This window comes from Parvibaculum sp., assembly GCF_030651915.1.
GTDB lineage: Bacteria > Pseudomonadota > Alphaproteobacteria > Parvibaculales > Parvibaculaceae > Parvibaculum.
The window spans coordinates 57672-172429 of the sequence record NZ_JAUSBV010000002.1; the positions used below are offsets into that span (position 1 = coordinate 57672).

Annotated in this window: 106 protein-coding genes (2 of these 106 cut by a window edge); 26 read left to right on the forward strand and 80 right to left on the reverse strand. The window is 64.0% G+C overall.

What is annotated here, in order from left to right; genetic code table 11:
* On the reverse strand, positions 1–349 hold the start of the coding sequence (locus tag Q7V31_RS00720; protein WP_304731794.1) for an RND family transporter. The gene continues 2006 nt to the left of window position 1, outside the view; 349 of the gene's 2355 nt are visible here — the first part of the coding sequence; its start codon is at positions 347–349; its stop codon lies beyond the left edge, outside the window.
* A 622-nt stretch (positions 350–971) separates the two neighbouring features.
* On the opposite strand from Q7V31_RS00720, the gene Q7V31_RS00725 reads away from it, so the two are divergent.
* Complete coding sequence (locus Q7V31_RS00725; protein WP_304731796.1) at positions 972–2105, forward strand: ferritin-like domain-containing protein; 1134 nt, start codon at positions 972–974, stop codon at positions 2103–2105.
* A 171-nt stretch (positions 2106–2276) separates the two neighbouring features.
* Here Q7V31_RS00725 and Q7V31_RS00730 read toward each other — a convergent pair whose 3' ends face one another.
* Positions 2277–3548 carry a cytochrome P450 gene (locus Q7V31_RS00730; RefSeq protein WP_304731798.1) on the reverse strand — a complete coding sequence of 424 codons (1272 nt, stop codon included), beginning with the start codon at positions 3546–3548 and terminating at the stop codon, positions 2277–2279.
* A 120-nt stretch (positions 3549–3668) separates the two neighbouring features.
* Complete coding sequence (locus Q7V31_RS00735; protein ID WP_304732491.1) at positions 3669–4979, reverse strand: Hsp70 family protein; 1311 nt, start codon at positions 4977–4979, stop codon at positions 3669–3671.
* 292 nt (positions 4980–5271) lie between these two features.
* On the opposite strand from Q7V31_RS00735, the gene Q7V31_RS00740 reads away from it, so the two are divergent.
* The 3 genes from Q7V31_RS00740 (at position 5272) to Q7V31_RS00750 (ending at position 7867) form a co-directional block, all read left to right on the forward strand.
* Positions 5272–6393 (forward strand): ferritin-like domain-containing protein, encoded by a 1122-nt coding sequence (locus tag Q7V31_RS00740; RefSeq protein ID WP_304731799.1) that lies wholly within the window; start codon positions 5272–5274, stop codon positions 6391–6393.
* Between the two features lie 110 nt (positions 6394–6503).
* A complete protein-coding gene (locus tag Q7V31_RS00745; protein ID WP_304731801.1) occupies positions 6504–7394 on the forward strand; it encodes a phosphotransferase family protein in 891 nt (296 codons plus the stop codon).
* Positions 7391–7867, forward strand: a complete 477-nt coding sequence (locus tag Q7V31_RS00750; RefSeq protein WP_304731803.1) for an MmcB family DNA repair protein — start codon at positions 7391–7393, stop codon at positions 7865–7867. Before Q7V31_RS00745 ends, Q7V31_RS00750 begins: the two co-directional genes overlap by 4 nt.
* Positions 7868–8036: 169 nt before the next feature.
* On the opposite strand, the gene Q7V31_RS00755 is transcribed toward Q7V31_RS00750, so the two are convergent.
* From Q7V31_RS00755 to Q7V31_RS00785, 7 genes are all read right to left on the reverse strand, one after another.
* The gene (locus Q7V31_RS00755) at positions 8037–8576 is read right to left on the reverse strand and encodes an ActR/PrrA/RegA family redox response regulator transcription factor (protein WP_304732492.1); all 540 of its coding nucleotides are present in this window, start codon (positions 8574–8576) and stop codon (positions 8037–8039) included.
* A gap of 325 nt (positions 8577–8901) precedes the next feature.
* The gene (locus Q7V31_RS00760; protein WP_304731804.1) at positions 8902–9270 is read right to left on the reverse strand and encodes a hypothetical protein; all 369 of its coding nucleotides are present in this window, start codon (positions 9268–9270) and stop codon (positions 8902–8904) included.
* 19 nt (positions 9271–9289) lie between these two features.
* Positions 9290–11413, reverse strand: a complete 2124-nt coding sequence (locus Q7V31_RS00765) for a class I SAM-dependent methyltransferase (protein WP_304731805.1) — start codon at positions 11411–11413, stop codon at positions 9290–9292.
* 413 nt (positions 11414–11826) lie between these two features.
* Positions 11827–11958 carry a hypothetical protein gene (locus Q7V31_RS00770; protein ID WP_304731807.1) on the reverse strand — a complete coding sequence of 44 codons (132 nt, stop codon included), beginning with the start codon at positions 11956–11958 and terminating at the stop codon, positions 11827–11829.
* Between the two features lie 265 nt (positions 11959–12223).
* Positions 12224–13645, reverse strand: a complete 1422-nt coding sequence (locus tag Q7V31_RS00775; RefSeq protein ID WP_304731808.1) for an ActS/PrrB/RegB family redox-sensitive histidine kinase — start codon at positions 13643–13645, stop codon at positions 12224–12226.
* 104 nt (positions 13646–13749) lie between these two features.
* A complete protein-coding gene (locus Q7V31_RS00780) occupies positions 13750–14781 on the reverse strand; it encodes an MBL fold metallo-hydrolase (protein WP_304731809.1) in 1032 nt (343 codons plus the stop codon).
* Positions 14782–14942: 161 nt separating this feature from the next.
* Positions 14943–15545 carry an ankyrin repeat domain-containing protein gene (locus tag Q7V31_RS00785; protein WP_304731810.1) on the reverse strand — a complete coding sequence of 201 codons (603 nt, stop codon included), beginning with the start codon at positions 15543–15545 and terminating at the stop codon, positions 14943–14945.
* Positions 15546–15732: 187 nt separating this feature from the next.
* Between Q7V31_RS00785 and Q7V31_RS00790 the strand changes: the two genes are divergently transcribed.
* Positions 15733–16338: an SCO family protein gene (locus Q7V31_RS00790; protein WP_304731811.1), complete on the forward strand. Its 606-nt coding sequence runs from the start codon at positions 15733–15735 to the stop codon at positions 16336–16338.
* Positions 16339–16457: 119 nt separating this feature from the next.
* On the opposite strand, the gene Q7V31_RS00795 is transcribed toward Q7V31_RS00790, so the two are convergent.
* Together Q7V31_RS00795 and Q7V31_RS00800 are read right to left on the reverse strand one after the other, a co-directional pair.
* Entirely contained in the window at positions 16458–16757 is a 300-nt protein-coding gene (locus tag Q7V31_RS00795; protein WP_304731813.1) for a type II toxin-antitoxin system RelE/ParE family toxin, read from the reverse strand.
* Positions 16747–16998: a type II toxin-antitoxin system ParD family antitoxin gene (locus tag Q7V31_RS00800; protein ID WP_304731815.1), complete on the reverse strand. Its 252-nt coding sequence runs from the start codon at positions 16996–16998 to the stop codon at positions 16747–16749. The genes Q7V31_RS00795 and Q7V31_RS00800 overlap by 11 nt, the downstream gene beginning before the upstream one ends.
* Positions 16999–17304: 306 nt before the next feature.
* On the opposite strand from Q7V31_RS00800, the gene leuA reads away from it, so the two are divergent.
* Positions 17305–18996: a 2-isopropylmalate synthase gene (leuA, locus tag Q7V31_RS00805; RefSeq protein ID WP_304731817.1), complete on the forward strand. Its 1692-nt coding sequence runs from the start codon at positions 17305–17307 to the stop codon at positions 18994–18996.
* 265 nt (positions 18997–19261) lie between these two features.
* Positions 19262–20512 (forward strand): polyhydroxyalkanoate depolymerase, encoded by a 1251-nt coding sequence (locus Q7V31_RS00810; protein ID WP_304731818.1) that lies wholly within the window; start codon positions 19262–19264, stop codon positions 20510–20512.
* Here the strand turns inward: Q7V31_RS00810 and Q7V31_RS00815 are convergent.
* Complete coding sequence (locus Q7V31_RS00815) at positions 20509–20940, reverse strand: VOC family protein (RefSeq protein ID WP_304731819.1); 432 nt, start codon at positions 20938–20940, stop codon at positions 20509–20511. The two genes, Q7V31_RS00810 and Q7V31_RS00815, sit on opposite strands and share 4 nt — an antisense overlap.
* 96 nt (positions 20941–21036) lie before the next feature.
* On the opposite strand from Q7V31_RS00815, the gene Q7V31_RS00820 reads away from it, so the two are divergent.
* Entirely contained in the window at positions 21037–21825 is a 789-nt protein-coding gene (locus Q7V31_RS00820; protein ID WP_304731820.1) for a M48 family metallopeptidase, read from the forward strand.
* Complete coding sequence (locus Q7V31_RS00825) at positions 21822–23009, forward strand: multidrug effflux MFS transporter (RefSeq protein WP_304731822.1); 1188 nt, start codon at positions 21822–21824, stop codon at positions 23007–23009. Before Q7V31_RS00820 ends, Q7V31_RS00825 begins: the two co-directional genes overlap by 4 nt.
* On the opposite strand, the gene Q7V31_RS00830 is transcribed toward Q7V31_RS00825, so the two are convergent.
* From Q7V31_RS00830 to mutM, 11 genes are all read right to left on the reverse strand, one after another.
* Positions 23006–25330: a transglycosylase domain-containing protein gene (locus Q7V31_RS00830; protein WP_304731823.1), complete on the reverse strand. Its 2325-nt coding sequence runs from the start codon at positions 25328–25330 to the stop codon at positions 23006–23008. The genes Q7V31_RS00825 and Q7V31_RS00830 overlap by 4 nt on opposite strands.
* Before the next feature lie 128 nt (positions 25331–25458).
* Positions 25459–27903, reverse strand: coding sequence for a DNA topoisomerase (ATP-hydrolyzing) subunit B (gene gyrB, locus Q7V31_RS00835; RefSeq protein ID WP_304731824.1), 2445 nt, complete (start codon positions 27901–27903; stop codon positions 25459–25461).
* Positions 27904–27952: 49 nt separating this feature from the next.
* On the reverse strand, positions 27953–28546 hold the full coding sequence (locus Q7V31_RS00840) for an ATP-dependent Clp protease proteolytic subunit (protein WP_304731826.1): 594 nt from the start codon (positions 28544–28546) through the stop codon (positions 27953–27955).
* 25 nt (positions 28547–28571) lie between these two features.
* Positions 28572–29744 (reverse strand): DNA replication/repair protein RecF, encoded by a 1173-nt coding sequence (recF, locus tag Q7V31_RS00845; RefSeq protein WP_304731827.1) that lies wholly within the window; start codon positions 29742–29744, stop codon positions 28572–28574.
* 21 nt (positions 29745–29765) lie between these two features.
* Positions 29766–30884 carry a DNA polymerase III subunit beta gene (gene dnaN, locus Q7V31_RS00850; RefSeq protein WP_304731829.1) on the reverse strand — a complete coding sequence of 373 codons (1119 nt, stop codon included), beginning with the start codon at positions 30882–30884 and terminating at the stop codon, positions 29766–29768.
* Positions 30885–31305: 421 nt separating this feature from the next.
* Positions 31306–32724, reverse strand: a complete 1419-nt coding sequence (gene dnaA, locus Q7V31_RS00855; protein ID WP_304732493.1) for a chromosomal replication initiator protein DnaA — start codon at positions 32722–32724, stop codon at positions 31306–31308.
* A 205-nt stretch (positions 32725–32929) separates the two neighbouring features.
* The gene (locus tag Q7V31_RS00860) at positions 32930–33436 is read right to left on the reverse strand and encodes a rhodanese-like domain-containing protein (RefSeq protein ID WP_370690613.1); all 507 of its coding nucleotides are present in this window, start codon (positions 33434–33436) and stop codon (positions 32930–32932) included.
* 478 nt (positions 33437–33914) lie between these two features.
* The gene (gene rpsT, locus Q7V31_RS00865) at positions 33915–34178 is read right to left on the reverse strand and encodes a 30S ribosomal protein S20 (protein ID WP_304731830.1); all 264 of its coding nucleotides are present in this window, start codon (positions 34176–34178) and stop codon (positions 33915–33917) included.
* Positions 34179–34362: 184 nt separating this feature from the next.
* Positions 34363–35139: an enoyl-CoA hydratase gene (locus Q7V31_RS00870; RefSeq protein WP_304731831.1), complete on the reverse strand. Its 777-nt coding sequence runs from the start codon at positions 35137–35139 to the stop codon at positions 34363–34365.
* A 51-nt stretch (positions 35140–35190) separates the two neighbouring features.
* Entirely contained in the window at positions 35191–35595 is a 405-nt protein-coding gene (locus tag Q7V31_RS00875) for a hypothetical protein (RefSeq protein WP_304731832.1), read from the reverse strand.
* A gap of 8 nt (positions 35596–35603) precedes the next feature.
* Positions 35604–36485 (reverse strand): bifunctional DNA-formamidopyrimidine glycosylase/DNA-(apurinic or apyrimidinic site) lyase, encoded by an 882-nt coding sequence (mutM, locus tag Q7V31_RS00880; RefSeq protein ID WP_304731833.1) that lies wholly within the window; start codon positions 36483–36485, stop codon positions 35604–35606.
* A 67-nt stretch (positions 36486–36552) separates the two neighbouring features.
* Between mutM and ubiE the strand changes: the two genes are divergently transcribed.
* The 6 genes from ubiE to cysK all read left to right on the forward strand — a co-directional run bounded on the left by ubiE (position 36553) and on the right by cysK (position 42303).
* Entirely contained in the window at positions 36553–37353 is an 801-nt protein-coding gene (ubiE, locus tag Q7V31_RS00885) for a bifunctional demethylmenaquinone methyltransferase/2-methoxy-6-polyprenyl-1,4-benzoquinol methylase UbiE (protein WP_304731835.1), read from the forward strand.
* 2 nt (positions 37354–37355) lie between these two features.
* Positions 37356–38963, forward strand: coding sequence for a 2-polyprenylphenol 6-hydroxylase (gene ubiB / locus Q7V31_RS00890; protein ID WP_304731836.1), 1608 nt, complete (start codon positions 37356–37358; stop codon positions 38961–38963).
* A gap of 150 nt (positions 38964–39113) precedes the next feature.
* A complete protein-coding gene (gene coaBC, locus Q7V31_RS00895; RefSeq protein WP_304731838.1) occupies positions 39114–40358 on the forward strand; it encodes a bifunctional phosphopantothenoylcysteine decarboxylase/phosphopantothenate--cysteine ligase CoaBC in 1245 nt (414 codons plus the stop codon).
* Positions 40355–40831: a dUTP diphosphatase gene (dut, locus tag Q7V31_RS00900; RefSeq protein ID WP_304731839.1), complete on the forward strand. Its 477-nt coding sequence runs from the start codon at positions 40355–40357 to the stop codon at positions 40829–40831. The genes coaBC and dut overlap by 4 nt, the downstream gene beginning before the upstream one ends.
* 16 nt (positions 40832–40847) lie before the next feature.
* Complete coding sequence (locus tag Q7V31_RS00905) at positions 40848–41297, forward strand: Rrf2 family transcriptional regulator (RefSeq protein WP_304731840.1); 450 nt, start codon at positions 40848–40850, stop codon at positions 41295–41297.
* 43 nt (positions 41298–41340) lie between these two features.
* The gene (gene cysK / locus Q7V31_RS00910; protein WP_304731841.1) at positions 41341–42303 is read left to right on the forward strand and encodes a cysteine synthase A; all 963 of its coding nucleotides are present in this window, start codon (positions 41341–41343) and stop codon (positions 42301–42303) included.
* Here the strand turns inward: cysK and Q7V31_RS00915 are convergent.
* Positions 42270–42770, reverse strand: a complete 501-nt coding sequence (locus Q7V31_RS00915; protein ID WP_304731842.1) for a helix-turn-helix domain-containing protein — start codon at positions 42768–42770, stop codon at positions 42270–42272. The genes cysK and Q7V31_RS00915 overlap by 34 nt on opposite strands.
* Before the next feature lie 215 nt (positions 42771–42985).
* Between Q7V31_RS00915 and Q7V31_RS00920 the strand changes: the two genes are divergently transcribed.
* The 3 genes from Q7V31_RS00920 (at position 42986) to Q7V31_RS00930 (ending at position 45332) form a co-directional block, all read left to right on the forward strand.
* Entirely contained in the window at positions 42986–43714 is a 729-nt protein-coding gene (locus Q7V31_RS00920; RefSeq protein ID WP_304731844.1) for an SDR family oxidoreductase, read from the forward strand.
* Positions 43715–43737: 23 nt separating this feature from the next.
* Entirely contained in the window at positions 43738–44340 is a 603-nt protein-coding gene (locus Q7V31_RS00925; RefSeq protein ID WP_304731845.1) for a 2-hydroxychromene-2-carboxylate isomerase, read from the forward strand.
* A 191-nt stretch (positions 44341–44531) separates the two neighbouring features.
* The gene (locus tag Q7V31_RS00930) at positions 44532–45332 is read left to right on the forward strand and encodes a thioesterase family protein (protein ID WP_304731846.1); all 801 of its coding nucleotides are present in this window, start codon (positions 44532–44534) and stop codon (positions 45330–45332) included.
* 47 nt (positions 45333–45379) lie between these two features.
* On the opposite strand, the gene Q7V31_RS00935 is transcribed toward Q7V31_RS00930, so the two are convergent.
* Complete coding sequence (locus tag Q7V31_RS00935) at positions 45380–45817, reverse strand: CBS domain-containing protein (RefSeq protein WP_304731848.1); 438 nt, start codon at positions 45815–45817, stop codon at positions 45380–45382.
* Between the two features lie 349 nt (positions 45818–46166).
* Between Q7V31_RS00935 and Q7V31_RS00940 the strand changes: the two genes are divergently transcribed.
* Complete coding sequence (locus Q7V31_RS00940; RefSeq protein WP_304731849.1) at positions 46167–46973, forward strand: HesA/MoeB/ThiF family protein; 807 nt, start codon at positions 46167–46169, stop codon at positions 46971–46973.
* 105 nt (positions 46974–47078) lie between these two features.
* On the opposite strand, the gene Q7V31_RS00945 is transcribed toward Q7V31_RS00940, so the two are convergent.
* Positions 47079–48071 (reverse strand): D-glycerate dehydrogenase, encoded by a 993-nt coding sequence (locus Q7V31_RS00945; RefSeq protein WP_304731851.1) that lies wholly within the window; start codon positions 48069–48071, stop codon positions 47079–47081.
* 127 nt (positions 48072–48198) lie between these two features.
* Between Q7V31_RS00945 and Q7V31_RS00950 the strand changes: the two genes are divergently transcribed.
* Positions 48199–48783, forward strand: coding sequence for an SH3 domain-containing protein (locus Q7V31_RS00950; RefSeq protein WP_304731852.1), 585 nt, complete (start codon positions 48199–48201; stop codon positions 48781–48783).
* Positions 48784–48814: 31 nt separating this feature from the next.
* Here the strand turns inward: Q7V31_RS00950 and Q7V31_RS00955 are convergent, their stop codons facing one another.
* The 6 genes from Q7V31_RS00955 to irrA form a co-directional block, all read right to left on the reverse strand.
* A complete protein-coding gene (locus Q7V31_RS00955) occupies positions 48815–49168 on the reverse strand; it encodes a type II toxin-antitoxin system PemK/MazF family toxin (protein ID WP_304731854.1) in 354 nt (117 codons plus the stop codon).
* Positions 49165–49407: an AbrB/MazE/SpoVT family DNA-binding domain-containing protein gene (locus Q7V31_RS00960; protein WP_304731855.1), complete on the reverse strand. Its 243-nt coding sequence runs from the start codon at positions 49405–49407 to the stop codon at positions 49165–49167. Before Q7V31_RS00960 ends, Q7V31_RS00955 begins: the two co-directional genes overlap by 4 nt.
* 90 nt (positions 49408–49497) lie before the next feature.
* Complete coding sequence (locus Q7V31_RS00965) at positions 49498–50082, reverse strand: DUF3501 family protein (protein ID WP_370690614.1); 585 nt, start codon at positions 50080–50082, stop codon at positions 49498–49500.
* A gap of 12 nt (positions 50083–50094) precedes the next feature.
* The gene (locus tag Q7V31_RS00970) at positions 50095–51450 is read right to left on the reverse strand and encodes a (Fe-S)-binding protein (protein WP_304731858.1); all 1356 of its coding nucleotides are present in this window, start codon (positions 51448–51450) and stop codon (positions 50095–50097) included.
* Positions 51451–51539: 89 nt separating this feature from the next.
* Entirely contained in the window at positions 51540–51962 is a 423-nt protein-coding gene (locus tag Q7V31_RS00975; RefSeq protein WP_304731859.1) for a rubrerythrin family protein, read from the reverse strand.
* Between the two features lie 225 nt (positions 51963–52187).
* Positions 52188–52619 (reverse strand): iron response transcriptional regulator IrrA, encoded by a 432-nt coding sequence (irrA, locus tag Q7V31_RS00980; RefSeq protein WP_304731860.1) that lies wholly within the window; start codon positions 52617–52619, stop codon positions 52188–52190.
* A gap of 244 nt (positions 52620–52863) precedes the next feature.
* Here irrA and fabA point away from each other — a divergent pair, with 244 nt between their 5' ends.
* The 3 genes from fabA to fabI are packed head-to-tail and all read left to right on the forward strand — an operon-like array spanning position 52864 to position 55568.
* Positions 52864–53382: a 3-hydroxyacyl-[acyl-carrier-protein] dehydratase FabA gene (gene fabA / locus Q7V31_RS00985; RefSeq protein WP_304731862.1), complete on the forward strand. Its 519-nt coding sequence runs from the start codon at positions 52864–52866 to the stop codon at positions 53380–53382.
* A 49-nt stretch (positions 53383–53431) separates the two neighbouring features.
* Entirely contained in the window at positions 53432–54658 is a 1227-nt protein-coding gene (gene fabB / locus Q7V31_RS00990) for a beta-ketoacyl-ACP synthase I (RefSeq protein ID WP_304731864.1), read from the forward strand.
* Positions 54659–54710: 52 nt separating this feature from the next.
* Entirely contained in the window at positions 54711–55568 is an 858-nt protein-coding gene (gene fabI, locus Q7V31_RS00995) for an enoyl-ACP reductase FabI (RefSeq protein ID WP_304731865.1), read from the forward strand.
* Between the two features lie 8 nt (positions 55569–55576).
* On the opposite strand, the gene Q7V31_RS01000 is transcribed toward fabI, so the two are convergent.
* From Q7V31_RS01000 to Q7V31_RS01125, 26 genes are all read right to left on the reverse strand, one after another.
* Positions 55577–56200, reverse strand: a complete 624-nt coding sequence (locus tag Q7V31_RS01000) for a DUF4893 domain-containing protein (RefSeq protein WP_304731867.1) — start codon at positions 56198–56200, stop codon at positions 55577–55579.
* A gap of 75 nt (positions 56201–56275) precedes the next feature.
* Positions 56276–58456 carry a polyribonucleotide nucleotidyltransferase gene (pnp, locus tag Q7V31_RS01005; protein ID WP_304731868.1) on the reverse strand — a complete coding sequence of 727 codons (2181 nt, stop codon included), beginning with the start codon at positions 58454–58456 and terminating at the stop codon, positions 56276–56278.
* Between the two features lie 319 nt (positions 58457–58775).
* Positions 58776–59045, reverse strand: a complete 270-nt coding sequence (rpsO, locus tag Q7V31_RS01010) for a 30S ribosomal protein S15 (RefSeq protein ID WP_304731870.1) — start codon at positions 59043–59045, stop codon at positions 58776–58778.
* 10 nt (positions 59046–59055) lie between these two features.
* The gene (truB, locus tag Q7V31_RS01015) at positions 59056–59979 is read right to left on the reverse strand and encodes a tRNA pseudouridine(55) synthase TruB (RefSeq protein WP_304731871.1); all 924 of its coding nucleotides are present in this window, start codon (positions 59977–59979) and stop codon (positions 59056–59058) included.
* A 5-nt stretch (positions 59980–59984) separates the two neighbouring features.
* A complete protein-coding gene (gene rbfA / locus Q7V31_RS01020; RefSeq protein ID WP_304731872.1) occupies positions 59985–60443 on the reverse strand; it encodes a 30S ribosome-binding factor RbfA in 459 nt (152 codons plus the stop codon).
* 55 nt (positions 60444–60498) lie between these two features.
* Complete coding sequence (gene infB, locus Q7V31_RS01025) at positions 60499–63120, reverse strand: translation initiation factor IF-2 (protein ID WP_304731873.1); 2622 nt, start codon at positions 63118–63120, stop codon at positions 60499–60501.
* On the reverse strand, positions 63117–63797 hold the full coding sequence (locus Q7V31_RS01030) for an RNA-binding protein (protein WP_304731874.1): 681 nt from the start codon (positions 63795–63797) through the stop codon (positions 63117–63119). The genes infB and Q7V31_RS01030 overlap by 4 nt, the downstream gene beginning before the upstream one ends.
* Complete coding sequence (gene nusA, locus Q7V31_RS01035; RefSeq protein WP_304731875.1) at positions 63784–65397, reverse strand: transcription termination factor NusA; 1614 nt, start codon at positions 65395–65397, stop codon at positions 63784–63786. The genes Q7V31_RS01030 and nusA overlap by 14 nt, the downstream gene beginning before the upstream one ends.
* Positions 65398–65402: 5 nt before the next feature.
* Positions 65403–66008, reverse strand: a complete 606-nt coding sequence (gene rimP / locus Q7V31_RS01040; protein WP_304731877.1) for a ribosome maturation factor RimP — start codon at positions 66006–66008, stop codon at positions 65403–65405.
* A 150-nt stretch (positions 66009–66158) separates the two neighbouring features.
* Positions 66159–66884, reverse strand: coding sequence for a tRNA (guanosine(46)-N7)-methyltransferase TrmB (gene trmB, locus Q7V31_RS01045; protein ID WP_304731878.1), 726 nt, complete (start codon positions 66882–66884; stop codon positions 66159–66161).
* 18 nt (positions 66885–66902) lie between these two features.
* Positions 66903–68072 (reverse strand): methionine adenosyltransferase, encoded by a 1170-nt coding sequence (gene metK / locus Q7V31_RS01050; protein WP_304731880.1) that lies wholly within the window; start codon positions 68070–68072, stop codon positions 66903–66905.
* Positions 68073–68305: 233 nt separating this feature from the next.
* Positions 68306–69979 carry an apolipoprotein N-acyltransferase gene (gene lnt / locus Q7V31_RS01055; RefSeq protein WP_304731881.1) on the reverse strand — a complete coding sequence of 558 codons (1674 nt, stop codon included), beginning with the start codon at positions 69977–69979 and terminating at the stop codon, positions 68306–68308.
* A 4-nt stretch (positions 69980–69983) separates the two neighbouring features.
* The gene (locus Q7V31_RS01060; RefSeq protein ID WP_304731882.1) at positions 69984–70928 is read right to left on the reverse strand and encodes a hemolysin family protein; all 945 of its coding nucleotides are present in this window, start codon (positions 70926–70928) and stop codon (positions 69984–69986) included.
* 6 nt (positions 70929–70934) lie between these two features.
* A complete protein-coding gene (gene ybeY, locus Q7V31_RS01065; protein ID WP_304731884.1) occupies positions 70935–71465 on the reverse strand; it encodes an rRNA maturation RNase YbeY in 531 nt (176 codons plus the stop codon).
* A complete protein-coding gene (locus tag Q7V31_RS01070; RefSeq protein WP_304731885.1) occupies positions 71462–72475 on the reverse strand; it encodes a PhoH family protein in 1014 nt (337 codons plus the stop codon). Before Q7V31_RS01070 ends, ybeY begins: the two co-directional genes overlap by 4 nt.
* A 49-nt stretch (positions 72476–72524) precedes the next feature.
* Positions 72525–73916 carry a tRNA (N6-isopentenyl adenosine(37)-C2)-methylthiotransferase MiaB gene (gene miaB / locus Q7V31_RS01075; RefSeq protein WP_304731886.1) on the reverse strand — a complete coding sequence of 464 codons (1392 nt, stop codon included), beginning with the start codon at positions 73914–73916 and terminating at the stop codon, positions 72525–72527.
* A 158-nt stretch (positions 73917–74074) separates the two neighbouring features.
* The gene (locus Q7V31_RS01080) at positions 74075–74947 is read right to left on the reverse strand and encodes a 1-acyl-sn-glycerol-3-phosphate acyltransferase (protein WP_304731888.1); all 873 of its coding nucleotides are present in this window, start codon (positions 74945–74947) and stop codon (positions 74075–74077) included.
* 42 nt (positions 74948–74989) lie between these two features.
* Positions 74990–75469: a Fur family transcriptional regulator gene (locus Q7V31_RS01085; RefSeq protein WP_304732495.1), complete on the reverse strand. Its 480-nt coding sequence runs from the start codon at positions 75467–75469 to the stop codon at positions 74990–74992.
* Between the two features lie 116 nt (positions 75470–75585).
* The gene (locus tag Q7V31_RS01090) at positions 75586–76059 is read right to left on the reverse strand and encodes a GNAT family N-acetyltransferase (protein WP_304731889.1); all 474 of its coding nucleotides are present in this window, start codon (positions 76057–76059) and stop codon (positions 75586–75588) included.
* Positions 76056–76745 (reverse strand): tRNA (adenosine(37)-N6)-threonylcarbamoyltransferase complex dimerization subunit type 1 TsaB, encoded by a 690-nt coding sequence (gene tsaB / locus Q7V31_RS01095; protein ID WP_304731890.1) that lies wholly within the window; start codon positions 76743–76745, stop codon positions 76056–76058. Before tsaB ends, Q7V31_RS01090 begins: the two co-directional genes overlap by 4 nt.
* A 13-nt stretch (positions 76746–76758) precedes the next feature.
* Complete coding sequence (locus tag Q7V31_RS01100) at positions 76759–77349, reverse strand: malonic semialdehyde reductase (RefSeq protein ID WP_304731892.1); 591 nt, start codon at positions 77347–77349, stop codon at positions 76759–76761.
* A gap of 111 nt (positions 77350–77460) precedes the next feature.
* A complete protein-coding gene (locus tag Q7V31_RS01105; protein WP_304731894.1) occupies positions 77461–78015 on the reverse strand; it encodes a NifU family protein in 555 nt (184 codons plus the stop codon).
* 80 nt (positions 78016–78095) lie between these two features.
* The gene (locus Q7V31_RS01110) at positions 78096–78602 is read right to left on the reverse strand and encodes a universal stress protein (RefSeq protein ID WP_304731895.1); all 507 of its coding nucleotides are present in this window, start codon (positions 78600–78602) and stop codon (positions 78096–78098) included.
* 53 nt (positions 78603–78655) lie between these two features.
* Positions 78656–79726: a DUF2333 family protein gene (locus tag Q7V31_RS01115; protein WP_304731897.1), complete on the reverse strand. Its 1071-nt coding sequence runs from the start codon at positions 79724–79726 to the stop codon at positions 78656–78658.
* A gap of 91 nt (positions 79727–79817) precedes the next feature.
* On the reverse strand, positions 79818–80825 hold the full coding sequence (gene trpS / locus Q7V31_RS01120; RefSeq protein ID WP_304731898.1) for a tryptophan--tRNA ligase: 1008 nt from the start codon (positions 80823–80825) through the stop codon (positions 79818–79820).
* Between the two features lie 279 nt (positions 80826–81104).
* Complete coding sequence (locus Q7V31_RS01125) at positions 81105–84158, reverse strand: autotransporter domain-containing protein (protein WP_304731899.1); 3054 nt, start codon at positions 84156–84158, stop codon at positions 81105–81107.
* Positions 84159–84307: 149 nt separating this feature from the next.
* Between Q7V31_RS01125 and Q7V31_RS01130 the strand changes: the two genes are divergently transcribed.
* Positions 84308–84934, forward strand: a complete 627-nt coding sequence (locus Q7V31_RS01130; RefSeq protein WP_304731901.1) for a response regulator transcription factor — start codon at positions 84308–84310, stop codon at positions 84932–84934.
* Positions 84935–84937: 3 nt separating this feature from the next.
* On the opposite strand, the gene Q7V31_RS01135 is transcribed toward Q7V31_RS01130, so the two are convergent.
* From Q7V31_RS01135 to mutS, 5 genes are all read right to left on the reverse strand, one after another.
* Entirely contained in the window at positions 84938–86716 is a 1779-nt protein-coding gene (locus Q7V31_RS01135; protein ID WP_304731902.1) for an ATP-binding protein, read from the reverse strand.
* A 261-nt stretch (positions 86717–86977) separates the two neighbouring features.
* Positions 86978–87862 (reverse strand): hypothetical protein, encoded by an 885-nt coding sequence (locus tag Q7V31_RS01140; RefSeq protein ID WP_304731904.1) that lies wholly within the window; start codon positions 87860–87862, stop codon positions 86978–86980.
* 4 nt (positions 87863–87866) lie between these two features.
* Complete coding sequence (gene murJ / locus Q7V31_RS01145) at positions 87867–89423, reverse strand: murein biosynthesis integral membrane protein MurJ (RefSeq protein ID WP_304731905.1); 1557 nt, start codon at positions 89421–89423, stop codon at positions 87867–87869.
* Between the two features lie 12 nt (positions 89424–89435).
* On the reverse strand, positions 89436–92231 hold the full coding sequence (locus tag Q7V31_RS01150) for a [protein-PII] uridylyltransferase (protein ID WP_304731907.1): 2796 nt from the start codon (positions 92229–92231) through the stop codon (positions 89436–89438).
* A 151-nt stretch (positions 92232–92382) separates the two neighbouring features.
* Complete coding sequence (gene mutS / locus Q7V31_RS01155) at positions 92383–95109, reverse strand: DNA mismatch repair protein MutS (RefSeq protein ID WP_370690624.1); 2727 nt, start codon at positions 95107–95109, stop codon at positions 92383–92385.
* A gap of 228 nt (positions 95110–95337) precedes the next feature.
* Here mutS and Q7V31_RS01160 point away from each other — a divergent pair, with 228 nt between their 5' ends.
* Positions 95338–97602 carry an NADP-dependent malic enzyme gene (locus tag Q7V31_RS01160; RefSeq protein WP_304731909.1) on the forward strand — a complete coding sequence of 755 codons (2265 nt, stop codon included), beginning with the start codon at positions 95338–95340 and terminating at the stop codon, positions 97600–97602.
* Between the two features lie 108 nt (positions 97603–97710).
* Here Q7V31_RS01160 and Q7V31_RS01165 read toward each other — a convergent pair whose 3' ends face one another.
* The 13 genes from Q7V31_RS01165 to rsmI form a co-directional block, all read right to left on the reverse strand.
* Positions 97711–98613, reverse strand: a complete 903-nt coding sequence (locus tag Q7V31_RS01165) for a GNAT family N-acetyltransferase (RefSeq protein ID WP_304731911.1) — start codon at positions 98611–98613, stop codon at positions 97711–97713.
* A gap of 203 nt (positions 98614–98816) precedes the next feature.
* Positions 98817–99074 carry a hypothetical protein gene (locus tag Q7V31_RS01170; protein ID WP_304731913.1) on the reverse strand — a complete coding sequence of 86 codons (258 nt, stop codon included), beginning with the start codon at positions 99072–99074 and terminating at the stop codon, positions 98817–98819.
* An 8-nt stretch (positions 99075–99082) separates the two neighbouring features.
* The gene (locus Q7V31_RS01175) at positions 99083–100408 is read right to left on the reverse strand and encodes an MFS transporter (RefSeq protein WP_304731915.1); all 1326 of its coding nucleotides are present in this window, start codon (positions 100406–100408) and stop codon (positions 99083–99085) included.
* Between the two features lie 138 nt (positions 100409–100546).
* Positions 100547–102745: an ATP-binding protein gene (locus Q7V31_RS01180; protein ID WP_304731917.1), complete on the reverse strand. Its 2199-nt coding sequence runs from the start codon at positions 102743–102745 to the stop codon at positions 100547–100549.
* A gap of 120 nt (positions 102746–102865) precedes the next feature.
* Entirely contained in the window at positions 102866–104416 is a 1551-nt protein-coding gene (locus tag Q7V31_RS01185; RefSeq protein ID WP_304731918.1) for a YifB family Mg chelatase-like AAA ATPase, read from the reverse strand.
* A 122-nt stretch (positions 104417–104538) separates the two neighbouring features.
* Positions 104539–104925, reverse strand: a complete 387-nt coding sequence (locus Q7V31_RS01190; protein ID WP_304731920.1) for a DUF302 domain-containing protein — start codon at positions 104923–104925, stop codon at positions 104539–104541.
* A 33-nt stretch (positions 104926–104958) separates the two neighbouring features.
* Positions 104959–105519 carry a Spy/CpxP family protein refolding chaperone gene (locus tag Q7V31_RS01195; protein WP_304731922.1) on the reverse strand — a complete coding sequence of 187 codons (561 nt, stop codon included), beginning with the start codon at positions 105517–105519 and terminating at the stop codon, positions 104959–104961.
* Positions 105520–105818: 299 nt separating this feature from the next.
* Positions 105819–107117 (reverse strand): dipeptidase, encoded by a 1299-nt coding sequence (locus Q7V31_RS01200; RefSeq protein WP_304731923.1) that lies wholly within the window; start codon positions 107115–107117, stop codon positions 105819–105821.
* Between the two features lie 16 nt (positions 107118–107133).
* The gene (gene gshB, locus Q7V31_RS01205) at positions 107134–108078 is read right to left on the reverse strand and encodes a glutathione synthase (protein ID WP_304731925.1); all 945 of its coding nucleotides are present in this window, start codon (positions 108076–108078) and stop codon (positions 107134–107136) included.
* Between the two features lie 160 nt (positions 108079–108238).
* Entirely contained in the window at positions 108239–109078 is an 840-nt protein-coding gene (locus Q7V31_RS01210; RefSeq protein WP_304731926.1) for a SirB1 family protein, read from the reverse strand.
* Positions 109079–109147: 69 nt separating this feature from the next.
* Positions 109148–109720, reverse strand: a complete 573-nt coding sequence (locus Q7V31_RS01215; RefSeq protein WP_304731927.1) for a BON domain-containing protein — start codon at positions 109718–109720, stop codon at positions 109148–109150.
* A 65-nt stretch (positions 109721–109785) separates the two neighbouring features.
* A complete protein-coding gene (locus tag Q7V31_RS01220) occupies positions 109786–110190 on the reverse strand; it encodes a YraN family protein (protein ID WP_304731929.1) in 405 nt (134 codons plus the stop codon).
* A complete protein-coding gene (rsmI, locus tag Q7V31_RS01225) occupies positions 110177–111040 on the reverse strand; it encodes a 16S rRNA (cytidine(1402)-2'-O)-methyltransferase (RefSeq protein WP_304731930.1) in 864 nt (287 codons plus the stop codon). Before rsmI ends, Q7V31_RS01220 begins: the two co-directional genes overlap by 14 nt.
* A gap of 139 nt (positions 111041–111179) precedes the next feature.
* Here rsmI and Q7V31_RS01230 point away from each other — a divergent pair, with 139 nt between their 5' ends.
* The gene (locus Q7V31_RS01230) at positions 111180–112445 is read left to right on the forward strand and encodes a penicillin-binding protein activator (protein WP_304731932.1); all 1266 of its coding nucleotides are present in this window, start codon (positions 111180–111182) and stop codon (positions 112443–112445) included.
* Positions 112446–112448: 3 nt separating this feature from the next.
* On the opposite strand, the gene hemW is transcribed toward Q7V31_RS01230, so the two are convergent.
* The 3 genes in view from hemW to rph are tightly spaced (each overlapping or abutting the next) and all read right to left on the reverse strand, a layout consistent with a single transcriptional unit that may run on beyond the window.
* Positions 112449–113630: a radical SAM family heme chaperone HemW gene (gene hemW, locus Q7V31_RS01235; RefSeq protein ID WP_304732496.1), complete on the reverse strand. Its 1182-nt coding sequence runs from the start codon at positions 113628–113630 to the stop codon at positions 112449–112451.
* Entirely contained in the window at positions 113608–114216 is a 609-nt protein-coding gene (gene rdgB, locus Q7V31_RS01240) for an RdgB/HAM1 family non-canonical purine NTP pyrophosphatase (RefSeq protein WP_304731934.1), read from the reverse strand. The genes hemW and rdgB overlap by 23 nt, the downstream gene beginning before the upstream one ends.
* Positions 114213–114758, reverse strand: the 3' portion of a protein-coding gene (gene rph, locus Q7V31_RS01245) for a ribonuclease PH (protein ID WP_304731936.1). Its footprint extends 171 nt past the window's final position; the window shows 546 of its 717 coding nt (coding positions 172–717); the start codon falls outside the window, past its right edge; its stop codon occupies positions 114213–114215. The genes rdgB and rph overlap by 4 nt, the downstream gene beginning before the upstream one ends.

Here is a 114758-nt window from a genome sequence, read left to right on the forward strand (position 1 = left end):
CGATATAGCGCGTGTTGGGCGTCCAGAGCGAGGTCACCGTGTGGCGCGAAACGCCGGGCAGGAAGAAAATGTCGTCGGTCAGATCCTTGTAGACCTTGAAGAATTCCTTGGTCCAGATCGTGCCTTCATTGGCCTCCAGCACCACGATGATGACGTTGGAACCGAAAAGCTGTTCGCGATATTCCTGGAAGGTCTGGATGTATTCGTGGCCGATCGGGAGCTGCTTGTCGAAACCGGCATCCATGCGCAACTGCGTCGCATAGAAACCCGCAACGACCGTGAAGACGAGAAGGCCGGCCAGAATGAAGAAACGCAGGCCGAAAACGACATTCTCAAGTAACTTAATCATGGACTTTACCCATCGCTCCCCTGGCCGTTTCTCCGCGCGCGGCGGCGGACGGCGTCGTTGCAAATCCCTGCCCGCCGGCGCGGGCCGGCTGGCGTTTCGCGCCGGTCACGCCCACACATGGTTGTGGCGTGAACCGGCCTCTCATCGGCCTGGAGGTCTGCCGGTCCGCGCCGCAAGGCGTCGGGTCCGGCCTGGCGGTCTCGCTTGAGCCGCCCCTCCCGAAAAATCAGGGCCCGTCAAACCTCCGTCGGCTGGAGGCAGTCGTGCGCAATGTCGTTCGGGGTTTTGCCCCCTCCCAGGATGCCTTTCTCTTGTGGCGGCGCGCGAACTGTCCCCCGCGCGGCCGTCCGGAACGGTCACCTCTCGTGATCTAAGCAAATAACACAAATCCGGCCGCTTTGTATCGTTACGGAGTCGTTATCCGCGAAATTTAGAACGGCAGGGTTAATCCGCCGGAAACGAAGTTGACGCTAGCGTCATTTTCTTCTTGACCCACGGGCTTCGGGCCCTATTCTGGCGGGCAATGAGACAAGACGGCCCCGCGGACCTGGTGCTCGCGAAAACCCGTCCCTATGCGCTTGCCGGAAACATCTTTTTCCGGCCCGTCATTCCGGAGGACCCGATGACCGAAATCCGTCAGATCACCAAAGACAATGCCTATGACGCCGTCGCGCCGGATGATTTTCCGGCGATGATGGAAGTCGAGCGCTACGGCCAGCGCTCGACCGCCTTCGACAAGATCATTTCGGCGACCCATGACCATTTCTGGGATCCGCTCGACACCAAATACATCGATTTCTCCGAGCCCTTCGACGCCGAGACCATCATGATCATGCCGGGCGAGATGATCCCGGAATTCCGCCTGCCCTGCTTCCAGAACCTGTCGGAAAAGGACAAGGTCAAGTTCGCCAATGAAACGGCGCGCTGGTCCTTGTCGGCGATCCTGCATGGCGAACAGGGGGCGCTGAACCTCTCGGCCTCGCTCTGCCACATTCTCCGCGATCCGGGTGCGCAGGAATATGCCGCCAACCAGACGCGCGAAGAAGCCCGCCATGTGACGGCTTTTGCCAAATACGTCCAGGCGCGCTGGGGCAAGCCGCTGCCTTGCGGCGAGACGCTGGCGACGCTCCTGACCGACATCGTCCGTGCACCGGAGGTCTACAAGAAGATCGTCGGCATGCAGATGCTCGTCGAGGGCTTGGCCATGGGCGCCTTCTCGACGCTTTATGCCAAGTCGAACGACCCGCTGCTCGTCAAGCTGACGCAGCTCGTGATGACCGACGAGGCCTTCCACCACAAGTTCGGCAAGATCTGGGCCGACCGCACGATCCCGAACCTGTCGGAAGAAGAGCAGAACATCATCGAGGACTGGGCGGCCGAGTGCTTCCAGACGCTGCTGTTCAACCTCGTCAATCCCGAGCAGAAGAAGATCATCTATGCCGAGTTCGGCCTCGACTGGCAGCAGGTCCAGCTCGAAATGCTCGAAGCCTTCGGCGACGAGGACCGCCGCGAACAGATGAAGGAAGGCACCAACATCTTCCGCGTGCTGATCAAGACGCTGCTCAAGGCCGGCATCATCACCGACCGCACCAAGGCCTTCTATGCGACCTATGTCGACATGGACGAGCTGAAGAACGAAGGCGACCGCATGATCGGCGACGACATCGCCGAAGACGGCATTCGCTATCTGCAGAAGATCAATTTCGGCGCCAATGTCGACGCGCTGAAGAATATCAGCCTTTCGGCGGCCGAGTAATTCCGCCAGTTGCGTGCGTAAAGTGAAGAAGGCGTAGAGTTTCCCTCAACTCGATCCCTCACAAACTGGGCGGTTCCTTCGGGAGCCGCCCTTTTTGTTTGCCCGCTTCACGGACACAAGAAAGCCGGGCGCGGATTTCTCCGGCCCGGCTCTTTCGTTGCGGCTATTGCCTCAGTGCTTGCGCTTCGGCAGCTCGACCATCATCTTCTCGTAGCCCTTGACGAAGGGCGAGAGCACGCGGGTCGGCTCTTCCAGAACCTGGATCGGCTGGTCCGGCCAGCGCTTCAGGATTTCCTCCCAGACGATGCGCAGCTGCATCTCCGCGAGGCGGTTGCCGACGCAGCGGTGAATGCCGAAACCGAAGGAAAGATGCTGGCGGGCGCGCTCGCGGTCGATCACCAGCTGGTTCGGGTTCGAGATCACCTCCTCGTCGCGGTTGCCCGAGACGTACCACATCGCGACCTTGTCACCCTTCTTGATCTGCTTGCCGCCGAGCTCGACATCTTCGAGCGCAGTGCGGCGCATATGCGCCAGCGGCGTCTGCCAGCGGATGATCTCGGCCACCATGTTCGGGATCAGCGAGGGGTTCGCCTGCAGCTTCTTGTACTGCTCCGGAAACTTGTTGAGTGCGTAGAGGCCGCCGGTGATCGAGTTGCGCGTCGTGTCGTTGCCGCCGACGATCAACAGGATCAGGTTGCCGAGATACTCCATGCGGTCCATGTTGCGCGTCGACTCGCCATGCGCCAGCATCGAGATCAGGTCGTTGCCCGGCTCGCGCGCATTGACGCGCTCGTTCCAGAGGCGGGTGAAGTAGTCGGCGCATTCGAGCAGCTCGGCGCGGCGCGCATCTTCCGATTCGATGAGGCCCGATTCTTCCGATGCGGTCGCGACGTCCGACCAGCGTGTCAGCTTGCGGCGATCCTCGAAGGGGAAATCGAACAGCGTCGCCAGCATCTGCGTCGTCAACTCGATCGAGATGCGATCGACCCAGTCGACGGGCTTCTCGGTGTCCATCTCGTCGAGCAGTTTGCCGGCGCGTTCGCGGATCGTGCTTTCGAGCTTGGCGAGATTGGCCGGCGCGACGATCGGGCTCACCACCTTGCGCTGATCGTCATGCTTGGGCGGATCCATGGCGATGAACATCGGCAGCTTGAAGTCTTCGTCCTGGTCGCGCAGCGTGATGCCGCCTTCGGAGGAAAACACCTGGTGGTTGGTGTCGACCGCCATGATGTCGTTATATTTCGTCACCGACCAGTACGGCCCGAACTCGGCGTTGTTGGCGCAGTAATGCACCGGCGCTTCCTTGCGCAGCCGTTCGAAATAGGGCCACATCGTATCGGTCTTGAAGAGCTGGCCCTGGCCGACATCGATTTCCTCGAGCGGCATCGAATAGGCGGCCTCGCGCGCCTCGTCGATCTCGTATTTCCGTGCTGCGTCGCTCATCGGTTTCCTCCACGTCGACCGTTGTTTGTTGGCTCCAGCCTACCCTTCGAGCACGGAGTTGTCATACGCAAAGTGACGCAGGCGTCATTTTGCGTAGTGCATATTGCCGCGGCTGCCGGCTCAGGCGAAGCGCTGGCGGGCGGCCAGTGCCAGGCCGGTCGCCACCGAAGTCAGCTCGCCGCCGCCGGCGAGCTTGGCTGCCCCGAAACGGCCGGCAAAGAGCCGCCGCACCGCCGGAATGAAGGCCGAACCGCCGGTCAGGAAGACCCGGTCGACCTGCGCCGGCGCGATGCCCGTTTCCTCCAGCAGCCGCGCCACGCAGGCCTCGATCTCGGCCAGTTCCGGCGCGATCCAGCGGTCGAAATCGGCGCGCGCGATGGCGGCATCGATCGTCACCGGCCCGGCCTGGAAGCCGAGACGGGCCGTGCCGGCGTCCGACAGCGCGACCTTCGCCGCCTCGACGGCGCGGTAGAGCGCGAAGCCGCGCTCGCCGGCGATCAGGCTCAAAAGCCCCGCCACCGCCTCGGGCGCTTCGGCGGTGGCCGAGATTTCCTCCAGCATGCGCCGCGTCTTGCGGGTGTTGATCATGCTCAACTGGTGCCAGCGTTTCATCGTGTCGTAGAGCCATGACGGCACCGGCAGCGTCTTGCCGCCGCTCTCATAGGAGGTGCCCTTGCCGAGGCGCGGCGCGACCGCGTGCTCGACCAGGCGCGCGTCGAAGGCGTCGCCGGCAATGCCGATGCCCGAAACGCCGACAATGGTTTCGCCGCGATCCTTCAGCCCGCGCATGCCGGGGCCGACATGCAGCAGGCAGAAATCGCTGGTGCCGCCGCCGAAATCGCCGATCAGCACAAGCTCGTCGCGATCGAGCGAGGCCTCATAGGCATAGGCCGCCGCCACCGGCTCGAATTCGAAATGCACCTCGGGAATGCGCACGCCGGCAAGGGCGGTGCGCAGACGCGACAAAGCGAGGTCGTCGTGGCCGCTGTCGGGCGTGCCGAGACTGTTGCGCACGAAGCGTGCCGGACGGCCGACCACGACCGGACCGGCCAGCAGCGCCTCTGTCAGCGTGTCGGCTTCCGCCGTCGCGTCGACCAGGCGCGCAACAATGAAGCCGACCAGATTTTCGAGCGTGAAGCGGCTGCCGAAAATACTGGTCGCGGTGAAGGTCGGATTGGCGAGCCAGGATTTGATCGACTGGATCAGCCGGCCCTCAGCGCCAGCCATCAGATAGGCATCCATCGCGGCCGGCCCGGCAAAGGCATGCGGGCGTCCGTTGGGATCGCGCTCCTCGTCGTCGAAAAAAAGGATCGAGCGGAAAGTGGGGAGCGTCGCCGCCCCGTGACGGACCGGCACCAGCCGCGCCGCGCCGTGTGCGGGCGCGACCGCCAGGGCGCTGTTGGTCGTCCCGAAGTCGAGACCGATGAACATGGGGCGCACCTCGTATCCGTCTGACCCCGGCAAGGGGCCACGGCAATACATCTGAGGGAAATCGGGGGTTGCGTTCGGGGTTTTCGGAGCGAAAGGGCGGCGAGAAATACAGGCGGGCGGCCCTCTTGTCGAGTCCCGGGCCCGGGCCGGGCCGCCTTGCGCAAAATGACGCAGGCGTCATTTTTGGATTGATGTGCATTGCAGCAATACCCACACTCCGATTGTGAGAATTCGCCGGTCCCAACCTCAAAGCGGGCCGCCGGCGCAACGAGAATCAATTTGGAGAGAGCCCATGACCGCCGTTCGGCAGATCACCAAGGACAATGCCTATGATGCCGTCGCGCCGGACGATTTCGAGGCGATGATGAACACCGAGCGCTACAACCGGCGCTCGTCGGCCTTCGACAAGATCATTTCGGCGACGCATGACCATTTCTGGGATCCGATGGATGCCCGCTACATCGATTACAGCGAGCCCTTCGACATCGAAAACGAGATGCTGATCGATCCGCAACTGGTGCCGGAACTGAAGCTGGCCTGTTTCGAGGCGCTGCCGGAAAAGGAAAAGATCCGCTTCGTCAACGAGACGGCGCGCTGGATGATGTCGGCGATCCTGCATGGCGAGCAGGGGGCGCTCAATCTCTCGGCCTCGCTCTGCCACATCCTGCTCGATCCGGGTGCGCAGGAATATGCCGCCAACCAGGCCCGCGAAGAGGCCCGCCATGTGACGGCCTTCGCCAAATATGTGCAGGCCCGTTTCGGCAAGCCCCTGCCCTGCGGCGAGACGCTGGCCGGCCTGTTGTCCGAAATGGTCAACGCCAAGGAGGTCTACAAGAAGATCGTCGGCATGCAGCTGCTGGTCGAGGGTCTGGCCATGGGCACGTTTGCCACCTTCTTCAACACCGCGCGCGATCCGCTGCTGGTCAAGCTCTGCCAGCTGGCGATGACGGATGAGGCCTTCCATCACAAGTTCGGCAAGATCTGGGCCGACCGCACGATCCCGAAACTGTCGCAGGACGAGCGCGACATCATCGAGGACTGGGCGGCGAGCGTCTTCCAGACGCTCTTGTTCAACCTCGTCAATCCGGAACAGAAGAAGCTGATCTATGCCGATTTCGGTCTCGACTGGCGCGAGGTGCAGGCGCAGATGCTTGAAGCGGTGACCGATGAAGACCGCCGCGAGGGCATGAAGGACGCCGCCAACATCTTCCGCGTGCTGGTCAAGACGCTCTTGAAGGCCGGCATCATCACCGACCGCACCAGGGGCTTCTATGCGATCTATGTCGACATGGAGGAACTGAAGAACGAAGACGATCGCATGGTCGGCGACGATATCGCCGAACAGGGCATCGACTTCCTGAAGACGGTCAACTTCGCCAAGAAGAACCCGATGGCGAGCGTCGCGGCCGACTAGATTTTGGCAATTCCCGAAGGGTCCTCACCACAGGGATAAACTCGAAGGGCGGTTCCGCAAGGGACCGCTCTTTTTTCGTTGCCGCACGCCGCTCTGCTACACTCGCGGCCATGAACGACATCCACGACATGCTGCGCGCGGCGATCGCGGACCTGCCGCCGCCGCCCTGGCCGGCGATCGGCGAAGGCCTCTGGTCGACGGTCCACGATCTCGGCGACGGCACGGCGCTGAAGCTGGTACGCCGCCAGACATCGGGCCTCGGTTCGGGCGTCGCCATCCACCGGCGCGAGGCGCTGGCGCTGGCGGCGCTTGGCGGCTTCGCGACGGCGCGTCTGCGCCTGCCGGCGCTGATCGCGGAAGGCGCCTTCGACAGCGGCTCTTGCGCCGGCTGGCTGCGCGTCAGCCGTCTCGACGGCGCGGTGCCGCGCGAGGACCGCATCGTCTATGCCGCAGCCGAAACGCGCGACGGTTTCGGCGAGCGGCTCGGCGCGGCGATCGCCGATTTCCACGCCGAGGCGAGCCCGCGCGCGCGCGCCGCTGAGAGCAAGCTCGGCGACAGCATTGCCCGCGGCCTGACCCTGGCGCGCGACCGCTTCAGCCAGCCCGCCGATCACCATGCGGCCGATGCCGTACTTGCCGCCTGGGCGGCGGAATGTGCAAAGGGCCCGCTCGTCTTCACGCATGGCGACGTCAATCTTTCCAATCTTCTCGATGCCGGGCGCAACGCGCCGCTCGGCTTCGTCGATCTTGCCGAAAGTGGCTGGAGCCTCGCCGAGGCCGATTTCCGGCATCTCGACGGCTTCGGTCCGCTCAGCGACGCGGTGATGCGCGGCTATGCGGCGCGTGCGGGGACCGCACCCGACCGGCGCCGCATCGCGCTTGCCGCCGCCGCCAACGCGCTTTGCAGCATCGCCATCGAAGGCGCGTCGGGGCATCCGCGCGAGGCGATCCGGCGGCGCGGCCAGCTTGAACATTGTCTCGAAGCGGCGGGGCTGCCATGAGCGACGACCTGCCCGACATGGAAGAAGACGAGTTCCGCCTCTTCGACGGGCGGCAGTCGCAAACGGCCGCCAATGTGCAACGCGGCTGCTGCCGCCTGCTGGCGCAGATGGGCTATGCCGCCGTCACCGAACTGACGCTCGCCACCGGGCGGCGCGTCGACATCATCGCGCTTGGTCCGAAAGGCGAGATCGTCGTCCTCGAAATCAAGTCGAGCCTCATCGACTACAAGACGGATTCGAAATGGGCGGAGTATCTCGAATTCTGCGACCGCTTCTATTTCGCGGTGCCGCCGGAATTTCCGCGCGAGATTATTCCGGCCGAAGTCGGCCTCGTCATCGCCGACCGCTACGGCGCCGAGATTTTGCGCGAGGGCCCGGCAACGCCGCTCGCGCCGGCGCGGCGCAAGAAGCTGACACTGCACGCCGCCCGCGTCTCGGCCCGGCGCGTCATCCGGTTTCTCGATCCGGAGTGAGGGGGCATGTGGCATCGGTGCGGGAATCAGGCTCTCCACACCAACTAAGTCCGTCATGACCCGGCTCGTCCGGGTCATCCACGTCTTTCTTTCCTTCGCTGCGTGCCGCAAAGACGTGGATGGCCCGAATAAATCGGGCCATGACGTAACGTGAGAATGGTGGGAAGCCCTATTTCGGCGCGCGCTTGGCGAGGATGCGCTGCAGGGTGCGGCGATGCATGTTGAGGCGGCGCGCGGTTTCCGAAACGTTGCGGTCGCAGAGCTCGTAGACGCGCTGGATATGTTCCCAGCGCACGCGGTCGGCCGACATCGGATTTTCGGGCGGGCCGGCCTTGTCGGCGCCGGTCGCCAGAAGGGCCGCTTCGATGGCGTCGGCATCGGAGGGCTTGGCCAGATAATCGGCGGCGCCGAGCTTCACCGCGGTGACGGCGGTTGCGATATTGCCGTAGCCGGTCAGCACGACGATGCGGGCTTCGGGCCGCGCCTCTTCGAGGGCGGCCACCACATCGAGGCCGTTGCCGTCTTCAAGCCGCATGTCGACCACCGCAAAGCCCGGCTTCTTCGAGCGCGCCAGTTCCTTGCCCTCCTTGACCGTGCTTGCGGTCATCACATCGAAGCCGCGCCCTTCCATGGCGCGGGCGAGGCGCGTCAGGAACGGAATGTCATCGTCGACCAGCAGCAGCGTCCGGTCTTCGGGAATGACGGGCATTTCATTTTCAGGCGCGACGGTTGGTTTGTGCACGTTGTTGTTTCTCTGATCGATTCTGCGGCGGATAATGCCGATCTTAGGCCGAAGCGCCGGGCCGCGCCACCCCCGAGGGTCAGCTTGAATTTTGATCGAAGTACAGAACTATCCCGACCGATACAGCGATCGCACCAGCTCCGAGTACCAGGCCGAGAGCTCTGAAAACCACTGACAGAAATTGAGCTTGCCTCCATCCTTTGGACCGGTGGGCCGCTAAATTCCGGCTTCATCTGACCGCCGGCTGACCAAGGGCCGCCGGCCCGCAGCGCTCACGGATCGGCGGACCAAGCTAGTCTACATCTTCGGTGCCATCTGCCCGGCGCACGGCGTCGGCGACGCCTCGTGCTGCCACGCCACAACATCCGGGCCGTGCAACCGCATGGCGACGAGTTTCATCGCAGGTGGCACCAAATGCCCATGCCCTGCTCATCGTCGCCCGGGCCCGACGGCGCACCACCAAGAAGCGTGATGTGCCGACCGACATCACCCTCTTGTTTCTGCCGTATCCTACGATCAAATTCTCGCGTGCTACTGCAACGTCCGGAACAGGTTCATCGATCAACCGTAGAAAATCATGTCTATTGGCATGTGGATATGGACGCATCGGTTTTAATCGATGCTCGCCGGTATAAGGCACTTTCTCGAGAATCAAATCCATGGGTGCCAAATGCTGGTCCTCAAGGTGCCGCTTCAATGAACGCTATGTCAGTGCGGCTACCTCGGATACCTCGGCGCAAGCCCGTTTCCGCGATGCGCAGTCCCGCGTCCACGATCTCGTTCAAGATATCGTTTAGGGTGCCGTGAGGGACATCCTCCTCAACGACCTTCCCTTCGCTCAATGGCCAAAGATCATCGGTACCAGGAACCAGATCCACCGAAAGATATACGCGACCACTAGGCGCCAGCCAATTGGGCAGTTTGTTCAGAATATTTCGCCTGAGAGCAGCCGGCATGTGTTCAATGACGCTCACGCTATAGATCGCATCGAACGGATTCTTCGGGACATATTCCTGCGCGTCGATGCGATGGGATTCGATCCGCTTGTCGAAATGGCTGTAGTCGAGAAAGCCCCATTCGTTCCACCGGGATTTGTCCGGAGGGTCGCGAAAATGGGGACTGTTGTCGATAGTCGCCACTTCGTTTCCCTGTTGTGCCAACCACAATGGCAGGGCGCACACGCCCGCACCAATGTCGAGAATTCTCCTTCCTGGCTCCGAGGAAAGGCGCCGCGCAAACCAAGGATATTCGATGGTGCGTGAAACCGTGCTCGGAAAGAACCCAAACTGTTCGCGGCTGAGTTCGACGAGTTCCACCAGCAAACGCCATTCCGAGGTTTCGCCGCAACCATAGGCAATTTCGGCTAGAGACGCATCGGCTCCGCTCATCGGCATGCCGGGCTTCTTCAAGCCAAGAAACAAGGTCACGTCCCGGTATGAGCCGAGCTCCACGACCTCGCAAATTTCCGTGTGGTCTTGCAGTGCTGCTAACAGGCTCTCGTGCGAGAATACGATCCCCGCATTCGGCGGAGCGCTCGTGTAGCCCGAAACGAAAACGCCCTTCCTGCTGACGCGGATGAGGTCTGAGACAAGGTCATTGAACCGCTCTGGGGACGATTGATGAATCAGGACATCCAAGCATATGGCGTAATCACAGGAGGCATCTTCGATGTCAGCTAACGACCCATCGCTGAATTGCCAATCAGGGCGCTTTGCCCCGGCAATCTCGAGCGCCATCGGAGAGGTGTCTATGCCGAAGTAGTCGGTAAACGGCATGTTGCGCATGAGCTCCAGGTCGCCACATCCGACATCGAATATGCGCTCTTGTGAAATGGCCTTGAAATATGGTTTGAGATACGACGATTTGAGCTTCAATGTTTCACCGCGCGAGCCTAGACCGCTGCCAAGTTCCGGAGCGGCAAAGTACCGATAGGTCCAGAAAATCGAATTGTCGAAATCAAGACGCTGGCCGTCTGTGATGATCTGGTTTGCACGGTGAATTGAACTGTCAATCCAACCAATTCCCACAGGCTTTAGGCGGCCATGGGCATCCAGCTTCGAATGATAGTGTATTGCATGGATTTCCGTCTCCGGAAGTACAGCGTACCTGCTCGCAGGGATATGACACGGGAAGTTCTCACCGATTGGGAGATGCTCGTACGTGTAGCCGGATTGAAGGAGCGACATGCCGAAACCGAGCTGGTCGGAGTGGTGATGCCACTTGTCGAGCAGGCCCGGCCGCTCCAGACAATACCCGGCCCATTTGGCCCACGAACTGGCGAGCTCCTTCACCGCTGCGCGAGGTAGAACGTACAGCCCCCCGTTGAAATTGGTCGAAAAAGTGCTGCTATCGGGATCGAGTTGTATCGGACACGTTTCGATCTTGTCTTCCAGGCCGGCACCGCCAAGCAGTTCGCGCCAGACTGTTTCCGGTGGATTTGGCAGGTCGACAGGTTTGGCGCGGACCACATCTCCGTGCGCCAATCGGGTCGGGCATGACAGGAACATCAGATCCGCGTCGCAGAGGATCACATGGTCAAAGTCCAACAAAGCGCCGGTCTTTAGTTGCTGGATTTTATTGCAGTAGACAGCAGGGCCATTTCCAAAAGGCTCAACTTCAACCAATTGAGCTCCAAGTTGGCGAAACGTTTCCAGTCGACTTTGGGGAATATCAGGAGTGTGGTGAACGAAAACGTCGGCCCGATTTTGTACGCCGAGCGCATTCAAACCGATCAGCCAATTCCAACCTTGCATGAGGAATTTGGGATGATTATCAATCAGACAGGAAATTGCAACTTTCGGCATTCTAACTGACTATATCCAGCACTCGGTTCCGGTTTGCCAAGATCACGACCGCCGTCAGATAGAATGGCCAACCATTAAAAGTAGCATAAAATAAAGGCTCAATATGGTCGATATCCCCGCAGCAACTGAGCTTGCCCCAACCTTGGACCGGGCGGGCTGGTAAATTCCGATTTTATCGGACGACATTCTATTCTCAGTCGGTGATATGGTTGAACCTCATTGCAGTCTTTGAACCAAGCCTCGCATTTTGAATGCGTTTCGTCGAGGCTCAGAAACTAATTGGCGTTCAGACACTCCGCGCGGGACTTGCCATTGAGACTTTTGATGAAGCATCGCCCGGTCGCGAGACGTCGAACGTGTTGCCCCGCATGAAGGCCCCGAGATCGGGCTCGCGCGAGATGAACTCCGGGCCATTAGTCCAGACGGATCGTCTTTGGATAGCCGACCTGTCGGGCGACCCGCTCAAGCATGTCGTCGACATTGATCCCCTTGTAGGCAAAGTGGACGTCAATCGCCGGTGAGAATCGCGTGAACGTGTTGCACACGGACCTTCCTTCCGTCAAAGAGCTGATCGTGGACGAAATCCATTACCCCGATCTGGTTCGATTTTTGTGCCGGAGAGCGGACCTCCCGCAACTGCGCCCTGGCCCGCTTCTTGGGCGATTTGTTCCCCAATTGCGGGCCCGTTTCTCGACAGGGCCGACAGACACGTATTGCATCTACATGCCACTCTTCCTTCTCGTTAAAGGAGAACATGGATGCGGCGACGTGTGGAATCGCCGATGGTATTAGGAATTTTGATCTGTAAATTCAAACTGAAACATTACCGGGCGGCGGGGTGCTGGCGGGAAAGACCGGGTCGGCCTCGATGGCGCGGCGCGGCCAGGTGATGGTCAGCTGCGCGCCGGGCCTTGCATCGCGGCGATTGGCAATCTCGACCGTCGCGCCGGTGCGCTCCAGCAGCGTCTTGCCGATGAAGAAGCCGAGGCCCATGCCCTCATGCGCATCGTCGGAGGCGGGCGTGCCGCGCTTGCCCTTGCCGCGCGGCCGCGTCGTCACATAGGGCTCGCCGAGCCTTTCCAGCACGTCGGCGGCAAAGCCCGGCCCGTCATCGGTGATCGTGACGACAATACGGTTCGGGTCGTAATAGGCCGAGATCGACACTTCGGTTCGAGCGAAATCGGCGGCGTTTTCGATGAAGTTGCCGAGCCCGTAGAGCATTTCCGGCCGCCGCCAGATTTCCGGTTCGGTCGCGCCGTCTTCCGCCGCCACCACATCCATGCGGAAAGCCACATCCATGTCGCGATGCGGCCGCGTCACCTCGTCAAGCAGCGCCTTCAGCGGCAGGCGCGAATAGATCGCGTCGCCGTCTTCGGGCCGGCGCGACAGGCGCGAGAGAATTTCCTTGCAGCGTTCGGCCTGGCTGTTGAGAAGCGCCAGATCTTCTTTCATTTCGGCCTCGCTCATGCCGCCACGCATCAACTCCTTCGAAACGAGCGAAATCGTGCCGAGCGGTGTGCCGAGTTCATGGGCGGCGGCGGCGGCCAGCCCGTCCAGCGCCGACAGGCGTTGCGCGCGCGCCAGCACCGCTTGCGTCGCCGAGAGCGCCGCCGACATGCGGCGCGATTCCTGCGAGATGCGCCAGGCATAGGCGGCGATGAAACCGAGGCCGAGCAGCAGCGCGATCCAGTGGCCGGTGACGAAGAGCGGCGGCAGGCCGACCTCTTCGCCCGGATACCAGGGCAGCGGCAGATGGAACCAGGCCAGCAGCGTCACATAGACAAAGGCCTGCATCAGCAGCAGACCGGTCGAGCGCAGCGACAATGTCGTCGCCGAAATCGTCACCGGCGCCATGAACAGCAGTGCGAAGGGATTTTGCAGGCCCCCGGTCAGGAACAAGAGCACCGCAAGCTGCATCAGGTCGATGGCGAAATAGACCGCCGCCTGCCACTCGGGAAGGCGCATCGTCGAGCGGTAGCGCAGGGTGAGAAAGACATTGAGCCAGGCGGACGCCGCGATCACCGTGAGGCAGAGCCCCAGCGGCAACGGAAAATCCATCACCAGATTGGCAAACAGGACGGCGGTCAGCTGACCGGCGATCGCCAGCCAGCGCAGGATGACCAGTGTCTGCAGGCGCACGCGGCCGCTCGCATCGCCCGCCGGTCCGATGCGGCCGGCCAGAAAATCCCGGCGCAGCCAGCGCATGCTGCCTCTGTCCTCGATTGTCGTCATGAAGTACCGCCCTGGTTTTGTCCGGCGGCTATTCTAGCGCGGCTTTCAGAGGGTGGGGATAAGTTCCATGCCGGTGCCGCCAGATCCGCTTCCCGCCCTCCCCCTCAGGCGTTGGACGGCCAGCCGGTCAGCGGGCGGCTTTCGCCGATGGCCATGATCCAGGCATCCACGGCCGCATAGCCGGCAGCGTCGGCGGCCTTGATAAAACGCTCTGGCGGCTCGAAGGGCGGTTCGACCGTCAGCAGCACCGTTCCCCAATGCATGCCGACAATACGCTGCGCCTTGAGATCGCGGCCCATCTGCACCGCCTCCTCGGGCGTCGCGTGGGAGGCCTTCATCATCGCGCGCGGTTCATAGGCGCCGATGCCGAGAAGCGCGGTGTCGAACGGCCCGTAGGTCTCGCCGATCTCGCTGAAGACGGGGCCATAGCCCGAATCGCCGCCGAAAAACAGATGATGACCTTCGCTCTTCAGCGCGAAGCCCGCCCAGAGCGTCCGGTTGGTGTCGAAGCCCGAGCGCCGCGACCAGTGCACCACCGGCAGCGCCGTCGCCGTCACGCCGCCCATCTCGTGGCTCTCGTGCCAGTCGAGTTCGACGACATTGTGGAAGCCGCGGTCACGCATAAAGCCGCCGAGATTCAGCGGCACGACGACCGTCATGTGCTCCTTGCCGGCCAGCCGCGCCAGCGCGCGCTCGTCCAGATGATCGTAGTGATTGTGGCTGATGACCAGAAGATCGATCGGCGGCAGCGCCGAGACCGAGACGCCCGATTTGACGAAACGGCGGGGCCCAAGCCCCGCCGGCCCGGCATAGGTGGTGAGATAGGGATCGGTCAGCACCGTCACCCCGCCGATGCGGATCAGGAACGAGGCATGGCCGAGCCAGGTGATGAAATCGCCACCGCTCTCGATATGCGTCTCGAGCGCGCGCAGCGCCTCGACGCGCGGCACGACATGGCCGTCGGGCACCACGACATTGCGGCCGCTCATCTTCAGCATTTCGAGAAAGAAGGGTGCCGCCGTCTTGAGGCGCGCGAGAGAACGCGCCGGACTGCCTTTTGGATTGCGAAAGGTGCCATCCGGCAGATGATGCCAGGGCTTATCGCCAGCGGCCTTGCGCTCATCGCGCGGCTGCATGGCCGTGCGCATCTGATGACCGCGCGAAGCAAGCTTCGCCCGGACACCCGATCCTGCTTTCGCGGGCGATTTCGGTGGCGGTCTGCGATCTGTCATATCAGCCATAGAGATAGGGCGCGAGCCCGCCCCGCACAAGATGCGCCGCCTTGTGCCCGTCGCCGTCAGAAGCCGCCGGCCTCGCGCAGAAGGGCGGCAATTTCCCGATAATGGTTTTCTTCCGCCAGATTGAGCGCCGTGCGGCCGGTAAGGTCGGTTTCGCCGAGATCGACATTGTGCCGGATCAAGGCCTCGATAAAGGCCGCATTGCGCGACCGTGTCGCGATCAGCAAGGGGGCGTCGCGGTTGGGGCCGAGGCGGTTCGGATCGGCGCCACCGCTCAGCAGCAGCTCGGCGATATCGGTGCGGTTGACCACGGCGGCCATGGTCAGCGGCGTCGAGCCGTCGGGCGCACGCCGGTTGGGATCGGCACCCTTTTCCAGCAGCAATTCGACCACCGCCACATGACCGCCGCCAACGGCGAGGATCAGCATCGGAATTCCATCGCGGCCCGATTCGTTGGGCGTGATGCCCTTCATCAGGTCCGCGCGCAGCTTTTCGATATCGCCGGTGCGGGCGGCATGGACGGTGTCGTTGTCGATCATGTAGTTGGTCGGTCCGCCCGGCGGCACGGCAAAGGCCGGTGGCGCGGCGGCAAAGGCCAGCGGCGCGGCCAGGGACAACGCCACAGCCAGCCGGAATGACCGGTTCCTTACCTTACGTGTCATTTTGTCGCCCTGACGTCCATTTGCCCGGCGCCATCGTTTCGCGGTGGCGCCATTTGGCGGTAAACAGAAAACTTGGAACCCGCGCCTCCCCGGAGGCGCCATTCCTTTTTGTCAGTATAGTCCATAGGTTCCGCCGCGTCCGCTTTTCAAGTCGCCGCGGCCGGATCGCCCCAACTGGAGAGCCCGCATGAAACGGAACGGCATCATCGCGCTTGTGGCCGGGGTCGCGGTGGCGATCCTGGCCGGCATCTGGATTTCCAACCTCGTCATATCGGCGGTCGAGACCCGCGACGGGCAGGCCGCGGGCGGTGCCCGGGTCGGCGGGCCCTTCACGCTGGTTAACGAGCAGGGCGAGAGCGTCACCGAGGCCGATTTCCGCGGCCGCTACATGCTGATCTATTTCGGCTTCACCTTCTGTCCCGATGTCTGCCCGACCGAGCTGCAGGTGATGGCGAGCGCCATCGAGACGCTGGGACCGGAGGCCGAAAAGATCACGCCGGTCTTCATCACCATCGATCCCGAGCGCGACACGCCCGAGGTGATGGCGCGTTATGTGGCGCTGTTCCATCCGCGCCTGACCGGCCTCACCGGCACGCCCGAACAGATCGCCGCCGCGGCGAAGGCCTGGCATGTCTTCTACCGCAAGGCCGAGGACGAGAATTCGAGCGAGGACTACACGATGGATCATTCCTCCATCGTCTTCCTGATGGGCCCCGAGGGCGAATATCTCAAACTCTTCGGTCCCGGCACCGGCCCGGACAAGATGGCCGAGGGGATTGCGGAATTTCTGTGAGGCCGGTCGTGTCGGAGCAATTCCGGTGACCGACCGCCCGCCTGTCTGCCGGTCATCGAGCGCGCACCGACCGCCGTGTAGAAAGGACTTCATGCGGCGTGAGTGCCGCGTTGGTGCGATCAGTCCACATCGCGCAGATGCCTTTCCCAGTCCTGCCGTCCATGCAGGACGCGGACAATCAGAACACTCTCGCCGTCGATGAGATAGACGACGACATGCGCCCGGTGAAAATGGAATCTCACAGGCGGGCGGAATTCCGGGCGTTCGCGCGCAATCAAGGGCTGTGCGGCCAGAAGCTCGAAACATTGTTCGAGGCCACTGAAATAGGCTTCGGCTTGAGCGGTGCCGAACGTCTCCACGCCGTAAAGATAAATGCCGATGAGGTCTTCATCGGCCTTCGCGGTTCTTCTACAGACCATCGGCGGACTTGGCCCGAGCGCGCGCTTCGATCAGCAGCTCTTCCATCGTCCGTGTACTGACACCACTGGCAACGCCTTCGTCGACAAGCCTTTGCAACCGCGCGAGCCCGTCCTGCCGCTCCTGATCCCGGCGGATCAGGTCGCGCACATAGTCGCTGGCATTGCTGTATTTTCCGCCCTTTGCCTGTCCCTCGACCCATTCCTTCAGGGGCGCGGGCAGGGATACGTTCATCGTCGCCATCTCGATTTCTCCTTGCTCTAAACTCTCGTACTTTTGGCAAAGTTTGTCAATTTTCCAAAAACCGAACATGGCGCGGCTTCTTGACGGCTTTCCCGGGCCCGCCTATGTTCCGCTCATGGATCGCAACGCGCATATCGCCTTCGGCCGCAAACTCGGCCTTGAACTCGCTCTTCGGGGCGCGCTTCTCTGCGCTTGAGCGCAGAAAACAGATCCACCTCACCCATAGATACCTGAATTTCCCTTTGCGCCGCGCCAGCGACACGCCAACAGTGCTGGGCGCCGTCCGTTGAAGATGCGAGAGCTGTCATGTTGAAGAACCCCGCCGTCAAATACCGCGCCTTCCAGCCGATCGACCTGCCCGACCGGCAATGGCCGTCGAAAACCATCACCAAGCCGCCGATCTGGATGAGCACCGATCTCCGGGACGGCAATCAGGCGCTCTTCGAACCGATGAACGCGGAACGCAAGCTCCGTATGTTCGAATTGCTGGTCAAGATCGGCTTCAAGGAAATCGAGGCGGGCTTCCCGTCGGCGTCGGACACCGATTTCGGTTTCATCCGCAAGCTGATCGAAGAGGGGCGCGTGCCCGACGATGTGCATATCGAGGTGCTGACACAGGCCCGTCCCGAGCTGATCGCGCGCACGATGGAAAGTCTGCGCGGCGCCAGGAACGCCATCGTCCATGTCTATAATGCCACCGCGCCGAATTTCCGCGAGGTGGTGTTCAACCAGGGCAAACAGGGCGTCAAGGCGATTGCCACCGAAAGCGCGCATCAGATCAAGGAGATTGCGGCGACGCAGCCTTCGACCAACTGGACCTTCCAGTACAGTCCGGAAGTCTTTTCGGGCACCGAGCTCGACTTCGCCAAGGAAGTCGTCGACGCGGTGACCAAGGTCTGGGAGGCGGGGCCCGAGCGCAAGGTCGTCATCAATCTGCCGGCAACCGTCGAAATGGCGACGCCCAACATCTATGCCGACCAGATCGAATGGATGCATCGCAATCTCGAACGGCGCGACGGCATCGTCCTGAGCCTGCATCCGCATAACGACCGCGGTACGGCGGTCGCCGCCGCCGAGCTCGGCGTTATGGCGGGTGCCGACCGCGTCGAGGGCTGCCTGTTCGGCAATGGCGAGCGCACCGGCAATGTCGATCTCGTCACGCTGGCGCTCAATCTCTACAGCCAGGGCATTCATCCGGGTCTGGATTTTTCGCAGATCAACGAGATCGCGCGCACGTCGGAGTACTGCACGCAGCTGCCGATCCATCCGCGCCACCCCTATGTCGGCGATCTGGTGTTCACGGCTTTTTCAGGCTCGCATCAGGACGCGATCAAGAAAGGTTTCGGCGCGCGCAAGGAAGGCGACATCTGGGAAGTGCCCTATCTGCCGGTCGATCCGAAGGATCTCGGGCGCAGCTACGAGTCGATCATTCGCGTCAACAGCCAGTCGGGCAAGGGCGGCGTCTCCTATCTTCTCGAAGCCGAATACGATCTGAAGCTGCCGCGCCGGCTGCAGGTCGAGTTCAGTTCGGCCGTCCAGAAGGTGACCGACGACACCGGCAAGGAAGTGACGGCGGCCGATATCTGGCGGATTTTCGAGGCCGAGTATCTGACAATTGTCGAGCCGCTCGAATATCGCAGCCATTCGCTCTTCGACGAAGGCGGCAAGCAGGGCGTGAAGCTCCGTGTACGCCGTTTCGGCCAGGATGAGGAGCTTGTCGGCTTCGGCAATGGCCCGATCGATGCGCTGGTCGATGCGCTGAAGCTCGGCGTCCAGCTCCGCCATTTCGAGGAACATTCGATCGGCACCGGCTCGGACGCCAAGGCGGTCGCCTTCATCGAGGTCGCCGATCCGGCCGGCGCCGGCGATATTTTCGGCGTCGGCATCGACCCCAACATCATCACCGCCTCTTTCCGGGCGCTGATCGGCGGCGCGAACCGCGCCGCCAGGCGGGTGCCGGAGGGGGAGCGGCGGCGCTTTTGCGGTCTCGCCGACTGACGCGGCGGCCCGTTTCGGCCTCAAGCGGGGATAAGGGCGGGGACAAGTGGTCTGTCAACTTGTCTCCGCTACGCTGCCGGGACGGTCACCCGACTGCCGCCTGCCCTTTTGTGACAGTTTTATGACAGTTTAGTGACAGAGGGGGGGTCCGCTGCCGTTTCTTGCTGTCAAAAAAGCTCTTGGTGGCCTCCGCCCAAGCGCCTAGAGTTGATGTTGCGCCGCAACATAAGGGGCGCGCGGGAGGCCGTTCGCTGCGAGGTACTGCGTGCTTTATCACATCTACGAAATGAACCATGCGGCCGTCGCGCCGCTGCGTGCCGCCGCCGAAGTCGGCCTCTGGGCGCTGCGTCATCCGCTCAATCCCTTCGCCGAAACAGTTGCCGGCAAGACGCTTGCCGCGGCACTCGACGTTTTTGAAACGACGACGCGTCGCTATGGCAAACCGAAATTCAACCTTCACGAAACGGAGATCGGCGGCAAAGCGGTGCCGGTCGTCGAGAAGATCGTCTGGGAACGTCCCTTCTGCGATCTGGTGCATTTCGAGCGCGAAGCTTCGGCGATGACAGATGTCGCGCCGCAGCCGAAGCTGCTGATCGTCGCGCCGTTGTCCGGCCACTACGCGACACTGTTGCGCGGCACGGTCGAAGCGATGCTGCCCCATTGCGAGGTCTATATCACCGACTGGATTGACGCCCGAAAAGTGCCTCTGGCAGAAGGATCTTTCGATCTCGATGATTATATCGACTATGTGATCGACATGTGCCACCTGCTCGGGCCCGATGTGCATCTGCTGGCCGTCTGCCAGCCGTCGGTGCCGGTTTTCGCCGCCGTCGCCGCCATGCACGACAATGACGATCCTTGCGTGCCGCTCAGCATGACGTTGATGGGCGGGCCGATCGACACGCGCGAAAGTCCGACCGAGGTCAATCGTCTCGCGACCGAGCGCGGCACCGAATGGTACGAACGCAATGTCGTGATGACGGTGCCCTGGCCGCATCCCGGCGTCATGCGCCGCGTCTATCCGGGCTTCGTGCAGCTGTCGGGTTTCATGGCCATGAATCTCGACCGCCACATGGATGCCCACTGGGATTATTTCGACCACATGGTCGAGGGCGACGGCGACTCGGCCGAAAAGCACCGCGAGTTTTATGACGAATATCTGTCGGTCATGGACATGACGAAGGAGTTCTACCTTCAGACCGTCGACGAGGTTTTCGTCAAGCATTCGCTGCCCAAGGGCGAGCTGACCCATCGCGGTCGCAAGGTTCGGCCGGCGGCGATCACCCGCACAGCCTTGATGACCGTCGAAGGTGAGAAGGACGACATTTCCGGCGTCGGCCAGACCAAGGCGGCGCACAAGCTTTGCACCGGCCTTCCCGCGTCGATGAAGACCCATTGGGAACAGCCGGGCGTCGGCCATTACGGCGTCTTCAACGGCTCGCGCTGGAAAAACGAAATCGCACCGCGGGTGCGCGACTTCATTGCCGCCCACACGAAGCACCCGGCCAAGGGCTAAAGCGTCCGCGCGAAAATCCGGGCTTCGTCCTGAAAGGCCTTGAACTCGAGCGCGTTACCGGCCGGGTCGCGGAAAAACATCGTCGCCTGCTCGCCGGCCTCGCCCTCGAAACGGATATGCGGTTCGACGACGAACGGCACGCCGGCCGCGCGCAGGCGGTCGGCAAGGTCATGCCAGTCCCGCCAGTCGAGGATCAGCCCGAAATGGGGCACCGGCACGTCGTCGCCGTCGACCGCATTGGATGCGACATCGGTGCGCGCGTGCCGCGGCGCCAGATGAGCGACGATCTGGTGGCCATGGAGATCGAAGTCGATCCAGGTGTCGGAAGAGCGCCCTTCCGGGCAGCCGAGCAGGCCGCCGTAAAATTCTTTGGCCCTGGCGAGATCATCGACCGCGAAAGCGAAATGAAATCGTGGCATTCTTGACATGATTCGAGCCTATCTTTTTTGTCGTCGAACAAGAACAATCAGACCGCCGTCATCGCTCCGCCGGGGGCCCCGGAGGGCATTGGGTTCAACCATATTATGAACAAGCCGCTGAAGCCCGCATCGCTCCATTTCGACTATCTTCAGATCGAGGGGCGCACGGTCCCGATCACCGTGCGCCACAACCCGCGCGCCAAGCGCATGATCGTCCGCGTCGATCTTGCCGCCGGGTCAGTGCAAGTCACAGCCCCGTCGCGGCGCGGCGTCGGCAAGGCGCTTCTCTTCGCCCGCGAGCAGCGCGAGTGGATTGCCGAAAGGCTGCATCAGGTTCCGGCGCCGGTGCCCTTCCGAAACGGCGCGCGCATTCCCTATCGCGGCAAAGAACATATCGTGCGTTACATCGGCGCGCGGCGCGAGGATGCGCTGGAGCGCGGCCCGGTCTGGCGGGTTCGCAGTGCCGATACGGGGGGCGTGCCCGAGATTCGTGTGACCGGCCACCCCGATTTCGTGCAACGCCGGGTGACCGACTGGTTGAGGGCCAAGGCGCGCGACGAGCTCAACGAGCAGGCTCTGTTCTATGCCGACCTCTTCGATGTGCGCCCGTCGCGCATCACCGTGCGCGATACGACGACACGCTGGGGTTCCTGTTCGCCGACGCGGGCGCTTTCTTTTTCGTGGCGGCTGATCCTCGCACCGTCCTATGTGCTGGATTATGTGACCGCCCATGAGGTCGCGCATATAAGGCACATGAATCACGGGCCGCGCTTCTGGGGCCTCGTTGCCGAAGCGATTCCGAACTACGAGGTGGCCAAGCGCTGGCTGGAGGTCAACGGCCCCGGTCTTCACCGCTATGGCGCCGACCCGCTCGGCATTTTTTCCGGTCGATGAGGCTTTCGCCGGGCACTGCGGCCTTCACTGTCTTTCTCGGCGCGTTGACGGCGGTCGGTCCGTTGTCGACCGACATGTATCTGCCGTCGCTACCGGCAATTGCACTCGCCTTCGCGGCCGATACCGGCGCGACGCAACTCACGCTCAGCGTTCATCTGATCGGCTTTGCCGGATCCCAACTCTTCTACGGGCCGATGGCCGATCGCTACGGGCGGCGACCGGTTCTGCTTGCCGGCTTCGGTCTTTACGTCGCTGGCTGCTTTGTCTCGCTCTTCGTCGGCTCGATTGAGGAGCTGATTGCCGCGCGGTTTTTCCAGGCGATCGGCGGCGGCGCCTCGGTGGTGCTTGCCCGGGCGATCGTTCGCGATCTCTATGAAGGACCGGCAGCCGGACAGATGCTGGCGCGCATGGCGGCGATCATGGGCATTGTGCCGGCGCTGGCGCCAATGCTCGGCGGCTTCGTCGAGGCGGCTTATGGCTGGAAGATGAACTTTGTCGCCATGGGCGCTTTCGGCGCCGTTCTGGCACTGATCGTCCTGACGAGCCTCGATGAGACCTTGCCCCCGTCGCGCCGGCAAAGCGCCGCCCCCGTTGCCATTCTCGCCCATTACCGGCGGCTCATCGGCGATCGGCGCTATCTGCGCTACCTGCTGATCGCCGGCGCCTGCTTTGCGGGCCTCTTTGCCTTCATTTCGGGCTCCTCCTTCGTGCTGCAGGGGCTCTATGGGCTGTCGCCGATCGCTTATGGCATGTGCTTCGGATTGATGGCCGCCGGCTACATCGCGGGCTCGCTGACCGGCGGGCGGCTGGTGCGACGGCTCGGCATCGACAACACGCTGAAGGTCGGCGGTGCCTTTGCCTGTCTTGGCGGGTTTTCGATGCTGGCAGGTCTGGCGGGCAGCGCCTCGCCGGCGGCGATCGTCGCGCCGGTGATCGTCTATGGCTTCGCTGTCGGGCTGACCATGCCGCAAGCCATGGCCGGTGCGCTGACGCCATTCCCCGAAATTGCCGGTACGGCTTCGGCGCTGCTGGGCTTTCTGCAAGCGGGCGCCGCCGCTGCCGTGGGTATCTATGTCGGGCACGGTGTGGGAACAAGCGCAATGCCGATGGTCGGCACGATGGCGCTGACAGGCCTTCTGACTTTCGCTGTAACGGTTTTCAGGCGGCGTGCGGACGGCGGCTAACGCCGGTCACCCGGGTGGCCGGGCTGCAATGTCGGCCGACGCGGTTCGTTGCGTCCGAAGAGCCGGTCAAAAAAGCCCGGCTCTTCCCACTCATAGGCGCGGCTGGTGTCGACACTTGCCGGTGCGACGACGAGCGCCGGCGTTTCGGCGATGACCATGTCGGGGAGTTCCGCAACCGGCACACCGCCTTGCGTGCTCATCATGAAATCGTGCCAGATGCGTGCCGGCAGCGTTCCGCCGGTGACATTCTTCATCGGCGCGCCATTGTCGTTGCCAACCCAGACACCGACAACGAGATCGGCCGTGTAGCCGATGAACCAGGCATCGCGGAAATCCTGACTGGTGCCGGTCTTGCCGCCGCTCGGTCGCTCACCAAGTGCCGAGTTGCGGCCTGTGCCGTACACCATGACTGCCTTCAGCATGTTGTTCATTGCGCCTGCCGCGCGATCGTCGATCACGCGCCCGAAGCCGGAGCCGTGGCGGCGATAGAGTTCTTCGCCCGATTGCTTGTGAACCTCGGCGATGCCATGGGGGATCACGCCATGACCGCCATTGGCAAAGGTCGCATAAGCGCCCGTCATTTCGATCAGGGTGGCACTGCCGGAACCGAGCGCCAGCGACAGGTTCGACGGCAACTCCTCTTGCAGGCCCAAACGGCGGGCGACCGAAACGACATTGCGAATGCCGACTTCATGCGCCACCTGCACGGCAACCGAATTGACCGATTTTGCCAGCGCCGTGCGCAGCGTCATCTCGCCTTCAAACCGGTCGGAATAGTTTGAGGGCGACCAGCCGCCATAGGTGACTGGCCGGTCGACGCGCAACGTGTCCGGGCTCATACCTTTCTCGATGGCGGCCAGATAGACGAAGGGCTTGAACGCGGAACCGGGCTGGCGTTTCGCCTGCACCGCGCGGTTGAACTGGCTTTGCGCATAGGATCGCCCGCCGACCATGGCGCGCACGGCGCCGTCCGGTGTCATTGCGACGAGTGCTGCCTGGCTTGCGTTCATCGTCGCGCCGTCGCTGGCGAGAATTTCCGCAATAATACGTTCCGCCTCGCGCTGCAGGTCGGGGTCGATCGTGGTGACGACATTGACGTCCGCGTCGGGGCGTCCCGCATAATCCGGCAGCGCTTCTGCCACCCAGTCGACGAAATAGTTGATTGAGCCGCGCGCGGCATAGCCTTCGAGCGAAGCCGGGCTGACATTGGCGACATATGCTTCATCCGCCGAGATGTATCCGGCGGCGACCATGTTCTGCAGGACGATAGAGGCACGGCCCCGCGCGAGGTCGATGTCGTTGGTCGGCGAATAACGCGACGGTGCCTTCAGTAACCCGGCCAGCATCGCCGATTCCGGTAGGGTCAGGGCACGCGCGGGTTTCCGGAAGTAACGCTCCGATGCCGCTTCGAGCCCGTAGGCACCGCCGCCGAAATAGACCCGGTTCAGATAGAGGGTCAGAATTTCTTCCTTCGAGAAACGGAGCTCCAGCCAGACCGCCAGCACCATTTCCTCAATCTTGCGCGAGAGCGTGCGATCGGGCTTCAGGAAAAGGTTCTTGGCCAATTGCTGGGTAATCGTCGAACCGCCCTGCACATAGGCGCCAGCGCGGTAGTTCTCGACCATCGCGCGGGCGAGGCCAATCGGATCGACACCAAAATGCCAGTAAAATCGACGGTCTTCGGTCGCCAGCACGGCCGCCGGCACATGCGGTGGCAGATCGACCAGCGAGGCATAGCCGCCTTTCAGGTCGCCGCGATGGCTCAGCAACTCGCCATCGGCAGCGCGAATGGAAATCGAGGGCGCCTGCCGGTCGTTATAGAGGTTCGAGGTATCAGGAAGGTTCAGTCCGTACCAGAAAAGCAGACCGCCAAAGGCGATGACGCCCCACAGCGCCAGAACCGAACTGTAGTAAAACAGGCTGCCAAGCCGACCGTTGCTTCGAGACGGCACGCGCTTGCGCGGCGCGGCGGATTTTGCTGCGGTCGCGCGGCGCGATGATTTCGGCGGGGCTTTCGCCGACCGCAGCTTCTTTGCGGCGGGCTTCGATTTTGCCGTCGGCTGGCGTGGCTTCGACGCCCCTTTTTTCTGCGGCTTGAACGTGGGTTCGACGCGGCGTGCACCACGCTCTTCCCAGGCATCGTCGTCCCAGCGCGCCATTTCGTCGTCGCTTTCTTCACCTTCGGCGTCGCTGTCGACCGCGGCATTGACGCCAACGCCAAGCCGCACGGGGCGAAGTCCGGCGATGCGGACCACAGTCCAGTCGTCGTCAGCGGCGGCGCCACGCCGCGCGGACCTTGTTGCCGGCCTGCGGGATGCCATGGACCCTGTGCCTCGCCTTGCTGCCCGGCGTCGCGAGGTGCCTGAGCTTTCGGCCCGAAGCTAGACTCCGATGGTTAACGCGTTGTTAACGCTTTGGCGGCCTCGCCGGCTCGGCATCGCGGGCCGCGTCAAATGTCCAGATTGGCCACATTGAGCGCGTTTTCGCGGATGAAGTCGCGGCGCGGCTCGACCACATCGCCCATCAGTTTGACGAAGAGGTCGTCTGCCTCGTCCAGTTCGCGAATCCTGACCTGCAGCAGCGAACGGGCCTCCCGATCAAGCGTCGTTTCCCAGAGCTGGTCCGGGTTCATTTCGCCGAGGCCCTTGTAGCGCTGGACCGAATTGCCCTTGGAGCCCGCCGCCAGAATGGCGTCGAAGAGCTGCGAGGGCGATCGGATGAAATGGGTTTCATCCTTGCGGCGCAGCGTCGCCGCCTTGCCATAAATCTCCTGAAGGTGCGGCGTATAGCTGTCGAGACGGCGGGCGTCGGCGCTGGCGATCAGCGGCCCATCGATCGACACCTCCTCGCGTACACCGCGCACTTCGCGGGCAAAACGCAAGCCGCCATCGGCCGTCGTTTCGCCGATCCAGCCACGCTCCGTTTCTTCGGAGAGGAGATCGAGGCGGCGGGCAATATAGGCGGCTGCTTCCCTCGCCTGCGTTTCCTCGGCCAGCGCTTTCGGGTTGAGCGCGCCGGCGATCGCGGCCTGCTCGATGACGAAGCGGGGATACTTGCCGGGCAGGCCGTCAAGCACCGTCCGCACGGCGCGGGCCTTCGACACGATATCGGCAAGGTCGGGACCGGCGCGCTGTGCGCCGTCATTGAGCGTCAGCACCATGTCCTCAATGCCGGTCGCCGCCAGAAAATCGTCGAGCGCCTTCTCGTTCTTCAGATAGGTCTCCGACGTGCCGCGGCGCACCTTGTAGAGTGGTGGCTGGGCGATATAGAGGTGGCCGCGCTCGATGACCTCAGGCATTTGCCGGTAGAAGAAGGTCAGGAGAAGCGTACGTATATGAGCACCGTCGACGTCGGCGTCGGTCATGATGATGATCTTGTGATAGCGCAGCTTCTCGATGTTGAAGTCGTCGCGACCGATGCCGGCGCCAAGTGCGGTGATCAACGTGCCGATTTCGTTCGACGACAGCATCTTGTCAAAGCGCGCGCGTTCGACGTTGAGGATCTTGCCGCGGAGTGGCAAGACCGCCTGATTGGAACGATCGCGCGCCTGTTTTGCCGAGCCACCGGCCGAATCGCCCTCGACGATGAAGAGTTCGGATTTCGCCGGATCGCGTTCCTGACAATCGGCAAGCTTGCCCGGCAGGCTCGACACATCGAGCGCACCCTTGCGCCGCGTCAGCTCGCGCGCCTTGCGTGCGGCCTCGCGGGCGGCTGCCGCCTCAACCACCTTGCCGACGATCTGGCGCGCTTCCGATGGATGTTCTTCAAGCCAGGACGACAGCGCGTCGTTGACCAGACTTTCGACAACCGGTCTCACTTCGGAGGAAACGAGTTTGTCCTTCGTTTGTGAAGAGAATTTCGGATCAGGTACCTTGACCGACAGGACGCAAGTCAATCCTTCGCGTGCATCGTCGCCGGTCAACGTGACCTTTTCCTTTTTCGCAATGCCGCTTTCGTTCGCATAGGCATTGATGACACGGGTCAGCCCGGCGCGGTAACCCGCCAGATGCGTACCCCCATCGCGCTGGGGAATGTTGTTGGTGAAGCACAGAACATTTTCGTGGTAGCTGTCGTTCCACCACATCGCGACCTCGACCGAGATACCATCCCGCTCGGCGGCGATGGAGATCGGCTTCTGGATCAGCGGCGCCTTGGTGCGATCGAGAAAACGAACAAAGGCCTCAAGGCCGCCTTCATACATCAGATCAACCGATTTCGGCTCGACACCGCGATTGTCGGTGAGATTTATCCTGACGCCTGAATTGAGAAAGGCCAGTTCGCGCAACCGGTGTTCAAGCGTCGCGAAATCGAATTCGGTCTGCGTGAAGGTTCCCGACGAAGGATGAAACGTGATCTCCGTACCGCTGACCGGCTTGCCGTCGGCGTCTTTGGGTGCATCGCCGACAACGCCCAGTGGCGCGTCGGGAACGCCGTGCTGGAATCGGATTAAATGCTCCTTACCAACGCGCCAGATGCGCAATTCAAGCCAGTCGGACAGCGCATTCACCACCGACACGCCGACGCCGTGCAGACCGCCCGAGACCTTGTAGGAATTCTGGTCGAACTTACCGCCGGCATGAAGCTGAGTCATGATGACCTCAGCCGCCGACACACCTTCGCCCTTGTGAATTTCGACCGGAACGCCCCGCCCATTGTCCATGACGGTGCATGAGCCGTCGGCATTGAGGCGCACGTTGACGACGTCGCAATGACCAGCCAACGCCTCGTCGATCGAGTTGTCGACGACCTCATAGACCATGTGATGAAGGCCCGAGCCATCGTCGGTATCGCCGATATACATACCCGGACGCTTGCGAACCGCGTCGAGGCCCTTCAGGACCTTGATCGATTCCGCACCATATTCCTCGGGCGCATCGTCGGCTGGCGTAGACATTTGTTTCTTCCTTTGGATTCTTTCGTTCGTCTCCGGGGGAGACGGGTCTTCAGACCATTTCACTGGAAGAGCGGATGATCTTTCCGACAACGCCATATGCTTTCGCTTCTTTGGCGTTCATCCAGTGATCACGATTGGTGTCCTTGACGATTTTTTCGAGCGGCTGGCCTGTCGCTTCGGCAAAAATCTGGTTCAGGCGCTCGCGCATCTTCAATACTTCACGCGCCTGGATGTCGATCTCTGTTGCCGAACCGCCGATGCCACCGCGCGGTTCATGCAACAGAAAGCGTGTGTTCGGCAGGCAGTAACGATCTTCGCGTTCGGCCGATACATAGATCAGCGCACCGGCACTTGCGACCCAGCCGGTACCCAATACGCGGATACGCGGTTTGATGTACTTGATCATGTCGTGGATCATGTCGCCGGATTCGACATGCCCGCCCGGCGAGGAAACGATCAACGTGATCGGATCGTCGGATTCGCCGGCCATCGCCAGAAGGCGCTCCGAGACGGAACGCGCCTGACGGTCGTTGATCTCGCCGGTGATAAGAACGGTGCGCGACTTGAAAAGGCCGTTTTCCACCAGTGGCGTGAACTGGTTCTTCAACGCGTCGACGTCAGGGGTCTCGTTATCGTTTCTCATCCTGTCCATTCCCTTGGTACCGAACCTAGTCGGCATTTTCGATTGTGCCGCGCGCGACGCGAAAATTTTGCGCGCGCGCGCCGAGAGTTTCAAAAAGCGACGGGTCCGCACCCGTCATGAAGGCCTGCAAGCCCAATGCGACGATCTCGTCGAAAAGCGCGGCGCGGCGCTTGCCGTCGAGATGTGCCGCGATTTCGTCGAGCAGCAAAAGCGGCGGCGTTCCCCGCGCGGCCAGCAGCCGCGCATTGGCGAGGACGATACCGATCAGCAACGCCTTTTGCTCGCCCGTCGAACAACTCCGCGCTTCGCGATCCTGCGCCATATGCCGAACCGCAAGATCCGTGCGATGCGGACCGGCAAGGGCGCGACCCGCCGCGGCATCCCGCCCCCGCATTTCAACAAGCGTGCGGCGGAAGCCGTCTTCAAGGTCGACCGCCGCCTCTCCCTCGAGCGCGGCCTCCAGCGTCCCGTCGAGTACGAGCCCGGCACGCGGAAAGACGTCCGTTTCGGCCGCCTCCAACGCGCCACGCAGCCGCGCCAGCGTTTCGACACGCGCCGCGGCGATCGCCACACCATGCTCGGCCATCTGCGTTTCGAGACCGGCAAGCCAGGCATCGTCGAAAATATTGTCGGCCAGCAGGCGATTGCGCTCGCGCAACGCCCGGTCGTAAGCATTGACGCGCGCACCATGGGCCGGATCGAACCCCATGACGAGGCGGTCGAAGAAATGGCGGCGCTCGCTCGCGCCGTCGACGAAGAGGCGGTCCATGGCCGGCGTCAGCCAGACCGTTCGCAGAAGTGTGGCCAGCGCCGAGGGCCCTGCCGGTTCACCATCGATCCTGACACTGCGGCTGCGCGCGGCAGGCTCTGTGCCGGGTTCAATGCCGGTTCCGATGCGAACCGGACCCTGGGCCATCTCCAGCGTCGCCGCAACGGCCCAGCCGCCCGCACCGCAGTCGCGGGCTATTTCCGCATAGGGCACACCACGAATTCCGCGGCCCGCCGAAAGCAGCGAAATGGCCTCAAGCAAATTTGTCTTACCCGCACCGTTTTCACCGGTGAGTACGACCGGACGTCCGTCCAGCGCCAGTTCCGCGCGCGCGTAGGAACGGAAATCCGTGACGACGAGACGGCTCAGACCGATCCACGCCTGAGCCGCCGGCCGGTCGACAACGATCAACTCACCCGTAGGATACACTCCCGATCCTCTGTTTTCGGCCTAGACCCGCATCGGCATCAGAACGTAGATCGCCAGGCTGTCATCGCTGTCGCGCACAAGCGTCGGTGAGCCGGAATCGGCGAAGGCGAATGTTGCCTCTGCGCCGTCGATCTGACCGGTGATGTCGAGCAGATAGCGGGCGTTGAATCCGATCTCAAGCGGTGTGCTTGAATAAGCGACCGACAATTCTTCGGTCGCGCTGCCCGAGTCCGGATTGGTGACAGAGAGCGTCAGCTTGCCCTCGTCGAGATTGAGTTTTACGGCACGGGATTTTTCGGTCGAAATAGTCGAGACACGATCGACTGCTTCGGCAAATCGCTTGCCGTCCACTTGCATCATCTTGTCGTTGCCTGCCGGAATGACGCGGCCGTAATCCGGGAAGGTCCCGTCGATCAGCTTGGATGTCAGGACGATGCCGCCGAATTCGAAGCGGATCTTCGTCTCCGATACGCCGACCGACAACGTGCCTGTGTCGCCTTCCAGAAGCTTCTGCAGCTCCAGCACCGTCTTGCGCGGAACAATGACACCCGGCATTCCGCTCGCGCCGTCCGGCAGATCGTGGTCGACCTGGGCGAGGCGATGACCGTCGGTTGCGACGGCGCGCAAGGCCTTGTGCTTGCCGCTCTCGACCGCATGCACATAAATGCCGTTGAGATAATAACGCGTCTCCTCGGTGGAGATCGCAAAGCGTGTCTTGTCGATCAAGCGACGCATGGCCTCGGCCGGTATTTCGAAGCGATGCGGCAAGGAGCCTGCCGCCATGGCCGGAAAATCTTCCTGCGGCAGCGACTGCAGCGCGAAGCGCGAGCGGCCGGCGGTCAGCTGCAAGCGCCCTTCGTCGGCGCCGGTCGAGAGTTCGACCTGCGCGCCTTCCGGCAGCTTGCGCACGATGTCGTAAAGCGTATGGGCCGACGCGGTGGTCGCGCCTGGCTGTGCGACATCGGCATCGATCGCCTCCACCACCTCAATGTCGAGATCGGTCGCGGTCAGGCTCAGCTGGCCGTCCGCAGCCCTGATCAGAACATTGGACAGAATGGGAATTGTGTTGCGGCGTTCGACAACCGACTGCACATGGTTGAGAGACTTGAGCAGCGCGCCCCGTTCGATCGTGATCTTCATGGTCTCTCTTCGGTCCCCCCGGGTTGGGTTCGCTTGTGACTTCTGCAGCATCGCGGATCGCGGATCAAAAGCTCCGCCGTCCCTGCCAGGCGCGACGTCACGCGGGTCTCCCCCCTCTCCACCGGAGACTTGTTCCTGAGTGTCCGGGGACGCCGCTCGCGCCTTTGCGGACGCGCCGTTTCCTCAAGGACATCTCGCGAACAGGGGGTCGGACGCGGCCGACACGGACCATCCGGCTCAAGAGAGCCGGGGACCGCAGCGGGCGCATTCCGGCGGCAGCCGGAATTCCGCGGGAATTCGCCCTATAAGTATATCAGATCGTTCGCACGATGCACGTTTTTCGACGGAATTCGTGCCCAGGCGAAAGGCCCGCAACACCCTGATTTTCAAAGAGTTTCTGGAGACCCTGCGACACGCCCGGTTAGTTGGGGCCGTGACCGCCTTCAAGCATCCGGCGGAGCAGATCGACGTCCTCCTCGATGCCCGAATCGAGATGGCAAAGCTCGTCGATCTTGCGCACCGCGTGAATGACCGTCGTGTGGTCGCGACCGCCAAATTTGCGCCCGATCTCGGGCAGGGAGCGCGAGGTCAGCTGCTTGGCCAGATACATCGCCACCTGACGCGGACGGGCAACCGCCCGGGCGCGGCGGGCCGAGAGCATGTCGGCCAGACGGACGTTGTAATACTCGGCAACGCGGCGCTGGATTTCCTCGATCGTGATCTTGCGGTCGTTGGAGCGCAGCAGATCGCGCAGCACTTCCTGCGACATATCGAGCGTGATCGGGCGGCCGACAAAGGAGGCGTAGGCGACAACGCGCTTCAGCGCGCCTTCAAGCTCGCGCACGTTAGAAACGATGCGGTGTGCCAGAAATTCCAGAACGCCGGCAGGAATGGTCACGGGGCCGTTCTTCTGCATCATTTCCTCGGCCTTGGCCTGCAGGATTCCGAGACGCAACTCATAATCCGTCGGGTGGATATCGGCGGCCAACCCCCAGCCGAGACGTGAGCGGATACGCTCCTCGATGCCTTCGAGATCGGAGGGCGAGCGATCGGCCGAAATGATGACCTGCCGGTTGTGATCGATCAACGCGTTGAAGGTGTGGAAGAATTCCTCCTGCGTCGAATCCTTGCCGGAAATGAACTGCACGTCGTCAATCATCAGCACGTCGACCGAGCGGAACTGCTGCTTGAAGGCCATCGTGTCCTTGAAGCGCAGCGCCCGCACGAACTGGTACATGAATTTTTCGGCCGAGAGATAAAGCACCTTGCGCTCAGGCTGGCGGGTGCGGATTTCCCAAGCGATGGCGTGCATCAGATGCGTCTTGCCGAGGCCGACCCCGCCATAGAGAAAGAGCGGATTGAAGCTGACATCCGTCGCTTCGGCGACACGGCGCGCCGCAGCATGCGCAAGCTCGTTCGACTTGCCTACAACAAATGCGTCGAAAGTAAAACGCGGGTCGAGCGGTGCGCCGACACCGGCATCCTCAAGGCCCGAAGGAACTGCGCTCGCAGCAGGCTGGCTTTCGGCCTGGGCCGGCGCTGAGACCGGACGCGCACTACGCGCCGCCTCTTCGCTGCCGTCCGATTTCGGGTCGCCCGCAGCCACCAGAATATCGACACGCGTAAAACCCTCATCCTCGTCCGCCCAGAGCTGCGACAGACGATCCGCATAATGCGAGGCAATCCAGTTGCGGATGAAACGTGTCGGAACGGAGAGCATCACACGGCCATCACCGACGCCGATCAGTTCGACCTGCTTGAACCAGCTGCTGAAGGTGGCCTCGCCCAGTTCGGCATGGAGTCGGGCGCGCACGCGACGCCATTGATCATTGAGGCTCATACCCGCGACCCGCCGAACCGAAGCCCGTTCCTCGCCGGCCACCGCGACCGGATGGTGGCGAACGCCTTTCTCCGCGGGAGATGCACCCATGTCTTCCTCGTTCAAAACCTTGGCCCCGTTTTCTTTCCGGCCCATTTCACGGCACCGGACTTCCCTTGGCCGGGATTCTCGTGTCCCGATCCACCACCCCTCAAGTCGGCCCCGCTCAGGATTGAGCCCAGGGCAGGCCCATCGCTTTCCAGCCGTTGCGCGCACCGCGATGGCGGGTACTGTCGAGATCCCCCTCGAACCCGCCGGCGATGTTGAAGCAGCGTCCGAAGCCCGCCGCCGTCAACGCGATCGCCGCCGCCCGGCTCCGCGCGCCCGACCGGCATAGAAAAAAGACCGGCGAGTCCTTCATATCCGGGCCCAAAGCCGATGCCAGATCGTCGGCGAAGCGCGGATTGCGCTCCATGGCCGGAAAGACCTGCCATTCCAGCAACATCGGCTCCTTGCCCAGACCGGAGAGGTCGGGCACACCGACAAAGGACCACTCGGCCCGTGTGCGCACATCGACGAGCGTTGCTTTCGGATCGGCACCGAGCATCCGGAACGCCTCTTCCGGCGTCACGTCGCCCGCGTAGTCATCCGATTGCGTCCCGATCACTTCCGGCACAATGCCCCCATCCGCCACAGCGCCCATCACCCTGCGCGCGCCCGGAAATCCGGACACACAGCTCCCGACAGGGCAATAGCGAAACCGCCCCGGCTCGTCACTCAATCTGTGTTTGAATACTTGCTTTTACCCGAAGGAGCAAACACCAATACTGGATTACTTAGAGTTTTACTTAAAAATCACAGTATTGATGGGCCCCTCTGAGGTTGTTAAACATACTGGCTGGGGATGGGTGAGGCAAGCGGAAGAATCGTTTCCGTCAAAAAAAGTTCGCACGTGTGTCGGCAGGCACGCACGCAATATCCTGTGGCAATCGCAACGCAAACACACAGCAGCGCCCGCAAGTGCTGCTGTCGTACCGGTTATTTTTTTGGATGACCGAAATTTTTGCGACGCACCCCGTCCCACGATGAAACGTGGTGCGGCCAAAAGAAAGACCCGCAGATCTTTCGATCGCGGGCTTTCGAATTTTCACACTTTGGCGACGTGCGACACATCGCTATGTCAGGGCAGTGCCGGGCGCAAAGAGTGCCTGTCAGGCAAGTGCTTTCACGCGCTGCGAGAAACGCGACACCTTACGCGAGGCTGTGTTCTTGTGGATCACACCCTTCTGCGCGGCACGCATGATCTCGGGCTGTGCGGCACGAAGCGCGACTTCCGCTGCTTTCTTGTCGCCGCTCGCCAGCGCTTCCTCAACCTTGCGGATGAAGGTGCGCATACGGCTACGCCGATCCTTGTTGACTTCGGTGCGCGCCGCAATCTTGCGGATCGCCTTCTTAGCGGAGGTTGTATTCGCCATCGAGCTTCGGACCTTCGTGTCTCGCCCGGTCCGTTTTCGGACCCGCGGAAATGCCGTTCAAGAAATTAAGGCAGCCAGCGCAAGAACAGGCAGTCTGGCCCCTCGAAAGCGGGGGTTATACGCGCCTGCCCCGCATTCGTCAACAAGCCCAGAATCGATGAAAATGCGGCAAAACAGGGCTTTTTCAACGGTTCCGGAACTGCGGCTGACGCTTCTCGACAAAGGCAGCCATGCCCTCGGTCTGATCTTCGGTCGCGAACATCGAATGGAACAGGCGGCGCTCGAAACGCACCCCTTCGGTCAGCGTCGTCTCATAGGCCCGATTGACGCTCTCTTTTGTCATCATGGCGATCGGCAGCGACATGGCGGCGACGGTTGCCGCCGTTTTCAGCGCCTCATCGAGAAGTTCGTCTGCCGGCACGATGCGGCTGACCAGCCCGGCGCGCTCTGCCTCTTCGGCGTCCATCATGCGGCCGGTCAGGCACATTTCCATCGCCTTCGACTTGCCGACGAAACGGGTGAGCCGCTGAGAGCCGCCTGCCCCCGGCATGACGCCGAGCTTGATTTCGGGCTGGCCGAATTTTGCGGTTTCGGCCGCGATAATGAAATCGCACATCATCGCCAGCTCGCAGCCGCCGCCCAACGCATAGCCCGCCACCGCCGCGATCACCGGCTTGCGACAGCGCGTCACGCGCTCCCAGTTGGCGGTGATGAAATCTTCCTTGTAGACATCCATGTAGGACTTCGGCTGCATCTCCTTGATATCGGCGCCGGCCGCAAAGGCCTTCGCCGAACCGGTGAGCACGATGCAATGAATATCGTCGTCGGCCTCCCAGGCATCCAGCGCCACCGTCAGCTCGTCCATCAGCGCCTTGTTGAGCGCGTTCAACGCATCCGGGCGGTTGAGCGTGATCAGGCCGACCGCACCTTTCTTTTCAACCAGGATGTTGAGATAAGCCATTCGTCTCTCCTGTTACGGGTATTGAATTGCGGGGCGGGGCCGGAGGCGGCCCTATTCGGGCGTGATTGAGAAGCGCACTTCCGTTCGCGCGACGGCGTCGCTCGACTGCGACACAATCTGGATTTCAAGCTTCTCGCCTTCGCGACCGAAAATCAGCAATCCGCCGATCAGTTCCAGCCGCTCGTTCCGTGTCCAGCCAAGCTGCGGCAGCGTCTCGACATAGAAGGCGCGGACCTTTTCCGGTGCGACATCGCCGCGCGCCACCGTGCGCACGATACGGCCCGTCGGCTTGTCGAAGGCGATGCCGCCATCACCGGTCTCGCTCAGACCGTCCATCAACGGCATGTCCTCGACCTTGTCGAGATAACCACCCGCGGCAAGCGCCGCCGCAGGCAGCGCAGAAAGCGCAAACAGAACAATGAGACTGGTGCGCAGGAAGACGGCGGCTCTCGTCATTTGTGTCACTACCTCTGGCACGACGAACAGAAGAAGGTCGACCGTCCCGATTGCACAATGCGGCTCACGGTACCGCCACAGCGCGTCTTTGAACAGGCTTCACCTTCGCGGTCATAGACGGCGAAGGAATGCTGGAAGTAACCCAGTTCTCCATCGGTATGGGCATAATCGCGCAAGGTCGACCCGCCGGCCATGATCGCATCCTGTAAAACATCGCGGATCGCGCCGGCAAGCCGCGACGAACGCAGAGGCGTCGCTACGGAAGCCGCAGATCGCCGGGGCGACAGGCCGGCGCGAAACAGCGCCTCGCAGACATAGATATTGCCGAGGCCGGCAACCGTGTGCTGGTCGAGCAGCGCCGCCTTGATCGGGGCCCGGCGCCCGGTCAACCGTTCGGCCAGCACCGCGGCCGAGAATTCATTGCCAAGGGGTTCTGGCCCGATCCCGGCCAAGTGCCTGCACGTCGCAAGTGCGGCCTCCGGCACGAGGTCCATAAAGCCGAAACGGCGGTGATCGGCATAGACGATACGGGCACCGTCTTCCATGTCGAAGACGATATGGTCGTGGCGTTCTCCGCCGGGCATTCCATGATGAAAGTGCCCAGGCGCCCGGGTGCCCATCGGCTCGTGAACGGTGAACCGGCCCGACATGCCGAGATGCATGATCAACACCTCCGCCTCGACCTGCGCCGTTTCATCGAGATGGACGAGGATGTATTTGGCGCGGCGGTCGAGGCGGGACGCGCGGCGGCCTTTCAGCCGCTCGGCAAAACGGGCCGGCAATGGAAATCGCAGATCCGGCCGGCGCTGTGTCACATGCGCGAACCGACCGCCCTCAAGGACGGGGGCAAGGCCGCGACGGACGGTTTCGACTTCGGGAAGCTCGGGCATGGCGGCTTTCAAGACTGGCGGGGGATCAAAGTAGCGCCACCGGCGGCGGCGCGCTATGGTCCGGCGCATGAGCGCAGACACAAAAAATCGGGCCAAAACGGGCGCTTCCGATGTCCCGGAGGGCGAGACCCATTTCGGCTTCCGGACTGTTCGTGAGGGCGAGAAGGCCAAGCTCGTTCACGAGGTTTTCGAGCAGGTGGCCGAACGCTACGATCTGATGAACGACCTGATGTCGGGCGGTCTTCACCGCGCCTGGAAACAGGCGATGATCGATTGGCTCAACCCGCCGCAGAGCGCCCGGCCGTTCCATCTGATCGACGTGGCCGGCGGAACCGGCGACATTGCCTTCCGTTTTCTCGACCGGGCCGGCGCTGGCGCACAAGTGACCGTTTGCGACATCAACAAGCACATGCTGGGCGTCGGCCAGGGCCGCGCCGAGGCAAAGGACTATGAAGGCCGTGTCGCCTTTGCTTGCGGCGATGCCGAGGCATTGCCCTTTCCCGACCGTTCGTTCGATGCCTACACCATCGCTTTCGGCATTCGCAATGTGACGCATATCGAGCATGCGCTGAGGGATGCCTATCGCGTGCTGAAGCCGGGTGGACGGTTTCTCTGCCTCGAGTTTTCCCATGTTGCCGTTCCGGGACTTGAGGAGATCTACAATGCCTACTCCTTCGCCGCGATCCCGCGCATGGGCGAATGGGTGACCGGCGACGGCGCGCCCTATCAGTATCTTGTTGAAAGCATAAGGCGCTTTCCGGAGCAGGAGACGTTCAAGCGCATGATTGCGGAAGCCGGCTTCGGCAATGCGCGGTACCGCAATCTCACCGGCGGCGTGGCGGCGCTGCATTCCGGCTGGCGTCTCTGACGATGCTGCGCGCCCTCCGTTCCATTGGTCGGCTTGCTCGCGCGGCGCGCATTCTCGGCCGTTACGACGCGCTGATGCCGCTCGAACTGCGGGGCGAGATGCCGGCGGCACTACTGGCTTTGTTGCCGCTTGCCAAGATTCGGTTTCCCTGGGAAGCGCCGCCGCAGGAAATCGCCGGCAGCGCGGGTGAGCGGCTCGCCACCGCGCTGGCGGCGCTCGGGCCGTCTTACATCAAGCTCGGGCAATTTCTGGCAACGCGGCCCGACATTATCGGCGCCGAACTGGCGCAGGATCTCACTTCGTTGCAGGACAAGTTGCCACCCTTCTCGATGGCCGAAGCCCGCGTCATCGTCGAAGAAGGCATCGGCAAGCCGGTCGAAGCCTTGTTCAGCACCTTCAGCGAGCCGATCGCGGCAGCCTCGATCGCGCAGGTCCATCGTGCGCGGACACGACCCGACGGAGAAAATGCCGAGGGTCGCGATGTCGCCGTGAAGGTGCTGCGGCCCGGCATCGAAATGCGCTTTGCCGCCGATCTCGACAGTTTTTTCTGGGCCGCCGAAACAGTCGAGCGGCTCTACGCGCCAGCACGTCGGCTCAGACCCGTCGAGATCGTGCAGACGCTGGCCGACAGCGTAAAGCTTGAAATGGATCTCCGGCTCGAAGCGGCGGCCATGTCGGAAATGGCCGAAAACACCGCGAAGGACGAGGGCTTTCGCGTGCCGCAGATCGACTGGGAACTGACAGCGAAGCGCGTGATGACGATGGAATGGGTCGAGGGCATCGCGGCCTCCGACCGCGCGGCGCTTGTCGCCGCCGGTCACGACATGAAGCGGCTGGGACGACAGGTCATCCAGTCCTTCCTGACCCATGCACTGCGCGACGGCTTCTTTCATGCCGACATGCATCAGGGCAATCTCTTCGTCGATGCGGAAGGCGGGATCGTCGCCGTCGATTTCGGCATTATGGGCCGCATCGGACCGAATGAGCGGCGCTTCCTGGCCGAAATTCTCTATGGCTTCATCACGCGCGACTACACTCGCGTCGCCGAGATTCACTTCGAAGCCGGCTATGTGCCGAGTTCGAAAAGCATTCACGCCTTTGCCCAGGCATTGCGTTCGGTCGGCGAACCGATTTTCGGGCGTTCGGCGCGGGAAGTTTCGATGGGAAAGCTGCTTTCGCAGCTCTTCCAGGTGACCGAGCAGTTCGACATGAAGACGCGGCCGGAGCTGATCCTGTTGCAGAAGACGATGGTCGTCGTCGAGGGCGTCGCGCGGCATTTCGACCCCGATCACAATATCTGGGAGAGCGCCGAGCCGGTGCTCAAGGCGTGGATGATCGAGCGGATGGCGCCCGAAACACGCATTGAGGAGGCAGCGGCGGGCGCGTTGCAGCTCGGCCGCATGATGAGCCACTTGCCGGAGGTGCTCGACCGCGCCGAACGCACCGCGCGTCTTCTTGCCGAGAGTGTCGACGAGGACGGTGTGCGCATTCACCCGTCATCCGCCGATGCCATTGCCCGCGCGCAGGACCGGCAGCGCGGATATGCAACGCCGCTTCTCTGGCTCGCCGTCGGCGCATTGGCGGCCTTGTTGATCGCCAACCTCATATAAACAAAGGAAATTTTATTCCTATTTCCTTTCTTTCCCTGTCGATGGATTTGATCTACAAATCTTCAGCGTGAATACTTATATTTTCACGCAGAGCGCAGCAGAACCTCACGGGAGGTCTCTCTGTTGCGACCTCGACGCGAGGAGAGAGAGTTGGCCGAGAGCATTCTGAGCGGACGGCGCGTGCTGCTGATTATCGGCGGCGGGATCGCCGCCTATAAAAGTCTGGAACTGATCCGGCGGCTCAGGGAACGCGGCGCCAATGTGCGCGCAATCATGACGGCGGCGGCGCATGAGTTTGTAACCCCGCTTTCGGTTTCGAGCCTGAGCGGTGACAAGGTCTATGCCGATCTCTTCGACCTCACCGACGAAGCGGAAATGGGCCATATCGAATTGTCGCGCGATGCCGATCTGCTGGTCGTCGCGCCGGCGACCGCCGATCTGATGGCAAAGATGGCGCATGGCATCGCGGGCGATCTTGCCAGCACGGCGCTGCTGGCCACCGACAAGAAAGTGCTGATCGCGCCGGCGATGAATGTGCGGATGTGGACGCATCGCGCAACGCAGCGCAATTTCGAAACGCTGCTTGCCGACGGCGTCGATTTCGTCGGCCCGAACGAAGGCGACATGGCCTGCGGCGAATATGGACCGGGGCGCATGGCGGAGCCGGCCGAAATTCTTGCGGCCATTGAAGCGCATTTCGCCGAGCTCGCCTTCCCCGGCGGTGGCCCGCTGAAAGGCAAGCGTGTGCTCATCACGTCGGGGCCGACGCATGAGCCGATCGATCCGGTGCGCTATCTGGCCAATCGTTCGTCCGGCAAGCAGGGCTATGCAATCGCGCAGGCCGTGGCGCGCCTCGGCGCCGAGACGGTGCTCGTTTCCGGCCCGACCAACCTGCCCTCCCCGCCCGGCGTGACGATGACGCGCGTCGAGACCGCACGCGAGATGCTGTCGGCCTGCGAAGCGGCGCTGCCGGCCGATATCGCGATCTGCGCGGCGGCCGTTGCCGACTGGCGCGTCGCCAGCGATGCCGAACAGAAGCTCAAGAAGCAGCCGGGCGAACAGGCGCCGGCGCTGATGCTGGTCGAGAACCCCGATATTCTGGCGACGCTGTCGCATCTGACCGCGAACCGCCCGCGGCTCGTTATCGGCTTTGCGGCCGAGACCGAAAAGGTGATCGAGCATGCGGTCGCCAAACGACAGCGCAAGGGCTGCGACTGGATCGTCGCCAATGACGTGTCGCCGGCGACCGGCGTGATGGGCGGTGACCTCAACACGGTGCATCTGATCACGCGCGAGGGACAGGAAGACTGGCCGCTCTTGCCGAAGCAGGCGGTTGCCGAGCGGCTCGCACGCCGCATCGCCGATCATTTCTCAACCGCAAAGGCCGCCGAATGACGCTCATGATCGATGTCCGCGTGCAAAGGCTGCCGCATGCGGAAGGACTGCCGCTGCCGCGCTACGAAACGGCGGGCGCGGCGGGCATGGATCTCATTGCAGCCCTTCCCGAGGATACGCCGCTGATGCTGGCGCCCGGCGCGCGGGCGCTGGTGCCGACGGGACTTGCAATCGCCCTGCCGCAAGGCTTCGAAGCGCAAGTCCGGCCGCGTTCGGGGCTTGCCGCCAAGAACGGCGTCACCGTTCTCAATTCGCCGGGCACGGTCGATTGCGACTATCGTGGCGAAGTGAAGGTCATTCTTGTCAATCACGGGGCCGAGGCCTTTCTGATCGAACGCGGCACGCGCATCGCGCAGATGGTGGTGGCGCCGGTGACGCAAGCCAGGTTCAACGAAGTCGAGACGCTCGACGAGACGGCGCGCGGGCAGGGCGGTTTCGGCTCGACCGGCACATCGGGCATTGCGGGAAAATAGCGGGGGCGACGGGTCGATGCTGAGACTTTCCAAGAAAACCTGGCTGGCGCTCGAGGCGGTGGTCGACGTCGCGATCAATGCGCGGCCCGATCCCGTGCAGTCGAAGGAAATCACCAAGCGGCAGGGCATTCCGCAGCGCTATCTCGAACAGGTGATGCAGCAGCTCGTGCATGCCGGCATCCTGAAAGGCGTGCGCGGTCCGCGCGGCGGTTATACGCTGGCGCGCGAGCGGCGGCGCATTGCGGTCGGCGAGGTGGTGCGCGTGGTCGGCGCCATGGAAGCGTCAGACGAACCGACCAGCAGCGGCCCGTCGGAACTCGGCGAGCGCGTGATTGCCCCCTTGTGGGAGGAGGTTCAACGCGATCTGATGGAGAAGCTTGACGGTATCACGATTGCGGATCTGTGCCAGAAGGCGGAGGAAGCAGGAGTTGGAAGTTCGAAGCCGACAGCCGATTTCACCATCTGACATGCATTGAGCGAAATTTTCAGCCGAGGCCCGGGAGGCCAGCATGAGCAACAGCAGCAAGAAGCCCGGACGCGGGCGCGTCTATGACAGCATCATCGAAACCATCGGCGATACGCCGCTGGTGCGTCTCAACCGGATGGCGAAGGAAGCCGGCGTCGTCGCCGACATTCTGCTGAAGCTCGAATTCTTCAATCCGCTGTCAAGCGTCAAGGACCGCATCGGCGTCTCGATGATCGAAGCGCTGGAGCGGCAGGGCAAGATCGCCGAGAACACGGTCATCATCGAGCCGACATCGGGGAACACGGGCATCGCGCTTGCCTTCGTTTGTGCCGCCAAAGGCTACAAGCTCATTCTCTGCATGCCGGAGAGCATGTCGATCGAACGGCGCAAGATGCTGGCGCTGCTGGGCGCGCAGCTTGAGCTGACGCCGCGCGAGAAAGGCATGAAGGGCGCGATTGCGCGCGCCGAAGAACTGCTGGCGCAGTATCCGAATTCGGTGATGCCGCAGCAATTCGACAATCCGGCCAATCCGGAAATTCACCGCACCACAACGGCCGAGGAAATCTGGAACGACACCGACGGCAAGGTCGATGTCGTGATTTCGGGTATCGGCACGGCGGGCACTTTCACCGGCGTCGGCTCGGTGCTGAAGGCACGCAAGCCGGGCATGAAGATGATCGCGGTCGAACCGGAGGACAGCCCCGTGCTATCGGGCGGACAGCCGGGACCGCACATGATTCAAGGGATCGGCGCCGGTTTCGCGCCGGGCAATCTCGACAAGTCGCTGATCGACGAGGTCATTACCATCGGCAACGAAACCGCTTTCGAGCATGCGCGCAAGGTGGCGCGGATGGAAGGTATAGCCTGCGGCATCTCGTCGGGTGCGGCAATTGCGGTGGCGCTCGAAGTCGGCGCGCGGCCGGAGATGAAGGGCAAGACGATCGTCGTGATCATCCCGTCCTTTGCCGAACGCTATTTGTCGACGGCGCTCTTCGACGGTCTCTGAGGAACAACAAAGCCCGCCGGCGCGCCGGGACCGGGCTCGGCCGTCATCGCGCGCGCGTCGAGCGGTTCGCCGCATTCCGAACAGGTCGGCACGGCATGCGCGACATGACCGCAGGCCTTGTGACGGCGCAGCAATGGCGGGCCTTTCTTGCCCGACATGTATTCGTCGCCCCAGTCGAGAAGTGCCAGCAGCGCCGGATAGAGCGCCAGACCTTTTTCGGTCAGTCGATATTCTTCGCGGCGCGGGCGCTCCTGATAGGGAATTTTTTCAAGGACGCCGGCCTCGGTCAGTTTTTTCAGGCGATCGGCCAGCACGTGGCGGGCGATGCCGAGACGCTGCTCGAATTCCTCGAAACGCCGTATGCGGAGGAAGCATTCACGCAACACCAGCAGCGTCCAGCGATCGCCGACAACCGACAGGGTGCGGGCAAGCGAGCAGTGTTCGCGGTCGAGTTCTTCCCAGCGCATCGGAGCTCCTTTTGACGCCAGTATAGCTTGACAAGTTCCCTTTCGGAACCCATTCTGACATTACCGTTCTGAAACGGAACTGACAATTGTGACAGCGAATTTGACAGCGGAACCCCCCCTCTGTCACGAAACTGTCACAAAACTGTCACAAAACTGTCACAAATGATTTTGCCCGGCCCCAAGGGGGATCGGCGATCACCCCGGAGGAGATGATTATGGGAAGCCAGAAAGTCGCATTGATCATCGGCGCAGGTGACGCGACCGGCGGGGCGGTGGCGCGACGCTTCGCCAAGGGGGGATATGTCGCCTGCGTGACGCGGCGCTCGGAAGAAAAACTTATCCCCCTCATCCAGCAGATCGAAGCCGAGGGGGGACGCGCGCGCGGCTTCGGATCGGACGCGCGGAAGGAAGAGGACGTCGTCGAACTTTTCGCGACCATCGAGCGCGAGGTGGGGCCGATCGAGGTGATGGTCTTCAATATCGGCGCCAATGTGAATTTTCCGATCCGCGAGATGACCGAGCGCGTCTATCGCAAGGTCTGGGAGATGGCGGCGCTGGCCGGCTTTCTGACCGGCCGCGAGGCGGCGCGGGTGATGGTGCCGCGCGGGCAGGGCACGATCATTTTTACCGGCGCGACCGCAAGCTTGCGCGGCGGGCCCGGCTTCAGTGCGTTTGCTGGCGCCAAATTCGCGCTGCGGGCGCTGGCGCAGAGCATGGCGCGCGAGCTCGGACCGCAGGGCATCCATGTCGCCCATCCGATCATCGACGGCGCCATCGACACGGCCTTCATCCGCGACAATTTTCCGGAGCGCTACAAGCTGAAGGCCGAGGACGGGATCCTCAATCCCGACCATATCGCCGATGCCTATTGGCACATTCATGCCCAACCGCGCAGCGCCTGGACGCATGAGCTCGACCTCAGGCCGTGGATGGAAACCTTCTGACCAAACCCAAGAGGGGAACGCAAATGACCAAGACGGTCGAATTCCATTTCGATTTCGGCAGCCCCAACGCCTATCTCTCGTGGAAGGTGGTGCCCGAGATCGAGCGTCGCACGGGCACGACGTTCACATATGTGCCGGTGCTTCTCGGCGGCATCTTCAAGGCGACAAACAATGTCTCGCCGGTGATCGCCAATCAGGGGATCAAGAACAAGGGCGAATACCAGTTCCTCGAGATCGAGCGCTTCATCAAAAAGCACAATCTCACCAGGTTCAAATTCAATTCGCATTTCCCGGTCAACACGCTGCAGATCATGCGCGGCGCGGTGGCGGCCGAGATCGACGGCAATCTGCCCGCCTATATCGCGGCGGTGATGCCGGCGATGTGGGAAGATTCGAAGAAGATGGACGACGCGGACGTCATCAAGGCGGTGCTCGACGCCGCCGGGCTGGACGGGACGCGGATGCTGGCGCGCATCCAGGAGGCGGATGTCAAGGCGAAGCTCGCGGCGAACACCGAAGGCAGCGTGGCGCGCGGCGCCTTCGGCATTCCGACCTTTTTTGTCGATGGCGAGATTTATTTCGGCAAGGACCGCTTGCGCGAGGTGGAAGAGGCGATTGCGGGGTGAAGCCGCGAATAACGAGTTTGACGCTTTCTGGATTGCTTCGTCGCTTCCAGCCCTTCGCTGTCGCTCCGGGCGTTCAAAACTCGAAAAGGTCCACCGGACCTTTTCGTTCGCTTGCGCGAACCGTTTCTCACCCTCGCAATGACGGAAAAATCAGAGAATATGCAAACCCGTTTCACGAGTGAGATGAATCCATGAACGCACCGAGCCCCGATCTCAATTCTGTCTTTCGCCGCGATGGCGAGGTGTGGAACGCGCATCCGCAGGCGCAGGGGCCGTTCGGCGGCATGCATGGCGGCGCGGCGGCCGCTCTTGCGGTCGGCGAAATGGAAATCATGGCGGCGGCGCGCGGGCTTGGCGGGCTTGTGTCGGCGCAGCTTTATCTGCTCCGACCGATGCCGCGCGACGGGCTGACGAGCAAGGTGAGCGCGGTGCGCGAAGGCGGGCGCGTGGCGGTGTTCGAGAACGAGATTTATGCGGGCGGCAAGTTGCAGGCCAAGGCCAGCGCCTGCTTCCAGCAGCCGGTCGAGATCGACGGGCTGCCGGGGCGCCCGGAGACGCGGCTCTTCGAGCCGGCGGCGTTTCCGGCATGGGAGCGGCCGGCGTCGTTCAAATCGGCAAATCCCGGTCCCGGCTTTCTCGATCTCTGCGACATTCGCGACACGGTGCATGCGGACGGGACACGCGCGAAGTGGTTCCGCCTCAAGCGCGTTTTTCACGAAACGCCGACGCCGTTTTCGAATGCGATGGCGGTGGCCGATGTCTCGACGCTGTTCACGGTGACGGATGCGGGGACGCGCCCCAACGCCGCCGGCTGGCCCAATGCCGATCTCAGCCTGCATCTGTCGCGCGATCCCATTGGCGAGTGGATCGGCGTCGCACAACGCGGCGACTGGCGCGGCGACGGCCGCGGGATGACGGAATCGGAAATCTTCGATGTTTACGGGCGCATCGGGCGCTCGTGCCAGAGCGCGGTGCTGCTGGCGCTCACATAGAAGCAGGCGGGGAAAGGCCCCGCCTGCTTTTCGTTTCGCTGCCGGCGTCAGGCGCTTTTGGCGTGACGCTCGGCGTCGCGCGAGATCAGGCGGATGACCTCGCCGCCGATCCGCTGCGGACCGCGGAAGGCGAGATCGCCCAGCGACAGCACGCCGACGATGCGCTTCTTGCGATTGAGCACCGGCAGATGCCGGATGCCGTGCTTGTCCATCAGCTCGGCGGCTTCCTTGTCGGTCTGGTCGTCGTAGCACCAGATAATACCGTCGGTCATCACATCGCGCGCCGTTGCCTTTTCGGGATCGAGCCCGTCGGCAACACCGCGGCAGCAGACATCGCGATCGGTGACCATGCCGACCAGACGATCGTTTTCGCCGACCGGCAGGCAGCCGATATTCTTGTCGCGCAGCGTTCGCGAAACATCGCGCAAGGGCGTCGACGCCTCGATCCACTCTGCATGGTTGGTCATCAGTTCCTTTATCCGCATAACAACCTCCTCTGTTTCGGGCTCTGTTTCGGGGGCCAAAACCGGATCGTCCGCCGTGCGGGGGCCGGGCGCATAGATCCTGCTGCGCCGGCAGGATTTTCCCGGGCGTTGTCGACGACGGAAGGCTGAACGCGGCCGGCGGCCGATGGGAAGCATGTTACCGCAGGCCGATGCGCAGCCGCGACCCGGCACGGGCCGGAACGCCGCCTCGCGAATGAGCGCTTCCCTTTTCGCGAGCGACGGCGTTGACGATAACAGAGGCGGCGCGGCGCGGCCACCGGCGCGGCACCGATTCTTCGATGGGACAGCGATGCTTCCTTATTGCCGCCGGCATGGTAAGACTCCGCGCATGGCACTGAGCGACCAACAACTCGAACGCTATGCGCGGCATATCGTGCTGAAGGAAATCGGCGGGCCCGGTCAGCAGAAGCTGCTGAAGGCGCGGGTGCTGGTGATCGGCGCGGGCGGGCTCGGCTCGCCCTGCCTCATCTATCTCGCGGCGGCGGGCGTCGGCACGCTCGGCGTCATCGACAATGACGATGTGTCGCTTTCGAACCTGCAACGCCAGATCGTGCATGGGACAGCCGATGTCGGACGGGCGAAGACGACAAGCGCCGCCGAAGCCGTTCACCGGATCAACCCGGATGTGCGCGTAGTCGAACATCGCGAAAGACTGACGGCGGCCAATGCGCTCGAAATCATTTCGCAGTACGACGTGGTCGCCGATGGCTGCGACAATTTTCAGACGCGGTTTCTGGTCAACGATGCCTGCTATTTCGCGAAGGTGCCGCTGGTTTCGGCCGCGGTCGGACAATTCGAGGGGCAGGTGGCGGTGTTCCGCGCCTTCGAGCGCGACGCCGAGGGCAAACCGAAACCCAATTACCGCGACTTCATCGGCGAGACACCGGCGCCGGGCTCGGTGCCGACCTGCGAGGAAGCCGGCGTGATGGGGGCGCTGACCGGCGTTGTCGGCTCGCTGCAGGCGCTCGAAGTCATCAAGGAGATCACCGGCGCGGGCGAAAGCCTCGCCGGCAAGCTGCTGATCTATGACGCGCTCGACACGCGCTTCCGGACGCTGACGCTCAGATGGGACCCGAAGAACGCGCTGACGGGGGAGCGGCCGACGATCACGGATTTGAGCGGGCATGGCGACTGAGCGAGCAAGATACGCGGCCGCGCGATGTGAGGAGAGCGGAGTCCCCCTCCCCGAAATTTGCGACGCAAATTTCGACCCGCCCCCAAGGGGCGGGTGGTCCTGACGTCACATGATCGCCGGGATCACGCGGTCGGGCGGGCGGTGGCCGTCCATGAAGGTCTTGATGTTGACGATGACCTTGCCGCCCATTTCGATGCGGCCCTCGATGGTGGCCGAGCCCATATGCGGCAGCGAAATGACATTGGGCAGCGCGACGAGGCGCGGATTGACCGACGGTTCGCGCTCGAAGACATCAAGGCCGGCACCGGCCAGTTCGCCGGCTTCGAGCGCGCGCAGCAGCGCGTTCTCGTCGATGATCTCGCCGCGCGCGGTGTTGACGATATAGGCATCGGGCTGCAGCAGTTTCAGGCGACGCGCATCGAGAAGGTGAAAGGTCTGCGGCGTCAGCGGGCAGTTGACCGAGACGATGTCGACCTTCGGCAGCATGTCGTCGAGGTTTTCCCAGAATGTCGCCTCAAGCTCACGCTCGATGACCGCGTTGGCCGGCTTGCGGCCGTGATAATGGATTTCGAGACCGAAGGGCCGGGCACGGGCGGCAACCGCCTGGCCGATGCGGCCCATGCCGATAATACCGAGACGCTTGCCGGTGAGGCGCCGGCCAAGCATCCAGGTCGGCGACCAGCCGGGCCAGGCGCCTTCATGCTCGCGCAGATAGCGCGCGCCTTCGGAGAGGCGGCGCGGAACGGCGAGGATCAGCGCCATGGTCATGTCGGCGGTGTCTTCGGTCAGCACGCCCGGCGTGTTGGTGACCGTGATGCCGCGGCGGCGCGCCGTTTCGACATCGATATTGTCGATGCCGGTGCCGAACTGGGCGATCAGGCGGAGATTTTCACCGGCCTGGGCCAGCAGCCTGGCATCGATGCGGTCGGTGACGGTCGGGACCAGCACTTCGGCCTCGCGCATGGCCGCTGCCAGCTCGGCCGCCGTCATCGGATGGTCGTCGGCATTGAGCCTGACATCGAAAAGCTCGCCCATGCGGGCCTCGATGGGGGCCGGCAATTTGCGGGTGACGATGACGAGCGGCTTTTTGGCGGGCATGCGGGGGGACTCCGGTAGCGAACAGCCTTTATTAGCAGGTTTTATCGCTTCCGTTGGCGGATTTTCTGGCAAAATCGGCTGAGTCGCGGGGCCCGGGGCAGAAGCACCGCGAAGGACGGAACGACAGATGCGGGTGTTGCAATCGACAGGCGGAAGAGGCGCGGCGCTGCTGCTGGCGGCGATGGCAGCGCTATGGGCGGCACCGGCCGGCGCCTCCGAGCGCGCGGCGGCGCTGCCGACGGTGCAGGCCGAGAGCGCCGGCGAACGCGGCCGCGTGACCGGCTTGCCGCTGCCGCGCTATGTCAGCCTGAAGGCGGCGCGCGCCAATGTGCGGCGCGGGCCGGGCACCGATTTTCCGATCGACTGGATCTACACCAAACGCGGCGTGCCGCTGGAGGTGACGGCGGAATCGGATCACTGGCGGCGCATTCGCGACCATGAGGGCGATGGCGGCTGGATCTGGCACACGTTGCTCGACGGCACGCGCAGCGCGATCGTGGTCGGCGATGCGCCGGAGGATGAGGACGCGCCGGTGGCGCTGCACGCAAAGCCCGAAGCGGACGCCGATATCGTCGCCTATCTGGAACCCGGCCTGGTGACGACACTGCGCGGCTGCAAGGCCGGCTGGTGCCGGATCGAGGTGCAGAACCGCAGCGGCTGGACGCCGCAGGCGGCCTTGTGGGGCGTCTATCCGGGCGAGGAGTTCGACTAGGTGTTCCGGTCCGGATACAGGGGTTGTCGCGTCAGGCGCGATAGCCGATCAGGACAGCAATTTTCTCACGCAGTTCGTTGAGCAGCGGTTCAGGCAGAACGGCACCGGCAAAGGCGACCGGGCGCGCGAGCGTATCGATGCTGCGGATATGACTTGTCAGTATTTCTCCTGCGACCGACAATCCTTCGGGCAATACGACGCTGGCCGCGAAGGGCCGGATGCGTGAAGTCACCGGGCAGACGATGAGAAAGCGGCTGGCCCGCCAGAAAGCGCGGGGCGAAACAACCACAGCCGGACGACGGCCGCTTTGCTCGCGGCCCGTGCGCGGATCGAAATCAGTCCAGACAAGATCACCGGCCCCGGGCTCGTAAGGCGCGTCCGTCACTCGACGATCTCGCGGCCCTTGTCAGGACCCCAGTCGAAGGCATCGCTCATCGCCTCCGGCGTCATGCCGACCAGAAGATCGTCGAGATTGAAGCGCGGGCGCGCCGCCACGATGACGATGCGGCCATCCTCGGCGGTGATGTCGACCCTTGTCCCCTCACTCAGGCCAAGGCGCGCCGCGATATCCCGGGGCACCCGAATGCCCAGACTGTTTCCCCATTTGGCGACGCGCGCAAACATTCAGCTGGCCCTTTCTGCTTCGCCGAACCGGCCCAGAAAATTTATTGTATATCCTAAAGATATACAATAGGGGCAAATCCCGGCAGAAACTCAGGCAAAATCCTTCGCCAGCGCCTCGCGCGCCGCCGGCGAAAGCACGGCCATGTGGTGATAGTTCTCATGCGCGACGACGGCCATGACCGGCACCGCGGGGTCGCGGAATCTGGCGATCTGTTCGGGCGTGAAGCGGAAATGGACGAAGTGGACAGATGAGGTCTTGCCGTCGGCCTTGGTGCGCTCGACGTCGAGCTCGGCCTCGCCGATGATGTGTTCGCCGCCGACATCGATGTAGAGATGCTTCTCGACCCAGGTGATGGAACGCAGGAATTTGTCGCGGCGAACCGGATCCTCGATCTCGAACATGATCGTGGCGACAAGCTCGTTGCCCTGCGGGATCAGCGGATTGTAGGCGCGGAGTTCGTCTTCGAGCTGTTCGGCGCCGCCCTTTTCGATGTGCAGCATTTCATGGATCTGCTGGAACATCGTCTCGTAATTCTCGAAATAGAAAGTCGCGTGCGGGCCGACCGAAACGCGGCGGTCCTTCTTCATGGCCATGGCGGCGGCGCGGCGCTCCTTGCGCTCCGCCGCGTAAGTCTCGTAGGGCAGAATATCGGCCGGGGTGATTTCTTTTTTCATCGCAGTCATCTTTCAGATAAGCCCCCAGGCGCGCGCCATGATTTCGACAGGGTGTTGCGGCGCCGGACGCTGCGGCTCGCCCATCAGGTCGATCTCGTGAACCAGATGCTTGGCGGCCAGCGGGCAGTCCGACGTCACATATTTGTTGCCGGTCCTGGCGACGTTGCGCGACGCGGTCTTGCCGACCTTCATCGCGGCGTCGAAGGTCTCCTTCATCACACCGAAGGTTCCTCCGTGTCCGGAGCAACGCTCGACGATATCGAGCTTGATATCGGGAATGTAGCGCATCATCTCGGCCGATTTGGCGCCCATGTTCTGGGCGCGCGCATGACAGGCAAGATGCGCGGTGACGCCGCCCTCGACCGGCTTCAGGCCCGGCGCGAGGCCTTCCTTCTTGGCGATGTCGACGATGTATTCGTCGACATCGAAAGTGGCGGCGGCGAGTTTTTTCACGTCTTCATTGTCGGGCAGGATCAGCGGCCATTCGAACTTGAACATCAGCCCGCAGGAGGCGGTCAGGGCGATGATGTCGTAGCCCTTGTCGATCCAGGCCACCATGTCCTTCGCGACCTTTTCGGCTTGCGCTGCGACCTTTTCGATATTGCCCTGTTCGAGGAAGGGCATGCCGCAACAGCCGGGATAGGCGACGGTGGTTTCGACGCCATTATGCGCCAGCACCAGACGCGCGGCCTCGCCGACGCCCGGATTGTTGTAGTTGACGAAGCAGGTGGCGAAGATCGCCGCCTTGCGGCCTTTGGCCGGCGCCTCTTTCGGCGCGGCGGCGCCGGCGGCATCCTGCGCCTTTGCGCGCATGGTGAAGGTTTTTCCGTGAAACTTCGGCAGTTCGGCGCGGCGGTCGATGCCGGCGACCGCTTCGAGCGCGGGCCGCGTCAACGCGTTGCCGCGCTTCGAGCCCCAATTGGCGATGGCGGCGACGGGGGCCGCCAGCTTGCCGTTGCGATCGGTCTCGGCCAGCTGACCGGGCACGAAGGGATAGGACCCTTTCCGCTTTGCCTCGGCCGCGCGGTAGCGCAGCATCAGATGCGGGAAGTCGAGATTGAATTCATGCGGCGGCACGTAAGGACATTTCGTCATGAAGCACATATCGCAAAGCGTGCAGGCCTCGACCACAGGCGCGAAGCCGGCCGATGTCACTTCGTCGAGTTCGCCGGTCGGGCTCTCGTCGATCAGATCGAAGAGGCGCGGGAAGCTGTCGCAGAGATTGAAGCAGCGGCGGCAGCCATGGCAGATGTCGAAGACGCGGCGCATTTCGGCGTCGAGCTTTTCGAGATCGTAGAAATCCGGATTGTGCCAGTCGAGCGGATGGCGCGTGGGGGCTTCTGTGCCCCCCTCTTTCGGGCTGCTCATCGACAGGTCTCCGACATCAATGACGATTGCGGCGGGAAGCGGACGGCGGGAGATACGCGATCTCCCGCCGCACGATTTTCAACGGCAGCTCAGCTGCCGAGGCTGTCGAGCGCCTTCTGGAAGCGGCCGGCATGGCTCTTTTCGGCCTTGGCGAGGGTTTCGAACCACTCGGCAATTTCGTCGAAGCCTTCGTCGCGCGCGGTGCGCGCCATGCCCGGATACATGTCGGTGTATTCGTGCGTCTCACCGGCGATCGAGGCCTTGAGGTTCAGATCGGTGGCACCGATGGGCTCGCCGGTCGCCGGGTCGCCGACTTCCTCGAGGAATTCGAGATGACCATGCGCATGGCCGGTTTCGCCTTCAGCGGTGGAGCGGAAGACGGCGGCGACATCGTTGAAGCCTTCAACGTCGGCCTTCTGCGCGAAATAGAGATAGCGGCGATTGGCCTGGCTTTCGCCGGCAAATGCCTCTTTGAGATTTTCCATGGTCTTGGAACCGGAAAGCGCTGGCATGGTGGTGCTCCTCACCCGTTATGCAATGAACAGGAACAACATGCCGGCCGGGCGGCCAGCGCTGTTGCGCCCCGTTGGGGAATAACGCCCGTCGTGATTTCGGAAGGAATCGCTCGGGAGTTGGAAGGGAGACTAGGATTGACGCGCGCTGCGGTCAACAGTCTGGAGATATTCCAAACAAACTTTTTAGTGTTTGTTTTTGCGAGGAATTCTTAACTCAACCCGTCAGCGACCCGAGCGATCCTGCAGGCGGACGATCACGTCGACGCGGGCGATGTCCATGCCTTCGGGGGCCGGCGGCAGCTTGCCGATGGTCACGTCGTCGCCGGCAATATCCATCAGCGAGCCGTCGCGCTCGATGAAGAAATGATGGTGATCGTCGATATTGGTGTCGAAATAGGTGCGGGCGCTGTCGACCACGACCTCGCGCAGCAGGCCGGCGCCGGTGAACTGGTGCAGCGTGTTGTAGACGGTGGCCAGCGAGACGCTGACGCCGGCGCGCTGCGCCTCGTCATGGAGCGCTTCAGCGGTCACGTGGCGGTCGCCGCCATCGAAGAGCAGACGGCCAAGCGCCAGCCGCTGCCGGGTGGGGCGTAGCCCCGCCTCGCGCAACCTGCCGAGCGTCTGGGTATAGGGCCTGTCCTGCGTCACACGCATTGTCCTTCAAACGACGTAGTTTGTAATCGTTACAAACAGTAGATAGGGTCTTTGTCACCTATTTGTCAAGGGCGGGGAGGGGGTTAGCCGCCGGCCGCGCCCGAAGGCGAGGGTTTGCGCGGGCCCTGCGGTGTGTTACCAAGCGGCCCAAGGGAGGCGGCCGAAAGGACCGCCGAGGAACGAGACCGGCCGGCGCTGCGCTCGAAAAAGAGGGCGGGCGCGGGCCCCAAGCGAGCGGACCCGAATGGCGGACCAGAAAGCGGCTTATTCCTACGAAGACTTGCTCGAATGCGGCCACGGACGGCTGTTCGGTCCGGGCAATGCGCAGCTGCCGCTGCCGCCGATGCTGATGATCGATCGCATCACCCATATCTCGGATGAAGGCGGCGAACACGGCAAGGGCCTGATCAAGGCCGAATTCGACATCAAGCCGGATCTCTGGTTCTTCCCCTGCCATTTCGAAGGCGACCCGATCATGCCGGGCTGTCTCGGCCTCGACGGCGCCTGGCAGCTGCTGGGCTTTTTCCTCGGCTGGATCGGCGGCAAGGGCAAGGGACGCGCGGTGGGCGTGGGCGAAGTGAAATTCTCCGCCATGGTGACTCCCGCCATCAAAAAGATCGAATATATCATTCAACTGAAGCGGGTCGTGAATCGTCGTCTGGTTGTCGGCGTCGCCGACTGCACCATACTGGCCGATGGCGAACTGGCCTTCACCATCACCGACATGAAAGTCGGGCTGCAAGCCGAAGCGCAGGCGGCCTGACGCGGCGACCAAACGGGTACGGAATTTTCGCAGTGAAAGAGAGGCAGCCATGAGGCGGGTCGTCGTCACGGGCATCGGTATCGTCTCCAGCATCGGCAACAACAGCCAGGAAGTGCTCGCATCGCTTCGCGAGGGGAAATCCGGCATCGAGAAATCGGCGGTCTATGCCGAGATGGGTTTCCGGAGCCAGATCCATGGCAGCCTGAAGATCAATCTCGACGAAGCGGTGGACCGGCGGGCGCGGCGCTTCATGGGCGATGGTGCCGCCTATGCGGCCGTCGCGATGGAACAGGCGATCCGCGATGCGGGGCTCGAGGAGAGCGATGTCAGCAATCCGCGCAGCGGGCTCATTGTCGGCTCGGGCGGGCCTTCGACGAAAGCCATCGTTGCCGCCGCCGACATGGCGCGCACCGAGCCGGTGAAGGGCCCGAAGAAAGTCGGCCCGTTCGCGGTGCCGAAGGCGATGTCGTCGACCTGCTCGGCCAATCTTTCAACCTGGTTCAAGACCAAGGGCGTCAACTATTCGATCAGCTCGGCCTGCTCGACCTCGGCCAACTGCATCGGCAATGCGGCCGAGATGATCCAGTGGGGCAAGCAAGACATCATGTTTGCAGGCGGCGGCGAAGAACTCGACTGGACGCTGTCGGTGCTGTTCGACGCGATGGGTGCGATGTCGGCCAAGCGCAACGACACGCCGGAGAAAGCCAGCCGCGCCTATGACAAGGACCGCGACGGTTTCGTGATTTCGGGCGGCGGCGGCATTCTGGTACTGGAGGAACTCGAACACGCAAAAGCGCGCGGCGCCAAAATCTATGCCGAGATCGTCGGCTATGGCGCAACGGCTGACGGCGCCGACATGGTGGCGCCGTCGGGCGAAGGCGCGGTGCGCTGCATGAAAATGGCGCTCGAGAACGTCAAGGCGCCGGTCGACTACATCAATCCGCATGCGACCTCAACGCCGGTCGGCGACATTCCCGAGATCAACGCGATCCGCGAGGTCTTCGGCGCGAAAATGCCGCCGATCAGCGCCACCAAATCGCTGACGGGGCATGCGCAGGGTGCGGCGGGCGTCCATGAAGCGATCTATACGCTGCTGATGATGCAGAACGGCTTCATTGCGGCCAGTGCCAATATCGACGAGATCGATCCGGCAGTGGCGGATGCCAATATCGCGCGGACGCGCATCGACGGCGCGAATATCAATCTGGCCATTTCCAACAGCTTCGGATTTGGCGGCACCAATGCGACGCTGGCCTTCCAGCGCCATGAGGGGTGACGGCGCGGGGGCACCGGTTTGAAGCGGAAGCAATTCGGGGAACGGACAATTCATGCATGGGTCTGACGAAAAGCCGGGCGAACGGCGGCCGATATTGACCGGATCGCTGATGAAGGGCCGGCGCGGCCTGATCATGGGCGTCGCCAACGATCATTCGATCGCCTGGGGCATTGCCCGCGCGCTGGCGGCGCACGGCGCCGAACTCGCCTTCACCTATCAGGGCGAGGCTTTCGGGCGGCGCGTCAAGCCGCTGGCGGAAGCGGCCGGCTCGAAGCTGCTGTTGCCCTGCGATGTGACCGATGGCGAGAGCCTCGACCGGACCTTCGAGGCGCTGGAAAAGGAATGGGGGCGCATGGATTTCGTCGTTCATGCGATCGCCTATTCCGACAAGAACGAACTCAAGGGCCGCTATGTCGACACGACGCGGGAGAACTTCCTGCGGACGATGGATGTTTCCTGCTTCTCCTTTACCGATGTGGCGCGGCGCGCGGCCCGGTTGATGACGCAGGGCGGCTCGATGGTGACGCTGACCTATGGCGGTTCGACGCGGGTGATGCCGAACTACAATGTGATGGGCGTGGCCAAGGCGGCGCTTGAAGCCAGCGTGCGCTATCTCGCCGTCGATCTCGGCCGGCACGGCATTCGCGTCAATGCGATTTCGGCCGGCCCGATGCGGACGCTGGCAGGTTCCGCCGTCGGCGATGCGCGCTATGTGTTCAAGTGGAACAAGCAGCATGCGGCGATCAAGGAATCCATCGAACTCGACCATGTGGGCGGCGCCGGGCTCTACCTGCTTTCCGACCTTTCGGAGCGCGTGACCGGCGAAGTGCATCATGTCGATGGCGGCTACAACATCATCGGCATGCCACGCGCCGAAGAGCTGAAGATGATCGAGAACGGCGAGGGCTAGGCGGTCCGCTAGTGCCGCTTCAGCTCGAGCACGTTGAAGGTCGATTCGAGCACCGGCCAGGGAAAGAAAATGCGCAAGCGGCCATCGGCCAGCGGTTCGAGGATGCCGGGCTCGTCCTGCAGCTGCGGATCGGTGATGCCGCCTTCGGGGCCGGAATAGGGACGCGGCGCGCCCGAGTGATCCTGATTGGGTGCGGCCAGCAAGACCCAGCTCGTTGCGTCGCGCGGATAGAGATAGCCGGTCTGACGCTGCGAGCCCGAAAGCTTTTCGAAGAAGAGGCCGTCGTCGCGCGCGGAAATGCGGCAGGCAAACCAGCCATAGACGACGAAGCTCAGATAGGGGCCGCCGGCCTTGATGGTGCGGCAGCGCCAGTTGCCGCGCAGCGAGGCGTCGGTCACCGAAACCGCTTCGGCCTGCATGATGTTGACCAGATCGGCATAGTCGCCGGCCGGAAAGGGTTCGGCGGCGGCCATTTCCATGCCCTTTGCCACCGCCTCGTCGAGACGGGCGAGACGGTCGCGGTCGAAATCGGTGATCTTGTCTTCCCAGCCCGATGGCGGGGCGGCGTCGGCAAGGACGGGAACCGGCAGCGCCAGAGCCAGCGCGGCGGCGAGAACGGCAGTGAAGCGCATGGGCGACCTCCCACAAGAAAACGGGGCCGGCTTTCAAAACCGGCCCCGCAATCCTAACGCTTTTGAAGCGGAAGATCAGTCGCGACGACGGCCGCGGCCACCGCCACCCTCGCGCTTTTCGCGGGGCTGCTCGGCCGGCTCGTTTTCGTAGACGATCTCTTCGCCCGTCTCCTGGTTCACATGCTTCATCGACAGGCGGACCTTGCCGCGATCGTCGAAGCCCAGCAGCTTGACCTTGACCTTGTCGCCTTCCTTGACGATGTCGGAAACCTGCTCGACGCGGTTCGGCGCCATCTGCGAGATGTGCACCAGACCGTCGCGCGGGCCGAAGAAGTTCACGAAGGCGCCGAAATCGACAACCTTCACGACCGTGCCTTCATAGATCACACCGACTTCCGGCTCGGCGACGATGCCCTGGATCCAGGCAATTGCCTTGCGGATCGCCTCGCCATCGGACGAGGCGACCTTGATCGTGCCGTCGTCGGAGATGTCGATCTTGGCGCCGGTCTTTTCGACGATCTCGCGCACCACCTTGCCGCCGGTGCCGATGACTTCACGGATCTTGTCGGTCGGGACCTTGATGACTTCGATGCGCGGTGCATGTTCGCCCATTTCGGGGCGGGCGGTGTCGAGGGCTTTGGCCATCTCGCCGAGGATATGGATGCGGCCGCCCTTCGCCTGGGCGAGCGCCTGCTTCATGATGCCTTCGGTGATGCCGGCGATCTTGATGTCCATCTGCAGCGAGGTCACGCCTTCGGCCGTGCCCGCCACCTTGAAGTCCATGTCGCCAAGATGATCCTCGTCGCCGAGAATGTCGGAGAGCACCGCGAAGCGCTCGCCTTCGAGGATCAGGCCCATCGCGATACCGGCGACGGCACGCTTCACCGGCACGCCGGCATCCATCATCGCCAGCGACGAACCGCAAACGGTCGCCATCGAGGAGGAACCGTTCGACTCAGTGATTTCCGAGACAAGACGGATCGTGTAGGGGAACTCGGTCTTGGGCGGCAGCACGGCGCGCAGCGCACGCCAGGCCAGCTTGCCGTGACCGACTTCACGACGGCCGGTGAAGCCGACGCGGCCCGTCTCGCCGACCGAGAAGGGCGGGAAGTTGTAGTGCAGCAGGAAGTGTTCCTTGTAGGTGCCTTCCAGCGCATCGACGAATTGTTCGTCGTCGCCGGTGCCCAGCGTCGCCACGACCAGCGCCTGGGTTTCGCCGCGGGTAAAGAGCGCCGAACCGTGCGCGCGTGGCAAAATGCCGACCTGGGAGACGATGGGACGCACGGTGTCGAGATCGCGGCCGTCGATGCGGCTCTTGGTGTCGAGGATCGAATTGCGGACGATGTCGCTTTCGATTTCCTTGAAGACGCCGCCGACATCCGTTTCCGGCACGGCGTTCGGGTCTTCGGCATTGCAGAGCGCGGCCTTGGCCTTGTCTTTCGCCTGCGAGATCGCCGCGTGGCGCTGGCCCTTGTCCTTGAGGCCGTAGGCAGCGCGCAGATCGCCTTCAACCAGCGAACGCACCTTGGTGACCAGACCGGAATTGTCCTTCACATCGATGGCGCGGGGTTCCTTGGCGCATTTCTCGGCCAAGCGGATGATCATGTCGATCACCGGCTGGAAGTGCTTGTGGCCGTACATCACGGCGCCCAGCATGATGTCTTCGGAAAGTTCCTTGGCTTCCGATTCGACCATCATCACGGCGTCGGCCGTACCGGCGACGACGAGGTCGAGGTCGCTCTCGGCCATTTCGTCGATCATCGGATTGAGCTTGTATTCACCGCCGATGTAGCCGATGCGGGCGGCGGCGATGGGGCCCATGAAGGGCAGGCCCGAAATGGTCAGCGCGGCCGACACGGCGACCAGAGCGACGATATCGGGATCGTTCTCCATATCGTGGGAAAGCACGGTCGCGATGACCTGGGTTTCGTTCTTGAAGCCCTTGATGAAGAGCGGGCGGATCGGACGGTCGATCAGACGGCAGACCAGCGTTTCCTTCTCGCTCGGCCGACCCTCGCGCTTGAAGAAGCCGCCGGGAATCTTGCCTGCGGCGTAAGTCTTTTCCTGGTAGTTGACGGTCAGGGGAAAAAAATCGAGCCCCGGCTTCGGCTTGCGGTCGCCGACGACAGTGGCAAGCACCGTCGTTTCGCCATAGGTCGCGAGCACCGCGCCATCGGCCTGGCGGGCGATCTTGCCCGTTTCGAGGATGAGCGGACGGCCGCCCCATTCGATTTCTTCGCGTGTAATTTCAAACATATCGGTTTCCTGTTCCGCGCCGCCGCTCATCTGCGTTCGTTTCCACTATCCCGGCAGGCGCTTTTCTGCCGCCTTCCCGGCGGCCGGACAAAATGGAGGGCTGGTGCGGCGTGCGCGAACCTTGCGCTACGCGAACTTGACGCAGGACCGAACGCCACGAGACAAAGGCGAAAGGTCCAGCCGCTTCACAGCCATCCGCTAACGGACGATTGTCTCTCGTTCTGGCCTTACAAAGACGCACGCCCGCCCCTCGGGTCCAAAGACCGTCCGGGCAGGCGCCGCACCTTGCGAAACCGATGGGGTAATAATACGCACCCCGTTACCGCCGGATCCCCAAGCGGGCGATCAGCTTTTCATAACGCGCCTGATCCTTCTTCTTCACATAGTCGAGAAGGCTGCGGCGCTGACTCACCATCTTCAGCAGGCCGCGACGCGAATGATTGTCCTTCGCGTGGCCCTTGAAGTGTTCGGTGAGGTTGACGATGCGCTCGGTGAGAATGGCGACCTGCACTTCGGGCGAACCCGTGTCGCCGTCCTTGCCGGCAAATTCCTTGATCAGCTCGGTTTTGCGTTCCGGCGTAATCGACATCGGTGTCTCCTCATGAATCGAGATTGAACACGCGCACGGGGCGAAGCGCGCCTTTCTCGTATTCGGTGAGGGCCACCGGGTCTCCCCGATGGGTCGCCAAAACCGATCCGGAAAGGATGGGTGCGTCGCGTCCGCGCAACAAAACCCCCTGACCCTGTTTCAAGCGGGCCGCATCCTCGCCGCTCACGGCCAGTGCCGGGATGTCGTCCAGCGCGGTCTCGAGCGGCAGCAAATGGGCCCCAAGGTCGGGAGCGGGCGCAATATGACCCAAGGCGCAGAGTTTATCCAGTGGAATTGCCGCCGCCTCGCCGAAAGGCCCATGGCGGGTCCGGCGAAGCGCCGAAACATGGCCGACGGTGCCCATCGCACGGGCCAGGTCGCGGGCCAGAGAACGGACGTAAGTCCCTTTGCTGCAAAGGATTTCCAGCTCGGCATGGTCGCGATCCGGGCACCCCAAAAGGCGGATTTCATGGATCGTGACCGGACGGGGCTTCATTTCGACCACCTCACCGGCCCGGGCGCGCGCATAGGCCCGCTCGCCATCGATCTTGATGGCCGAAAAGGCCGGGGGCACCTGCTCGATCGGGCCCGAAAAAGCCGCCAGCCCGGCCTTGATCGCGGCCGCGGTGGGCCTGACAGGGCTCCATTCGACGATCTCGCCTTCGGCATCGTCGGTTGAGGTCGCCGCACCGAAGCAAATGGTGAAGCGGTAGCCCTTGGCCGCGTCGATGATGAAGGGAACGGTTTTCGTCGCCTCGCCCAGCGCCACGGGCAGAATGCCGGTCGCCAGCGGATCCAGCGTGCCGGCATGGCCGGCCTTGCGGGCGTTGAAGAGGCGGCGGACGCGATTGACGACGTCGGAGGAGGTCGGGCCCGACGGCTTGTCGACGATCACCCAGCCTGACACCGCTTCGCCTGTTTTGCGGCGGGCCATGGGGCTCAGTCCTTTTCTTCGTCCCCGGCGGCATCGTGCGAAAGATCGCGCGCCACGTCGTCCGTTTTGTCGCGCGCGAGATCGCGCGCGACGGGGGGTGAATGCAGCAGGCGGTCGATCTCGCTCGCCTTGTCGTAGGAGGTGTCGGGTTCGAAGGTGAGATCGGGCATGAATTTGAACGTGACCTCACGCGAAAGCTGGCCGCGCAGATAGGCGCGCACCCGCGTCAGCGCGGCGGCAAGCGCGACACCGTCGCCTGTGCCGAGCGGCGCGACGAAGCAGGTCGCGTGACGCAAATCCGGGCTCATGCGCACCTCGGTGATCGAGAAGCTGCGCTCGATCAGCTCGGGATCGCGGATGGTGCCGCGCGCCACAATGTCGGCAAGCGCGCGCCGCACCAGTTCACCGGCGCGAAGCTGGCGCTGGCTTGGGCCCTTCGATGCGTGCGTGTGTTTTTTGGCCATGACGGCGTCTTTCAATCGCCCTGGCATCGGCCGGGGCCGGGTGGCGGCCTCGCGATCAGGCGAGGCTGCGCTTCACCACCTCGACATCAAAACACTCGATGATGTCGCCCTTGCGCATGTCCTGGTAATTCTCGAAGGCCATGCCGCATTCCTGACCGGACTGCACTTCCTTCACTTCGTCCTTGAAACGCTTCAAGGTCGAGAGTTTGCCTTCATGCACGACAACGTCGTCGCGAATGAGGCGCACACTGGAGCCGCGGCGGACCACACCTTCGGTGACACGGCAGCCTGAAACCTTGCCAACCTTGGAGATGTTGAACACTTCCAGGATTTCGGCGTTGCCGAGGAAGGTCTCGCGCAGCTCCGGCGAGAGCATGCCGGAAAGCGCCGCCTTGATGTCGTCGACGAGATCGTAGATGACCGAATAATAGCGAATCTCGACGCCGGCCTGATGTGCCGATTCGCGTGCCTGCGTGTTGGCGCGAACGTTGAAGCCGATGACCGGCGCACCCGACGCGGTTGCCAGCGTGATGTCGCTTTCGGTCACGCCGCCAACACCGACATGAATGACGCGGGCCGTGACCTCGTCGGTGCCGAGCTTCTCGAGCGCCTGAACGATGGCTTCGGCCGATCCCTGCACGTCCGCCTTGACGACGATGGGCAGCTCTTTCTTGTCCTGCTCTTTCAGCTGCGACAGCATCTGATCGAGCGACGTGCGGCCGCCGCCCACGCGCTTGTCGCGCTGGACGCGCCGGCGATATTCGGTGACTTCGCGGGCGCGCGCTTCGCTTTCGACGACGCTCATCACGTCGCCGGCCTCCGGCGCGCCGCCAAGACCCAGAACCTCGACGGGTTCCGACGGTCCGGCGCTTGCGACGTTTTCACTGCGGTCGTTGATCAACGCACGCACACGGCCCCATTCGGCGCCGGCCACAATGATATCGCCGACCCGCAAGGTGCCGCGCTGGACCAGCACGGTGCCGACGGGTCCGCGACCGCGATCGAGTTTTGCCTCAACGATGATGCCTTCGGCCGGGCGATCCGGATTGGCGCGAATGTCGAGCAATTCGGCTTGCAGAAGGATCGTTTCTTCCAGCTTGTCGAGACCCATGCCTGTCTTCGCCGAGATCGGAACGGCCAGCACGTCGCCGCCGAAATCCTCGACCACGACTTCGTGCTGCAGGAGTTCGTTCTTCACGCGGGTCGGATCGGCTTCCGGTTTGTCCATCTTGTTGATGGCGACGATCATCGGAACACCGGCGGCCTTGGCATGATTGATGGCTTCGATCGTCTGCGGCATGACGCCGTCATCGGCCGCGACGACCAACACAACGATGTCGGTGACTTTCGCACCGCGGGCGCGCATCGAGGTAAAGGCCGCATGGCCTGGCGTGTCGAGAAAGGTGATGCGCTCACCGGAGCTCAGGTTCACCTGATAGGCGCCGATATGCTGCGTGATGCCACCGGCCTCACCGGCCGCGACGTCGGTCTTGCGCAGCGCGTCGAGGAGCGACGTCTTGCCGTGGTCAACATGACCCATGACGGTGACGACGGGGGCACGGGGCAGTTTCGACTCCGTCGAGTCGTCCTCGCCGACCAGGCCTTCCTCGACATCCGATTCCGCAACGCGCCTCACCGCATGGCCGAGCTCTTCGGCAACAAGCTGGGCCGTGTCGCTGTCGATCACGTCGGTGATCTTCAGCATGATGCCCTGCTTCATCAGAATCTTCATCACATCGACCGCGCGTTCCGCCATGCGGTTCGCCAGTTCCTGGATGGTGATGACCTCGGGAATGATCACGTCACGGATGATTTTCTGCGGGGCTTCCTGAATGCCCATATGCTTCTTGCGCTCGCGCTCGACGCGGCGGCGCATCGAAGCGAGCGAGCGCTGGCGCTCGCCCTCATCGTCGAAAGCCTTGGTGATGGTGAGCTTGCCGCGGCGGCGCTCCTCGGTGCGGCGCGCAACCGGGGGCTTGGCGGGCGTGTGGCCGGCGCCGCGCTTCGGCTTGTCGTCGTCCTCGGCCTCGTCGCTTTTCAAATCTTTCGCGGTCGCGCGTCCGACCGGAAGATCGGTATCGAGGCGGCGTTTGGCCTCGTCGGCGGCGCGCGCACGCGTTGCCTGTTCGGCAGCAAGGCGCGTGGCTTCCTCGGCGGCCCGTGCCGCTGCTTCCGTCCGTTCGCGGTCGCGGCGCGAATCTTCGTCGGCAAAACGGCGTGCCTCTTCTTCAGCACGACGCCGATCTTCGCCCTCGCGTTCGCGGGCGCTGTCGAGCGCCAATGCGCGGGCCTGCTTTTCCTCTTCGGTAAGTGTCCGCAAAACCACACCCGAACGGGCGCGGCTGGCGGGCCTTTCCTTGACCGCCGGCGCTGCCGCTGCGGGTGCGGGTGCGGCGGCTTTCGCCGGTTTCGCCGCCTTGACCTCGATTTCAGCCGGCACCGGCACTTCCGCGACCTTGCTGGCCGGGGCTGCCGCTTTTTTCGGCGCCGCCGGCTCTTCGGCAGCGGCCGCGCCGGTTTTCAACGTGCGGCTCTTCTTTTTCTCGACGACCACCGTCTTGGTGCGGCCATGCGAGAAGTTCTGGCGCACATGGCCAGACTCGACCGTCCGCTTCAGGCTCAGCGTCTTGCCGCCTGCTTTCGGTTTGCGTTCGCTCGTATCGGCCTGATCGGTCATTCCGGTCCTTCGGTTACCCACTCACCCGGCGCGCCTTGAGGGCCCGCGCGGGCGTTTTCCGGGCGGTCCTTCCGCCCATAGCGCTCCAGCCTGACAAGATCCGCCAAGACTTTCGCCTGCATGCCTCCCTGGATCAGGGCAGCATGTATCACATTTCCGCGCCCCAATGCCAAACCCATTTCGTCCGCCCAAAGGGGGCTCAAAACGGGGACATCGGCCAGAATCTCCTGCTCTTTCGCCACCCGCAGGCGCTGTTCGAGCTTACGCCGGCCGTCCTCGGCGCCATCGCGGGCCTCGATCAGGCAGGCGATCCGGCCCTTCCCGATAGCCGTCATCACCTTTTCGAAACCGGCCACCAGCGCGCCTGCCTTGCGCGCCAGACCCAGCGCATCGGCGGCGCGGCGCGCCAGCAGATGTTCGACGAGATCGGCGAGGCCCTCGTCAGCCTTGGCCGGCGCCTTGGCGGCACGAGAAAAATGGCCCTTTGCCACCGCTTTCGCAACGGCCTCGCGGCTCGCCGACACCCAGAGCCCGCGCCCGGGCAGCCGCCCGGCAAGGTCCGGCACCACATGGCCGTCGGGATCGAGGACGAAGCGGATCAATACCGCCTTCGAGCCGCTTTCACCCGTGACGATGCAGCGCCGGGCGCTTTCCTCTTCCTCTTTATGCCTCTTCACCGACCTCGTCCGCTTCCTCGGCCGGTTCCTCGGCGGGTGCGAGATCGGCCTCGGTGACCCAGCCGGCGCGCAACCGCGCCTGCATGATCATCGCGTTCGCTTCCTCAGCCGAGATATCGAAGTCCTCCAGAACGCCCTTCTGGTGCTTGCGCTCGCCGTTCACCGTCTCGTTCCAGCCGATCAGATCGTCGGTTGCACAGCCGGCCAGATCCTCGACCGTCTTGATGTCGTTCTCACCGAGGGCGACCAGCATTTTCGGTGTGACGCCCGGTATTTCACCCATATCGTCGGCGACGCCGAGCGCCTGACGCTTCTCGTCATATTCGGCGTTCTGGCGCTCGATAAACTCGAGGGCGCGGTTCTGGATTTCCTGCGCGGTGTCCTCGTCGAAGCCTTCGATGCCGGCGATTTCGTCGAGATCGACATAGGCGACTTCCTCGACCGAGGCAAAGCCTTCGGAGGCCAGAAGCTGGGCGATCATCTCGTCCACATCCAGCGCTTCGGCGAAGGTCGCACTGCGGCTCTGGAATTCCGCCTGACGGCGTTCGCTCTCTTCGGCCTCGGTCAGGATGTCGATGTCCCAGCCGGTCAGCTGCGAAGCGAGACGCACGTTCTGGCCGCGCCGGCCAATGGCGAGCGACAACTGATCGTCCGGAACCACGACTTCAATGCGCTGCGCGTCTTCGTCGAGCACGACCTTGGCAACCTCGGCGGGCGCCAGACCGTTGACGATGAAGGTGGCCGCATCGGGCGACCATTGAATGATGTCGATCTTCTCGCCCTGCAATTCGTTCACCACCGCCTGAACGCGGCTGCCGCGCATGCCGACGCAGGCGCCGACAGGATCGATGGAACTGTCGTTGGAAAGCACCGCGATCTTGGCGCGGCTGCCTGGATCACGCGCCACCGCCTTGATCTCGATGATGCCGTCGTAGATTTCCGGCACTTCCTGCGCGAAAAGCTTGGCCATGAATTGCGGATGGGAGCGCGAGAGGAAAATCTGCGGTCCGCGCTGTTCGCGACGCACATCGTATATATAGGCGCGCACGCGATCGCCGTTGCGGAACGTCTCGCGCGGCAGGAGCTCATCGCGGCGCACGATGGCTTCGCCGCGTCCGAGATCGACGATGACATTGCCGTATTCGACGCGCTTGACGATGCCGTTGATGATTTCGCCGATGCGGTCACGATATTCGTCGTATTGCCGCTCGCGCTCGGCATCACGCACCTTCTGCACGATGACCTGTTTTGCGGTCTGTGCGGCGATGCGGCCGAAATCGACCGGCGGAAGCTCGTCTTCGATCAGATCGCCGAGCTGGGCGGCGGGATTGCGGCGCTGCGCCGACTTGACGTCGATCTGTATGGCGTCGTTGTCGACCGTATCCACGACCTCAAGCAACCGCACCAGACGAATTTCGCCGGTCTGCGGATTGATGCGGGCGCGGATTTCGTTTTCGGCGCCGTAGCGGGAGCGCGCCGCTTTCTGGATCGCTTCCGCCATCGCCTCGATGACGACCTCCCGGTCGATCGACTTCTCGCGCGCGACCGCGTCTGCGATCTGCAACAGTTCAAGCCGGTTGGCGCTTACTGCGGTTGCCATTCTCTTTATTCTCCGTCGGAGGGGCTGTCGGGAGCGGTTGCCGCCCGGCCCTGTCTTTTGAGACTTTCCCTGATGAGGTCGTCGCTCATCGTGAGCTTCGCCTCGCTTAATTGCCGGAACGGCAGGCCGAGAACCTGTGGCTCCGAAAACCCTTCGATCTCGCATTCGACGAGCACTTCACCGTCCTCGACGCCCTGAAGGAGACCGCGAAACCGCTTGCGGCCGGCGATCGGCTCCGACAGTTCGATCTTGGCCTCGAAGCCTGCCCAGCGTTCAAAGTCCTTGGGCCGGGTCAGCGGACGGTCGATGCCCGGCGACGAAACTTCGAGATGGTATTCGCCGGGGATCGGATCCTCGACATCGAGCAGCGCCGAGATGGTGCGCGAGAGCTCTTCGCAATCGGCAACGCACATCGTGCCGTCGGGGCGTTCGGCCATGATCTGCAGCGTGTGGCCGTCCTGCTGGCCGATCCGCACGCGCACGATTTCGAAGCCGATCCCTTCGGCTGGCCCACGCAGCATCTGGAATATACGGCGCGCAGGCCCCGGCGCGGCGACAAGCGGCGTGTCGAGCACGGTGTCTGCCGTCTCGTTCGCGTCTTTTCTGTCCAAACCGGGCGTCGCCAAGGAATTCTCCAAAATGCGCCCCAAGAAACAAAAAAAGCGGGCCCCCGTTTCCGGAGACAGCCCACTCTTGAGAGCATCGCTGACTAATCGGGCCTATATAGCCCCTTTTCGGGGAGCGGGGCAAGGGCCCCGGCACTAAAGGCGCTCGAAGGCCAGATAGGCCGGCACCCGGCCCTCGCGCCGTGCCTTGGCCTCATAGCGTGTGCCGGGCCAGCCTTCATAAGGTGTCCGCCAGTCCAGGGGTTTTTCCGCTGTCCAGCGGAAGGCCTCACCCTTTTCCCTGTTGAGGCGGCTCACATGGGCAAGCGTCCAGGCGATGTAATCGGGGATGTCGCTGGCGAAACGCAACTCACCACCGGGCTTGAGCGCGCGGGCCAGAAAGCCCAGCGTCTCCTCATTGATGAAGCGGCGCTTGTTGTGACGCTTTTTCGGCCACGGGTCCGGATAGAGAATGAAGATGCGAGAAAGCGAGGCAGGCGCCAGCCGCTCGAGCAAAAAGCGCGCATCGTCGGCCAGTATCCGGACATTGGAGAGGTCGTGCGCGTGGATTTCGGCGATGAGCTTGGCGACACCGTTGATGAAGGGCTCGCAGCCGAGAATGCCCAAGCGTGGATTTGCGGCCGCCTGATGCGCCAGATGTTCGCCGCCGCCGAAGCCGATCTCGAGCCAGACATCATCCACATCGGCGAAAAGCGCGCGCGGTACGATCATGTCCTCTGCAAGCGAAATGGAGACCCTCGGAAAGAGGGTCTCCATCAGATTCGCCTGGTGGGAGCGCAGGCTCTTGCCCTTGGTCCGTCCGTAGACGTGACGGTGCGATTTCTCCGCGGCAGCGCCCAGATGTGAACTTCTCGGGCTCATGCCATTCGCGCTTTATCGTTAGCGGATTTCCGCTTTCAGCTTGTCGGCGAGATCGGTCTTCTCCCAGGAGAAGCCGCCATCTGCATCCGGCGTGCGGCCGAAATGGCCATAGGCGGCGGTGCGTTCGTAGATCGGCCGGTTGAGCTGGAGATGCTCGCGGATGCCACGCGGAGAAAGATCCATGGCCTTCGCGACGGCGCGCTCGACCGCTTCTTCCTCGACCTTGCCGGTGCCATGCAGATCGACATAAATCGAAAGCGGCTTCGAGACGCCAATGGCGTAAGCAAGCTGGATCGTGCAACGGTCGGAAAGGCCCGCCGCCACGACGTTTTTCGCCAGGTAGCGCGCGGCATAGGCGGCCGAGCGGTCGACCTTCGTCGGGTCCTTGCCGGAGAAGGCACCGCCGCCATGGGGGGCGGCGCCGCCATAGGTGTCGACGATGATCTTGCGGCCGGTCAGCCCGGCATCGCCATCGGGACCGCCGATGACGAACTTGCCTGTCGGATTGACGTAGAATTCCTCTTCCGGCGGGAACCAGCCGGCGGGCAGCACTTCCTTGACGATCTCGCGGACGAGTTCACGCAACTTCTCCTGCGTGACGCCTTCCTTGTGCTGTGTGGAAACAACAACCGAGGTGACGCCGACCGGCTTGCCGTTTTCGTATTTCAACGTGACCTGGCTTTTGGCGTCGGGCTCGAATTCAGGGCGCCTGCCGGCATGACGTTCCTCGGCCATGCGCTTCAGGATGCGATGCGAGTAGATGATCGGTGCGGGCATCAACACATCGGTTTCGGTGCAGGCATAGCCGAACATGATGCCCTGGTCGCCGGCGCCTTCGTCCTTGTTGCCGCTGGCATCGACGCCTTGCGCGATGTCGGCCGACTGCGCGTGAAGCAGCACGTCGACGCTGGCGTTCTTCCAATGGAAGCCGGCCTGCTCATAGCCGATTTCGCGGACCGCGCGGCGCGCCGTCTCCTCGATCTGGTCCTTGGTGATCGAAGCCGGCCCGCGCACCTCGCCTGCCAGCACGATCTTGTTGGTCGTGGTCAGCGTCTCGCAAGCCACCCGGGCGAAGGGGTCGCCCGCCAGATAGAGATCAACGACGGCGTCGGAAATCCTGTCGCACACCTTGTCGGGGTGGCCCTCAGAAACGGATTCGCTCGTGAACAGGTAATTCGACCGCGCCAATTTGATCTCCCTCATTGGGTTGAGATGAGTTTTGTCCCGAAAAAAAGGCCGTGGACCCTTTCCGGCGAGACGGTTTTTGCAAGGATCGACGGCGGGGTCAACAGCGCATGGTAAAAAGATATGCACATAAGTGCATATCTGCATAATATTTTCCGTAATATTTGAACATAATGCCTGCGACAGGGTCCGCCGGCCTGGAATACAAGCGCCGGCGGTACGCAGAGCCCGCGCCGCTACCGTTTCAGCGGTGCACGGCCGAATGAAGCGGCGAAGGCCGTGGCGATCATCAGCAAGGCCAGAAAGGCATCACCGAGCCGGGCGTAGAGCGTCGGTTGCAGCGCCGCCGGCAGCGCAGCGTCGATGACGCCCTGCGTGTCGAGGGGCAGGCTTTTCACAATGCGACCATAGGGATCGATCAAGGCCGAAATACCACTATTGGCGGAACGGATGAGCGGCAAACCCTGTTCGACGGCGCGAAACCGCGCCTGCGACAAATGCTGGTGCGGGCCGATGGAACGGCCGAACCATGCGTCGTTGGTGATGTTGACCAACCATTGCGGCCTGGCGCCGGGCGCGATGACGCCGCCGGGGAAAATCGCCTCGTAACAAATCAGTGGGCTGAAAGGCGGCACGCCGGGCAGGGCGAGCGTCACCGGCCCCGGTCCGACATCGAAGCTGCCCTGAAACTGAACCAGTTGGCGCAAACCGATTGCCCCCAGCCAGTGGCGCAGCGGCACATATTCACCGAATGGCACCAAATGATGCTTGTCATATATCGCGGCGATCGCGCCGGCGGAGTCGACGACATAAAGGCTGTTGTAGAAGACGCGCAGGTGATTGGCCGGGCCGTCGGGTGCCGGTTCGCCGCGATTGGAACCGATGATCACGCTGGCGCCTTCCGGCAGAATGCGCCCGATGGCCGAAAGCACATAAGGTTGCTGCGCCAGCAAGACCGGCACTGCGTTTTCGGGCCAGACGACGACCGTGTTGCCATCGAGCCCGCCGGGGCGATCCGGCGTCGGGTCGCGCGACATGCGAAGCAGCTGACCGATGATGGTGACGATGCGGCCTTCATCATCCCAATTGTCCACGAGTGGCGTATTGGGATGGACGATACGGATCGACGTGCCTGTTGCGGCGGGTGGCGCAAGGTCGGCCGCCGAAAGACGCGCCGCGCCGCCGAGCCAGACAAGTGCCAAGCCCGCAAGCGCAATGGCGGGGGCGGCCAGCAATTCGACACCCGGTCCGCGCCGCACGGCATCAACACGGCTGTCGAAAGTCGCCGGCGCCGCCGTAATCAGTAGCGCAATGAAGGAAAGTCCATAGGCGCCGACCATGGCGCCGGCTTGCATCAAGGCGTCGGAGGCCGCAAAGCTCTGGCCGATCAGGTTCCACGGAAACCCGGTCAGCACGTGGCCGCGCAACCATTCGAAGGCTGTCCATGACACAGCGAATACAGCGATACGGCGGTAGCCGCGAAACCAGAAGAGGCGGGCAACAACGGCGGCAGCGGCGGTGAAGAGCGCCAGCCCCGCCGGCAGCAACGTGACCGCCAGCGGCAGAAGGAAGGCAAATTTCTCGGCTTCGATGAGAAATGCGTGACCGATCCAGTAGAGCCCAAAAAAGAAATAGCCAAATCCGAACCACCAGCCGAGCAGACCGGCGCGCCACATGACACGACGCCGGCGCGAACGCGTTGGTTCGCCGACACCATCGAGCAGCCAGACAAGAACCGGCAAGGTCAGGAAGAGGATCGGCAGGAAGTCGTAGGGCGACAGCGCCAGCGTGCTCAGCGCACCGGCGAGGAAGGCGGCGGCGGCGCGGCGCCAGCCGCGAAGCTCGGCAAGCTCGGCGGCGATCCGCTCGATATGGTAGACGGCGGCCGAGAGGCCGTTCTCGAACCGCACGCGCTCAGCTCTCTGCGGGCGTCGAGGGTGCCGCTTCGCTTGCGCGCGCGGCCGATGGCAGAAGATGGACGCGCATGCGCTTGATGCGGCGCGGATCGACTTCCTTCACTTCGAACTCGATCCCGGCCGGATGACGCACCATTTCTCCGCGCAGAGGTATGCGGCCCAGAAGCGAGAACACGAGTCCCCCCAACGTATCGACATCGTCCTCGTCGCCGCTCTCGATCAGCCGCAGGCCGGTCATCTCTTCCAGGTCCTCGATCGGACAGCGCGCATCGGCATCGATGGTGCCGTCCTCGCGGCGCATGAGGGCCGGACCCTCGTCGGTGTCGTGTTCGTCTTCGATCTCACCGACGATCTGTTCCACCAGATCCTCGATCGACACCAGACCGTCGGTGCCGCCATATTCGTCGATCACCAATGCGAGATGAATTCGGGTTGCCTGCATCTTGACCAGCAGATCGAGCGCCGGCATCGATGGCGGCGCGAACAGCACCTCGCGGCGGATCGCCTTGAGTGAGAAGGGTGGACGCTCGTCCGGCTTGCCGTCCAGCGGCGCAAGGCAGCCCATGACGTCCTTTATGTGAACCATGCCGATCGGATCGTCCAGCGTCTCGCGGTAGATCGGCATGCGCGAATGTGCCGATTCACGATAGAGGCGCAGGACTTCTTCCAGAGAAGCACTCTCCTCGATCGCAATCACGTCGGCGCGCGGCACCATGACATCATCGACGCGCAATTGCCCGAAGCTGAGAATATTGACCAGCATGTGGCGTTCTTCGTCGGTCAGGCTGCGTCTTGAGCCGTCGTGTTCCTCGATCACTTCCTCAAGGCTTTCGCGCAGCGTGTTGTCGCCATTGCCGCCGCCAAGTAGCGCGCGCAGCCAACCGAAGCGCGCTCGCGACGATGCGGCAGAGGTGGAAGATGGTCGATCGGTCGTTTCGGTCATTGTCTCTCAGGACTCACGGGGCGCTCGATCCGCATCGTAGGGATCGGCGATACCCAGGTCTTCCAGAATATTGCGCTCAAGCGCTTCCATTTCGTCGGCTTCGGCATCGGCTGCGTGGTCGTATCCGAGAAGATGCAAGACGCCATGAACGGTCAGATGAGACAAGTGATCGACGAAGCTCTTGCCCTGAGCTTCGGCCTCCCGGCCAATTGTCTCGCGCGCCAGGACCACGTCGCCCAGAAGTGCCGCCTCCGCGCCGGGCATTCTGGCCGCCGGAAAGGAAAGAACATTGGTCGGACCGTCCTTGCCGCGCCAGGCCTTGTTGAGACCGGCGATCCGCGCATCGTCGGTCAGCACGACCGAGAGCTCGGCAGGCGCGCCCGCTCCTACCGAACCGTAGACCTGCTCCGCGGCGCGGCGCACCACCTCTTCGGCCGCCATGTCCCAGCCGCCTGCCTCACGCAGGATATCGATTGCAAGGCCGGAAACCCGGTCCTCGCTTTCGGCGACGCGCCCCGATGCACACGACGCTGTCATTTGGCTCCATCTCCGAGCAGTCCCCGATCGCGATTATTGTAGGCCTTGACGACACGCGTCACCAAGGGATGGCGCACGACGTCGGCGTCGGAGAAGCGCACGGTCGCGACGCCCTCGACGCCATCCAGAACTTCCAGCGCATCCTTCAGGCCCGACTTCGCGCCAAGCGGCAGATCGATCTGGCTCGGATCGCCGGTGATCGCCATGCGGCTGTTTTCGCCGAGTCGCGTCAGAAACATCTTCATCTGCACCGGTGTGGTGTTCTGCGCCTCATCGAGAATGACAAAGGCATTGGCAAGCGTGCGGCCGCGCATGAAGGCGAGCGGCGCCACCTCGATCTCGCCCGACTCGATGCCCTTCATCGCCTGCTCGCCCGGCAGCGTGTCGTAGAGCGCGTCATAAAGCGGACGCAGGTAGGGATCGATCTTCTCTTTCAGATCGCCGGGCAGAAATCCCAAACGCTCGCCAGCCTCGACGGCCGGGCGCGATAGAATGATGCGATCGACGCGTTTCTGCAGCAGCATCGAAACGGCGACAGCAACAGCCAGATAGGTCTTGCCGGTGCCGGCCGGGCCGATGCCGAAAACCAACTCGTGGTTCATCAGGGCGTCGATATAGGTGGACTGTGTCTGCGAACGCGGACCGATGACACGGCGTTTGGTTTGAATCCGGGGACCACTCGCGCCGCCCTGCGGCTTCGCCAGATCGGCGTCGGGTGCCGTTGCCATACGGATCGCGCCATCGACCTCGCCGGCATTGACTTCCCCGCCCGACTTCAGATGTGCATAGAGATCCTTCAACACACGGTCGGCCTGGTTGCGCGCATGGGCGTCACCGGTAATGACCAGCTTGTTGCCGCGCGAAGTCGCAAGCACGCCAAGCCCCTGCTCGATCCGCGCCAGATGCCGATCATTGGCGCCGAAAAGTTCGGTCAACAGCCGGTTGTCATCGAAGGCAATCACGAGGCTGTCGGCATTTTCGGCCGTCTTGGTCCCACCCGTTGCGCTCAACTGCACCCTGTCCTTTCACCGTGTACGCTTCGAAATTGCGGCGCCCGTTTCACGCCGTGACCGCTTCGTTCTCGTGGAGACGGCCGCGCAGGCTGTTGCGATAGCCGTCCTCTATTGTGACGTCGACAAGCTTTCCGAAAAGAGCCGCCGGCGCATCCTCGATATGAACCGACTGCAAATAGGGGCTGCGACCGACAAGCTGCTGCTCGCCGCGCCCGCGCCGATCGAGGAGCACCGACATGGTGCGGCCCACGCAGGACGCATTGAAGGCAAGCTGCTGCTCGCCAAGAAGGGCCTGCAGGCGCTGCAGGCGCTCGCTTTTTACTTCTTCGGGAAGTTGATTTTCCGCGCTTGCGGCCGGCGTACCGGGACGGGCGCTGTATTTGAAGCTGTAGGCCTGTGCATAGCCGACGGCGGCGATCAGCGCGAGTGTCGCCTCGAAGTCAGCCTCGGTCTCGCCGGGAAAACCGACGATGAAATCGGAAGAAAGCGCAATGTCGGGTTGGGCTGTGCGAATGCGTTCGATCAGTCGCAGATAGTCTGCGGCCGTATGACGGCGGTTCATCGCCGCCAGTATGCGATCCGAGCCCGATTGCACCGGCAGATGCAGATAGGGCATCAATGCCGGCACCTCGGCATGAGCCAAGATCAACTCGTCATCCATGTCGCGCGGATGGCTGGTCGTGTAGCGCAGCCGCGCCAGCCCGTCGATTTCCGCAAGCGCACGAATGAGGCGGCCCAGCGTCGCCGGACGGCCTTGTGCATCTTCTCCGTGCCAGGCGTTCACATTCTGCCCGAGCAATGTGATTTCGCGCACGCCGGCATCGACCAGCGCCGACGCCTCTTCGACAATGCGGGAGAGAGGGCGAGAAAACTCCGAGCCGCGCGTGTAGGGCACGACGCAAAAAGTGCAGAACTTGTCGCAGCCTTCCTGGATGGTCAGGAAGGCCGTCGCGCCGCGCGCCAGCGTTTTCTTGCGCTCCGGCGCCGGCAGGCTTTCAAACTTGTCGTCGGCCGGGAATTCGGTCTCGACGATCGCCGGCCCCCCATTGGCGAGGCGCGCAACATATTCCGGCAGGCGATGATAGGTCTGCGGTCCGACGATCAGGTCGACCATCGGCGCGCGGCGGCGCATCTCCTCGCCTTCGGCCTGGGCGACACAGCCGGCAACACCGATCAGCAGGCTCTCGCCCTTTTCGGCTTTTTGCTTTTTCAGGGCACGCAGGCGGCCGAGCTCCGAATAAACCTTTTCCGCCGCTCGCTCGCGGATGTGGCAGGTGTTCAGGACGACAATGTCGGCGTCTTCGGGCGTTGCGGCCTCGGTATAACCTTCGGGCGCCATGACATCGACCATGCGCGCCGAGTCGTAGACGTTCATCTGGCAGCCATAGGTCTTGACGAAGATTTTCTTGCGCGGCACGCGGGGTTGCGCTTCGGTCATCGAAGCCGGGCCCGATGCCGTGGGACGGGATGGCACTGTGTCATTGGGCAATATGTGCGCACGTCTCCTTCGGACGCTCTCAATTTCTCTGGTGGTGCGGCGGGTGGCCGGGTTCGGGGCCACCCTATCATGTAATGGGCGGCGGCGGGGAGGGGCATCTAGCCACCCGCTCCCGCCAGGCGGCGAACGGCCCCTTCGGCCGCGGCCAGCGCGGCCGCCCCCGGCGCGGCTTCGATCAAGCGCCCGGTCAGGGCCCGGGACTGGCCTTCGCGGCAGCAATTTTCGCAATAGGCGGCCAGCGCCTTCCGATTGCCGATTTCGCGGATTGTGACCGGTTTGTGATACTCGACCACAACCTCGATGGGCCCGAGCGAAAAGGCCTCCCAGAGATGCGGGAACAGCTCCATATCGCCGTACCAGGCAAAGAATGGCCGGAAATAACGGCCCATCGGCAGTCCGTGCAGGCGCACATAAGAGACTGACATCGGCTGAACGACAAGATCGGCCTCGCGGTCCTCTTCGCCGTTAACGATGGTGAGTTGGGCCACACTCATCAGAGCGCTCTTGAAGGTCAGCACGCGATTGCCGTCCGACGAGGTGCCTTCGGGAAAGAGCACCAGCCGGTCGCCGGCGGCAATGCGGGCGTGAATTTCGTTGCGCGAATGGACGGTGCGGGTGCGCCGCTCGCGCTCGACAAACACGGTCTGCTGCAGCCGGGCCAGCGTGCCGAAAAAAGGCCAGCCGGCGACCTCGCTCTTGGCGACGAAGGAGCAGGGTTCGAGCGACGCGATGATCGGAATGTCGAGCCACGAGGTATGGTTGGCGGCAATCAGGCAAGCACTGCCTGTGTGCGGCTCACCGCGACGCGTCACCCGGATACCGATCAGGCGGCAAAGAAAGCGGTGATAGCGATTGGGCAGCGTGCGTGCGTAGGACAGGCCGAGCGTCAGCCCCAGCCATTGCAGCGGCATGAGCAGGATCGCCGAGGAAATAAAGCCGGCCAGCAAAAGGGCGGCCCGCGCGGTTGCCATATGCGTCTCCACGCCCCCCGTCCGTTCAACGACGGTGAGGCTTCACGCCTTGTTGCCCTTGCCGTCCGGCTTTCGCCCGCGATTGAGCGGTACGCCGTAAAGCTCGAGGCGATGATCGACAAGCTCGAAGCCGAGCTCGCGCGCGATGATCTGTTGCAGCCGTTCGATTTCGTCGTTGTGAAATTCGATGACGGCGCCCGTCTGAAGATCGATCAGATGGTCGTGATGATCGTCCGTGACCTGCTCGTAGCGCGAGCGGCCATCGCGGAAATCGTGGCGCTCGAGAATGCCGGCTTCCTCGAACAGGCGCACGGTGCGGTAGACGGTGGCGATCGAAATCTTGCTGTCGACGTCCGAGGCACGACGATAGACCTCCTCGACATCGGGATGATCGTGCGCCACCGACAACACGCGCGCGATAACGCGTCGCTGATCGGTCATGCGCATACCCTTCTCGACGCAGAGATTCTCGATCCGGTCGGGATCGCTGGGCGTGTCTTCCGGGCGCAAGGCGGCTGTCATGGTCGTCCTGTCGGTCATCATCAGCATCATAGGCCAACAGATACCTCGTTGTCACCAACGCGCGACAGGCACGAAAGGTGCCTCTTCGTCCATATGACCCTTCTTAGATCAAGGATTTACGACGATGCGCCTGCCGCCAGATCGAGCCGAAGGATGTGTGCCGCGACGCGGGCTCCGCCCCGCGCATAATAGGCCGGGCGCGCGCCGACTTCGCGGAAACCGAGACGCGCGTAGAGCCCCCGTGCCTGGGTGTTGTCGGCGGCGACTTCGAGAAACAGCGCCGTCGCGCCACCGGTGAGCGCGGCAGTGGCAGCCGCCTCGATCAGGCGCCCGCCAAGGCCTTGCCGGCGCCAGGACGGATCAACGGCGACTGTCAGGATTTCGGCTTCGCCGGCGGCGACCCGGGCAAGAACAAGGCCGGCAAGCGGCGCTTCCGGCGCCGCGTCGGCGGCGAGTGCAAATGCCCCCGGCATCGCAATGAGCTCTGCCAGTGCCGCCGCATCCCAGGGATCATCGAAACAACGCGCGTGAAGTGCTGCCGCCTGCACCGTCTCGCCGGCAGCAAGTGGCCGAATTGCGGCCGTGCTCATATCGCGACGTCCGGATCGCGGCCACCGGGAAGCTTCGCATCGGGCGCGCGAATGTAGAGGGGCGCCGGCGCAACGCGGAAGGCATCGACGCCCTCGGCGGCGAGACGCTTCAGCGCCATCTGCGCGACCGCATCGGCATGCGGCTGTGCCGGGGCATCGGCAAGGCGCCTTTCGAACCCATGAAGCGCTTCCTCAAGCAGCACCGCGCCGGTGCCGACCAGCAGAAGCCTCCGGTGCGGCAGAAGCGCGCCGACTTCGGCGACGGCGACCAGCGCCGGCTCGGTGAGCGGTGCGCGCTCTGCATCGAAAGCTTGCACGTAAACCTCGCCGCGCTTTGCATCGAAGGCGGCGACGATGACTTCGTCTTCGCGCGCGACCACGCCGGCGGCGATGGCCTCAAGCGTCGTGACGCCAACAAGCGGCAGGCCGCGCGCCAGCGCGAGGCCGCGGGCCGCCGCGAGACCGACGCGAAGTCCGGTAAATGTGCCGGGCCCGATGGTGACGGCGAGCGCGTCGAGATCGTCGAAACCCAAGGCCGCCTCGGCCAGCACCGTTTCGATCATCGGCAGCAGCTCTTCGGCATGGCCGCGCGTCCTGATTTCGAAGGCGGAGGCAAGCGGTCCCTCGCCGTCGTGAACGGCGGCCGAGAGCGCGCCTTGCGCGGTGTCGAATGCGAGGACGATCAAGGCCGCTCCGTGGTCAGATGATCTTGCAGGCATCGTCGAAGGGAAGGCGCGGGCTGCGCGGAAAGAGCGCCGAGGGGTCGCCATGCCCGAGATTGCAGAGGAAGTTCGACTTTACCGTCGTGCCGCCGAAAAAGGCCTCGTCGACCTTCTTCATGTCGTAGCCCGACATCGGCCCGCAATCGAGACCGAGCGCGCGGGCGGCGATCATGAAATAGGCGCCCTGCAGCGAGCCGTTACGGAAGGCCGTCATTTCCGCCCATTCGGCCGACCAGTTGAACCAGGTCTTGGCGTTCGGCTCGTGCGGGAAGAGTTCAGGCAGGCGCTCGTAGAATTCGACATCGTAGCCGATGATGGCGGTGACGGGTGCGGCCATGGTTTTTTTCAGATTGCCTTCGGAAAGCGCCGGCGCCAGTTTTTCCTTCGCTTCCTTCGACTTCACGAAAACAATGCGGGCGGGTGAGCAGTTGGCGCTGGTCGCGCCCCATTTCATCAGCTCGTAGAGTTCTTTCAGAGTCGCATCGGAGACAGGCTCGCTTGTCCAGGCATTGTGCGTTCGCGCCTTGCGGAAGATCGTGTCGAGCGCTTCGTTGTCCAGCGTGGTCATGGCGATGTGTCCTTCCGGAAGGTGCTGAAATGCGTGTGGCCGACACGATAGCGCGTTCACGGGCGTGCACCAGCCCCGAGGCAACAAACTGACCGTGCGTCAGGCGGAATGTCAGACCTGACGAACTTCGACAATCTCGGGGATGTAGTGTTTCAGCATGTTCTCCACGCCACGCTTCAATGTGACGGTGGACGACGGACAACCCGCACAGGCACCCTGCATGTTGAGAAACACGATGCCGTCTTCATAGCCCTGGAAGGTGATGTCGCCGCCATCCTGCGCGACGGCAGGGCGGACACGGGTGTCGAGAATTTCCTTGATCTCGCGCACGATCTCGCTGTTCTCGCCATTGCCCTCGGCATGTGCGCTTTCCTCGGCCGAAGCAAAGAGGATCGGCGCGCCGCCGGTGAAATGTTCCATGATCGCACCGAGAAGGGCCGGCTTCAGATGCTGCCACTCGCCGCCCGACTTGGTGACGGTGATGAAATCCGAACCGAAGAAAACACCGGCCACATTCTCGACCGCGAAGAGGCGCATGGCGAGCGGCGAGCGCTCGGCTGCTTCGCGGGTCGGGAAATCGGCGGCGCGGCCTTCGCCCAGAACCTCGCGGCCGGGCAGGAATTTCAGGGTTGCCGGATTTGGCGTCGCCTCGGTCTGGATAAACATAACAATTGCCTGCTGAGGTCGTGGTTCGGCGGCGCAAGGCCGCATGCTTGCGCTATAGATGGACTGCCGGGCCCCCGGAATCAAGCCAGGGCGCGGATCGCCTCTTCGGTGAGATTGCCGGGAACAACGGTCACAGGGATCGGGAAGGCCTTGTCGCTGGCGCCGGCGACCATCGTTACAAGGGGGCCCGGGCCCTCCTTGTCGGTGCCGGCGGCCAGAACCAGGATCGCGATATCGCGATCTTCCTCGATCAGTTGTTTTACTTCCTCGGTCCGGCGGCCTTCGCGAATGACGAGTTCGGGCACGATGCCCGCATATTCGTTCACATGGGCGGCAAGGCGATGGAGAAGCTCTTCGGCTTCCGCGCGCGCCTCTTCGCGCATGATGTTCTGGACGCCCAGCCATTGCTGGGAGGCTTCGCCCGGTTCGAGAACGGCCAGCAGCGTGACGACGCCGTTGGTATGCGTGGCGCGGAGGCTGGCGAAATGGATCGCGACTTCCGATTCCGGCGTGCCGTCAACGACGACGAGAAACTTGCGCCGCTTGGTGGTGGCCTTGCCGGTCCGGTCAGTCTTCTGAGCGTTCATGGGCGCGATGCTGCCACCGCCGACGGCGCGGAGCAAGCGCCGGAACGAGGCTCCTATTTCAGCAGGATATTGCTGATTTCGCGCAGCTGCGTGCGGGCGCGCAGCAGATAGAAGCCCTGGCTGGCGAGGTGGTTCGGCCGAAACTGGGCGTCGGGCCTTCCGTTCATGATCACCAGCGGATCGAGAAGCGCCGCCTTGCGAAAGGTCGCGATCATCTCGTCCCAGGGCTTCTGCAGATTGCGCTCCTTGATGACCGGCGCGAAATCGCTGCCGAGCGCATTCAGGATCATGTAGTAGCCGTAGAGCTTGCCCTTGGTGGTGTAGAAGACATCGTCGGCACCGGTATCGATCCAGCTGCCGGCATTCTCCGCGATGTGACGATCGATCATCGCCGATGAGGAGCCGAGATCGGCCGCAAAGCGGTCGATGGTTGCCAGCAGATTGTCGGAGCGGATATCGAAATTGGCAGTGCCGCGCGCGAGACGGTTGTTGTAGCTGAGCAGGCGCGCGCGCGCGTCGCGATATTGCGACTCGGAACTGGCGCGCGGCACCAGCGAAACGGTCGGGTTCCAGATCCAGACATTGCCGGGATATTGCAGAAGACCCGCGGCGCGCTGCAGATCGGGATCGGCTTCCGAGGATCCGCGCGAACGGCCGAGCTGATCGGTCAGCTCGAAACCGAAACGCGCCAGCGCCGACATGATGCCCTGCTGATAGTTCGGCATGTTGTCGAGCAAGGTGCCGGGCATGAAGAAGGGATCGTTGGCAACCCAGCTGTGGCGATTGACCTCGCGATCGATCAGGGCCGCGGCCATTGCCACCGCCGCACTGCCTTCCGGCACGAAGTCGGCGGCATCGGGCACGAAATCCGGATCGTCGTCGACCGCATGAACCCAGATCATGCCGATCGGATAATAGAGCAGGATGAAAACCACGAGGACGGTCGCGGTGCGGCGCAGAATGCCGCCCATGCCGGGGCGGTTGAGCGCCGCCGACAGGCCGGCGAAGGAAGGGCGCGCGGCGCCGGTTGAAGCCGCAGGCGGCGTCGTGCCGTCGCCGCGCCGATACATCCAGCGGTGACGCAGCCTGTCCCACATGGCGGAAAGGCGTTCACGGAAGGACATGGGCAAAGCTCCGTCGGGCGCGGGTTGCAGGCGCGTTGTGAGGTCCCATCTAGATGGGGCCGGCGCCCCGCGGGATCAAGTTCGTCCGCGTCTAGATGAAACCGATGATCTCCTTGACGCGGCCCAGGATCGGATCGGCGACCGCATGGGCGCGATCCGCGCCCTGAGCCAGTACGCCGTCAATATACGCGGAATCGGCCATCAGCCGCTTCATTTCGCCGGTGATCGGCGAAAGTTTCTCGACCGCGAGATCGGCCAGTGCCGGCTTGAAGACCGAGAACTGCGCGCCGGCAAAGCGCGCCAGCACATCGGCCTTCGAGAGGCCGGCCAGTGCGGCATAGATGCCGACCAGATTGTCGGCACCCGGACGGCCCGCGAGACCCTCGACCGCCTCGGGCAGCGGATCGGGATCGGTTTGCGCCTTGCGGATTTTCTTGGCGATGTCGTCGGCGCTGTCGCGCATGGTGATGCGCGACAGATCGGAAGGATCCGATTTCGACATTTTCTTGGTGCCGTCGCGCAAGGACATCACGCGCGTCGCGGGGCCCATGATCAGCGGTTCGGGCAGCGGGAAGAAATCCGGCGCGTCGAAGTCGTTGTTGAATTTCTGCGCCGTGTCGCGGGCCAGTTCGAGGTGCTGCTTCTGGTCCTCGCCGACCGGCACATGGGTTGCGCGGTAGGCGAGAATGTCCGCTGCCATCAGCACCGGATAGGCATAGAGGCCCACGCTCGCCTTTTCGCGGTCCTTGCCGGCCTTGTCCTTGAACTGGGTCATGCGGTTGAGCCAGCCGATGCGGGCGACGCAATTCAGGATCCAGGCAAGCTCGGCATGGGCCGAAACCTTCGACTGGTTGAAAATAACGTTCGTGGACGGATCGATACCCGATGCGATGTAGGCCGCGACGACCTCGCGCGTGTTCGAGGCCAGCTCCTTCGGGTCCTGCCAGACCGTGATCGCATGCATGTCAACGACGCAATAGATGCATTCATGCGTCTGCTGCAACGGCACGAAATTGCGGATCGCGCCGAGATAATTGCCGAGATGCAGATTGCCGGTGGGCTGGACGCCTGAAAAGACGCGGTTGCGGGGTTGTTCCATTGTCGAATTCCGAGCACTCATGCGCCCGCGAAACCGGGCGTGCGGGGTTTATGCGGCGGACGGGAAGTGAAGGCAATCCCCCTTCAGATCAGAACGATTCGCAGAAAATACCCCCCTCTGTCACGGAACTGTCACAAAACTGTCATAAATGGCCCGGGCGGCGATTTATCCCCGGTTCCGACCCCGGGGATAAGTGGACTTATCCCCGCTTCGACATGCGCCGGGGGGCGGAAGAAACTTATCCCCGGGTTTCGGACGCCCCGCCGGGCGGCGATTTCATCAGAATTCGATTCGCAACTCCGCTCGCAATCCGTGGTCGCGGGCACCGGAGGCATATTCGCCGGCATAGCCGAAGGTGAGGGTGGTGGTGGCGTCGAGCCTGGCGGCGACAGCGGCGTCCAGCGCCAGCGTGTTTTCGGCGACCGGTGCGCCGCGGACCGCGAAAGTGGTGGCCGGCGCCGAAGCGAAGGCGGCACGCGAGGCGGGATCGACGTCGCCGAAGGCGTGACGCCAGGCGAGCGCGCCAGAGAGCGCGACCTGTCCGGTTTCGCGGCGGGCGCGCAGGCCGAGCGTCGAGACGCCGGTGGTGTTGCCGGTGGCGCCAAAGGTCAGTGCGGCCGTGCCGCCGGTTTCGGTGAAGCCTTCGGTCTCGACATGGACGGCGGCCAGACCGGCAAAGGGGGTCAGCGTCAGGGTGCCCCAATCGAGGTCGTATCCGGCTTCCATGCCCGCCTGGAAAGTGTGGGTGGCGTAGTCGGCCGAAAGATTGTTCGTCAGTCCACCGACGATGACGGTGCGCTCGGCTTCGGTCCTGCCATAGGCGTAGGAGAGGATGCCCTTGAGGGCGACATTGCCGAGCGTCGTGCCCGCGTAGCCGGCGATGTGGAAATTGTCGCTGTCGGCCGACGAGCCGAGCGTCTTCACATCGTAGCCCGCGCGGCTGTAGCCCAGCGCGATGCCGGCGCGCAGGCCATCGGCGATCTCGCGGTCGGCACCGCCGATGAAGCCGTAGCTGTCGCGGCCGATCGCGGCGGTGACGGCATTGCCGTCGGTCTTGCCCCATGAACCGAAAAGCTGACCCCAGACCGCATGTCCCGGCGCCGGCGCATCGCCGGCCGCGGGCGCCTGTTTCGCCGCCGCCGTGCCGAAGCCGCCAAAGCCGCCGCCGAAGATCCGGGCGAGGCGATCGAGAATCTGCTGACGAATCTGCTGCACACCGAGGAACTGCGCCGTCGAGGAACTGGCATGGACCTCGCCCGAGAGCGAATTGAACGCAGAGCGCGCCTGATCCTCGGTCAGACCGAGAAGCGCGTCATAGAGCGGATTGCCGGGGCCGAAGGTCTGGACCGTGCTTGCCACGCCCTGCTGGTTCGGCGTCACAGCGACATCCTGAAAATCCGCCGCGATGTTGAGGGTCAGATAGACATTGTTGGCATCGTAGGAGAGCAGGGAATTCAGAAAGGCGAAATTGTCGGTGACGGTGCCGAAAGTGCCGGTGATGCCGCCATCGGCGGTCAGGATTGTGTAGATCGTACCCGGTGCGTAGGTCGCGCCGTCATCGGTGCCGTTTTCGGGCGTGACATGGACGGAGGCGCCGCCATCGATTGTGGCGGCGCCGGTTGCGTGGAGCCAGTCATTGTTGACGCCGGCCGTGTTGCCGCCGTCGTTGACCTCGACCTCGTAGGTCGAACCGGAGGCAAAATCGAGCGTGCCGGAGACATTCAGTGTACCAATTGAATTTCCGGGTGCAAGGATGGCGCCCGCGCCGAGCGTCGTTGCGGCGAGGGTGCCCGCGCCGCCGAGGCGAGCGTCGGCGACGTTCAGCGTGCCGCCGAGAAGGCCGTTGACGATCAGCGCGCCCGCATCGACGAATGTCGCGCCGGCAAAGGTGGAACTGTCGCCGGTCAGCGTCGTCGCGCCGGCGCCGGCCTGGCGGAAATCGCCGGCGCCGGAAAGGACGCCCGCCCAGGTCAAGGCGTTGGAGCGGTCGATCACCAGCGTGCCGTCATTGGCGATGTCGCCGGAGACGGAACCCGCGGTGCCGCCATTGCCGAGCTGCAATGTGCCGCCCGAAATCGTTGTACCGCCGGTATGGGTGGCGGCGGCGGTCAGGATCGTCTCGCCATTTTCGACCAGCACCTCGCCGGCGCCGGAAATGCCAGCGGCGAAGAGATGGTCGTTGTCCGTGTGATTGAAGACCAGTGTGCCATCTCCGGCACCGAAGACAACGGAAGCGGCAGCGAGCGTGCCAGCGGCCACCGCCGCGTCGCCCGAGGCGGCGCCGATGTTCAGGGTGCCGGTGGAGCCGGCCTGGTCGGCGATCCTTACCGCGCCCGCACCGCCCGCGACCTCAACCGTGCCGCCATCCGATATGTCGAGCGTGCCGGCGCCGGAATTGCCGACATAGAGCTGACCGCTGTTGGTCCATGCGGAACCCGCGCCCGTCACTGTGACTTCACCGGCGCCGGTCGCGTGGCGGCCGACATAGCCCGTGGTGTTCGAGACAGATCCGCCATCGGCGATGTCGAGCGTGGCGCCGCCCCAGACGCCGATATAGAGCTCGCCGGAATTGGTCCAGGCGGAATCCGCGCCATCGACGGTGACCGCGCTGCTGCCCGCCGCGAAATAGCCGACAAGGCCGTCGACATTGGAGACGGCACCGCCGCCCGAAATGGCGAGCGTGGCATCGCCCGAATTGCCGACGGCGAGGTTGCTGCTGAAGTTCCATTCCGAGCCGGTGCCATCGACCGTGACGTCGCCGGAACTGCCCGCCTGATTGGCGATGATGGCGAAAGTGTTGGAAACGACACCGCCAGAGGCGATGTCGAGTATGCCGGCGCCAAGTTCACCGATGGTGAGCTGGCCGCTATTGGTCCATGTCGAGCCGGCGCCGTCGATCGTGGCGGTGCCGCTGCCGGTCGCGGTGGTGCCGATGGCGCCGTTGTGATTGGAGACCGCGCCGCCATTGGTGACGTTGAGCGTGCCGGTGCCGGAGTTGCCGACATAAAGCGTGTTGCCGATGGCCCAGGTGGAACCGGCGCCGTCGACTTCGACGGTGCCGCTGTTGCCCGCCGTTTCACCGGCCGAGCCGATGCTGGAGAGGGCGCCGGCGGCGCCGATCTGCGCGGTGCCGCCATTGTTGACGATGGCGATGTCGCCGGCGCCGGGCACGCCGCCGGCCCAGTTGCCGGCATCGAACCAGTCGCCGGCGCCGCCGCTCCAGAAGGAATCGGCGCGGGCGGTGGCGTGCGAAAGCCCGGCAAGCGCGGTGCCGAGCATCAATGCCGCGATGTGGCGGCGCCTTGTGGCGGCCGTTCTGTTGCGCGCGGTCATCGGAACCCCCTCTTCGCCCGGACATTGAGTCGGGCCGATTGTCCGGGGGCGGAGGCGGGGGAGACAGATGTACAGGTGTACAGGTGCCATTAACCCTGCCGGGGGATAGACTCCGGCAAAAGGCCACCAATTCAGGGGGACGCGGGCGCTTGGCCGAGGAACGCATCATCGTTGCCGACGATCATCCGGTGTTCCGGATGGGGATGCGGCATATCCTGGCGCGCGTTTCGCCCGGCGCGACAATCGAGGAGGCGGGCACGTTCGAGGAGGTGCTGGCGCTTGCCGGAAGCGGCGCGACACCGGCGATGTTCGTGCTCGACCTGGTGTTTCCCGGTTTCGCGGCCGAGACGTCGATCGCCGATTTGCGACGGCGCTTTCCGCGGGCGACGCTGGCCGTCGTGTCGATGGCCGACGATGCCGAGACCATCGACCTGGTGATGGCGGCCGGCGCCGACGGCTTTGTCGGCAAGGCGGTGCCGCCCGAGGAGATCGCCGAGGCGCTGGGCGCGATCCGCGCCGGCGAAATCGTGGTGCGGTCGGCCGCGCCCGATCTGCCCTCGGCGCCGGGACGAGCGGCGCGCGATGACGAGGTGCAGCTTTCGCCGCGCCAGCGCGAAGTGTTGCGGCTTGTCGCCACCGGCATGACCAACAAGGAAATCGGCCGCCAACTCGGCATTTCGCCGGTGACGGCGCGGATGCATGTGTCGGCGCTTTTGCGCACGCTCGGCGTCGGCAGCCGTGCGGCGGCGGCGGCAGCGGCCGACCGGTTGCTCTGACGCTCAGACGCGCATGGCTTCGCCGGCGATATCCAGAGCGGCGTCGAGAGCAAAGCCCGTCAGCAGGGCGCGCAATTCGGCCGGATGAACCGGCTTGCGCAAAAAGGGGATGCCGGCGCGGGCGAGGCGGGCCAGCGTTTCAGGCTCGGAGCGACCCGAGACGATTGCCGCCGGTACATCCCAGCCCTCGGCGGCGCGGATTGCCGCGATGGCGTCGAGACCGTCCGTTTCACCGCCGAGATCGAAATCGCTGACGATCGCGTCGCAGCCGACCGTGCCTGCGGGCAGTGCCCGAAAGGCCGCGACCTCGCAACCCCAGCGGCGCAGCAGTATGGCGCTTGCCGACAGCACTTCGGCGTCGTCGTCGATCAGGCAGACGCGAAGGCCGGTCAGCGGATGCTGGCGGCGGGCGCGGGAGACGGCTTCGGCGACCGGCGCGACCGGGCGCAATCCCGAAATGCGCAATCGTGTGCCGCGGCCGGGAACGGAGGCGGCGGCGACATCGAGGCCCGTCAGCTCGGCAAGGCGACGGACGATGGCAAGGCCGAGGCCGAGGCCCTCGGTGGCGCGAACGGCCGGGCGGTCGGCGCGAAAGAACTCGTCGAAGATGCGCCTGAAATCCTTCTCCGCAATGCCGGGACCGGTGTCGACGACCTCGATCGCGACGCTGCCGCCGGCGCGGCGGGCGCCGATGAGTATGCGGGCCTGCGGCGCATATTTCAGCGCGTTGGACAGAAGGTTCTGCACCATGGCCGAGAGCAGGGCGGGATCGGCCTCGACCCAGAGCGTTGTCGGGACGATGCGAAGGGTGCAGCCGTTCGCCTCGGCGATGTCGGCGTTCTGACGGGCGATGCCCTGCAGCAATTCGCCGAGCGCGAGGGGCTCGGGCTGGGGAACGATGCCGCCGACATCGAGACGCGAAATGTCGAGCAGCGAGCCGAGCAGGCGGCTGACCGAGCGCGCCGCATTGTCGACGCTGCCGACGAGCTTCGCCGCCTCGGCGCCGAGATCGAGATCGCGTAGACAGGCGGCGAAGAGGCCGATGGCGTGGATCGGCTGACGCAGATCGTGGCTTGCATGGGCCAGAAAGCGCGACTTGGAGAGATTGGCCTCGACGGCTTCGGCGCGCGCCTGTTCGAGCTCGGCCGCCATTTGCGTCAACTCGGCCAGACGCGCATCGAGCGAACGAGCGAGCGCAACGTTGGCGCGCATGAAGCGCAGCATGTGGACGGCAAGGATCGAGAGAATGGCGGCGTAGAGAAGCACCATGCCCATGACCACGGCGCCGAGAAACGCCGGTTCGTGAAAGAGATGGGCAAGGCCGAGCAGCGGCACCGAGGTCCAGAGGCTGACGAAGCAGGAGCGCGGCAGCACATGCTGCGAGGAGACGGCGCCGAGCGCCGTGCCACCCAGCGCCAGCGAATAGATCAGCAGGTTTTCGAATTCGCCCGTCGCCGCGCCGAAAGCACCCAGACCCCAGGCGATGCCGACCAGAAAAGTGAGGCTCGTGTGTGCAACACCGAAACGCCGCGCGGCTTCGTCGCCAGCCGGCGGGCGGCGCACATAGAAACGGGCCAGCAGCGAAAGCGAGAGCGACAGCAGAACCATCGCGGCGCACCAGAGCAACGGCCAGCGGTCTTCGGGATGCGCATTGACGAGAACGCCCGCCGTCGCCGCGACGACGCCGACATGGACCAGCCACGCCTGAAAGCCGAGGTCGAAAAGATAGTCGAGCTGCCAGCGTTCGGCGCGGAAATAACCCCGCGCCCGCTCAGGTGCCATCACACACTCCCCTCGGTTCCCGCCCGCACACCCGGCACCCATCACGGCGCGGCGGCGGCGCGTTGTCAAGGCGGGACCGCTGGTACCCGAGCGCGTGGCGGAGACCGGAAAGCCGCGCGGCGGCGAGCCCGCCTTCCCGTCAACGTCGCTCGCCCGGATTTTCCGTGCATGGCGAATGTCCGTTCGCCAATCGTCCGGACACAAATCGACCGGGCGACATGGACGGGGGGTCCAATCGCGACGTCGGCCCAGAACCGATTTTTACCGGGACGTGTTTTCCGGCGGGCGCGGCTGTCGAAACCCGAGTGAGAGATCGAAGGCGGTGTCGACCAGCGCGAACTTGACCGCCTGCACCTGCAGATATTCATGGAGGAAAGCGCGCGACACCCACATCGCCGAGCGGCCGCGCTTTCCCTCCCAGCCGAGACCGCCCGCCGTTTCCGCATCGCGCAGCCGGCGGGTCAGATGCGTCTGCGACAGTTTCAGCGCTCTCGCCATTTCGGCGACCGAGACGTTGCCGGCCGGGATCCGCACCGCATCGGGCGCGACGTCGCCGATGCCGGCCGTCAGCCAGTCCATGACGAAGCCGCGACTGTTGACCCAGATGAATTGCGGATATGTCCGCTCCGGTGCGCGCGTCGGGCCGGAGGCAAAAAGGCCGTCGGCGATCCGCGGCTGGATCGCCTCGAGCGCGGCGGGGAGGCCACGAAAGGTTTGCAGCCGGCGGCCGCCATCGAGCGCATCGAGCGTCGTCAATTGCGTCGCCACCCAGGTGGTCAAGGCGTCGAGCGCGGATGGCGCCGGCTCGATCGGGCGGGTGCGCCCGTCGCCGGCGCCCGGCATGTACTGCACGATGCGGTATTTCAGCATTTCATGGATGAAGGCATGACCGGTGTTGCGGCTGGCGATCTCGTGTTTCGCAATTTCATCGAAGAAGCGCGCCGCTGTCAGGCCGCTGCGCGGGTCGGCCGGGTCGCGCCGGAAATGGAGGGCGAAGGCGGCATGCGCCATCAGGTAGCGCTGGTTGCCGAAAACGGCGGCCGCACGCGGATCGGCTTCGTAGACCGCGAAGAGCGCCCGGGATTGCCGCTGAACGAGGCCGAGCAAGGCGGGGTGAGCGGCAATCCGGTCGACCGAGAGCGCCATCGGCTCAACCCCGGCGGAAGGCCCGGCGGAGATCGGAGAGCCGCGCGGCGCCGGTGATCTGACAGAGGAAGAAATAGACGAGGATGCCGCCCATGATCAGCCCAAGGAGGGTTGCCAGCGCGACGGGCAGCGCGGCGGCGAGCGGGGCTTCGAGCGCGTCGCGGCCGAACCAGAGGGCGGCGCCCATGCCGGCCGCGGCCATGACGATCAGCGGCAGGGCGCGGGCGAGCGCGGCGTCGGCGGCAAACTCGCCGCGCCGCCACAGCCGGAACGAGAGCTGGCCGACATTGGTCCAGGCCGAAAGCACCGTGCCGACGGCGATGCCGACATAGCCGATGAACTGGAAGAGGACGATGCTCGCCGCGATGTTGACGATGATCGAGACGGCGGCGAAACGCAGCGGCGTTTGCGTGTCCTCGCGGGCGAAATAGGCCGGCTGGAAAATCTTGATCAGCACGAAGGCCGGCAGGCCGGCCGCATAGACGATCAAGGCCAATGCTGTCGCCTGCGTGTCGGCAGCGGTGAAGGCGCCGCGTTCGAAGAGCACGCCGATGATGTCGAAAGCCAGCATTCCAATGCCGACGGCGGCCGGCACGGTCAGCAGCATGCCGAATTCGATGGCGCGGTTCTGCGCATTGGCGGCGCCCGCGCCGTCGCCGGCGCGCAAGCGGCGCGAGAGATCGGGCAGCAGCACGATTCCGATGGCGATGCCGATGACGGCGAGCGGCAATTGATAGATGCGGTCGGCATAATAGAGCCAGGAGACGGCGCCGGCCTGCAAGGAGGCGATGATGGTGCCGATGGTGAGATTGACCTGGGTGATGCCGCCGGCGATGACGCCCGGTACGCCGAGACGGAAAAGACGACGCACATCGGGCGTCAGTTTCGGCACACGCAGACGCAAGACGAAGCCGGCGCGCCAGAGCGAGATGGCGAGCCAGGCGAATTGCACCACGCCCGCCGCCGCAACGCCCCAGGAAAGCGCGACGCCCGGATTGTCGGTCAGCGGGATCAGGAAAAGGATCGCGCCGATCAAGGTGACGTTGAGCATGACCGGGGCGGCGGCGCCCGGAAAGAAGCGGCCGAGCGAATTCAGGATCGCCGCCTGCAGCGCCGTCAGCGAGATGAAGAGCAGATAGGGAAAGGCGATGCGGGTGAGCTGGACCGCGAGATCGAACTTTGCCGGGTCCTCGGCAAAGCCCGGCGCGAAAGCCAGCATGATCCAGGGCATGGCGAGTTCGGCGGCGATGGTCAGGATCAGCAGGGCGACCAGCAGCACCGACATCGCGTCCTCGGCGAAACGGCGCGCGGCCGCCCTGCCCTCGCCTTCGAGGCGCTTTGAAAAAAGCGGCACGAAGGCCGCGTTGAAGGCGCCTTCGGCGAAGATCGAACGGAACATGTTGGGGAAGCGGAAGGCGACGAAGAAGGCATCCGCGATCGGGCCGGTGCCCAGCGCCGATGCCATCATCACGTCGCGCAGGAAACCGAGCAGGCGGCTGACCATGGTGGTGGCGCCGATGGTGGCGGCCGAGCGGGCGATATTGGCGGGCTTGGGGTTCATGGACGGCGCGACCTATTCCGCCGCGGCCATTTCGTCGCGTTTGGCGCGCTTGGCGGGGCGGGACTTCCGGACGGGGTCGGCCAGCGCTTCGAGCAGATGACGCTCGACCGCCTTCTTCTTGTTGGCGTTGGTCACCTTGTGGCCGATCACATCCTTCACATAGAAGACGTCGACCGCGCGCTCGCCATAGGTGGCGATATGGGCCGAGCCGATGGTGAGGCCGAGATGAAAGAGAGCGCGGGTCAGGGCGTGGACAAGGCCCGGCCGGTCGAGACCGTTGACCTCGATGACGGTGTAGGCATCGGAGGCGTCGTTGTCGATGAAGACCTGGGGCGCGACCGAAAAGGCTTCGGTGCGGCGTTCGCGGCGCGCGCGCTGTTCGATCGCATCGGGGGGCAGGATTTCGCCCGACAGCACCTTGCGGATCGTTTCCTCGAGGCGCTGCAGGCGGCGCGGCTCGGCGATGGCGCCGCCGGCGGCGTCCTGGACCCAGAGCATGTCGAGGGCCATGCCGTCGCGGGTGGTGAAGATTTTCGCATCGACGATGTTCATGCCGAGCACGGCGCAGGCGCCGGCGAAACGCGCGAAGAGACCCGGATGGTCCTGGGTGTAGAAAGTGAGCTGGGTGACGTCGCGGTCGGGCTCGGGCTCGGCCGCGACGGTGAGCGGGGCCTCCTTGGCGCCTTCGATCAGACGGGCATGGCGTTCCAGCGTTTCGACATCGAGCGAGAGCCAGTAGCCGGCCGTGTGGCGGGTGAAATAGCGCTCGCGGGCCGCTTTCGACCAGTCGGGGAGACGCTGGCCGAGCGCCTCCTTGGCGTCGGCAACGCGCTGCTGACGGTTCAGCGCGCTGTCGCCGCCCTGCAGCACGGCTTCGGTTTCGAAATAGAGCTGGCGCAGCAATTGCGCCTTCCAGCCGTTCCAGACGCCGGGCCCGACCGCCTTGATGTCGACGACCGTCAGCACAAAGAGCATTTTCAGCCGTTCGGGGCTCTGCACCAGACCGGCGAAGTCGCGCACGGTGCGCGGATCGGCGATGTCGCGGCGCTGGGCGACGTCCGACATCACCAGATGGTTTTTCACCAGCCAGGCGACCGATTCCGTTTCGCCGGCGCTCATGCCGAGACGCGGGCAGAGGCGGCGCGCGATCGAGGCGCCGGCATCGGAATGATCCTCGTCGCGACCCTTGGCGATGTCGTGGAGGAAGACCGCCATGTAGACGACGTTGCGGCTCTTGATCTTGCCCATCAGCTCATGGGCCTTGGGATATTCCTCGACCGCCACCCCGCGCTCGACTTCCGAGAGGATGCCGATGGCGCGCAACAGATGTTCGTCGGCCGTGTAGTGGTGATACATGTTGAACTGCATCAGCGCGACGATGCGGCCGAAATCGGGGACGAAGCGGCCGAGCACGCCGGCCTCGTTCATCCAGCGCAGAGTCGTTTCGGGCGTCTTTCGCGAGGCGAGAATTTCGAGGAAGAGGCGGTTGGCCTCCTCGTTTTTGCGCAAGGTCGCATCGACCAGTTTCAGCGAGCGCGTCAACAGCTTCAGGGCGTCGGGATGAATGTCGAGACCGTGCTGGTCGGCGACATGGAAGAGACGGATGATGTTGACCGGGTCCTTGTCGAAGAAGTTTTCCTTCGTCACCGCCAGGCGGCCGCTGTCGACATTGAAACCGCGAATGATTTTCTTGCGGCGCATGGCCTGCATGAAGCGGCCGATCGAGGGCTTCTTCTTCTTTTCCTCTTCCTCGAGCACGGCGCAGAAGATGCGCGTCAGGTCGCCGACATCCTTGGCGACCAGGAAATAATGCTTCATGAAGCGCTCGACCGCCTTCAAGCCGCGATGGCCGTGATAGCCCAGACGTTTGGCCATTTCGGACTGCAGGTCGAAAGTGATGCGCTCCTCGGCGCGGCCGGTCAGGAAATGCAGCTCGCAGCGCACCGCCCAGAGGAAATTCTCGGCCTTGCGGAAGGTCTGGTATTCCTCTTTGGTGAAGACGCCTTCCTTGACGAGATCGGAGGGCTGCTTGACGCGGTAGACATATTTGGCGATCCAGAACAGCGTGTTGAGATCGCGCAAGCCGCCCTTGCCTTCCTTGACATTGGGCTCGACCAGATAGCGGCTTTCGCCCGACCGCGTGTGGCGCTGGTCGCGCTCGCTGAGCTTGGCCTCGACAAACTCGTTGGCCGTGCCCTTGACCACCTCGGCATCGAAACGCTTTTCGAGATCGTCGTAGAGTTCGCGGTCGCCATAGATGAAGCGGGCTTCGAGAAGCGCGGTGCGGATGGTGAAGTCGGCGCGCGCCAGGCGGATGCAATCGGCGATCGAGCGCGTCGCATGGCCGACCTTCAGCCCCAGATCCCAGAGCACATAGAGCATGTATTCGACGACGCTCTCGCCCCAGGGGGTCTGCTTGTAGGGCAGCAGGAAGAGGAGGTCGATGTCGGAGCCCGGCGCCAGCGTGCCGCGGCCATAACCGCCGACGGCGGCAATGGCGATGCGTTCGGCCTTGCTGGGATTGGCGGCGGCGAAGACATGGGTGGTGGCGAAGCGATAGAGCTCCTCGATCACCTTGTCCTGCATGTAGCAGAGACTTTCGGCGCAAACGCGGCCCCGATGCGCGCCCTGCTCCAGACGCTCGCGCGCGCGGGCGCGGCCCGAAGCCAGCACCGCCTTCAGGATGTCGACGACGGCGCGTTTCAGTTCCGTCTCGTCGCTGCCGAAGCGGGCGGCGGCGGCATCGAGATCGGTACGGATGCGCGCCGGATCGGCGATTTCCAGCAGGCTCGGCATTGTGCGGCCCATGGGGGCGGCTCCTCGTTCGGCGGCGCGGCCATTTGGGGCGCGGGTGCGCGCCAGCTTTATCACATCAGCCGCGGCACTTCAGGGCATTTTCGCGGCGCGGCGCGGCGCGCCCCTGCGCCGGATCCTGTTTGCCGGGCTTTCGGACGGTGATTTATTCGCCGTCGCCGGCGAGACCCTTCAGCCGGTAGATCAACTCCAATGCCTGTTTCGGCGACAGGGCATCGGGATCGACCGCCTTCAGGGCTTCCTCGACGGCGCTTGTCTTCACCATGGCACCGGGTCTGGCGGTCGCCGAAAAGAGCGGCAGGTCGTCGATCAGCCTGGCCGTGCGGGCGCCCTCGCCGCTTTTCTCGAGCGCGGCCAGCACCGCTTGCGCGCGGGCGATGACGGGGGCGGGGAGGCCGGCGAGTTTTGCCACCTGGATGCCGTAGGAGCGGTCCGCCGCGCCGGGGCCGACTTCGTGCAGGAAGACGACATCGCCCTGCCATTCGCGCACGCGCATGGTGGCATTGGCCAGATGCGGCAGCTTTTCGGTCAGCGCCGTCAGTTCATGGTAGTGCGTCGCGAAGAGGGCGCGCGAGCGGTTGACCTCGTGCAGATGTTCGACCGCGGCCCAAGCGATCGACAAGCCGTCATAGGTCGCGGTGCCGCGGCCGATCTCATCGAGGATCACCAGCGCGCGCGGGCCCGCCTGATTGAGGATCGCCGCCGTCTCGACCATTTCGACCATGAAGGTCGAGCGGCCGCGGGCCAGATCGTCGGCGGCGCCGACGCGGCTGAACAAGCGGTCGACGACACCGATATGCGCATCATCGGCGGGCACGAAACTTCCCATCTGCGCCAGAATGGCGATCAGCGCGTTCTGGCGCAGGAAGGTCGACTTGCCGGCCATGTTGGGGCCGGTAAGCAACCAAATGTGTTTGTTGTCCTTCTCTCCCGCCGAGAGATCGCAATCGTTCGGGACGAATTGTTCGCCGCTGCGCGCCAGTGCGGCTTCGACGACCGGATGACGGCCGGCGGTGATGGCAAAGGCGAGGCTCGCATCGACGCGAGGGCGCGTGTAGCGGCGTTCGACGGCGAGTTCGGCCAATGCCGCGGCGACATCGAGCGCGGCGAGCGCGGCGGCGGCGCGCGAAAGCGCCGGTGCTTCGGCCATCACGGCGGCAGCAAGCTCGTCGAAAAGACGCAACTCGATTTCGAGTGCGCGGCCCGCTGCTTCGGCGATGCGGGTGGCAAGGCCCGCCAGCTCCGGCGTCGTGAAGCGCATCGCGTTGGCCATCGTCTGGCGGTGGATGTAAGTCTCCGACAGCGGCGGCGCGAGAAGTTTTTCGCCGTGGCGCGGCGACACTTCGATGTAATAGCCGAGGACATTGTTGTGGCGGATCTTCAAGGCGGCGATGCCGGTTTCGCCGGCATATTTCGCCTGCAGACCGGCAATCAACCGCCGCGCATCGTCGCGGAGCGCCCGCGTTTCATCGAGCGCCGCGTCGTGACCCCTGGCAATGAAACCACCATCGCGGGCCATCAGCGGCAGTTCTTCGGCGAGCGCCGCTTCGAGGCGCGCCCGCAGATTTGCGGCGGTGCCGCGCAGGGCATCGGCCGCCGCCGCGATGTCGGCGGGCGGCGGCAGCAGTGCCGGCGGGGCGGCGTCGAGGGCGGATGCGAGCGCATGGGCGGCGGCAAGACCGCCGGCGATCACCGCCAGATCGCGCGGGCCGCCGCGCGCCAGCGACAGGCGCGACAGGGCACGCGCCATGTCGGGCGCCGATTTCAGACCGGCGCGCGCATCGCGGCGGAGGTCGCGGCTGTCGACAAACCATTCGACCGCATCGAGACGGGCGGCGATGGCGGCGGGATCGGTCAAGGGGGCGGCGAGGCGCGCCGCCAGTTCGCGCGCGCCCGCACCGGTGACCGTGCGGTCGATCACCGAAAGCAGCGCGCCCGCATTTTCGCCCTGCAGGGTTTTCACCAGTTCGAGATTGGCGCGGGTTGCCGCGTCGATCGACATCGCATCGGCGATGGCGACGCGTCGCGGCGGCATCAATGCCGGCATGCGGCCGACCTGGGTCAGTTCGACGTAACCGAGCAACGCGCCCATGGCGCCGAGTTCGGCGCGAGCGAAGGCGCCGAAAGCATCGAGCGCGGCGACGCCGAGATGGGCCTTCAGGCGGCGCTCGGCCGCGGCGCTGTCGAAGCGGGCGGGCGGCAGCAGTGTCAGGGCGGCGCCCGACTGTGCGACGGCCGGCTCGCGCTCCATGCCCTCGGCGACCAGCAATTCGCCCGGCGAAAGCCGCGCCAGCTCGGCGGCAAGCGCGGCCGGCTCGAGCGCCATCGCCTCGAAGCGGCCGGTCGAGACATCGACCCAGGCAAGGCCCAGCGCCGTTTCGGCGCCGGTGCGGGCAAGCGCCGCCAGATAATTATGTGTGCGGGCGTCGAGCAGCGTGTCCTCGGTGAGGGTGCCGGGCGTCACCAGCCTGGTGACGGCGCGGGCGACCACCGATTTGGCGCCGCGCTTCTTCGCCTCGGCCGGGTCCTCGACCTGCTCGCAGACCGCGACCTTGAAGCCCTTGCGGATCAGCCGTTCGAGATAGGCCTCGTGGCTGTGAACCGGCACGCCGCACATCGGAATGTCCTCGCCCCGATGACGCCCACGCTTGGTCAGGGCGATATCGAGGGCGGCGGCGGCGGCGACCGCATCGTCGAAGAAGAGCTCGTAGAAATCGCCCATCCGGTAGAAGAGCAGCGCGCCCGGATGGGCGGCCTTGATCTCCAGATATTGCGCCATCATCGGTGTCGCCTCCGGCGAGGGGGGCGTCGCCTCCGGCGAGGGGGGCGTGGCGTCGGGCGGGACCGCAGCGGAAGGCGGGTTTTCCGGCATGACGGGATGGGCGGCGGGCTCTGACATGGAGGGGCAGACTAGCAGAACCGCCGCTGCCGGAAAGAGGGGCCCGACGCCCTGAAAATCGGGCAGAATCAACGGCGGCGGCTTGTTATTGACGGATCGCCAGCCTACAAAGCGGCTTCCGGGGCAGGCCCCGGAGGGGCGGGCTTCCGGCGATGTTCCGGGATGGCGCGCCTCCAGCCGAAAATCCGGATGTTCGATCGCATGAGCAAAAAGCGGCGCCAGCTAACCGACGAGGACGCGCTCCTCTTCCATTCCCAGGGCAAGCCCGGGAAGCTCGAAATCAACGCCACCAAGCCGATGGCGACGCAGCGCGACCTGTCGCTGGCTTACAGCCCCGGCGTCGCCGCGCCGGTGCGCGCCATCGCCGAAAATCCGGACGCGGCCTATGACTATACCTCGAAGGGCAATTTCGTCGCCGTGATCTCGAACGGCACGGCGATCCTCGGCCTCGGCGATCTCGGCGCGCTGGCCTCCAAGCCGGTGATGGAGGGCAAGGCCGTTCTCTTCAAACGCTTTGCCGATGTCGATTCGATCGATCTCGAAGTCGACACCAAGGATGTCGATGCGTTCGTGAACGCCGTGCGCTATCTCGGCCCCTCTTTCGGCGGCATCAACCTCGAAGACATTTGCGCGCCCGACTGCTTCATCATCGAAAGCCGCTTGCGCGAGATGATGGACATTCCGGTGTTCCATGACGACCAGCACGGCACCGCGATCATCACCGCGGCCGCGCTCATCAACGCGCTCTATCTGACCGGGCGCGACATCAAGGACATCAAACTCGTCGTCAACGGCGCGGGCTCGGCCGGCATCGCCTGCCTCGAACTGATCAAGGCGATGGGGCTGCCGCACGACAATGCCATTCTCTGCGATACCAAGGGCGTCATCTACAAGGGCCGCGTCGAGGGCATGAACCAGTGGAAGTCGGCGCATGCGGCGGTGACGGATGCGCGGTCGCTCGAGGAAGCCATGCTCGGCTGCGACGTGTTTCTGGGCCTGTCGGCGAAGGGTGCGATCAACCAGAAGATGGTCGCCTCGATGGCCGCAAAGCCGATCATCTTCGCGATGGCCAATCCCGATCCCGAGATCACGCCGGAAGAAGTGTTGCAGGTGCGCGACGATGCGATCATCGCCACCGGCCGGTCGGACTATCCGAATCAGGTCAACAACGTTCTCGGTTTTCCCTACATCTTCCGCGGCGCGCTCGATGTGCGCGCCAGCGCGATCAACGAGGACATGAAGATTGCCTGCGCGCAGGCGCTGGCCAAGCTCGCGCGCGAGGACGTGCCCGACGAAGTGGCGGCCGCCTATCAGGGCGAGCGTCCGCGCTTCGGCCCGCAATACATCATCCCGGTGCCGTTCGATCCGCGGCTGATCCGCGAAATTCCGCCGGCGGTGGCCAAGGCCGCCATGGATTCGGGCGTCGCGCGGCTGCCGATCGTCGATATGGAAGCCTACCGGAACACGCTTTCGGCGCGGCTCAGCCCGACGGCCGGCACGCTGCAGGTCATCATGGACAAGGTCAGGCGCGATCCGAAGCGCGTCGTCTTTGCCGAGGGCGAGGAAGAGCGCGTGATCCGCGCCGCGCTCGCCTTCCGCGATGGCGGGCTCGGCCAGCCGATCCTGGTCGGCCGCGAGGAACAGATCCGCGCCACCCTCGGCCAGATGGGGCTCGACCCGAAGACCGATCTCGATATCCGCAATGCGCGCACCTCCGAGAAGGTCGACGAATATGCCGACTTTCTCTACAGCAAGCTGCAGCGGCAAGGCTTTCTCTATCGCGACTGCCACCGGCTGACCAGCAACGACCGCAACATCTTTTCGGCGCTGATGCTGGAACGCGGCGATGCCGACGCCATGGTGACCGGCGTCACGCGCACCTATTCGGTGGCGCTCGAAGATGTCAGGCGCGTCATCGACGCGGTGGACGGGCGCAAGCCGATCGGCGTGACACTGGTGGTGGCGGGCGGGCGCACGGTGCTGGTCGCCGACACCAATGTCTATGAAATGCCCACCGCGCAGGAACTGGCCGATATCGCGACGCAGGCCGCCGAAGTGGCGCGGCGTCTCGGCTACGAGCCGCGCGTGGCACTGCTTGCCAATTCGAGCTTCGGCACGCATACGCATGAGCGGCCGGCGACCGTGCGCGACGCGGTGCGCATTCTCGACGCGCGGAACGTCGATTTCGAATATGACGGCGAGATGGCCGCCGATGTGGCGCTCAACCGCGAGACGATGGCGCTTTATCCGTTCTGCCGCCTGAGCGACACGGCCAATGTGCTGATCATGCCGGCGATCCATGCCGCCTCGATCTCGACCAAGCTGCTCAAGGTGCTGGGCGGCTCGACGCTGATCGGACCGCTGCTGGTCGGGCTCGAAAGGCCGGTGCAGATCGTGCCGATGACGGCGAACGTCTCCGATCTCGTCAACATGGCAGCGCTGGCGGCCTACAATCTCGACCGCTAGAGTCTTTCAGTGTTTCCACGAAACACTGAAAGACTCCAAGTTGTTGTTTGGTCGCGCTTCTTTTCGGAAAACCGGGTTCCACTTTTCCGAGAAGCGCTCTAGGTCGCGTCAGGCTCCGCCGCGCGGGGTGCCGTATTTGGCGCCGAACTTTGTCAGATAGCGGTCGGAAATCTGGGCGACGGGAAAGAGGATCAGCACGTCCGTCGTGCCGAACTGCTTGTCGACCACGGCGCCCTCGCCGATATAGCAGCCGGCCCGCAGATAGCCCTTGATCATCGGCGGCAATGCGCGCAGCGCCTCGCGCGGGTCGACATCTTCCCTGGCGATGCGGTTCATTTCCTCATAGCATTCGGGCAGCGCGCGCACACGCCAGTCATCCGGCGCGGCGTGGAAATGATGCAGATAGGAAAGCGGCACGGCGAGCGCCGCCGGGTCGGTGCCCTCGAAGCTCGCACAACCAAACATCACATCGAGATTGTGGGCGGTCACATAGTGCATGATGCCGTGCCAGAGCAGTTCGACGGTCGGCCTGGTGCGGTAGGGCTTCAGCACGCAGGAGCGGCCGAGCTCGAGGAAATTGAGATCGGCATGGCGCGCCAGCAGCGGCGCGATGTCGTATTCGCTGGCGGTGTAGAAGCCGCCATGGCGCTCGGCAACTTCCTGGCGCAACAGACGGTAGCAGCCGACGACCTTCTTCAGGCTCTGGGGGTCTTCGGGTTCGTCCGTCTCGCCGGGGGCCAGCGCGTGATCGAGCACCAGCAGGTGATCGCAAATCTCGTCGAAGCGGTCGAAGTCGCGACCGCGGGCGCGCGTTTCAGCATCGGGGGTCGCCGACATTTCCTCGTAGAAGACGCGATAGCGAATGGCCTGGGCGGCGTCGATCTCGCGCGGCGAACGGGCGAGGCGCACTTCAAGATCACCCCGGCGGCCATAACTCACCGCCGCCTCGAACGGGCGGGCGGCGACCGAAGCAAGCGGCGGGCCGCTTTCGTCCGTCTTTATCGTTGGCATCAGTCCGGACCCCAAACCCAAATCATTTACATCGCCGCGATGCCGCGCATCTGGCGCGGCCACGCCGCCGGTTCAAGCCCCACCCCAGCCGGGCTTCCCGCCGTCACAACATTATCCTTTCACTATAGATCGCGGCTCACAAGGCAAGCCGCAACTGCCGACCGTCCCTTGTCGCCGATTTTTGTGGCACTGGAATGTCAGGGCTAGGCCGTTGTTTTTGTTTCGATTTTCTTTCGATGCGCCATCACCAGCAGGATCAACGCAATGGCGGGCACGCCCATCAGCGCGGTCGAAATGAAGAACGGCACGTAGCCGACCGTGGCCGGTGTCAGGCCCGGCGCTACGCCGACCAGCGCTTCGGCGATGGCGGGGCTATTAGGAGCGGAGACGTCGGGCGGCCTGGCCCGGGCCCCGATTCGGCTCCTGCGACGTTCTGGTTCTGTCCGGGCCGGAGCGGACATGCATCACGTCAAGTCTGTTCGCGAGGCTCTATCGCGTTCGATCGCCCCAACCACCAAAGCAGGACTAGGCCAGGTACCGCCAGAAGCGTACTCACAACAAAGAAGGGTACCCAGCCGATATTCTGAGCGACTTCACCTCCGCTCGCTGAAAGGAAGGTTCGCCCGAATGATGAAAGGGCGGAAAGCAGAGCATACTGGGTCGCTGTGAATGAACGGATGCGGCAAAGGCTGGAAATCCAGCCAACGAATGCAACAGTCCCAATGCCTCCGGTGAAGCTTTCAATAGCAACAGCAACAGCTAGAGCAAAGAGGTCGGGCCCCATGAATGCCAGCCAGCAGAAGACCAAATTGGAGATCATCTGAAGCACGCCGCCGATCCAGAGTCCTCGCGTCTGACCTACGGCGTTTACGAGCCATCCGCCAAAATAACCGCCCGCCAAAGCCGCTACGAGACCTACTGAGGAAGAAATCCCTGCGTATGCTCCTTTTTCAAACCCCAAGTCGATGGCAAAAGGCCCAAGAAGATGTCCTGCATATGCATCGCCGAGCTTGAATAAGATTATGAAAACGAGAATTGCCACCCACTGACGCCGCCGAGTAAATTCAAAGAATGGATCAATGACAGCGTGCCGAAAGCGTTGAGCAACGTTTTCGGGTTCCGGCGTCTCGGAAGCACTTGCTTCAGGCTCTTCAGCAAGAAGGGTCGCAACAAAGCCAACGCCCACGAGCGACGCCATCGCAACATAGCCATAAGTCCAAGCCAGATCCGCATTAACTCCAGTAGCCTGAAGCCACGCAACGAGCCCAACCGTACCGCCGGTCGCCACTAGCATAGCAATGCGGTAAGCGGCGACGAAGTTTGCCATCGCCGCTGCTTGCTCGTCTTCTGCAAGGCTCTCGATACGAAATGCGTCGATTACAATGTCCTGTGTTGCAGAAATGAAAGCGACAGCAACGGCGGCAGCTGCCATTAGAAGCGGCGCCGCCCTCGGGTCTACTAGCCCCATGCAAGAAACCGCCAGCGCCAACGCAAGCTGCGTAACGACAAGCCAAGCCCGGCGTCGACCAAGCAGCGTGGTCAAAACAGGGAGTCGAACGTGGTCTATAAAAGGTGCCCAGAGAAATTTGATTGAATAAGGAAGTCCCACCAACGCAAAGAGGCCGATAGTCGACAGATTGACGCCCTCATCCCGCATCCAGAGCGCGAGCGTCGATCCGGTCAAAGCAAGCGGCAAGCCGGAGGAAAAACCCAATAGGAGAATGATGATCAGTCGGCGTTCGGTATAAACGCCAAGCGCTTTCCACCAGCCCCGGGCGGGCGTCATGGCAGACATCGGAAATCTCCCCTCGCCCTGGATCGGGCTCGCCAGTTTAGAACTCCTGTTTCGACAGAATCAAAACAAGAGCTCCAGGTCTTTGCTTTATCGCGTTTCCGAACCGAAAAAGCGGTGCCCACTTTTTCAGGAAACGCTTTAGGCGTGATTCGCGGTTTCGCCAGCGGGCGTTCCATGCGCCGAACGGCGGCCCGCCCAGGCGGACAGCGCCATGCCGAGCGCATCGGCGGCGACGGGTTTGGAGAGGTAGTCGTCCATCGCGGCGTCGAGACAGACCTGCCGGTCCTCGGCCATCGCATTGGCCGTCAGCGCGATGATGGGCAGGCTGGCCCGGGTGCTTTCGAGGCTGCGAATGCGCGCCGTCGCCTCGAAACCGTCCATGCCCGGCATGTGAAGATCCATCAGCACCAGGTCGATTTCGCCGGCAATATCGGCCTCGACGGCAGCGACGGCTTCGGCGCCGTTACGCGCCAGGCGGACGCTGTGACCGGTGTGTTCGAGGAGCGTGCGTGTCAGCAGCGCGTTGATCTCATTGTCCTCGGCGACCAGGATGCAGAGCGACAGAAGCGGCGCGTCGGCGCGGTGGGGAGCGGGCGCCTCATCCTCCGGGGCGAAGTCGGGCGCATAGGGCGCGCCGATATCGCCGGTCCAGCCGCGCACGCGCAGATCGGTCAGACGGCCGACCAGCGAGGTGGCGCGGACCGGGCGCACCAGATAACCGTCAAAGGGCGCGTCGCCGCCTTGCGTCAAGGCATCGAGGCGGTCGCGGTCTTGCGGGCGGAGCAGCACCAGGGTGCCGATGCCGGGCAAGAGCCGGCGCGCCTCGGCGGCGAGCGCGGCGCCTTCGCCGGCCGCGCCGTCGGCGGGACAGATGAAAGCGTCGGCCGGCGCGGCGGCCAGCGCACGGGCAAGGGCATCTGCATCCGCCACCAGATGGGTTTCGGCGCCAGCGGCGCCGGCGGCCCGCGCCAGCGCGCCCGCCAGCATCGGCCGGTCGTTGAGGATCAGCACGCGGACGCCTTCCAGCGCCGTAAGTGCCGAGGCACCCGGCGCCGGTTCGGCGATCGGGAGCGGCAGGTGGACGCGGAAGACCGAACCCCGCCCGCGCGCGCTTTCGACCTCGATGCGGCCGCCCATGGCCAGCACCAGACGGCGCGTGATGGCGAGACCGAGACCAGTGCCTTCATAATGCCGCGCATGGGTTTGATCGGCTTGTGCGAATTCATCGAAGATGCACTCGAGGTTCGTTTCGTCCATGCCGATGCCGGTGTCCTCGATTTCGAGCAGCAGCTCGGCACGGTCGCCGGTACGGGTATCGGTGCGGGAGAGACGCAGCGCGACACCGCCCGCAACGGTGAACTTGATCGCATTGCCGACGAGGTTGATCAGGATCTGGCGAATGCGCGGCTCGTCGCCGATGAGACGGCGCGGCACCGCGGCGGCGATGTCGGTGACGATTTCGATGCCCTTGTCGAAGGCACGCGGCGCCAGCAGCTCGGCCACGTTTTCGAGCACAAAGCGCGGGTCGAAGGGTGCTTCCTCGAGCCTGACCTTGCCGGCTTCGATTTTCGAGTAATCGAGAATGTCGTTGATGATGGCGAGCAGCGCCTGACCCGAGCTGCGGACGGCCTCGGCATAGGATCGCTGCGCGGGCGCAAGTTTGGTGTCGAGCAGCAACTGCGCCATGCCGATGACGCCGTTCATCGGTGTACGGATTTCATGGCTCATGGTGGCGAGGAAGAGACTTTTGGCGCGGTTGGCTTCTTTCGCCAGCTTCAGCGCCTCGGCCAGCTTTTCCTCGGCCAGCTTGCGGTCGGTGACGTCGCGGCCGACCGACTGGATTTCAATCAGTTTGCCGTCGTCGTCGCGGATGGCGAATTCCTCCCAGGCGATCCAGCGCGGGCCGCGTGTCGTCAAGGCGCGCTCGTCGAAGCGGACGCGATAGGGCGGCGTCGCGAGACCGGCGAAACTTGCCAGCATGCGCGGGTTCTCGCCTTCCGGCAGTTCGGGAATGAAGGTGTGGCCGATCACATCGGCGCGGCGCTTGCCGAAGGTGTCGCAGAAGACATCGTTGACATAGGTCAGGCGGGCCTGCAGGTCGCGGCGGATGATGACGTCGCCCTGTGCGCGCAAAAGATCGCGATAACGCGCCTCGCGCTCGGCAATTTCCCATTTTTCGTCGCGCAAGGTTTCGATGCGGGCCCGCAGCAGCTCGATCTCGCCGAGATGGATGGTTGCGCGCGCCGACGCCCGGCGCCAGGCCTCAACGCCCAGAAACAGGACGGCGGCCAGCCCGAGCAGCAGAAGGGGCGTCTGGTCGAAGGCAAGGACGGGCATACGGGTTCCGCGGCTGCCGGCCTTGCGGCCGGGCATGTCGACAAGACCCGACTGTGCCTCCCCCGCACTTGAGAAAGCGCTAAGGCTTATGGTTAGCGAAAGGTAAAGAGCCCGCGCGCATCAGGCAGCGGCGCCGAGTTTTCCGGCCACTGTTTCACGGTAGGCGAGTGCCTCGGCGATGTGGATTCGGGTGACGCCGTCCGCGCCGTCGAGATCGGCCAGGGTGCGGGCGACGCGCAATACGCGGTGATAGCCGCGCGCGGTCAGGCCCATGCGCTCGGCGGCCTCGACCAGCAGACGCTTGCCGGCATCGTCGGGCGTTGCGATGCGGTCGAGCAGTTCGCCCTCGACATGGGCGTTGAGCAACATGGATTGCGGGCCGACGATTTCGGTGAAGCGGGCATCCTGCGCCTCGCGCGCCGCGGCGACGCGGGCGGCAACCTCGGGCGAGCCTTCGGCCGGCGGCGGCAGCGCCAGATCGGCATGCGCCACGGGTGGCACTTCGATGTGGATGTCGATGCGGTCGAGCATCGGCCCCGACAGTTTCGCCTGATAGTCGCCGATGCAGCGCGGCACGCGCGGACAGGCGCGCGCCGCATCGCCCGCATGGCCGCAACGGCAGGGGTTCATCGCCGCAACCAGCTGGAAGCGGGCCGGGAAGGTCACATGTGCATTGGCGCGGGCGACGACTGCCTCACCTGACTCAAGCGGCTGACGCAAGCTGTCGAGCACCTGGCGCGGGAACTCCGGCAGTTCATCGAGGAACAGGACGCCGCGATGCGCGAGCGAGATTTCACCGGGGCGGACGCGAAGCCCACCGCCGACCAGCGCCGGCATCGAGGCCGAATGATGCGGCGCGCGATAGGGACGGCGGCGGCCGATGCCGGTTTTCAAAAGCTCGCCGGCGAGCGAGGCGACCATCGACACCTCCAGCATCTCGCGCGGCGAAAGCGGCGGCAGAATGCCGGGAAGGCGCGCGGCCAGCATAGACTTGCCGGAGCCGGGCGGGCCGACCATCAACATGTTGTGGCCGCCGGCGGCGGCGACCTCGAGTGCGCGCTTGGCCGATTCCTGTCCTTTGATATCGCGCAGGTCTGGCACGGTCCCCGCTTCGACCGCCTTCATCGGCGCCGGTTCGGAGAGGACCTGACTGCCGCGAAAATGATTGACCAGCGCGATGATCGAGCGCGGCGCCAGCACGCCGCCCGGATTTGCCGCGTCCATGCCGGCCCAAGCGGCTTCGGGCCCGCAGGCTTCGGGGCAGATCAGGCCCTTGCCGCGGGCATTGGCGGCAATCGCCGCCGGCAGCGCGCCGGCGACCGGATTGATGGTGCCGTCCAATGACAATTCGCCGATGGCGACGAAACGCTCGAGCTCCTGCGCCGGCAGCACGCCCATGACGACCAGCAGGCCGAGCGCGATGGGGAGATCGTAATGGCTACCTTCCTTTGGCAGATCGGCGGGGGCGAGATTGACCGTGATGCGCTTGGCCGGCAGGCCGAGACCGATCGCATGGAGGGCGGCGCGCACGCGCTCGCGGCTTTCGGCAACCGCCTTGTCGCCGAGGCCGACGACCGCAAAACCGATGACACCACCGGCGATATGGACCTGCACATCAACCGGACGCGCCTCGACGCCCTGAAAGGCCACCGTCTCGATATGCGCGACCATGATGCCCGCCCTGTCCGGTTATGGGGAAAGGCTAGCGCAATGGTGAATTACGTCAAGAACGAAATGGGAACAAAAGACGACGCCCCTGCCCGGTCCTGCGCCTTGCGGCAGCGCGCGCAGTGTCAGGCGGCGTCGACCGCCGCCGCCAGCATCCCCGCGACCGCCTTTGCGACCTCGGTAAGCTGCGGATTGCCGATGGCACCCATCGAGGCGACAGGGTCAATAGCCGCCACCTCGACTCGCGACGCGTCCGCCTGCCGCAAGATGACGTTGCAGGGAAGCATGGTGCCGATCTTGTTTTCGAGCGCGAGCGCCCGGTCCGCCATCGCGGGATTGCAGGCTCCGAGAATGCGATAGGGCGCCATGTCCTTGCCCAGCTTTTTCTTCATCGTCGCGGCGACGTCGATGTCGGTGAGGATGCCGAAGCCCTGAGCGGCAAGCGCCGTCGTCACGCGCTCCACAGCGGCATCGAACGCACATTCGATGGTCCGTGCGTGATAATAGGTCATCGTCTGCTCTTTCTGGCCCGGAAAATTGCGAGCCTACATGCAACCCATGACCGGCAGGAGACGGTCGGCCTTCAGTTTCTGCTCCGCTGACAGCGTGCCATAAAGTGCTTCGGTCGCGGGCTTCAGGGCTTCCAGAGCCGCAAGGCGGGACTTCATCATCTCAATATGGAAATCGAGCCTTCCGGAGGGCGTCGCGTCCTGCTGCCCGGACGCCTCGCGCATCCTCCGGTGCATCGACACCATGACACCCGCGTTCGACTGCAGCGCGTCGGCATAATCGTTCCAAACCGCCTGCTGATCGTCGGTAATGCCGAGCTCGGCCTTGAGGAAGGCGACACGGCCATCCGCATAGGTCTCGATATCGCCGTCGCCCGACCAGCCGCCCATCATCATGCCGCAGCCGCCACCCATCATACCCATGCCAGGGCCCGTCATCCCGGTGCCCCAGCCGCTTCCGCCCATCATGCCGCCCTGGCCCATCATCATGCCGGGGCCCTGCCCCTGCCCGCCTTTATCGGCCATCTGCGCCGCGGCGGGTCCGCCCATGAGAGCGATGCCGAAGAGAGCGACACAAATCATGCTGCTCGGTTTCATCGTCATTCCTTCCCGGTTGAGATTTCGGTTACTCGCGATCAGACGAACAGGGATCGTCGATGGCTGCATTGCGCTCGATCAAATTCCGTCGAAAGCCCGGTCCGGGCGGACTTCCACAGTCGACTTCAGGGGGGCGTCGCGAAGTTGAAGCGGAGCCTGCGCTCGTTGGCGAAGAGGTCGAGACCGCGCGGACCGACCGAGGCGATGCGGCTGGCGAAAGGGATGACCGGCACCAGGCTCGTTGAGCGCCTAGGCACCAAAATGTGCAGTGCGGCGAAGGGCAACCGGTCGGGCTGCGGCTATTTCTTCGACCGCGCCGCCTCGGCCGCGTCCATCACGCGCATCAGGTTTTCGCCCCAGAGCTTGCCGATTTGCTCTTCGGTGTAGCCGCGGCGGACCAGCTCGGCCGTCACGTTGAGGGTTTCGCCGGCATGGGACCAGCCTTCGATGCCGCCGCCGCCCTGAAAATCCGACGAGATGCCGACATGGTCGATGCCGACCAGTTTCACCGCATGGTCGATGTGATCGGCAAGCGTCGCCACGGTGGCGCGCGGCCATTTGGCGTCAAGCGCCGCGACGCTGTCGGCGAATTTGCGCTTCGTCTCGTCGCTGGCGCCAAAAAAGGCATCGAGCGAGATCATCCCAAGCGAGGCCGCCAGTTCGCGCCGCGCCTTCAGCTTTTCCTCCGGCACCTCATGCAGATAGGCGTCGAAGGCGACGATCTGGATGACGCCGCCCCTGGCCGCCAGCGCCTTGATTTCTTCATCCGTCATGTTGCGCGGATGGGGATGGAGGGCGTGAACCGAGGAATGCGAGGCGATGACCGGTGCCCGCGACAGCTCGATCGCTTCGAGCGCGGCGGCTTTCGAGGCGTGGCTGACATCGACCATCAGGCCGAGATCGTTGGCGCGGGCAATGAGGGTGCGGCCGAAATCCGACAGGCCGCCATGCTCGCCGCCTTCCTCGTTGGCGCGGTCAGTGAATTTTTCCTGCGGCAGGGCGCTGTCGGCAATATCGTTGTGGCCGTTGTGAACAAGGCCCAGATAGCGCGCGCCCAGCGCATAGTAAGTGTCGAGCAATTCGGGCGACCGGCCGATCACATAGCCGTTCTCGATGCCGATCAGCGCCACCCGCTTGCCTTCGCCGTGCAGGCGGCGGATATCGGCGGCGGAGCGGGCAAGGCCGATTTCGTCCGGGTAGAGATTATCGGTCATGCGGCGGATGGCGGCGAATTTCGCGAAGGCCTCGGAGGCGGCCTGCGCATAACCCGCATCGTCGCGTGCGCCCTGCCCCGCATAGACGACAAAGAAGACCGCGTCGAGACCGCCCTCGCGCATGCGCGGCAGATCGACCTGAACGGGCCAGGTCCCCGTCTTGCCGGGATCGTACATCTCCGTGCCGAAGCTTGTCGGGATGTCGACATGGGTGTCGATCGTGATGACGCTTGCATGAATGCGCGCCGCCGTTTCTGCCAGTGTCGGCGGCGGCGCATCGGGGATGAAGACCGGGCGCAGCGTCCAGATGGCGCCGACGACCAGCGCCAGACCGGCGGCCAGAATGGCGTAACGCGTCCATTTCATGTGTGCCCTGCCCGGCATGCTCACGCCTCCCCTTTCACGCGCCGCGACGCGCCTCGATCGCATCCCAGACAAGACCCGCCAGATTGGCATTGTCGAAGCGGTCGATTTCCTGAATGCCGGTCGGCGAGGTGACGTTGATCTCGGTCAACCAGTCGCCGATCACATCGATGCCGACGAAGATCAATCCGCGCGCCTTCAGTTCCGGTCCGATCGTCTCGCAGATTTCGCGTTCGCGCGCCGTCAGCGACCATTTTTCAGGCCGGCCGCCGACATGCATGTTGGAGCGCGATTCGCCTTCGGCCGGAACACGATTGATCGCGCCGACCGGTTCACCGTCGACCAGGATGATGCGCTTGTCGCCCTGACGGACTTCGGGGAGATATTTCTGCACGATCACCGGCTCGCGGTTCATCTGACCGAAAATCTCGAGCAGCGAATTGAGGTTCTCGTCGCCCTCGCGGATGCGGAAGACGCCGATGCCGCCATTGCCGAACAGCGGCTTGACGATGATGTCGCCGAATTCGCGGCGGAAGGCGCGAATCTCTTCCGGATCGCGGCTGATCAGGGTCGGCGGAAGCAAGCCCTTGAAGCGCACTGCAAAAAGCTTTTCGGGCGCATTGCGCACTTCGGCCGGATTGTTCACCACCAGCGTTTTCGGGTGCACGGTTTCGAGAATATGGGTCGCCGTGATGTAGCTCATGTCGAAAGGCGGGTCCTGGCGCATCAGCACGACATCGAGATCGGCGAGAAAGGTCTTTTCGAGGCTGCCCAGGGTCGAATGATTGCCGACCTCGCGGCGCAGCGTCATCGGCCGCATGCGCGCATAGGCGCGGCCGTCACGCATCGAGAGATCCTTGGGCTCGTAATAGAAAAGCCTGTGGCCGCGGCGCTGCGCCTCCAGCCCCAGTGCAAAGGTCGAATCGGCGTTGATGTTGATCTGGTGGACCGGATCCATCTGGATGGCGACGGCAAGGCTCATGCTGTTCTCTCACGTTCGTTCACGCGCGGGCCAAGCCCGCGCGGTCTCGGGCATTCACGCGCGGACCTGGCCCGCGCGGTCTTGGACACTCACGCGCTGACCTGGCCCGCGCGGGCTCGGGGAAAGATGGGGGGAGAACCCCCGCTTTGCGAGAAAAAAATCAGTTGAGGCGCGTCTTGAGGCGGCGCAACGCCTCTTCCGCCATGACGGCAATGCGGGCCTCGCCGAGGTCGGCGGCCATGTCGCGGCAGGCCTCGAAGGCATGGGCGGCGGCGCCCATATGCCCCGCATGGACCTCGAGCCGCCCGAGTTCGAAGCGCAGACCCGCCCGCTGCGGCGCCAGCCAGATCATGCGCCGCACGATCTCGCGGGCGCGGGCGAAGTCGCCGGCCTTGATGGCGCGGCTCAGAATGTTGTTTTCAAGCCGGAGCAGGATGTCGCGCGGGCCGACCGGCTCGCAGGCCTCGGGCGTCAGCCGCGCATCGGGGCCCTCGACGCCGCGCAGCAGCGTCAGCAAGTCGGCGGCGGTCAGCGCGCGGCCGCCATTGAAAGGGTCGAGCACCGCCGCCTCGCCCGCACCGCGCAGCCTGAGCACAAAATGACCCGGAAAGTTCAAACCGATCAGATCGAGGCCCAGTTTCGCGCCGACATGAAGATAGAGAATGCCGAGCGTGACCGGCAGGCCTTTGCGGCGGTCGATCACATCGGCAAGATTGGCGTTGCGCGGATCGTCATAGGTCCTGGTGTCGCCGAGATAATGAAATCGGCCGGCGACAACGCCGGCCAGCGCGCCTGCGACAATGCCGGCCGGCGCTTCTTTCGCGGCGCCCGACAGCACCTCGTCCGTCGCCGCGGCCAATTCGTCAAGATGGGCGAGATAGGGATCGGGTTCGAACTCCGGCCGGTCGAGCGCCGCCAGCGTCAGCGCCAGCCGCGCCAGATCGAGTTCGTCGTCGGGCATGACGCCCGCGCGCTGCAATTCGCTTTCCATGTCTCGCATCGTCCCGTCCATGCGGCGATCATGGCGCGGGACGGGCGGGCGATGCAAGTGCGCTCGATGCAGGTCCGCTCAGGACTTCCTGATCTCGACATAGGAGACGACATTCTTCACGCCCGACACGTCGCGCGCATGGGCGATGACGCGATCGAGTTCAGCGCGGTCAAGTGCCGTCCCCATCAGATAGACGATGCCGTGCACCGTCTCGATCGAGTAATTGATGCTGCTGATGCTCCGGTCGCCGGTCAGCCGGGCGCGCAGCTTGGTCGTGATCGTCGCGTCGCTCATCGCCTGCGCGAAACCGGCACTCCCGCCGACCTTCAACTCGTTGATGACCTCCCTGACGCCGCCGATGGTCCAGACAAGACGCGTCACCGTCACGCGGTCCTCGGCCTTCGGTACCGTGCCGGACAGAAGCACGCGGCCATTGCGGACCTGGGTCGCGACGCCCTTGTAGAGATTGCTGTCTTCGGCCAACAGCTTGCGATTGATCTCAAAGGAGATCTGGTTGTCGTCGACGGCCTGTTCGAGGCCGCGGTCCTGCGAGGCCCCGACGGCGGCCGCGCCGCCCGCGCCCACGACCAGCGGCACGCAGCCGCCAAGGCCGAAAACAACCAGGATCAACGCCGCCAAAGACATTCGCATACCGAAACCTCCAGACAAGGAACCCCCGTGCTCCGGCACGAAATGAGCCGAGTGCTGCGGCAAGATTATGGCCGCCAGGCGTCTTCCAGGTGACGGGGGAAACGGCGCGGGGCGACCAGCACCACATCGAAACGAAGATCGAGACCGGCAAGACCGGGCCGCATGGCCAGCAAATGGTCGGCGGCGCGCGCCAGGCGCTGCTGCTGACGCGGAAGCAATGCCTCCACGGCACGCTCGCCGGCCCTGTCGGGCCTGGCGCTTGCCTTGACCTCGACAATAACCAGCGCCCTGCCGCGGCGCGCGACCATGTCGATTTCGCCGGCACGTGTTTTCAGGCGACGGGCCAGAATGCGATAGCCTTTGAGGCGGAGCCAGAAAGCGGCCAGCGTTTCGGCGCGAAGGCCGCGGCGATGGGCGGCGCGGCCACGCGCGGCATCGCCCTTTCTCATCCCGCCCTCAATCTTTCGCATCCGCTATTTCCAGCGCCCGGGCATAGATCTCGCGGCGCGGCAGGCCCGTCATCGACACGACTTCGGCAACCGCGTCCTTGAGGCTTTCGCGGCGCAGCGCGTTTTCGAGCATCGCGTCGATTTCATGCGCACAAAGCGCCGCGCGCTTTTCGGGCGGCCCGACCACGATGACGATTTCGCCCCTGGGCGGTCCGGACGCGGCATAATGCGCGGCCAGATCGGCGAGCGGGCCACGCCGCACCTCCTCGAATTTCTTCGTCAGTTCGCGCGCCACCGCCGCCTCGCGCGGACCCAGTGTCTCGACCATGTCGGCCAGCGAGGCAGCCAGACGATTGGCGCTTTCGAGAAAGACCAGCGTCGCCGGGATGGCGGCAAGCTCGGCCAGTTCCTTGCGCCGCGCTTCCTGCCTTGCGGCCGGAAAGCCCGCGAAAAAGAAGCGGTCGGTCGGCAGGCCCGCCAGCGTCAGAGCCGCCAGAACCGACGAGGCGCCGGGAAGCGTCGTCACGGCGTGACCGGCCGCGATCGCCTCGCGTACCAGCTTCAGGCCCGGATCGGAGACGAGCGGCGTGCCGGCATCCGAGACCAGGGCGATGGCTTCGCCGGCCTCGAGCCGTTTCAGGATGCGCGGACGCATCTCGGCCGCGTTGTGGTCGTGATAGGGCGCGGTGCGGGCCTCGATATGGTGAATGGCGAAAAGCTTGGCTGTCACGCGCGTGTCCTCGCACAAGACCAGATCGGCGCGCGTCAGCACATCGAGGGCACGCAAACTGATGTCGCCGGCATTGCCGATCGGCGTCGCCGTCACATAAAGGCCCGGCGCGAGCCGGAGTTTTGCGGGTTTTTCGTTCATCGCGGGCGACCTTGCGCCCGGAAGGCACTTTTTGGCAAGACGGTGCAGGGCCGCGCGGACCGGACCGGTTTACTTGGCCGGTCGCGAACAGTACCCTTCGCCGACACGGCATATCGATGTTCGTTCAAGGAAACTTCCGGTGACAGACGCCCGCTCCTCCTCTGCCGGCCTTCGGGCGACGGTTGTTTTCTGTCTCGGCCTCCTGCTGGCCGGTTGCAACGGCCTGGGCCCACGTCCGGCGCCGCCGCCGGTGGTCGCGCCGCCGCCCGTCGTGCAGGTGCAGCCGCCGCCGCGCGTCGAGACGCCGCCGATGCGCGACCCCGCCCGCTTCTACACGCCCGCTTATATGGCCGGCGAGAGGCCGGTCCGGGTGGCGCTGCTGCTGCCCTTCAATTCGTCGCGCGACAATGTGCGGACGCTTTCCAACGCCATCTACAATGCTGCGCAACTGGCGCTGTTCGAATTCGACAACCAGCAGGTGTTGTTGATCCCCAAGGCGACAGGGGGCACTGCCGGTGGCGCGCAGCGCGCCGCGCAGGAAGCGCTGAATGCCGGCGCCGATCTCATTCTCGGGCCGCTCTTTGCCGAGGAAGTCACCGCCATCGCGCCGCTGGCCGCGGGCGCCGGCGTGCCGGTCGTCGCTTTTTCCTCCGACAGCGCGGTCGCCGGCAACGGCGTCTATCTGCTGTCCTTCCCGTTGCATGAAGACATCAACCGGATCGTCGAATTTGCAACACTGCAGGGCATACAGTCCTTCGGCGCTTTTTATCCGCAAGGTAGCTATGGCGAGCGGGCGCGGGCCGAGTTCGAGCGCGCCGTCGGCGCGCGCGCCGGACGGATCGTCGCCAGCGCCAGTTATCCGGCAAGCTCGGACGGCATGTATGAGCCCGCGCGGCGCATCGCGGCGAGCTATGGCGGCGGAAACTTCCAGGCGCTGTTCCTGCCCGAAGGCGGCGCACAGCTCAAAACCATTTCACCCTTGCTTCCTTACTACGATCTCGATCCGCGCAAGGTGAAGTTTCTCGGTACCGGGCTCTGGGACGACCCGTCGCTGGCGCTCGAACCGCCGCTTCATGGCGCCTGGTTCCCGGCGCCGCCGCCCGAAGGGCACGCGCAGTTCCTGACCCGCTACAAGCGCGCCTATGGCAGCACGACGCCGCCGCGCATCGCCAGTCTCGGCTATGACGCGGCGAGCCTTGCGGTGGCGCTGGCGACGCGCCCCGAAAGCGGCCGCTTTTCCGCAGCAGCACTGACCGATCCCGACGGCTTTGCCGGCGTCGACGGTATTTTCCGTTTCATGGCGGACGGGCGCACCGAACGCGGCCTCGCCGTGATGGAAGTGCGCGCCGGCGGCGCGGTGGTCGTCGATCCGGCACCGACAAGTTTCCGGCCACGGGTCTTCTGAACCTTACACCAGCAAGCGCGCCAGCAGCGCATCGAGGACGAGGCGGCCTTGCGACGTGGCGCGGATGCGGCCCTCTTCTTGGATCAGCAATCCGTCGGCGACGAGGCTCTCGATGCGCGCCTTTGCAAGCGCGCGGCCGGTCAGCTTTTCGTAACGCGCAAGCGCCACGCCATCCTCGAGACGCAGGCCCATCAGCATCATCTCGTCGCCCTGCTCCGCCGGCGAAATTTCTTCCGACGCTTCGAGGCCGTGCCCGAGGCGCTCGACCGCCTCAATCCATTGGCCCGGCGCACGCATTGTACGGGTTGCGAGATGCGCCTCCCCTGCCCTGACGCGGCCATGGGCGCCGGGGCCGACGCCGGCATAGTCGCCGTAGCGCCAATAGACCAGATTGTGACGGCACTCGGCGCCGGGCCTTGCATAGTTCGAAACTTCGTAAGGCGACATTCCCGCCTCGGCGCAGATTTCGCCGGTCAACTCGTACAGCGCCGCCGCGTCTTCTTCGGCCGGCAATATGAAGGCGCCCTTCTCGTGGAGACGCGCAAAGGCCGTATCGGGTTCGATGGTCAGCTGGTAGAGCGAGAGATGATCGGCGGCATGCGCCAGCGCGGCGCGCAGTTCCTTTTCCCAGGCGGCGCGCGTCTGGCCGGGCCGCGCATAGATGAGATCGAAGGAGAGGCGCGGGAATGTGTTGCGCGCCAGCGCGATGGCGCGGAGTGCCTCGTCGGCGGTGTGCAGGCGGCCCAGAAATTTAAGCTGTGCGTCGTCGAGCGACTGGACGCCGAGCGAGAGGCGGTTGACGCCCGCTGCCCGGTAGCCACGAAAGCGCGCCGCCTCGACACTGGTGGGATTGGCTTCGAGCGTCACCTCGACATCGTCATCGACCGGCCAGAGGGCATGGATCCGCTGGAGCACCGCCTCAACGGTTGCAACCTCCATCAGCGAGGGCGTGCCACCGCCGAAGAAGATCGAGCGCACGCGGCGGGGGCCCGTCAGCCCGCGCATATGTTCAAGCTCGCGGACAAGCGCCGCCGCCCAGCGCGTCTGATCGACCGCCGCGACGACATGGGAATTGAAGTCGCAATAGGGACATTTCGACTGGCAGAAGGGCCAGTGCACATAAATGCCGAAGCCGGGCGCGCGCGGGTCGTCCGTTAACGGATCAATTTTTGTCGAAGCAGGCATCGACGAGCCGGCGGAAGGCGTGAGCCCTGTGTGAGAGGCCATGTTTTTTCTCCGGCTCCATTTCGCCGAAGGTGATGTCGTGGCCTTCGGCCACGAAAATCGGATCGTAACCGAAACCCTTTTCGCCGCGTGGCGGCCAGACGAGTTCGCCGTCCACCCTGCCCTCGAAATATTCGACATGACCATCGGGCCAGGCCAGTGCCAGGCCGCAGATGAAATGCGCGCGCGTGTCGGGCGGGCCGGCCTCGACCATGCCGCGACGCAGTTTTTCCATCGCGAAATCGAAATCCTTTGTCGGACCGGCCCAGCGCGCCGAATGAATGCCCGGCGCACCCGACAAGGCTTCGACGCAAAGACCGGAATCGTCGGCAAGCGCCGGCAGGTTGGCGGCGCGGGCGGCGGCCAGCGCCTTCAGCTCGGCATTTTCGCGAAATGTGGCGCCCGTCTCTTCGGGTTCGGCAAGGCCGAGTTCGGCGGCCGACACGGTTTCGATGCCGAACGGCGCCAGCAGATCGCCGATCTCGCGTACCTTGCCCGGATTGTGGCTGGCGACGACGAGACGGCCGCCGGCGAATTTGCGCGTCATCCCGCGACCGCCGCTTTCTGCCGGATCACGAGATCGGCGATGGCGGATTTCGCGAGACCGAGAAGCTTGGAGAGCTCGTCTTCGCTGAAAGGTTCGCCTTCAGCGGTGCCCTGCACTTCGCAAATGCCGCCCTTGCCGGTGATGACGAAATTCGCGTCGGTGCCGGCGTCGGAATCCTCGGCATAGTCGAGATCGACGACCGGCTGGCCCTTGTAGATGCCGCAGGAAATCGCCGCCACATGATCCTTCAGCACAGGGCCGGAGAGCATCGAGCGGGCGCGCATCCATTCGATGCACTGATGAAGGGCCACCCAGGCGCCGGTGATCGAGGCGGTGCGGGTGCCGCCATCGGCCTGCAACACATCGCAGTCGATCGAAATCTGACGCTCGCCGAGCGCCCGGAGATCGACGATCGTGCGCAGCGAACGGCCGATCAGGCGCTGGATCTCCTGCGTGCGGCCCGACTGCTTGCCGGTTGCCGCCTCGCGCCGCATCCGTTCATGGGTCGAGCGCGGCAGCATGCCGTATTCGGCCGTCACCCA

Coding starts and splice junctions, on each gene's coding strand:
- Q7V31_RS00725 (WP_304731796.1), top strand. CDS start 972: ATGACCGAAATCCGTCAGATCACCAAAGACAATGCCTATGACGCCGTC.
- Q7V31_RS00730 (WP_304731798.1), bottom strand. CDS start 3,548: ATGAGCGACGCAGCACGGAAATACGAGATCGACGAGGCGCGCGAGGCC.
- Q7V31_RS00735 (WP_304732491.1), bottom strand. CDS start 4,979: ATGTTCATCGGTCTCGACTTCGGGACGACCAACAGCGCCCTGGCGGTC.
- Q7V31_RS00740 (WP_304731799.1), top strand. CDS start 5,272: ATGACCGCCGTTCGGCAGATCACCAAGGACAATGCCTATGATGCCGTC.
- Q7V31_RS00745 (WP_304731801.1), top strand. CDS start 6,504: ATGAACGACATCCACGACATGCTGCGCGCGGCGATCGCGGACCTGCCG.
- Q7V31_RS00750 (WP_304731803.1), top strand. CDS start 7,391: ATGAGCGACGACCTGCCCGACATGGAAGAAGACGAGTTCCGCCTCTTC.
- Q7V31_RS00755 (WP_304732492.1), bottom strand. CDS start 8,576: ATGCCCGTCATTCCCGAAGACCGGACGCTGCTGCTGGTCGACGATGAC.
- Q7V31_RS00760 (WP_304731804.1), bottom strand. CDS start 9,270: ATGGATTTGATTCTCGAGAAAGTGCCTTATACCGGCGAGCATCGATTA.
- Q7V31_RS00765 (WP_304731805.1), bottom strand. CDS start 11,413: ATGCCGAAAGTTGCAATTTCCTGTCTGATTGATAATCATCCCAAATTC.
- Q7V31_RS00775 (WP_304731808.1), bottom strand. CDS start 13,645: ATGACGACAATCGAGGACAGAGGCAGCATGCGCTGGCTGCGCCGGGAT.
- Q7V31_RS00780 (WP_304731809.1), bottom strand. CDS start 14,781: ATGCAGCCGCGCGATGAGCGCAAGGCCGCTGGCGATAAGCCCTGGCAT.
- Q7V31_RS00785 (WP_304731810.1), bottom strand. CDS start 15,545: ATGACACGTAAGGTAAGGAACCGGTCATTCCGGCTGGCTGTGGCGTTG.
- Q7V31_RS00790 (WP_304731811.1), top strand. CDS start 15,733: ATGAAACGGAACGGCATCATCGCGCTTGTGGCCGGGGTCGCGGTGGCG.
- Q7V31_RS00795 (WP_304731813.1), bottom strand. CDS start 16,757: ATGGTCTGTAGAAGAACCGCGAAGGCCGATGAAGACCTCATCGGCATT.
- Q7V31_RS00800 (WP_304731815.1), bottom strand. CDS start 16,998: ATGGCGACGATGAACGTATCCCTGCCCGCGCCCCTGAAGGAATGGGTC.
- leuA (WP_304731817.1), top strand. CDS start 17,305: ATGTTGAAGAACCCCGCCGTCAAATACCGCGCCTTCCAGCCGATCGAC.
- Q7V31_RS00815 (WP_304731819.1), bottom strand. CDS start 20,940: ATGTCAAGAATGCCACGATTTCATTTCGCTTTCGCGGTCGATGATCTC.
- Q7V31_RS00820 (WP_304731820.1), top strand. CDS start 21,037: ATGAACAAGCCGCTGAAGCCCGCATCGCTCCATTTCGACTATCTTCAG.
- Q7V31_RS00825 (WP_304731822.1), top strand. CDS start 21,822: ATGAGGCTTTCGCCGGGCACTGCGGCCTTCACTGTCTTTCTCGGCGCG.
- Q7V31_RS00830 (WP_304731823.1), bottom strand. CDS start 25,330: ATGGCATCCCGCAGGCCGGCAACAAGGTCCGCGCGGCGTGGCGCCGCC.
- gyrB (WP_304731824.1), bottom strand. CDS start 27,903: ATGTCTACGCCAGCCGACGATGCGCCCGAGGAATATGGTGCGGAATCG.
- Q7V31_RS00840 (WP_304731826.1), bottom strand. CDS start 28,546: ATGAGAAACGATAACGAGACCCCTGACGTCGACGCGTTGAAGAACCAG.
- dnaN (WP_304731829.1), bottom strand. CDS start 30,884: ATGAAGATCACGATCGAACGGGGCGCGCTGCTCAAGTCTCTCAACCAT.
- dnaA (WP_304732493.1), bottom strand. CDS start 32,724: ATGAGCCTCAATGATCAATGGCGTCGCGTGCGCGCCCGACTCCATGCC.
- rpsT (WP_304731830.1), bottom strand. CDS start 34,178: ATGGCGAATACAACCTCCGCTAAGAAGGCGATCCGCAAGATTGCGGCG.
- Q7V31_RS00870 (WP_304731831.1), bottom strand. CDS start 35,139: ATGGCTTATCTCAACATCCTGGTTGAAAAGAAAGGTGCGGTCGGCCTG.
- Q7V31_RS00875 (WP_304731832.1), bottom strand. CDS start 35,595: ATGACGAGAGCCGCCGTCTTCCTGCGCACCAGTCTCATTGTTCTGTTT.
- mutM (WP_304731833.1), bottom strand. CDS start 36,485: ATGCCCGAGCTTCCCGAAGTCGAAACCGTCCGTCGCGGCCTTGCCCCC.
- ubiE (WP_304731835.1), top strand. CDS start 36,553: ATGAGCGCAGACACAAAAAATCGGGCCAAAACGGGCGCTTCCGATGTC.
- ubiB (WP_304731836.1), top strand. CDS start 37,356: ATGCTGCGCGCCCTCCGTTCCATTGGTCGGCTTGCTCGCGCGGCGCGC.
- dut (WP_304731839.1), top strand. CDS start 40,355: ATGACGCTCATGATCGATGTCCGCGTGCAAAGGCTGCCGCATGCGGAA.
- Q7V31_RS00905 (WP_304731840.1), top strand. CDS start 40,848: ATGCTGAGACTTTCCAAGAAAACCTGGCTGGCGCTCGAGGCGGTGGTC.
- cysK (WP_304731841.1), top strand. CDS start 41,341: ATGAGCAACAGCAGCAAGAAGCCCGGACGCGGGCGCGTCTATGACAGC.
- Q7V31_RS00915 (WP_304731842.1), bottom strand. CDS start 42,770: ATGCGCTGGGAAGAACTCGACCGCGAACACTGCTCGCTTGCCCGCACC.
- Q7V31_RS00920 (WP_304731844.1), top strand. CDS start 42,986: ATGGGAAGCCAGAAAGTCGCATTGATCATCGGCGCAGGTGACGCGACC.
- Q7V31_RS00925 (WP_304731845.1), top strand. CDS start 43,738: ATGACCAAGACGGTCGAATTCCATTTCGATTTCGGCAGCCCCAACGCC.
- Q7V31_RS00930 (WP_304731846.1), top strand. CDS start 44,532: ATGAACGCACCGAGCCCCGATCTCAATTCTGTCTTTCGCCGCGATGGC.
- Q7V31_RS00935 (WP_304731848.1), bottom strand. CDS start 45,817: ATGCGGATAAAGGAACTGATGACCAACCATGCAGAGTGGATCGAGGCG.
- Q7V31_RS00940 (WP_304731849.1), top strand. CDS start 46,167: ATGGCACTGAGCGACCAACAACTCGAACGCTATGCGCGGCATATCGTG.
- Q7V31_RS00945 (WP_304731851.1), bottom strand. CDS start 48,071: ATGCCCGCCAAAAAGCCGCTCGTCATCGTCACCCGCAAATTGCCGGCC.
- Q7V31_RS00950 (WP_304731852.1), top strand. CDS start 48,199: ATGCGGGTGTTGCAATCGACAGGCGGAAGAGGCGCGGCGCTGCTGCTG.
- Q7V31_RS00960 (WP_304731855.1), bottom strand. CDS start 49,407: ATGTTTGCGCGCGTCGCCAAATGGGGAAACAGTCTGGGCATTCGGGTG.
- Q7V31_RS00965 (WP_370690614.1), bottom strand. CDS start 50,082: ATGAAAAAAGAAATCACCCCGGCCGATATTCTGCCCTACGAGACTTAC.
- Q7V31_RS00970 (WP_304731858.1), bottom strand. CDS start 51,450: ATGAGCAGCCCGAAAGAGGGGGGCACAGAAGCCCCCACGCGCCATCCG.
- Q7V31_RS00975 (WP_304731859.1), bottom strand. CDS start 51,962: ATGCCAGCGCTTTCCGGTTCCAAGACCATGGAAAATCTCAAAGAGGCA.
- irrA (WP_304731860.1), bottom strand. CDS start 52,619: ATGCGTGTGACGCAGGACAGGCCCTATACCCAGACGCTCGGCAGGTTG.
- fabA (WP_304731862.1), top strand. CDS start 52,864: ATGGCGGACCAGAAAGCGGCTTATTCCTACGAAGACTTGCTCGAATGC.
- fabB (WP_304731864.1), top strand. CDS start 53,432: ATGAGGCGGGTCGTCGTCACGGGCATCGGTATCGTCTCCAGCATCGGC.
- fabI (WP_304731865.1), top strand. CDS start 54,711: ATGCATGGGTCTGACGAAAAGCCGGGCGAACGGCGGCCGATATTGACC.
- Q7V31_RS01000 (WP_304731867.1), bottom strand. CDS start 56,200: ATGCGCTTCACTGCCGTTCTCGCCGCCGCGCTGGCTCTGGCGCTGCCG.
- pnp (WP_304731868.1), bottom strand. CDS start 58,456: ATGTTTGAAATTACACGCGAAGAAATCGAATGGGGCGGCCGTCCGCTC.
- rpsO (WP_304731870.1), bottom strand. CDS start 59,045: ATGTCGATTACGCCGGAACGCAAAACCGAGCTGATCAAGGAATTTGCC.
- truB (WP_304731871.1), bottom strand. CDS start 59,979: ATGGCCCGCCGCAAAACAGGCGAAGCGGTGTCAGGCTGGGTGATCGTC.
- rbfA (WP_304731872.1), bottom strand. CDS start 60,443: ATGGCCAAAAAACACACGCACGCATCGAAGGGCCCAAGCCAGCGCCAG.
- infB (WP_304731873.1), bottom strand. CDS start 63,120: ATGACCGATCAGGCCGATACGAGCGAACGCAAACCGAAAGCAGGCGGC.
- nusA (WP_304731875.1), bottom strand. CDS start 65,397: ATGGCAACCGCAGTAAGCGCCAACCGGCTTGAACTGTTGCAGATCGCA.
- trmB (WP_304731878.1), bottom strand. CDS start 66,884: ATGAGCCCGAGAAGTTCACATCTGGGCGCTGCCGCGGAGAAATCGCAC.
- Q7V31_RS01060 (WP_304731882.1), bottom strand. CDS start 70,928: ATGACCGAAACGACCGATCGACCATCTTCCACCTCTGCCGCATCGTCG.
- ybeY (WP_304731884.1), bottom strand. CDS start 71,465: ATGACAGCGTCGTGTGCATCGGGGCGCGTCGCCGAAAGCGAGGACCGG.
- miaB (WP_304731886.1), bottom strand. CDS start 73,916: ATGACCGAAGCGCAACCCCGCGTGCCGCGCAAGAAAATCTTCGTCAAG.
- Q7V31_RS01080 (WP_304731888.1), bottom strand. CDS start 74,947: ATGGCAACCGCGCGGGCCGCCCTTTTGCTGGCCGGCTTTATTTCCTCG.
- Q7V31_RS01085 (WP_304732495.1), bottom strand. CDS start 75,469: ATGACAGCCGCCTTGCGCCCGGAAGACACGCCCAGCGATCCCGACCGG.
- Q7V31_RS01090 (WP_304731889.1), bottom strand. CDS start 76,059: ATGAGCACGGCCGCAATTCGGCCACTTGCTGCCGGCGAGACGGTGCAG.
- Q7V31_RS01100 (WP_304731892.1), bottom strand. CDS start 77,349: ATGACCACGCTGGACAACGAAGCGCTCGACACGATCTTCCGCAAGGCG.
- Q7V31_RS01105 (WP_304731894.1), bottom strand. CDS start 78,015: ATGTTTATCCAGACCGAGGCGACGCCAAATCCGGCAACCCTGAAATTC.
- Q7V31_RS01110 (WP_304731895.1), bottom strand. CDS start 78,602: ATGAACGCTCAGAAGACTGACCGGACCGGCAAGGCCACCACCAAGCGG.
- Q7V31_RS01115 (WP_304731897.1), bottom strand. CDS start 79,726: ATGTCCTTCCGTGAACGCCTTTCCGCCATGTGGGACAGGCTGCGTCAC.
- trpS (WP_304731898.1), bottom strand. CDS start 80,825: ATGGAACAACCCCGCAACCGCGTCTTTTCAGGCGTCCAGCCCACCGGC.
- Q7V31_RS01125 (WP_304731899.1), bottom strand. CDS start 84,158: ATGACCGCGCGCAACAGAACGGCCGCCACAAGGCGCCGCCACATCGCG.
- Q7V31_RS01135 (WP_304731902.1), bottom strand. CDS start 86,716: ATGGCACCTGAGCGGGCGCGGGGTTATTTCCGCGCCGAACGCTGGCAG.
- Q7V31_RS01140 (WP_304731904.1), bottom strand. CDS start 87,862: ATGGCGCTCTCGGTCGACCGGATTGCCGCTCACCCCGCCTTGCTCGGC.
- murJ (WP_304731905.1), bottom strand. CDS start 89,423: ATGAACCCCAAGCCCGCCAATATCGCCCGCTCGGCCGCCACCATCGGC.
- Q7V31_RS01150 (WP_304731907.1), bottom strand. CDS start 92,231: ATGGGCCGCACAATGCCGAGCCTGCTGGAAATCGCCGATCCGGCGCGC.
- mutS (WP_370690624.1), bottom strand. CDS start 95,109: ATGCCGGAAAACCCGCCTTCCGCTGCGGTCCCGCCCGACGCCACGCCC.
- Q7V31_RS01160 (WP_304731909.1), top strand. CDS start 95,338: ATGAGCAAAAAGCGGCGCCAGCTAACCGACGAGGACGCGCTCCTCTTC.
- Q7V31_RS01165 (WP_304731911.1), bottom strand. CDS start 98,613: ATGCCAACGATAAAGACGGACGAAAGCGGCCCGCCGCTTGCTTCGGTC.
- Q7V31_RS01170 (WP_304731913.1), bottom strand. CDS start 99,074: ATGTCCGCTCCGGCCCGGACAGAACCAGAACGTCGCAGGAGCCGAATC.
- Q7V31_RS01175 (WP_304731915.1), bottom strand. CDS start 100,408: ATGTCTGCCATGACGCCCGCCCGGGGCTGGTGGAAAGCGCTTGGCGTT.
- Q7V31_RS01180 (WP_304731917.1), bottom strand. CDS start 102,745: ATGCCCGTCCTTGCCTTCGACCAGACGCCCCTTCTGCTGCTCGGGCTG.
- Q7V31_RS01185 (WP_304731918.1), bottom strand. CDS start 104,416: ATGGTCGCGCATATCGAGACGGTGGCCTTTCAGGGCGTCGAGGCGCGT.
- Q7V31_RS01190 (WP_304731920.1), bottom strand. CDS start 104,925: ATGACCTATTATCACGCACGGACCATCGAATGTGCGTTCGATGCCGCT.
- Q7V31_RS01195 (WP_304731922.1), bottom strand. CDS start 105,519: ATGAAACCGAGCAGCATGATTTGTGTCGCTCTCTTCGGCATCGCTCTC.
- Q7V31_RS01200 (WP_304731923.1), bottom strand. CDS start 107,117: ATGCCGGGCAGGGCACACATGAAATGGACGCGTTACGCCATTCTGGCC.
- gshB (WP_304731925.1), bottom strand. CDS start 108,078: ATGAGCCTTGCCGTCGCCATCCAGATGGATCCGGTCCACCAGATCAAC.
- Q7V31_RS01210 (WP_304731926.1), bottom strand. CDS start 109,078: ATGCGAGACATGGAAAGCGAATTGCAGCGCGCGGGCGTCATGCCCGAC.
- Q7V31_RS01215 (WP_304731927.1), bottom strand. CDS start 109,720: ATGCGAATGTCTTTGGCGGCGTTGATCCTGGTTGTTTTCGGCCTTGGC.
- Q7V31_RS01220 (WP_304731929.1), bottom strand. CDS start 110,190: ATGCGAAAGATTGAGGGCGGGATGAGAAAGGGCGATGCCGCGCGTGGC.
- rsmI (WP_304731930.1), bottom strand. CDS start 111,040: ATGAACGAAAAACCCGCAAAACTCCGGCTCGCGCCGGGCCTTTATGTG.
- hemW (WP_304732496.1), bottom strand. CDS start 113,630: ATGCCTGCTTCGACAAAAATTGATCCGTTAACGGACGACCCGCGCGCG.
- rdgB (WP_304731934.1), bottom strand. CDS start 114,216: ATGACGCGCAAATTCGCCGGCGGCCGTCTCGTCGTCGCCAGCCACAAT.